Annotated in this window: 93 protein-coding genes and 2 CRISPR repeat arrays (1 of these 95 running past the window's edge); of the genes, 52 read left to right on the forward strand and 41 right to left on the reverse strand. The window is 69.3% G+C overall.

Annotation, left to right across the window (positions count from 1 at the left end; genetic code table 11):
- From ACFYTQ_RS22300 to ACFYTQ_RS22350, 11 genes are all read left to right on the forward strand, one after another.
- Positions 1 to 1,113: the 3' portion of an ATP-binding protein gene (locus ACFYTQ_RS22300; protein WP_387364277.1), read on the forward strand. It extends 435 nt beyond the left edge of the window; 1,113 of the gene's 1,548 nt are visible here — the last part of the coding sequence; the start codon falls outside the window, past its left edge; the stop codon is at positions 1,111 to 1,113.
- A complete protein-coding gene (locus tag ACFYTQ_RS22305) occupies positions 1,110 to 1,787 on the forward strand; it encodes a response regulator (RefSeq protein WP_387363970.1) in 678 nt (225 codons plus the stop codon). Before ACFYTQ_RS22300 ends, ACFYTQ_RS22305 begins: the two co-directional genes overlap by 4 nt.
- Before the next feature lie 336 nt (positions 1,788 to 2,123).
- Positions 2,124 to 3,290 carry an alkane 1-monooxygenase gene (locus ACFYTQ_RS22310; RefSeq protein ID WP_387363973.1) on the forward strand — a complete coding sequence of 389 codons (1,167 nt, stop codon included), beginning with the start codon at positions 2,124 to 2,126 and terminating at the stop codon, positions 3,288 to 3,290.
- A 92-nt stretch (positions 3,291 to 3,382) separates the two neighbouring features.
- Positions 3,383 to 4,858 carry an adenosylhomocysteinase gene (ahcY, locus tag ACFYTQ_RS22315; RefSeq protein WP_387363976.1) on the forward strand — a complete coding sequence of 492 codons (1,476 nt, stop codon included), beginning with the start codon at positions 3,383 to 3,385 and terminating at the stop codon, positions 4,856 to 4,858.
- Between the two features lie 52 nt (positions 4,859 to 4,910).
- A complete protein-coding gene (locus ACFYTQ_RS22320) occupies positions 4,911 to 5,558 on the forward strand; it encodes a dTMP kinase (RefSeq protein WP_387363979.1) in 648 nt (215 codons plus the stop codon).
- Between the two features lie 91 nt (positions 5,559 to 5,649).
- Positions 5,650 to 6,327, forward strand: a complete 678-nt coding sequence (gene mtrA / locus ACFYTQ_RS22325) for an MtrAB system response regulator MtrA (protein WP_387363982.1) — start codon at positions 5,650 to 5,652, stop codon at positions 6,325 to 6,327.
- Positions 6,328 to 6,371: 44 nt separating this feature from the next.
- Positions 6,372 to 8,108 (forward strand): MtrAB system histidine kinase MtrB, encoded by a 1,737-nt coding sequence (gene mtrB, locus ACFYTQ_RS22330; RefSeq protein ID WP_387364280.1) that lies wholly within the window; start codon positions 6,372 to 6,374, stop codon positions 8,106 to 8,108.
- Complete coding sequence (gene lpqB / locus ACFYTQ_RS22335; RefSeq protein WP_387363985.1) at positions 8,105 to 9,925, forward strand: MtrAB system accessory lipoprotein LpqB; 1,821 nt, start codon at positions 8,105 to 8,107, stop codon at positions 9,923 to 9,925. Before mtrB ends, lpqB begins: the two co-directional genes overlap by 4 nt.
- A 64-nt stretch (positions 9,926 to 9,989) precedes the next feature.
- Positions 9,990 to 10,628, forward strand: coding sequence for a ComF family protein (locus tag ACFYTQ_RS22340; RefSeq protein WP_387363988.1), 639 nt, complete (start codon positions 9,990 to 9,992; stop codon positions 10,626 to 10,628).
- 167 nt (positions 10,629 to 10,795) lie between these two features.
- Entirely contained in the window at positions 10,796 to 11,572 is a 777-nt protein-coding gene (hpf, locus tag ACFYTQ_RS22345; RefSeq protein ID WP_387363991.1) for a ribosome hibernation-promoting factor, HPF/YfiA family, read from the forward strand.
- A 133-nt stretch (positions 11,573 to 11,705) separates the two neighbouring features.
- Positions 11,706 to 12,992, forward strand: a complete 1,287-nt coding sequence (locus tag ACFYTQ_RS22350; RefSeq protein WP_387363994.1) for an acetyl-CoA C-acyltransferase — start codon at positions 11,706 to 11,708, stop codon at positions 12,990 to 12,992.
- Between the two features lie 8 nt (positions 12,993 to 13,000).
- On the opposite strand, the gene bluB is transcribed toward ACFYTQ_RS22350, so the two are convergent.
- The 6 genes from bluB to ACFYTQ_RS22380 form a co-directional block, all read right to left on the reverse strand.
- Positions 13,001 to 13,624: a 5,6-dimethylbenzimidazole synthase gene (gene bluB / locus ACFYTQ_RS22355; RefSeq protein WP_387363997.1), complete on the reverse strand. Its 624-nt coding sequence runs from the start codon at positions 13,622 to 13,624 to the stop codon at positions 13,001 to 13,003.
- Between the two features lie 129 nt (positions 13,625 to 13,753).
- Positions 13,754 to 15,001 (reverse strand): fatty acid desaturase family protein, encoded by a 1,248-nt coding sequence (locus ACFYTQ_RS22360; RefSeq protein WP_387364000.1) that lies wholly within the window; start codon positions 14,999 to 15,001, stop codon positions 13,754 to 13,756.
- Positions 15,002 to 15,088: 87 nt separating this feature from the next.
- A complete protein-coding gene (locus ACFYTQ_RS22365) occupies positions 15,089 to 16,396 on the reverse strand; it encodes a fatty acid desaturase family protein (RefSeq protein WP_387364003.1) in 1,308 nt (435 codons plus the stop codon).
- A 229-nt stretch (positions 16,397 to 16,625) separates the two neighbouring features.
- Positions 16,626 to 17,774: a ferredoxin reductase gene (locus ACFYTQ_RS22370; protein WP_387364006.1), complete on the reverse strand. Its 1,149-nt coding sequence runs from the start codon at positions 17,772 to 17,774 to the stop codon at positions 16,626 to 16,628.
- Positions 17,775 to 17,866: 92 nt separating this feature from the next.
- Complete coding sequence (locus ACFYTQ_RS22375; protein ID WP_387364283.1) at positions 17,867 to 18,382, reverse strand: DUF6912 family protein; 516 nt, start codon at positions 18,380 to 18,382, stop codon at positions 17,867 to 17,869.
- A 34-nt stretch (positions 18,383 to 18,416) separates the two neighbouring features.
- Positions 18,417 to 19,814, reverse strand: coding sequence for a wax ester/triacylglycerol synthase family O-acyltransferase (locus ACFYTQ_RS22380; RefSeq protein ID WP_387364009.1), 1,398 nt, complete (start codon positions 19,812 to 19,814; stop codon positions 18,417 to 18,419).
- A gap of 287 nt (positions 19,815 to 20,101) precedes the next feature.
- Between ACFYTQ_RS22380 and ACFYTQ_RS22385 the strand changes: the two genes are divergently transcribed.
- Positions 20,102 to 20,515, forward strand: a complete 414-nt coding sequence (locus ACFYTQ_RS22385) for an Rv3235 family protein (protein WP_387364012.1) — start codon at positions 20,102 to 20,104, stop codon at positions 20,513 to 20,515.
- A gap of 130 nt (positions 20,516 to 20,645) precedes the next feature.
- Positions 20,646 to 23,480 carry a preprotein translocase subunit SecA gene (gene secA / locus ACFYTQ_RS22390; protein ID WP_387364014.1) on the forward strand — a complete coding sequence of 945 codons (2,835 nt, stop codon included), beginning with the start codon at positions 20,646 to 20,648 and terminating at the stop codon, positions 23,478 to 23,480.
- Positions 23,481 to 23,702: 222 nt separating this feature from the next.
- On the opposite strand, the gene rsgA is transcribed toward secA, so the two are convergent.
- The 3 genes from rsgA to ACFYTQ_RS22405 form a co-directional block, all read right to left on the reverse strand.
- On the reverse strand, positions 23,703 to 24,740 hold the full coding sequence (gene rsgA / locus ACFYTQ_RS22395; RefSeq protein ID WP_387364017.1) for a ribosome small subunit-dependent GTPase A: 1,038 nt from the start codon (positions 24,738 to 24,740) through the stop codon (positions 23,703 to 23,705).
- The gene (gene aroA / locus ACFYTQ_RS22400) at positions 24,701 to 25,984 is read right to left on the reverse strand and encodes a 3-phosphoshikimate 1-carboxyvinyltransferase (RefSeq protein WP_387364020.1); all 1,284 of its coding nucleotides are present in this window, start codon (positions 25,982 to 25,984) and stop codon (positions 24,701 to 24,703) included. The genes rsgA and aroA overlap by 40 nt, the downstream gene beginning before the upstream one ends.
- Positions 25,985 to 26,128: 144 nt before the next feature.
- The gene (locus tag ACFYTQ_RS22405; RefSeq protein ID WP_387364023.1) at positions 26,129 to 27,637 is read right to left on the reverse strand and encodes an aldehyde dehydrogenase family protein; all 1,509 of its coding nucleotides are present in this window, start codon (positions 27,635 to 27,637) and stop codon (positions 26,129 to 26,131) included.
- Between the two features lie 133 nt (positions 27,638 to 27,770).
- Between ACFYTQ_RS22405 and ACFYTQ_RS22410 the strand changes: the two genes are divergently transcribed.
- Entirely contained in the window at positions 27,771 to 28,553 is a 783-nt protein-coding gene (locus ACFYTQ_RS22410) for an SOS response-associated peptidase (RefSeq protein WP_387364026.1), read from the forward strand.
- 16 nt (positions 28,554 to 28,569) lie between these two features.
- Here the strand turns inward: ACFYTQ_RS22410 and ACFYTQ_RS22415 are convergent, their stop codons facing one another.
- The 4 genes from ACFYTQ_RS22415 to ybaK form a co-directional block, all read right to left on the reverse strand.
- On the reverse strand, positions 28,570 to 28,836 hold the full coding sequence (locus tag ACFYTQ_RS22415) for a hypothetical protein (protein WP_387364029.1): 267 nt from the start codon (positions 28,834 to 28,836) through the stop codon (positions 28,570 to 28,572).
- Between the two features lie 195 nt (positions 28,837 to 29,031).
- Positions 29,032 to 30,654 carry an MDR family MFS transporter gene (locus tag ACFYTQ_RS22420; RefSeq protein WP_387364286.1) on the reverse strand — a complete coding sequence of 541 codons (1,623 nt, stop codon included), beginning with the start codon at positions 30,652 to 30,654 and terminating at the stop codon, positions 29,032 to 29,034.
- Between the two features lie 68 nt (positions 30,655 to 30,722).
- On the reverse strand, positions 30,723 to 31,220 hold the full coding sequence (locus ACFYTQ_RS22425; protein WP_387364032.1) for a MarR family winged helix-turn-helix transcriptional regulator: 498 nt from the start codon (positions 31,218 to 31,220) through the stop codon (positions 30,723 to 30,725).
- A gap of 127 nt (positions 31,221 to 31,347) precedes the next feature.
- Positions 31,348 to 31,842 carry a Cys-tRNA(Pro) deacylase gene (gene ybaK, locus ACFYTQ_RS22430; protein ID WP_387364035.1) on the reverse strand — a complete coding sequence of 165 codons (495 nt, stop codon included), beginning with the start codon at positions 31,840 to 31,842 and terminating at the stop codon, positions 31,348 to 31,350.
- A 72-nt stretch (positions 31,843 to 31,914) separates the two neighbouring features.
- Here ybaK and ACFYTQ_RS22435 point away from each other — a divergent pair, with 72 nt between their 5' ends.
- Both ACFYTQ_RS22435 and rsrA read left to right on the forward strand, forming a co-directional pair.
- Positions 31,915 to 32,769: a sigma-70 family RNA polymerase sigma factor gene (locus ACFYTQ_RS22435; protein WP_387364038.1), complete on the forward strand. Its 855-nt coding sequence runs from the start codon at positions 31,915 to 31,917 to the stop codon at positions 32,767 to 32,769.
- Complete coding sequence (gene rsrA / locus ACFYTQ_RS22440) at positions 32,766 to 33,050, forward strand: mycothiol system anti-sigma-R factor (protein WP_387364041.1); 285 nt, start codon at positions 32,766 to 32,768, stop codon at positions 33,048 to 33,050. Before ACFYTQ_RS22435 ends, rsrA begins: the two co-directional genes overlap by 4 nt.
- Before the next feature lie 62 nt (positions 33,051 to 33,112).
- Here rsrA and ACFYTQ_RS22445 read toward each other — a convergent pair whose 3' ends face one another.
- On the reverse strand, positions 33,113 to 33,187 hold the full coding sequence (locus tag ACFYTQ_RS22445; protein ID WP_369801531.1) for a 50S ribosomal protein bL37: 75 nt from the start codon (positions 33,185 to 33,187) through the stop codon (positions 33,113 to 33,115).
- A gap of 98 nt (positions 33,188 to 33,285) precedes the next feature.
- On the opposite strand from ACFYTQ_RS22445, the gene ACFYTQ_RS22450 reads away from it, so the two are divergent.
- Together ACFYTQ_RS22450 and ACFYTQ_RS22455 are read left to right on the forward strand one after the other, a co-directional pair.
- Positions 33,286 to 33,501, forward strand: coding sequence for a biotin/lipoyl-binding carrier protein (locus ACFYTQ_RS22450; RefSeq protein ID WP_387364044.1), 216 nt, complete (start codon positions 33,286 to 33,288; stop codon positions 33,499 to 33,501).
- 81 nt (positions 33,502 to 33,582) lie between these two features.
- Positions 33,583 to 35,097, forward strand: a complete 1,515-nt coding sequence (locus tag ACFYTQ_RS22455) for a sensor histidine kinase (protein ID WP_387364046.1) — start codon at positions 33,583 to 33,585, stop codon at positions 35,095 to 35,097.
- 111 nt (positions 35,098 to 35,208) lie between these two features.
- Here ACFYTQ_RS22455 and ACFYTQ_RS22460 read toward each other — a convergent pair whose 3' ends face one another.
- Together ACFYTQ_RS22460 and ACFYTQ_RS22465 are read right to left on the reverse strand one after the other, a co-directional pair.
- Positions 35,209 to 35,463 (reverse strand): WhiB family transcriptional regulator, encoded by a 255-nt coding sequence (locus tag ACFYTQ_RS22460; RefSeq protein WP_019930908.1) that lies wholly within the window; start codon positions 35,461 to 35,463, stop codon positions 35,209 to 35,211.
- A gap of 234 nt (positions 35,464 to 35,697) precedes the next feature.
- On the reverse strand, positions 35,698 to 36,663 hold the full coding sequence (locus ACFYTQ_RS22465; protein ID WP_387364051.1) for a diacylglycerol/lipid kinase family protein: 966 nt from the start codon (positions 36,661 to 36,663) through the stop codon (positions 35,698 to 35,700).
- Between the two features lie 205 nt (positions 36,664 to 36,868).
- On the opposite strand from ACFYTQ_RS22465, the gene ACFYTQ_RS22470 reads away from it, so the two are divergent.
- Positions 36,869 to 37,282 (forward strand): hypothetical protein, encoded by a 414-nt coding sequence (locus ACFYTQ_RS22470; RefSeq protein ID WP_387364054.1) that lies wholly within the window; start codon positions 36,869 to 36,871, stop codon positions 37,280 to 37,282.
- Here ACFYTQ_RS22470 and ACFYTQ_RS22475 read toward each other — a convergent pair.
- From ACFYTQ_RS22475 to ACFYTQ_RS22490, 4 genes are read right to left on the reverse strand one after another with little or no spacing between them, the layout of a single operon-like run.
- Positions 37,267 to 37,749 (reverse strand): GNAT family N-acetyltransferase, encoded by a 483-nt coding sequence (locus ACFYTQ_RS22475; protein ID WP_387364057.1) that lies wholly within the window; start codon positions 37,747 to 37,749, stop codon positions 37,267 to 37,269. The two genes, ACFYTQ_RS22470 and ACFYTQ_RS22475, sit on opposite strands and share 16 nt — an antisense overlap.
- Entirely contained in the window at positions 37,746 to 38,354 is a 609-nt protein-coding gene (locus ACFYTQ_RS22480; protein WP_387364060.1) for an acid phosphatase, read from the reverse strand. The genes ACFYTQ_RS22475 and ACFYTQ_RS22480 overlap by 4 nt, the downstream gene beginning before the upstream one ends.
- Before the next feature lie 30 nt (positions 38,355 to 38,384).
- Positions 38,385 to 39,605: a PQQ-binding-like beta-propeller repeat protein gene (locus tag ACFYTQ_RS22485; protein ID WP_387364063.1), complete on the reverse strand. Its 1,221-nt coding sequence runs from the start codon at positions 39,603 to 39,605 to the stop codon at positions 38,385 to 38,387.
- A 17-nt stretch (positions 39,606 to 39,622) separates the two neighbouring features.
- Entirely contained in the window at positions 39,623 to 41,365 is a 1,743-nt protein-coding gene (locus ACFYTQ_RS22490) for a DEAD/DEAH box helicase (RefSeq protein WP_387364066.1), read from the reverse strand.
- 329 nt (positions 41,366 to 41,694) lie between these two features.
- On the opposite strand from ACFYTQ_RS22490, the gene ACFYTQ_RS22495 reads away from it, so the two are divergent.
- The 3 genes from ACFYTQ_RS22495 to ACFYTQ_RS22505 all read left to right on the forward strand — a co-directional run bounded on the left by ACFYTQ_RS22495 (position 41,695) and on the right by ACFYTQ_RS22505 (position 43,906).
- Positions 41,695 to 42,753, forward strand: a complete 1,059-nt coding sequence (locus ACFYTQ_RS22495; protein WP_387364069.1) for an alpha/beta hydrolase — start codon at positions 41,695 to 41,697, stop codon at positions 42,751 to 42,753.
- 41 nt (positions 42,754 to 42,794) lie between these two features.
- Positions 42,795 to 43,493, forward strand: a complete 699-nt coding sequence (locus ACFYTQ_RS22500) for a ferritin-like fold-containing protein (RefSeq protein ID WP_387364072.1) — start codon at positions 42,795 to 42,797, stop codon at positions 43,491 to 43,493.
- Positions 43,494 to 43,678: 185 nt separating this feature from the next.
- Positions 43,679 to 43,906, forward strand: coding sequence for a DUF3107 domain-containing protein (locus tag ACFYTQ_RS22505; protein WP_387364075.1), 228 nt, complete (start codon positions 43,679 to 43,681; stop codon positions 43,904 to 43,906).
- 61 nt (positions 43,907 to 43,967) lie between these two features.
- Here the strand turns inward: ACFYTQ_RS22505 and ACFYTQ_RS22510 are convergent, their stop codons facing one another.
- Entirely contained in the window at positions 43,968 to 44,627 is a 660-nt protein-coding gene (locus tag ACFYTQ_RS22510) for a TetR/AcrR family transcriptional regulator (protein WP_387364078.1), read from the reverse strand.
- 268 nt (positions 44,628 to 44,895) lie between these two features.
- Between ACFYTQ_RS22510 and ACFYTQ_RS22515 the strand changes: the two genes are divergently transcribed.
- From ACFYTQ_RS22515 to ACFYTQ_RS22525, 3 genes are all read left to right on the forward strand, one after another.
- Positions 44,896 to 45,948 carry a DUF3152 domain-containing protein gene (locus tag ACFYTQ_RS22515; protein ID WP_387364081.1) on the forward strand — a complete coding sequence of 351 codons (1,053 nt, stop codon included), beginning with the start codon at positions 44,896 to 44,898 and terminating at the stop codon, positions 45,946 to 45,948.
- 50 nt (positions 45,949 to 45,998) lie between these two features.
- Positions 45,999 to 47,222 (forward strand): adenylyltransferase/sulfurtransferase MoeZ, encoded by a 1,224-nt coding sequence (moeZ, locus tag ACFYTQ_RS22520; RefSeq protein WP_387364084.1) that lies wholly within the window; start codon positions 45,999 to 46,001, stop codon positions 47,220 to 47,222.
- A gap of 145 nt (positions 47,223 to 47,367) precedes the next feature.
- Entirely contained in the window at positions 47,368 to 48,219 is an 852-nt protein-coding gene (locus ACFYTQ_RS22525; protein ID WP_387364087.1) for a TIGR02569 family protein, read from the forward strand.
- A gap of 89 nt (positions 48,220 to 48,308) precedes the next feature.
- Here ACFYTQ_RS22525 and ACFYTQ_RS22530 read toward each other — a convergent pair whose 3' ends face one another.
- Together ACFYTQ_RS22530 and ACFYTQ_RS22535 are read right to left on the reverse strand one after the other, a co-directional pair.
- A complete protein-coding gene (locus ACFYTQ_RS22530; RefSeq protein ID WP_387364090.1) occupies positions 48,309 to 49,778 on the reverse strand; it encodes an MFS transporter in 1,470 nt (489 codons plus the stop codon).
- Positions 49,779 to 49,929: 151 nt separating this feature from the next.
- A complete protein-coding gene (locus ACFYTQ_RS22535; RefSeq protein ID WP_387364093.1) occupies positions 49,930 to 50,607 on the reverse strand; it encodes a FadR/GntR family transcriptional regulator in 678 nt (225 codons plus the stop codon).
- A 64-nt stretch (positions 50,608 to 50,671) separates the two neighbouring features.
- Between ACFYTQ_RS22535 and ACFYTQ_RS22540 the strand changes: the two genes are divergently transcribed.
- The 6 genes from ACFYTQ_RS22540 to ACFYTQ_RS22565 all read left to right on the forward strand — a co-directional run bounded on the left by ACFYTQ_RS22540 (position 50,672) and on the right by ACFYTQ_RS22565 (position 58,746).
- Positions 50,672 to 51,913: a CynX/NimT family MFS transporter gene (locus ACFYTQ_RS22540; RefSeq protein ID WP_387364096.1), complete on the forward strand. Its 1,242-nt coding sequence runs from the start codon at positions 50,672 to 50,674 to the stop codon at positions 51,911 to 51,913.
- 205 nt (positions 51,914 to 52,118) lie between these two features.
- Positions 52,119 to 53,588, forward strand: a complete 1,470-nt coding sequence (locus ACFYTQ_RS22545; RefSeq protein ID WP_387364099.1) for a nitrate/nitrite transporter — start codon at positions 52,119 to 52,121, stop codon at positions 53,586 to 53,588.
- Between the two features lie 23 nt (positions 53,589 to 53,611).
- Positions 53,612 to 56,149, forward strand: coding sequence for a nitrite reductase large subunit NirB (nirB, locus tag ACFYTQ_RS22550; RefSeq protein WP_387364102.1), 2,538 nt, complete (start codon positions 53,612 to 53,614; stop codon positions 56,147 to 56,149).
- A 65-nt stretch (positions 56,150 to 56,214) separates the two neighbouring features.
- Entirely contained in the window at positions 56,215 to 56,613 is a 399-nt protein-coding gene (gene nirD / locus ACFYTQ_RS22555) for a nitrite reductase small subunit NirD (RefSeq protein WP_387364104.1), read from the forward strand.
- On the forward strand, positions 56,610 to 57,833 hold the full coding sequence (locus tag ACFYTQ_RS22560) for a uroporphyrinogen-III synthase (RefSeq protein ID WP_387364107.1): 1,224 nt from the start codon (positions 56,610 to 56,612) through the stop codon (positions 57,831 to 57,833). The genes nirD and ACFYTQ_RS22560 overlap by 4 nt, the downstream gene beginning before the upstream one ends.
- Before the next feature lie 43 nt (positions 57,834 to 57,876).
- Positions 57,877 to 58,746, forward strand: coding sequence for a sirohydrochlorin chelatase (locus tag ACFYTQ_RS22565; protein WP_387364110.1), 870 nt, complete (start codon positions 57,877 to 57,879; stop codon positions 58,744 to 58,746).
- Between the two features lie 3 nt (positions 58,747 to 58,749).
- Here ACFYTQ_RS22565 and ACFYTQ_RS22570 read toward each other — a convergent pair whose 3' ends face one another.
- On the reverse strand, positions 58,750 to 59,808 hold the full coding sequence (locus tag ACFYTQ_RS22570) for an aldo/keto reductase (RefSeq protein ID WP_387364113.1): 1,059 nt from the start codon (positions 59,806 to 59,808) through the stop codon (positions 58,750 to 58,752).
- Between the two features lie 113 nt (positions 59,809 to 59,921).
- Between ACFYTQ_RS22570 and ACFYTQ_RS22575 the strand changes: the two genes are divergently transcribed.
- The 3 genes from ACFYTQ_RS22575 to ACFYTQ_RS22585 all read left to right on the forward strand — a co-directional run bounded on the left by ACFYTQ_RS22575 (position 59,922) and on the right by ACFYTQ_RS22585 (position 62,408).
- A complete protein-coding gene (locus tag ACFYTQ_RS22575; protein WP_387364116.1) occupies positions 59,922 to 60,755 on the forward strand; it encodes a helix-turn-helix transcriptional regulator in 834 nt (277 codons plus the stop codon).
- A 98-nt stretch (positions 60,756 to 60,853) separates the two neighbouring features.
- Positions 60,854 to 61,300 (forward strand): VOC family protein, encoded by a 447-nt coding sequence (locus ACFYTQ_RS22580; RefSeq protein ID WP_387364119.1) that lies wholly within the window; start codon positions 60,854 to 60,856, stop codon positions 61,298 to 61,300.
- Between the two features lie 124 nt (positions 61,301 to 61,424).
- Positions 61,425 to 62,408, forward strand: coding sequence for an alpha/beta hydrolase (locus tag ACFYTQ_RS22585; RefSeq protein WP_387364122.1), 984 nt, complete (start codon positions 61,425 to 61,427; stop codon positions 62,406 to 62,408).
- Positions 62,409 to 62,438: 30 nt separating this feature from the next.
- Here the strand turns inward: ACFYTQ_RS22585 and ACFYTQ_RS22590 are convergent, their stop codons facing one another.
- Positions 62,439 to 64,142, reverse strand: a complete 1,704-nt coding sequence (locus tag ACFYTQ_RS22590) for a metallophosphoesterase (RefSeq protein WP_387364125.1) — start codon at positions 64,140 to 64,142, stop codon at positions 62,439 to 62,441.
- Positions 64,143 to 64,226: 84 nt separating this feature from the next.
- Here ACFYTQ_RS22590 and ACFYTQ_RS22595 point away from each other — a divergent pair, with 84 nt between their 5' ends.
- A complete protein-coding gene (locus ACFYTQ_RS22595; protein ID WP_387364128.1) occupies positions 64,227 to 64,562 on the forward strand; it encodes a TfoX/Sxy family protein in 336 nt (111 codons plus the stop codon).
- Here ACFYTQ_RS22595 and ACFYTQ_RS22600 read toward each other — a convergent pair whose 3' ends face one another.
- Positions 64,563 to 65,156, reverse strand: a complete 594-nt coding sequence (locus ACFYTQ_RS22600; protein WP_387364131.1) for a TetR/AcrR family transcriptional regulator — start codon at positions 65,154 to 65,156, stop codon at positions 64,563 to 64,565.
- Positions 65,157 to 65,260: 104 nt separating this feature from the next.
- Here ACFYTQ_RS22600 and ACFYTQ_RS22605 point away from each other — a divergent pair, with 104 nt between their 5' ends.
- Both ACFYTQ_RS22605 and ACFYTQ_RS22610 read left to right on the forward strand, forming a co-directional pair.
- Positions 65,261 to 66,304, forward strand: a complete 1,044-nt coding sequence (locus ACFYTQ_RS22605) for an NAD(P)-dependent alcohol dehydrogenase (RefSeq protein WP_387364289.1) — start codon at positions 65,261 to 65,263, stop codon at positions 66,302 to 66,304.
- A gap of 17 nt (positions 66,305 to 66,321) precedes the next feature.
- Positions 66,322 to 67,950 carry a class I adenylate-forming enzyme family protein gene (locus tag ACFYTQ_RS22610; protein ID WP_387364134.1) on the forward strand — a complete coding sequence of 543 codons (1,629 nt, stop codon included), beginning with the start codon at positions 66,322 to 66,324 and terminating at the stop codon, positions 67,948 to 67,950.
- Here ACFYTQ_RS22610 and ACFYTQ_RS22615 read toward each other — a convergent pair.
- The gene (locus tag ACFYTQ_RS22615; protein WP_387364137.1) at positions 67,931 to 68,512 is read right to left on the reverse strand and encodes a TetR/AcrR family transcriptional regulator; all 582 of its coding nucleotides are present in this window, start codon (positions 68,510 to 68,512) and stop codon (positions 67,931 to 67,933) included. The two genes, ACFYTQ_RS22610 and ACFYTQ_RS22615, sit on opposite strands and share 20 nt — an antisense overlap.
- A 57-nt stretch (positions 68,513 to 68,569) precedes the next feature.
- Here ACFYTQ_RS22615 and ACFYTQ_RS22620 point away from each other — a divergent pair, with 57 nt between their 5' ends.
- Positions 68,570 to 69,271 carry an SDR family oxidoreductase gene (locus ACFYTQ_RS22620; protein ID WP_387364140.1) on the forward strand — a complete coding sequence of 234 codons (702 nt, stop codon included), beginning with the start codon at positions 68,570 to 68,572 and terminating at the stop codon, positions 69,269 to 69,271.
- A gap of 13 nt (positions 69,272 to 69,284) precedes the next feature.
- The gene (locus tag ACFYTQ_RS22625) at positions 69,285 to 69,707 is read left to right on the forward strand and encodes a tautomerase family protein (RefSeq protein ID WP_387364142.1); all 423 of its coding nucleotides are present in this window, start codon (positions 69,285 to 69,287) and stop codon (positions 69,705 to 69,707) included.
- 2 nt (positions 69,708 to 69,709) lie between these two features.
- Here ACFYTQ_RS22625 and ACFYTQ_RS22630 read toward each other — a convergent pair whose 3' ends face one another.
- From ACFYTQ_RS22630 to ACFYTQ_RS22655, 6 genes are all read right to left on the reverse strand, one after another.
- Positions 69,710 to 70,219 (reverse strand): DUF1772 domain-containing protein, encoded by a 510-nt coding sequence (locus tag ACFYTQ_RS22630; protein ID WP_387364145.1) that lies wholly within the window; start codon positions 70,217 to 70,219, stop codon positions 69,710 to 69,712.
- 245 nt (positions 70,220 to 70,464) lie between these two features.
- Positions 70,465 to 72,201, reverse strand: coding sequence for an NTP transferase domain-containing protein (locus ACFYTQ_RS22635; protein WP_387364148.1), 1,737 nt, complete (start codon positions 72,199 to 72,201; stop codon positions 70,465 to 70,467).
- Between the two features lie 48 nt (positions 72,202 to 72,249).
- A complete protein-coding gene (locus tag ACFYTQ_RS22640; RefSeq protein ID WP_387364149.1) occupies positions 72,250 to 72,966 on the reverse strand; it encodes a VOC family protein in 717 nt (238 codons plus the stop codon).
- Between the two features lie 279 nt (positions 72,967 to 73,245).
- Complete coding sequence (locus tag ACFYTQ_RS22645) at positions 73,246 to 73,560, reverse strand: MGMT family protein (protein ID WP_387364152.1); 315 nt, start codon at positions 73,558 to 73,560, stop codon at positions 73,246 to 73,248.
- Positions 73,561 to 74,322, reverse strand: a complete 762-nt coding sequence (locus ACFYTQ_RS22650; RefSeq protein ID WP_387364155.1) for an alpha/beta fold hydrolase — start codon at positions 74,320 to 74,322, stop codon at positions 73,561 to 73,563.
- A 38-nt stretch (positions 74,323 to 74,360) separates the two neighbouring features.
- Positions 74,361 to 75,569 carry a flavin-dependent oxidoreductase gene (locus ACFYTQ_RS22655; RefSeq protein WP_387364158.1) on the reverse strand — a complete coding sequence of 403 codons (1,209 nt, stop codon included), beginning with the start codon at positions 75,567 to 75,569 and terminating at the stop codon, positions 74,361 to 74,363.
- Between the two features lie 586 nt (positions 75,570 to 76,155).
- On the opposite strand from ACFYTQ_RS22655, the gene ACFYTQ_RS22660 reads away from it, so the two are divergent.
- Complete coding sequence (locus ACFYTQ_RS22660; protein WP_387364292.1) at positions 76,156 to 80,073, forward strand: PD-(D/E)XK nuclease family protein; 3,918 nt, start codon at positions 76,156 to 76,158, stop codon at positions 80,071 to 80,073.
- Between the two features lie 7 nt (positions 80,074 to 80,080).
- On the forward strand, positions 80,081 to 83,575 hold the full coding sequence (locus ACFYTQ_RS22665; RefSeq protein ID WP_387364161.1) for an ATP-dependent helicase: 3,495 nt from the start codon (positions 80,081 to 80,083) through the stop codon (positions 83,573 to 83,575).
- A gap of 225 nt (positions 83,576 to 83,800) precedes the next feature.
- Here ACFYTQ_RS22665 and ACFYTQ_RS22670 read toward each other — a convergent pair whose 3' ends face one another.
- Complete coding sequence (locus tag ACFYTQ_RS22670) at positions 83,801 to 84,190, reverse strand: hypothetical protein (RefSeq protein WP_387364164.1); 390 nt, start codon at positions 84,188 to 84,190, stop codon at positions 83,801 to 83,803.
- A gap of 64 nt (positions 84,191 to 84,254) precedes the next feature.
- Here ACFYTQ_RS22670 and ACFYTQ_RS22675 point away from each other — a divergent pair, with 64 nt between their 5' ends.
- Entirely contained in the window at positions 84,255 to 85,313 is a 1,059-nt protein-coding gene (locus ACFYTQ_RS22675; protein WP_387364168.1) for a potassium channel family protein, read from the forward strand.
- A 22-nt stretch (positions 85,314 to 85,335) separates the two neighbouring features.
- Positions 85,336 to 86,247, forward strand: coding sequence for an NAD(+) diphosphatase (gene nudC, locus ACFYTQ_RS22680; protein ID WP_387364171.1), 912 nt, complete (start codon positions 85,336 to 85,338; stop codon positions 86,245 to 86,247).
- Between the two features lie 10 nt (positions 86,248 to 86,257).
- Here the strand turns inward: nudC and ACFYTQ_RS22685 are convergent, their stop codons facing one another.
- On the reverse strand, positions 86,258 to 86,509 hold the full coding sequence (locus ACFYTQ_RS22685) for a mycoredoxin (protein WP_387364174.1): 252 nt from the start codon (positions 86,507 to 86,509) through the stop codon (positions 86,258 to 86,260).
- 75 nt (positions 86,510 to 86,584) lie between these two features.
- On the opposite strand from ACFYTQ_RS22685, the gene ACFYTQ_RS22690 reads away from it, so the two are divergent.
- Together ACFYTQ_RS22690 and ACFYTQ_RS22695 are read left to right on the forward strand one after the other, a co-directional pair.
- Entirely contained in the window at positions 86,585 to 87,007 is a 423-nt protein-coding gene (locus ACFYTQ_RS22690) for an EVE domain-containing protein (RefSeq protein ID WP_387364177.1), read from the forward strand.
- Positions 87,004 to 87,471, forward strand: a complete 468-nt coding sequence (locus ACFYTQ_RS22695) for a MarR family winged helix-turn-helix transcriptional regulator (protein WP_387364180.1) — start codon at positions 87,004 to 87,006, stop codon at positions 87,469 to 87,471. The genes ACFYTQ_RS22690 and ACFYTQ_RS22695 overlap by 4 nt, the downstream gene beginning before the upstream one ends.
- 4 nt (positions 87,472 to 87,475) lie before the next feature.
- Here ACFYTQ_RS22695 and ACFYTQ_RS22700 read toward each other — a convergent pair whose 3' ends face one another.
- Positions 87,476 to 88,663 (reverse strand): low temperature requirement protein A, encoded by a 1,188-nt coding sequence (locus tag ACFYTQ_RS22700; RefSeq protein ID WP_387364183.1) that lies wholly within the window; start codon positions 88,661 to 88,663, stop codon positions 87,476 to 87,478.
- 50 nt (positions 88,664 to 88,713) lie between these two features.
- Between ACFYTQ_RS22700 and ACFYTQ_RS22705 the strand changes: the two genes are divergently transcribed.
- The 3 genes from ACFYTQ_RS22705 (at position 88,714) to ACFYTQ_RS22715 (ending at position 91,735) form a co-directional block, all read left to right on the forward strand.
- Positions 88,714 to 90,888, forward strand: coding sequence for an ATP-dependent DNA helicase UvrD2 (locus tag ACFYTQ_RS22705; RefSeq protein ID WP_387364186.1), 2,175 nt, complete (start codon positions 88,714 to 88,716; stop codon positions 90,886 to 90,888).
- Between the two features lie 103 nt (positions 90,889 to 90,991).
- Positions 90,992 to 91,291, forward strand: coding sequence for a hypothetical protein (locus tag ACFYTQ_RS22710; RefSeq protein ID WP_387364189.1), 300 nt, complete (start codon positions 90,992 to 90,994; stop codon positions 91,289 to 91,291).
- Between the two features lie 135 nt (positions 91,292 to 91,426).
- A complete protein-coding gene (locus tag ACFYTQ_RS22715; RefSeq protein ID WP_387364191.1) occupies positions 91,427 to 91,735 on the forward strand; it encodes a WhiB family transcriptional regulator in 309 nt (102 codons plus the stop codon).
- A 100-nt stretch (positions 91,736 to 91,835) separates the two neighbouring features.
- Here ACFYTQ_RS22715 and ACFYTQ_RS22720 read toward each other — a convergent pair whose 3' ends face one another.
- The 3 genes from ACFYTQ_RS22720 to ACFYTQ_RS22730 form a co-directional block, all read right to left on the reverse strand.
- Entirely contained in the window at positions 91,836 to 93,179 is a 1,344-nt protein-coding gene (locus ACFYTQ_RS22720; protein ID WP_387364194.1) for an ABC1 kinase family protein, read from the reverse strand.
- A gap of 618 nt (positions 93,180 to 93,797) precedes the next feature.
- Positions 93,798 to 94,620: direct repeats of the CRISPR family, unit length 26 nt; unit sequence GGCTCATCCCCGCGCGTGCGGGGAGC.
- Positions 94,621 to 95,058: 438 nt separating this feature from the next.
- Positions 95,059 to 95,436 (reverse strand): DUF397 domain-containing protein, encoded by a 378-nt coding sequence (locus ACFYTQ_RS22725; protein ID WP_387364197.1) that lies wholly within the window; start codon positions 95,434 to 95,436, stop codon positions 95,059 to 95,061.
- Positions 95,437 to 95,438: 2 nt separating this feature from the next.
- Positions 95,439 to 96,365, reverse strand: a complete 927-nt coding sequence (locus ACFYTQ_RS22730; protein ID WP_387364200.1) for a helix-turn-helix transcriptional regulator — start codon at positions 96,363 to 96,365, stop codon at positions 95,439 to 95,441.
- A 236-nt stretch (positions 96,366 to 96,601) separates the two neighbouring features.
- On the opposite strand from ACFYTQ_RS22730, the gene ACFYTQ_RS22735 reads away from it, so the two are divergent.
- The 4 genes from ACFYTQ_RS22735 to ACFYTQ_RS22750 all read left to right on the forward strand — a co-directional run bounded on the left by ACFYTQ_RS22735 (position 96,602) and on the right by ACFYTQ_RS22750 (position 99,618).
- Complete coding sequence (locus ACFYTQ_RS22735) at positions 96,602 to 96,889, forward strand: hypothetical protein (protein WP_387364203.1); 288 nt, start codon at positions 96,602 to 96,604, stop codon at positions 96,887 to 96,889.
- 284 nt (positions 96,890 to 97,173) lie between these two features.
- A complete protein-coding gene (locus tag ACFYTQ_RS22740; protein WP_387364206.1) occupies positions 97,174 to 97,629 on the forward strand; it encodes a DUF4254 domain-containing protein in 456 nt (151 codons plus the stop codon).
- Between the two features lie 601 nt (positions 97,630 to 98,230).
- Entirely contained in the window at positions 98,231 to 98,719 is a 489-nt protein-coding gene (locus ACFYTQ_RS22745; protein ID WP_387364209.1) for a hypothetical protein, read from the forward strand.
- 56 nt (positions 98,720 to 98,775) lie between these two features.
- Positions 98,776 to 99,618: a helix-turn-helix domain-containing protein gene (locus tag ACFYTQ_RS22750; RefSeq protein ID WP_387364212.1), complete on the forward strand. Its 843-nt coding sequence runs from the start codon at positions 98,776 to 98,778 to the stop codon at positions 99,616 to 99,618.
- A 90-nt stretch (positions 99,619 to 99,708) separates the two neighbouring features.
- Positions 99,709 to 100,105: a CRISPR direct-repeat array (repeat unit 28 nt; unit sequence GGCTCATCCCCGCGCGTGCGGGGAGCAC).
- A gap of 420 nt (positions 100,106 to 100,525) precedes the next feature.
- Here the strand turns inward: ACFYTQ_RS22750 and ACFYTQ_RS22755 are convergent.
- Together ACFYTQ_RS22755 and ACFYTQ_RS22760 are read right to left on the reverse strand one after the other, a co-directional pair.
- The gene (locus tag ACFYTQ_RS22755; RefSeq protein ID WP_387364215.1) at positions 100,526 to 101,656 is read right to left on the reverse strand and encodes a hypothetical protein; all 1,131 of its coding nucleotides are present in this window, start codon (positions 101,654 to 101,656) and stop codon (positions 100,526 to 100,528) included.
- Between the two features lie 60 nt (positions 101,657 to 101,716).
- On the reverse strand, positions 101,717 to 102,253 hold the full coding sequence (locus ACFYTQ_RS22760; protein ID WP_387364218.1) for a hypothetical protein: 537 nt from the start codon (positions 102,251 to 102,253) through the stop codon (positions 101,717 to 101,719).
- Positions 102,254 to 102,691: the final 438 nt, after the last annotated feature.

The following is a 102,691-nucleotide window of genomic DNA, read 5'->3' on the forward strand; positions in this document are numbered from 1 at the left end:
GTCGCCCTGGTCTCGGTGGGCGTGACCCGGGCGGCCATCGGCGATCAGGTGTTCGCGCAGCTGCCGCTGATCCTGAGCGCCGCGGGCGGCGGTCTGCTGTTGGCGACGGGGAGTTCACTGTTGTTGCGGCGCAGGCTGTTACGGCAGACCCACGGCCTGGGTCCGGCGCAGCTGCGCTCGCTGTACGAACACCACGACGCGGTGCTGCACTCGATCCACGAGGGGCTGGTGGTGTTCGATCAGGGCGCCGAGGAGGCGGCGGTGGTCAACGACGAGGCGCGGCGGCTGCTCGAACTGCCCGACGGACCCGTGCGCCGCACCGATCTGCCGGTCTCGCTGCGCCGCCTCGAACGGGCCGTGGTGCGCGACGAGATGCACGTGACCGCCGAACGTGTGCTGGTCGTCAATCAGGACGTGGTCACCTGGTCGGGCCGTCCGCTCGGGACCGTGCTCACCGTCCGCGACCACACCGAATTGCGCGATGTGATGGGCGAATTGGATTCGGTGCGCGGGCTGGCCGAATCGCTGCGCGCCCAGGCGCACGAGGCGGCCAATCGGCTGCACACCGTGGTCACGCTGGTGGAACTGGGCCGCGCGGGGGAGGCCGTGGAATTCGCCACCGACGAACTGCGGCTGTCCCAGGCGCTCATCGATCGGCTCACCGGTGCGGTGCACGAACCGGCGCTCGCCGCGCTGCTGCTGGGCAAGGTGGATCAGGCCCTCGAACGCGGCGTGGAACTGACCGTGGCCGAGGACACCGCGCTCGACTCCGCCGCCCCGCTCAGTCCGCACGAAATCGTCACGCTGGTGGGCAATCTCGTCGACAACGCGCTGGACGCGGTCGCCCAGACCCCCGACGCCTGGGTGGAGGTGACCGTGCGCCACGACGACGGGCGGCTCCTCGTCCGGGTCGCCGACAGCGGTCCCGGGATGTCGCAGGAGGCGTTCGCCCGCGCGATGGAACGCGGCTATTCGACCAAGACCGATCACCAGGGTCTGGGGCTGGCCCTGGTCCGCCGCCTGGTCGCCCGCTACGGCGGGACCCTGCTTGCCGAGCGCTCCCCGGAATCGGCTGTGCTGGTCCGGATTCCGGTCGCCGGGGAGGCGCGATGATCCGGGTGCTGATCGTCGAGGACGAACCGCGGATCGCGGCGGCGCACCGCTCGTACGTGGATCGGGTGCCGGGTTTCACCGCGGTCGCCGTCGCGCACACCGGACGCGAGGCGCTGCGCGCGGCGGGCCGGGCCCCGATCGATCTGGTGCTCATGGACATCGGGCTGCCCGATATGAGCGGACTCGAGGTGACCGCGGCGCTGGCCCGGTCGCGGCCCCGGCCAGACGTCATCGCCATCACCTCCGCGCGCGACCTCGACATGGTCCGGGCCGCGGTCGCGCACGGGGTCGCGCTGTATCTGCTGAAACCGTTCACCTTCGCGGCCTTTCGCGACAAACTCGAGCGCTATCGCGAATTCCGCACCACGCTGGACGCGGGCGCGAGCGCGGTCACCCAGCACGACATCGACCGGGCGTTCGGCGCGCTGCGCGCCACCGATCCGAAGGGCACCGCGCCCAAGGGCATCGCGCCGCACACCCTCGCGGAGGTCTCGCGCGCGCTGCGCGCCGCCGACGGCGGGCTCTCGGCCACCGAAACCGGTCGCGCCGTGGGGGTTTCGCGGGTGACCGCGTGGCGCTATCTGGAACGGCTGGCCGAGGACGGGGTGGTCGACCGGCACACCGACTACGGCGGCACGGGGCGGCCGCGGGTGCGGTACGTCTGGCGCAGGTGAACCCGGCTAGGGGTATGCGGATCGGGTAAAGATCGCGTCGGTGGCGTAACGATCGTCACGTCCGGAACGATTCGCGCGCGGATGCTGCGCGGCAACTGGTTGGCGTACCCGCCGGAGCGAAAGCCCCTTGTTCCAGGGGGGCTGGGTCCGATCCGGGGTCGATCCGAGTTTGCCTGCCGGATGCGGGCTTTTCGGATGCGTGTGCAACACCTCAGAAAAGGACTTCCAGGTCTGTAATCGGCCCCAGGTTTGACTCCGCGAAACCGATGTAACACGCGTAAAGTCTCGGCAGATTTAACAGCAGTAGGTCGAGAGTTATTTCTAAGCGGGGCTAACGTGCAATCGGTCGGCAAACGCTCGGGTTCGCCTGACCCCAAGCGGCATCTCTGGGTCCTGGGGTTGATCGCCCCCGGCGCCGCGCTGCTGCCATCGCAGTTGGTGCTGCACACCGGCAACCCGGTGTTCTGGTGGATCGGTCCGATCATCGTGCTGGTGGTGATCCCGGTGCTGGACTGGGTGGTCGGCGAGGACGGGACCAACCCCCGCGACGAGGACTACGAGCTGCTGTCCCGGGACCGGTACTACCGTTGGTGCACATACCTTTTCCTGCCCATCCAGTTGATCGGATTGGTGATCGCCGCCTACATGTGGGCCGGGCACGACCTCGCGATCGTCGACAAACTCGGGCTGGCGGTCACCCTCGGCTTCGTCAGCGGGATCGGCATCAACGCCGCGCACGAACTGGGTCACCGGGTCGAGCACATGGAACGCTGGCTGGCGAAAGTCGCGCTCGCCCAATCCGGTTACGGCCACTTCTACGTCGAGCACAACAAGGGCCATCACGCGCGGGTCGCCACCCCGGAGGATCCGGCGAGCGCCCGGCTGGGCGAGTCGCTGTGGGAGTTCCTGCCGCGCAGCGTGCTCGGCGGCTTCCGCTCCGCGATCGCCATCGAGCGGGATCGCCTGCACCGCAAGGGTTTACGGTGGTGGAGTCGGCACAACAACATCCTCCAGGCGTGGTCGATGACCGTGGTGCTGTACGGCGTGCTGATCGCGGTGTTCGGGCCGCGGATCGTGCCGTACCTGTTGTTGCAGGCCGTGATCGGCGCGAGCATGCTCGAGACGGTCAACTACGTCGAGCACTACGGGCTGCTGCGCCGCAAGCGCCCCAACGGTTCCTGGGACCGCTGTTCGCCCGCCGACAGCTGGAACAGCGACCGGCTGGTCACCAACATCTTCCTGTTCCATCTGCAACGGCACAGCGATCATCACGCCAATCCTGGCCGCCGCTACCAGACGCTGCGCTCCTCACAGGAGGCGCCGCAGCTCCCCGCCGGATACGCCACGATGATCCTGCTGGCCGCGGTGCCGCCGCTGTGGCGGCATGTGATGGATCCGAAGGTGTTGGCGCACTACGGCGGTGACCTCTCCCGCGCCAATATCGCTCCGCGCAAGCGCAAGCGGATCCTCGCGATCCACGGCGGCGAGGCGCCGGCCACCTGACAGGGGTTCGAACCTCGCGAATCGACCTGTGCGTACCGTGTACGCACGAAAGGTATTAGTCTCTCCTCGTACACGCCGACCAGGAGAGGCTGATGACGACCGCAGTGAGCAGCAAGACGACTGCCGACCACCGCAACGGGATCGATTTCAAGGTGGCGGACCTGTCACTGGCCGAGTTCGGCCGCAAGGAGATTCGGCTCGCCGAGCACGAGATGCCCGGTCTGATGGCCCTGCGCCGCGAGTACGCGGAGGTGCAGCCGCTGAAGGGCGCGCGCATCTCCGGTTCGCTGCACATGACCGTGCAGACCGCGGTGCTGATCGAGACGCTGGTCGACCTGGGCGCACAGGTCCGCTGGGCCTCCTGCAACATCTTCTCCACCCAGGACCACGCGGCCGCGGCCGTCGTGGTCGGCCCGCACGGCACCGTCGACGAGCCCAAGGGCGTGTCGGTGTTCGCGTGGAAGGGCGAGACGCTCGAGGAGTACTGGTGGGCGGCCGAGCAGATGCTCACCTGGCCCGGCGAACCCGCCAACATGATCCTCGACGACGGCGGCGACGCCACCATGCTGGTGCTGCGCGGCGCGCAGTTCGAGAAGGCCGGGGTGGTGCCGCCGGAGGACGAGGACCACTCCGCCGAATTCAAGGTGTTCCTGAACCTGCTGCGGCAGAGCCTCGAGGCAGACAAGGGCAAGTGGACCCGCATCGCGGAGTCCGTGCGCGGCGTCACCGAGGAGACCACCACCGGCGTGCTGCGGCTGTACCAGTTCGCGGCCGCGGGTGAGCTGGCGTTCCCGGCGATCAACGTCAACGACTCGGTCACCAAGAGCAAGTTCGACAACAAGTACGGCACCCGGCACTCGCTCATCGACGGCATCAACCGCGGCACCGACGTGCTGATCGGCGGCAAGAAGGTGCTGATCTGCGGCTACGGCGACGTGGGCAAGGGCTGCGCGGAGTCGCTGGCCGGGCAGGGCGCGCGCGTGCAGGTCACCGAGATCGATCCGATCAACGCGTTGCAGGCGCTGATGGACGGCTTCGACGTGGTCACCGTCGAACAGGCCATCGGCGAGGCCGACATCGTCGTCACCGCCACCGGCAACAAGGACATCATCACCCTCGACCACATGAAGGCGATGAAGGACCAGGCCATCCTGGGCAATATCGGCCACTTCGACAACGAGATCGATATGGCCGCGCTGGAGCGCTCGGGGGCCACCCGCCTGAACATCAAGCCGCAGGTCGACCTGTGGACGTTCAAGGAGTCGGGCCGCTCGATCCTGGTGCTGTCCGAGGGCCGCCTGCTGAACCTGGGCAACGCCACCGGCCACCCCTCCTTCGTCATGTCCAACTCCTTCTCCAACCAGGTCATCGCCCAGATCGAGCTGTGGACCAAGCCGGAGGAGTACGACAACGAGGTCTACCGCCTGCCGAAGGTGCTCGACGAGAAGGTCGCCCGCATCCACGTCGAGGCGCTCGGCGGCACCCTGACCAAGCTCAGCAAGGATCAGGCGGAGTACATCGGGGTGGACGTGGAGGGGCCGTTCAAGCCGGAGCATTACCGGTACTGAGGGAAGTGGGGGGACGGGTCGTCCTGGGGGTGACCCGTCTACCCTGTTGCGCATGGGCGCGTTGGTGGCTGTCGAAGGGCTGGACGGCGCGGGAAAGCGGACGTTGATCGACGCCGTGGGCGTGGGTCTGGTCGAGCGCGGGCTGCGCGTGGCGGTGTTCGCGTTTCCCCGGTACGGGCAGTCGGTGCACGCGGATCTGGCGGCCGAGGCGTTGCGCGGGCGGCACGGGGATCTGGCCGGGTCGGTGAACGCGATGGGTCTGCTGTTCGCGCTCGATCGAGCGGGGGCGCGCGACGAATTGCGGAAAGCGTTGGCGGACAACGACATCGTGCTGCTCGATCGCTACGTCGCCTCGAATGTGGCCTACAACGCGGCGCGCACGGATCAGCCCGTGGACGGGGAAATCGCTTCGTGGGTCGCGGAATTGGAATTCGGCCGCTTCCAGCTGCCGGTCCCCGACCTCCAGGTGCTGCTCGACGTGCCCCTCGAACTCGCGGCCGAACGCGCCCGGCGGCGAGGCGAACTCGACGACGCGCGGGCGCTGGACGCCTACGAACGCGACAAAGGGCTGCAGGAACGCACCGCCGCGATCTATCGTGTGTTGGCCGAAACGCATTGGCACGGATCGTGGTGGATCCATCGGCCGCACGACGATCCCGCGACGCTTGTCGCGCGACTCGCGGAAAGGGTTGCCCGATAGGGTCGGATGCGTCGGTAATGTACCAGTGTTGGCCCCCGAATGTTGACCACAGTTGCCCGTTCCGAGCCGGAGAGATGACACCATAGTAGTTATGAAGCCGAAGATTCTGGTCGTCGACGACGATACGGCGCTCGCGGAGATGCTCACGATCGTCTTGCGCGGCGAGGGTTTCGAGCCCCACGTGGTCGGCGACGGCACGCAGGCGCTCAGCGCGGTCCGGGAGATCCGGCCGGATCTGGTGTTGCTGGATCTCATGCTGCCGGGCATGAACGGCATCGACGTGTGCCGCGTGCTGCGCTCGGACTCCGGCGTGCCGATCGTGATGCTGACGGCGAAGACCGACACCGTGGACGTCGTGCTGGGCCTGGAGTCCGGCGCCGACGACTACATCGTCAAGCCGTTCAAGCCGAAGGAACTCGTCGCTCGCGTGCGCGCCCGATTGCGCCGCACCGAGGAGGAACCGGCCGAACTGCTGTCGATCGCCGACATCGTCATCGACGTGCCCGCGCACAAGGTCACCCGCGCGGGCCAGCAGATCTCGCTGACCCCGCTCGAATTCGACCTGCTGGTGGCGCTCGCGCGCAAACCGCGTCAGGTGTTCACCCGCGAGGTGCTGCTGGAACAGGTCTGGGGCTACCGGCACGCGGCCGACACCCGCCTGGTCAACGTGCACGTGCAGCGGTTGCGTGCCAAGGTCGAGAAGGATCCGGAGAATCCCGAGATCGTGCTGACGGTCCGCGGCGTGGGCTACAAGGCCGGACCGCCGTGATCGCTGGCTCCAGAAGCCGCTTCGCGCGGTTGCTGGCGGCAGTGGTGGCCTGGTTCCGATCCGTCGGGGAATCGCTGGGCCACGTCTGGCGGCGCTCGCTGCAATTGCGGGTCGTCGTCTCGACGCTCACCCTCTCGCTGATCGTCATCACCATTCTCGGCGTCGTGCTGACCAGTCAGATCACCGATCGACTGCTCGACGCCAAGATCAACGCGGCCGTGGAGGAGATGGGCCGGGCACGCAACTCGGTGGAGAGTCAGCTCACCGGCGTGCAGGATTCGAACACCCAGCAGCGCGTGCGGCTCGAGGACGCGCTGCGCTCGCTGTCGTCGGGCAGTTCCGAATCCGGCGGCGCGGCGGGCACCTACTTCGCGGCGCTGTCGATGATCGGCGAGGGTCAGCAGGAGATTCCGGCCGGGCCGATTCAGGACGTGCCCGCCGAACTGCGCCGGTTCGTGCAGCAGAACCAGCTCAGCTACCAGTTCGTCACGATCTCCGACGCCGACTTCTATCACGGTCCGGCGCTGATCATCGGCAGTCCCAGCGCCGAGGTGCCGACCCTCGAGATCTATCTGATCTTCCCGCTGACCAACGAGCAGCGCAGCCTCGATCTGATGCACGGCACCATGTTGATCGGCGGCATCGTGCTGCTGGTCCTGCTCGCCGCCATCACCGCCCTGGTCACCAGGCAGGTGGTGCTGCCGATCCGGTCGGCCGCGCGCATCGCGCAGCGCTTCGCCGACGGGCGGCTCAAGGAGCGCATGCTGGTGCGCGGCGAGGACGATATGGCGCGGCTGGCCATGTCGTTCAACGAGATGGCCGAGAGCCTGTCGAATCAGATCACCCAGCTGGAGGAGTTCGGTAACCTACAGCGCCGCTTCACCTCCGACGTGAGCCACGAACTGCGCACCCCGTTGACGACCGTGCGCATGGCCGCTGATCTCATCCACGGTTCCAGCGACGAACTCGATCCGGCGCTGGCGCGCAGCGCGGAACTGCTTGTGACGGAACTGGATCGGTTCGAGAGCCTGCTCAACGATCTGCTCGAGATCAGCCGCCACGACGCGGGTGTGGCCGAACTCCAGGTGGAATCGCTCGACGTGCGCATGTGCGCGCGGGCCGCGCTGTCGACCGTGCGGCATCTGGCCAAGGACACCGGCGTCGAGGTCGTGGTGGACCTGCCCGAGGAACCGCTCGTGGCCGAGGTCGATCCGCGCCGCGTGGAACGGGTGCTGCGCAATCTGCTCGCCAACGCCATCGATCACAGCGAGGGCAAACCCGTGCTGTTGCGGATGCGCGGTGACGTCGACGCGAATTCGGTCGGCATCGTGGTCCGCGATCAGGGTGTGGGCCTGCGGCCCGGCGAGGAGAAGTTGGTGTTCAACCGGTTCTGGCGGTCGGATCCCTCGCGGATGCGGCGTTCCGGCGGAACGGGTCTGGGCCTGTCGATCAGCGTGGAGGACGCCAATCTGCACGAGGGCAAACTCGAGGCGTGGGGCGAACCCGGTGTGGGCGCGAGCTTCCGGCTCACCCTGCCGCTGACCCGCGGCCGCAAGATGGGCGCCAGCCCGCTGTCGCTGGAACCGCCGCGCCGCCGCATCCAGGTGGTCGACGCCGCGCCGCACGACGACGCCGAAACCGATTCGGAGAGCGGCGAATTCGAGCCGCCGGACGGGCCGGAGGCGACGGAACCGCCGGACGCCCCGGCCGAGCATTCCGTCGGAAACGGCGCCACCGCCGCGCATTCCGTACCCACCGACACCGAGGACGCGAAGTCATGAGCGTGGTCCCGAGGCCGCGCCTGCGCGTCGTGGCCTGTCTGCTGGCCGGGCTGCTGGCCCTGAGCGGCTGTGCCAGCCTGCCCGATTCCTCGGCTCCCCAGGCGCTGGGCACCATCGACCGCGAGCCCACGTCCTCGGCTCCGCCGCAACCCCTTCCGGGCCGCGACCCCGATCTGCTGCTGCGCGATTTCCTCCAGGCGTCGGCGGATCCGGCCAACGGACACGCCGCCGCCCGGCAGTACCTGTCCCCGGCCGCGGCGGCGAACTGGAACGATTCGGCGAGTACGACGATTCTGGAATCCGCCGACACGCTTCGGGAGTCGCGTTCGGGGGATACCGCGACCTATCAGATGCGCGGGCGCAAACTCGGGGAACTCGAGCCGGACGGCTCGTTCCGGGTGACCGACGGATCCTCCGCGCAGGTCGAGAAGCGGATCGAGATGGTCCGCGTCGACGGCGAGTGGCGCATCGACGACCTGCAGCCCGGCGTGCTGGTGCTGAGCACCGCCTTCGAGAAGACCTACCGGCGTTACGTGCTGCACTTCCCGAATGCCGTTGGTACGACCATGGTTCCGGAGATCCGCTGGATCGCCGAGCGCAAGGATCAACTCGCCGCGCGGCTGTTGACCATGCTCGCCGCCGGACCGCGACCCGAACTCGCGCCCGCGGTCCGCAATGTGCTGTCGGGTCCGGTGAGCGTGCACGGCAACATCACCAAACCCAACGGGCAGACCGACGGCGTCGGCACCGGGCCGGGCGGGGTGCAGATCGACTTCGCGGGCGCGTCCACCCTGGATCCGCACAGCCGGGAACTGCTGGCGGCGCAGGTGATTCTGACGCTGTCCGGGGCCGACATCCTGGGGCCGTACTTCCTGCTCGCCGACGGCAAACCGCTCGACGACCGGTACCCCGCCGGGTGGTCGGTGAGCGACGTCAACGGGATGAACCCGATGGCCAACGCCCAGAATCGGGTCGGGCTGCACGCGGTGCGGGACGGGTCGCTGGTCAAGGTGGACGTCGGACGCAACGAAATCGTCCCCGCGCCAGGCTATTTCGGCAACGCGCGCAATCTGCAATCGGTCGGGCTGTCCTCGGACGGTCAATTGGTGGCCGCCGTCGTCGACAGCGGCCAGCCCGGTCCCGCGCCGCCCCGCACGCTGGTGGTCGGCAACTACGACGGCAACGCCTTCCCGGTTCGTCAGGGCACCACCTTCACCCGGCCCTCGTGGACGCTCGACGGCAGCGCGGCCTGGACGGTCGTGGACGGCGATCAGGTGATCCGCGCCGTGCACGACCGCAGTACGGGAACGGTGTCGGTGCAGGACGTGGACGCCTCCGGGCTGTTCGCCCAGCCGCCGAATCCCGCCGACAACCCGCTGCGGGGGCCGATCACCGATCTGCGCATCGACCGCACCGGCGCGCGCGCGGTGCTGATCGCCGCCGGGAAGGTCTACTCGGCGGTGGTGGTGCCGAACGCGGACGGCCGATTCGCGCTGACCTCGCCGCAGCCGGTCGCGTTGACCCTGAGCACCACCGTGGTCTCGATCGACTGGGTCAGCACCGACACGATCATCCTGGCGCGCGAGGGCAATGTGCAACCGGTGGAGATGGTTCGGCTCGACGGCTTCGGTCCGACACCGCTGACCCTGCAGAACCTCACCCCGCCGGTGCGGGTGGTCAGCTCCTCCTCCGACACCCAGTACGTCGCCGACGCGCGCGCGGTCATGCAGTTGCAGTCCGCCGAACCGAGCAGCGAGCGCTTCTGGCGCGAGGTGTACAACCTGGGCACGAACGCGATTCCGGTGCTCCCGGGCTAGAACCCGTTCCAGCGCAACGGGATTCGGGCCGAACCTGTCGGTGCCCGCGGGCATACTGCCGCACATGCTGCTGGAGCTGATGCTGCCGCAAACCTGCGGCGGCTGTGGTCGCCTCGGTCCGGGGTGGTGTCGCCGGTGCGCCGAAAGCCTTGCCGGACCGCCGGTTCGGGCTCGGCCGCGAGCGGATCCCGGGGTGCCGTGCTGGGCGCTGGGCCGGTACCGCGGGCCGGTGCGGCGGGCGGTGGTTGCCGCGAAGGAGCAGGGGCGGCGAGATCTGGCCGTTCCGCTGGGGCGGGCGCTGGCGCGGGGGTTGACCGGCCTGCGCGCCGCGGAGCGGACGTTGGTGCTGGTCCCCGCGCCTACCCGCCGGGCCGCGGCGCGTCGGCGCGGCGGGGATCCGGTGGCGCGCGTGGTGCGGGTCGCCGGAAGTCTGCTGCCGGATTGCCGGGTCGCTCCGATCCTGCGGATGCGGCGCGGCGTGCGCGACTCGGTGGGGTTGGGGGCCGACGACCGCGCGCGCAACCTGCGCGGGCGTGTCGCGGTCGCGCGGCGTCGCCTGCCCGACGTCCTGTTCGACCCGAATGCCGAGGTAGTGCTGGTCGATGACGTCCTGACCACGGGAACGACGGCGTGCGAGTCGGTGCGCGCGCTGGCATTCGCCGGAATCGCCGTGCGTGCCGTGTTGGTGACTTCAGTCGTCTGATCGGGGGAAATTTGCGTGAACACTGGCGGACTGATCGCTGGCGTAATAGCGTGGCCACTAGAGCGATCTGACACCCGAACACAGAGTTTGGAGGTGGCGCTTCGGACGACTTCGTGCCGGGTTTCGCGGCCATGTCCCCAGCTCGGCGCGGTTGATTCCCGCCGCACATGTATCGGTTGTGTGGCCAGATCCGGGAGGTACGCGTGACGACTTCACGACCTTCAGTGAAAGAAGCAGACACTTCGGCCGACTACGGCGCCGCATTCGACATACCCGAGCGGAACGGAGCCGACCAGCCTGCTGCGGACCGGCCCAGGACGCCTCGGGCGGACGTCGTGGTGAAGGGCCGCAACGTCGAGGTTCCCGATCATTTCCGCATCCACGTCGCGGAGAAACTCTCCCGACTCGAACGTTTCGACCCCTCGATCTACCTGTTCGACGTGGAGCTGTTCCACGAACGAAATCGCCGCCAGCGCAAGAGTTGTCAGCGCGTGGAGATCACCGTGCGGGGCAAGGGTCCCGTCGCACGCTCCGAGGCCTGCGCCGACAGCTTCTACGGTGCGCTGGAACTGGCCGTCGATCGGCTGGAGAGCCGCCTGCGCCGGACCAAGGACCGGCGGCGCGTGCACTACGGGGAGAAGACCCCCCTCTCGGTGGCCGAGGCGACCGCCGATCTCGTCGATCACGCACTGCTGCGGGACGATTCGGACCGATCCCGCGAATCCGATGCCGAAGAGGTCATCGAGCCCAGCGACTACGCGGGCCCCGGTCACATCGTGCGCACCAAGGTGCACCCCGCCACGCCGATGACCGTCGACGATGCTCTCTACCAGATGGAGCTGGTCGGGCACGACTTCTTCCTCTTCCAGGACAAGGAGACCGACCGACCGTCGGTCGTCTACCGTCGCCACGCCTTCGACTACGGCCTCATCCGGCTGGCGTAGGGCGTTTTCCCGTATGTCATTGTCGCCGTTGCGGTTTCGGCCGCAACGGCATTACATGTGACAGGCTGTATCGCCTTTTTTCCTACTTCGCGGTAGGTTGGTGGCCCCAGGTGCTGTGCGAGAGGACTTTGCCGTGGCTGCCAAACGTCGTGCTGTGATCGTGTCGGGTGCGCGGACGCCGTTCGTCCGGGCGTTCACCGACTACACGCGGATGGATTCGATCGACCTGGCCGACGCGGCCGTGGCCGGACTGCTGGAACGCACCGGCCTGCCCAAGGATCAGGTGCAGGCGATCGTGTGGGGCGGGGTGATCCTGCCCAGCGCGGCGCCCAACATCGCGCGCGAGATCGCGCTGGACCTGAAGCTCGATCCCGGGTGCGAGGGCCATACGGTCACCCGCGCGTGCGCGTCCGGCCTCCAGGCGGTGACGACCGCGGCCGCGGCCATCGAGCGCGGCGAATACGACGTGATGATCGCGGGCGGCAGCGATTCCACCAGCAACGCCGAGGTGAAGCTGCCGCAGAAGGTCGTGCACGCCGCCGCGCCGCTCGCGCTGGGCAAGCCGAAGGCCAAGGACTATCTGTCGGCGGTGGCGCAACTGGCCCCGTTCACCGATCTCGTGCCGCGCCGCCCCAAGATCGCCGAGCGCACCACCGGCGAGGTGATGGGGGAGTCGGCGGAGAAGATGGCCCGCATCCACGGGGTGACGCGCGCGGCGCAGGACGAGTTCGCGGCGCGGTCGCATCAGCGGGCCGCGGCGGCCGCCGAATCCGGGCGGTTCGACCGCGAGGTGTTGGAAGTCGTTACGCCCGAGGGCAAGTCGGTACGCCGGGACGGGCTGGTGCGGGCGAATACGAGCGTCGAGAAACTGGCCAAGCTGGCCCCGGTGTTCGCGAAGGACGGGACGGTGACCGCGGGCAATGCCAGTCCGCTCACCGACGGCGCGGCCGCGGTGCTGCTGATGAGCGAGGAGCGGGCGCGGGCGCTGGGGCTGGAGCCGCTGGCGGCGTTCCGGTCGTGGAGCTATGTCAGCGTGGATCCGACCGATCAGGTGCTCATCGGTCCGGCGATCTCCATGCCGCGCGCGCTGGACAAGGCCGGATTGTCGCTGGGCGACGTGGATCTGGTTGATATCCACGAGGCGTTCGCGGCCCAGACGCTGTCGGTGCTCGCGGCGCTGGGCAGCGACGAGTGGGCGAAGACGCGGCTGGACCGGGACACCGCGGTCGGGGAGATCGATCCGGCGATCCTCAATGTGCACGGTGGTTCGGTCTCGCTCGGGCATCCGTTCGGGGCGACCGGGGCGCGCATGGTGACGACCATGGCCAACGAATTGGCGTTGTCGGGCAAGAGCACCGCGCTGCTGGGCATCTGCGCGGCCGGGGGCATCGGCGCGTCGGCGGTGCTGGAACGGGTCTGAATCTTGTTCTAGCCGAAGCGTTCCCAGTGCACGGCGTCGGTGAGCGGCCGCCGGGAACGCCAGCCGAAGCGCTCCAGATCCGGGGTGTCCTGGAAGGTGTGGACCGGTCCGACGCACAGCCAGGCGACGGGCCGGATCCCCGGCGGCAGGCCGACGAGTTCGGTGAGGTACCCGGCGTCGTAGAAGCTCACCCAGCCGACCCCGATATGCTCGGCGGTGGCGGCCAGCCAGAGGTTCTGGATGGCGAGAATCGTTGAGTACAAACCGGTTTCGGGCACCGTGGCGCGTCCCAGCACCTGCGGCCCGCCGCGGCCGTCGTCATGGGTGACGACGATCCCGGTCCCGCTCTCCACGATCCCCTCGATCTTGATCGGCTCGAAGGTCCGAGCCCGCTCCGGCGGCAGCGCGTCCCGGAACTCGATCCGCTTCTCGGCCACATGCGCCGCGAACCGCTCGAGCGTGGCCCGCTCCCGAACGACCACGAAATCCCACGGCTGCGAATTCCCCACACTCGGCGCCCGATGCGCCGCATCCAAAATCCGCCACAGCGCAGCGTCCTCCACCACCTCCCCCGTGAACTCCGCCCGCACATCCCGCCGCCGCCGAATAACCTCATAAACCTCGGAACCCACACCCCCACCTAACCAACCCCCACCCCCACGAACACAGCCGCACCCCTTATCCGGATCCGCACCCCTTCCAGGGCCCTACAACGTGTGCGGATTCGAATAAAGGGTGCGGCTGGGTTGCCGTACCTGGGGTCAGGCGACGGGGGAGGGGGTGCGGGTGAGGCGGCGGCGGCCTTCGGTGAGGGCGGTGCGGAGGCCGCGGCGGCGGCCGGTGGTGGGGTCGGTGACGGGGGTGCCGCCGTAGGCGCGCTCGGAGCGGGTTTCGGGGGCGTCGTCGGGGGTGCGGCGGAGGTACTTGTTGGGGAGGGAGAGTTTGATGATGGTGCGCCAGGACTTGGCGTACTGGACCGGGAGGGAGCCGGTGGTGTAGGGGAGGTCGTACTTGTCGCAGAGTTCGCGGACGCGGACGGCGATGGCGGCGAGGCGGTTGCTCGGCAGATCGGGGAACAGGTGGTGCTCGATCTGGTGGGAGAGGTTGCCGGTCATGAAGTGCATGAGTGGGCCGCCGCTGATGTTGGCGCTGCCGAGCATCTGCCGCAGGTACCACTCGCCCTGGGTCTCGTTCTCGACGTCGCCGCGGGTGAACTTCTCGGCGCCGTCGGGGAAGTGACCGCAGAAGATGACCGCGTTGGTCCACACATTGCGAATCACGTTGGCGGCCAGGTTCGCCGTGAGCGTGGACAGGAACGCCGGGCCGGTGAGCAGCGGGAAGAACAGATAGTCCTTGGCGACCTGCTTGCCGACCTTCTTCAGCACCGTGCGGCGGTCCTGCTCGAACTGCTTGCGCTCGGGGCTGTCGGGCGCCCACTTCTTCTTGGCGACCTTGCCCAGCTCCAGATGCTGGATGGCCACGCCGTACTCGAAGAACATCTGCAACAGCAGGTTGTACACCGGCTGCCCGAGGTAGAACGGCGACCACCGCTGATCGCGGGTGACGCGCAGCAGGCCGTAGCCGATGTCGTCGTCCATGCCCAGCACATTGGTGTACTTGTGGTGCAGGTAGTTGTGGGTGATCTTCCAGTGCTCGGCCGGACCCACGTTGTCCCATTCCCACGACGAGGAGTGGATCTCCGGATCGTTCATCCAGTCCCACTGGCCGTGCATGACGTTGTGGCCGATCTCCATGTTCTCGATGATCTTGGCCGTGGACAGCAGGGCCACTCCGGCGAACCAGGCGGGCGGGAAGAGACTGGCGAACAGCACCGCGCGGCCACCGATCTCGAGGCCGCGCTGCAACCGGATCACATTGCGGATGTAGCGCGCGTCGCGCTCGCCCCGGGACACCTCGATCTCGCGCCGGATGGAATCCAGCTCGGCGCCGATCGCTTCCACGTCCTCGGGAGTGAGGTGGGCGTACTCCTTGACATCCGATATCGCCATACTCCCTACACTACCGTAAGTTACGGCTCCGTAGGTTGGCTCCGGATCGATTCACAACTGTGACGTACACCGCATTGTGCGGGTGACCTACGCCTGCCTGGGCTTGCGCGCCTTGTCGCGCAGCGCCCGCTTGGCCTCGCGCAGCGCCTCCTTCTCCTGACGCGCCTTCTCCTTCAGCGTCGCCCGCGCCTCGGCCATCGCCGAACGCAGGCCGCGTCGGCGACCGGTCTCGGGATCGATTCCGGGCCAATGGTTTTCGGCCCAGTGATCGAACATCCGCTCCGAGGAGGTCTCGGGAGCGTCGTGCGCGGTGCGCCGCAGGAACCGATCCGGCAACGCCAGCTTGTGAATCGTACGGAACGCCAGCAGATATTGCTTGCCGAGCGAACCGGTCGTATACGGCAGATCGTATTTGTCGCACAGCTGGCGCACCTGCTCGGCGACCTCCGGGTACCGATTGCTCGGAATGTCCGGGAACAGATGATGTTCGATCTGATAGCAGAGATTGCCGCTCATGAACGCCATGACCGGACCCGCCTCGAAATTGGCGCTGCCCAGCATCTGCCGCAGATACCACTCGGCCCGCGTCTCGTCGGTGAAATGCTCCTCGGTGAACTTTTCCGCCCCGTCGGGGAAGTGCCCGCAGAAGATCACCGCGTAGGCCCACAGATTGCGGATGAGATTCGCGGTCGCGTTGGCCTTCAGCGTCTGCTTCCACGCCGGACCGGTGAGCAGCGGGTAGATGACGAAGTCCTTAACGACCTGTCGACCGGCCTTGCGCGCGAACGCCTTGTTCGGCTCCGACGCCACCTGCCACGGGTTCACCCCGAGCTGCTGCTTCTCCGCCGACAGATCGTGCAGCGCGATACCCCACTCGAACGTCGCCGCGAGGATCAGATTGGCCACCGGCTGCACCAGATGCAGCGGCTTCCACTTCTCGTCGCGGGTCATGCGCAGGATGCCGAAACCCAGATCCTCGTCCTTGCCGAGGATGTTGGTGTAGGTGTGGTGCGAGTAGTTGTGCGCCCGCTTCCACTGCCCGGACGTGCCGGTCATATCCCACTCCCAGGTGGTGGAGTGGATCTCGGGATCGTTCATCCAATCCCATTGCCCGTGGCTGATGTTGTGCCCGAGCTCCATGTTCTCGATGATCTTCGCGACGGACAGCAGGGCCGTGCCCAGCACCCACGCCGAACGCTTCCGGCTCGCGAACAGGGTGGCGCGCCCGGCCGTCTCGAGCATGCGCTGGGCGCGAATCGTCCGACGAATGTACTTCGAATCCCGTTCGCCGAGGGACTGTTCCACGTTCCGGCGAATGGTGTCGAGCTCCGCCCCCAGGGTCTCGATATCGGCGGCCGTCAGGTGAGCGTATGCATTGATGTCGGTGATTGCCACTGTGTTGGATTGCCTCGCTTCGCTCGGCGGGGTTTGCGGCCCTGAGTCTCGTCGTTCCGCGGTCGAGACTCGCGCTGCGCGCATGCGCTTCGACCGCGGAACGACGAGACGGCCGCAAACCGGCGCTCGTAAGACTCGCGCCCTACGGGGTTCCGTTCGGCGCGAAGGTTCTGTTCTGAGGGTAGCGGGTGAAGCTGAGAGAAGCTTGTTGTCAGCGTGTCGTGGCTGGTCAGATGTCCAGGGTGCAGTCGCCGGCGGCGGCGGAGATGCAGGTCTGGATCTTCTCTCCGGCCTGGTGTTCCATGCCGTTGCGCAGATCCCTGGCGTGGCCGTCGGTGAGGGTGAGTACACAGGTCTGGCAGATGCCCATGCGGCAGCCGAACGGCATCTGCACGCCCGCGCCCTCGCCGGCCTGCAACAGGCTCGTGGCGCCGTCGACGGCGACGCTGCGGCCGGTGCGGGCGAAGGTGACCGTGCCGCCCTGGCCGACCGCCGAGCGCTCCACCTCGAACCGCTCGACGTGCAGATGGTCGCTGAGATCGGCCGCGGCCCAATGCTTTTCGATGTCGTCCAGCATGGCCAGCGGGCCGCAGGCCCAGGTCTGGCGCTCGCGCCAATCCGGATACAGCTCGTCCAGCGCGGACAGCTCGAATTTGCCCTGCTCACCGGTCAATTGCAGATGCGAGGTGAAACTCGGGTGCTTGTCGTGCAATTCGCGCAGTTCCGCGGCGAACATGACGTCCTCGGCCGACCGCGCCGAATGGATGTGCACCACATCCGGCACGGTGTCGCGGCGATCGAGTGTGCGCAGCATCGCCATGACGGGCGTGATGCCGCTGCCCGCGGTGAGGAACAGGATCTTGCCCGGCGGCGGCTCGGGCAGCACGAAACCGCCCTGGGGCGCGGCCAATCGGACGATCGTGCCCTCGGGGACGCCGTTGACCAGGTGGCTGGACAGGAATCCCTCGGGCATCGCCTTGACCGCGATGGAGATCAGGCGCTTGGCCCGGCTCTCCGGATCGGTCCAGTCCGGGGGACAGGTCAGCGAGTACGACCGCCAGTGCCAGCGGCCGTCGACCAGCACGCCGATCCCGATGTACTGCCCGGGGGTGAACTTGAAATCGAACCCCCAGCCGGGCTTGATCACCAGCGTGACCGAATCGGCGGTCTCCTCGCGCACGTCCACGATGCGGCCGCGCAGCTCGCGGGCCGACCACAGCGGATTGACCAGGTGCAGGTAATCGTCCGGCAGCAGGGGGGTGGTGATGCGTGCCGCCGCCCCGCGCAGCGCGTCCAGCCGGGTGCGCCCGGCCGTCTTCGCCTCGGCGACCGGAGCCTCCAGCCATGCCCGAATACTCTGTACCGATTTCGAGACCATTCGCCCATTTCCTGTGATCACGCGCCCGTCGGCGCCTTACGCCAGCAAGGTTACGGCATCGTAGGTTGCGTGGGGGCGGGAGCGGTAGAGGGTCACAGCAGATCGAGCAGGAAGGGCAGTTCCTGGGTGGCGTACCAGGCCAGCTGGTGATCCTCGGCGTCGCCGAGCACGAATTCGGCGTCGGTGTCGCCGAGGTCGGCGGCGTCGATCACGTCCACGGCCTTGGCCACCGCGGGTTCGGCCTCGGCGAGGTCGACGTGCACCGAGGCGATCCGGTCGTAGGGGATCGCGGCCGACAGGCGGACCACGGCGTCGTCGAGGTCGGGGCGCAGCGTGGCGCCGGTGACGTCGGCGGCGATCACCGCGCGGCGGTAGACCGGGCTGTGGTAGCCGGATTCGTCGTCGGCGCTGTCGTCGTCGGCGCGGGTGGCCGTCTCGCGCTCGTCGGCGAGCAGGCGCAGCGACGCGCGCGCGGCCTCGCCCATCGCGACCTCGGCCAGTTCCTCGTCGTCGCCCGCGGCGTACGCCTCGCGCAGCGCGGGGGTGACCGCGAAGGCGGTGTCGTTGATCGCGCGAATCTCGCGATCGGACACCAGGTTCCGCAGCATGGCGATCGTCGCCGGGACGTAGACCCGCAGCTTGTCATTGGACGCAGGCACCGAGCATCTCCTCCATGGACTCGCGCACCGCCGCGGACAGCACCCCGATATCGGCCATCGCGTCGCGATCGGCATTGAGACCGTAGAACACCCGTCCGTCGTAGGACGTGATTCCGATACTCGACGCCTGATTGCGCAGCAGGGGCGACACCGGATACATCTCCAGTATCCGCGCGCCGCCGATGTACATCGGCCGTTGCGGACCCGGCGCGTTGGTGATCACCAGATTGAACGTGTGTTCTGCGAACGTACTCGCCGACCGCACGCTCATCGCGTGCAGGCTCGCCGGAGCGAATCCGGCCATGTGCACCAGCGTGCGGGCCCGTACGGCGTGCCGGTGCCGGGTGTGCGCCTCGGTGGCGTGGCCGATGTGCGACAGCCGCATGGCCGGATTGGGCTCGCCCACCGGCAGATCCATCAGGAACGACGACACCTCGCTGTCGCAGCCGCGCGCGCCCGCCGTGTACACCGACATCGGCACGATCGCGCGCAGCACCGCCGATTCGGCGAGCATGTCCCCGCGCGATTGCAGGAAGATGCGCAGCGCGCCCGTCACCACGGCCAGGATCGCGTCGTTGGTCGAGCAGCCGAACCGCTCGCGGATGCGGCGGTAGTCGTCGAGGTCGGTGCGCACCACGTCGAAGCGGCGATTGCGCGAGGTCGGGGCGTTGAACGGGCTGGCGGGCACACCGGTGGCCGCGCTGCGCACCCGGGAGAGCGCCCGCTCCACGGCCCGGCCGGTCGCCCCGGCCACCGACCTCGCGCCCGCCTGCCGCAGCGCCCCGAGCGCCTCGCGCGGCTGGCCCGCCAACTCGGCCACGGCCATGGCCAACAGCTGCGCCTCGCTCGGTTCGCGGTGCGCGGTCCAGGGATCCGGGGCGAGTTCGCGTGGCGCCGGGCCGGTGTCGAGGATCACGTGCCCGATCTCGAGCGCGCCGCCGCCGTCCACGAGCGCGCTGTGGGTCTTGGTGAAGATCGCGGAGCGGCCCTCGGCCAAACCCTCGATCAGGTACATCTCCCACAACGGCCGGGTCTGGTCGAGCGGGCGGGAGGACAGCCGGGCGACCAGGTCGTGCAGCTGCTCGGCGGATCCGGGCGCGGGCAGCGCCGAGCGGCGCACGTGATAGCCGATATCGAAGTGAGCGTCGTCCACCCACACCGGGCGGCCCAGCGCGAACGGGACCTCGCGGACCTTGTGCCGATAGCGCGGGACCAGCGGCAATCGGTTCTCGACCAGTTCGACCAGCCGCTCGTAGGTCGCCCGTCCCGGCTCGGGCGGATCGGTGTCCGCCACGATGGCGAGCGAGCCGATGTGCATCGGATTGCTGCTCGATTCGAGCCGGTAGAAGGACGCGTCCTGCGGCGACAGTCTGGTGATCACGCTTTCCGGTGCTCCTTCCGATACCCGCTCCATTGTGAGGTCACACAAACCGGTCGGCGGTAGGCGAGTCCCCCTTTTCGCGATACGGGTTGCGAAATCTTCCGGCCCGAGCGGCCTCCGTGCGATGCTGGGACGTTCGTGTCCAGGGGAGCCGACAACGAGGGGGAATCGGGATGTTATCGCCCGCGCCGAATGCCGAACCGCCACTGGGCGATGCCGACCGGTCGGGGAATCGGAGCCGCGCGAGCGGTCCGGCGGGCCGAGCGCCGCTGCCCTGCCGTCGTCGCGTGCCCGCGCGCACCGGCGCGTATCGCCTGCGCGGAACGCATCGCAGGTCGCCGCACGACGGGCGTTCCCCATCCTACGCCAGGTTCGACGAAAACGGTTCGGCGGCAACACGATTCGCCGAGCGGTCGCTGCGGATGGTGCTCGAGGTGCTGGACGGCCGGCGGTCGGCGACCCAGCTGACCCGGCTGACCGATCCGGCGGTGGCGGCGATGCTCGCGACCGCCGCACGCACCGCGGTCGCGGATCGGCGGCTCGGCGCGGCGGTGCTGGTCGCGGTGCGCGCCGAACCCGTCGCGCCGGGCGTGGCCGAGGTGGTGGCCGGATACGAGCGCGGGGCGCGCCGCTTCGCCGTGGCGGGCCGGGTGACCTGCCGCCGGGGCGAATGGCGGCTGGTGGCGCTGCGGCTGCGATGACGCCGCGCCCGCCGCCTAGGATGGATCCCGCATTACCATGGGCGATGCTGCCACAGCCAGCCCCCGCGTGGGCCCAGCCCGGCGTGGGGTGCCGAGACGAACAACACCGACCAGAGGACTGACGAGACCCGTGCCTGCGCTGACACTGACGAGGTTGCTACGTTTTGGTGAGGGCCGCGTCGTGAAGCGGCTCGCGCGGCTCGCCGACGAGGTCATCGAGCTCGAGCCGGACTACGCCGAACTCACCGATGCCGAACTGCGCGGTAAGACCGACGAATTCAAGCAACGCTACGCCGACGGCGAATCCGTGGACGAACTGCTGCTCGAGGCGTTCGCGGTCGCGCGCGAGGCGTCCTGGCGGGTCCTCGGTCAGAAGCACTACAAGGTGCAGATCATGGGCGGCGCGGCGCTGCACATCGGCAATGTGGCCGAGATGAAGACCGGTGAGGGCAAGACCCTCACCTGTGTGCTCCCGGCCTACCTCAACGCGCTGTCCGGCGACGGCGTGCACGTCGTCACCGTCAACGACTATCTGGCCAAGCGCGACGCGGAGTGGATGGGCCGCGTGCACCGCTTCCTCGGCCTCGAGGTCGGGGTGATCCTCGGCGGCATGAGCCCGGCCGAGCGGCGCGCCGCCTACGGCGCCGACATCACCTACGGCACCAACAACGAGTTCGGCTTCGACTACCTGCGCGACAACATGACCCACTCGCTGGACGATCTGGTCCAGCGCGGGCACAACTTCGCCGTGGTCGACGAGGTCGACTCGATCCTCATCGACGAGGCCCGCACCCCGCTGATCATCTCCGGCCCGGCCGACGCGTCCTCGAAGTGGTATGCCGAATTCGCCCGTATCGCACCGCTTCTCAAGAAGGACGTGCACTACGAGGTCGACATCAAGAAGCGCACCATCGGCGTGCACGAGGCGGGCGTGGAGTTCGTCGAGGACCAGCTGGGCATCGACAACCTCTACGAGGCCGCGAACTCGCCGCTGGTCAGCTATCTGAACAACGCCATCAAGGCCAAGGAACTCTACGTCCGCGACAAGGACTACATCGTCCGCAACGGCGAGGTCATCATCGTCGACGAGTTCACCGGCCGAATCCTGGTGGGCCGCCGCTACAACGAGGGCATGCACCAGGCCATCGAGGCCAAGGAGGGCGTGGAGATCCAGCCCGAGAACCAGACGCTGGCCACCATCACGCTGCAGAACTACTTCCGCCTCTACGACAAGCTCTCCGGCATGACCGGCACCGCCGAGACCGAGGCCGCCGAGCTGCACTCGATCTACGGCCTGGGCGTGGTGCCGATCCCGACCAACAAGCCGATGATCCGCAAGGATCAGGCGGACCTGATCTACAAGACCGAAGAGGCCAAGTTCGAGGCGGTCGCCGACGACATCACCGAGCGGCACGAGAACGGCCAGCCGGTGCTGGTCGGCACGACCTCGGTCGAGCGGTCGGAGTACCTGTCGAAACTGCTGACCAAGCGCGGCATTCCGCACAACGTGCTCAACGCCAAGTACCACGAGCAGGAGGCGCAGATCATCGCCGAGGCCGGTCGGCCCGGCGCGGTCACCGTCGCCACCAATATGGCCGGTCGCGGTACCGATATCGTGCTCGGCGGCAATCCCGACATCATCGCCGACCTGTTGCTGCGGCAGCAGGGCCTGGATCCGGTGGAGACCCCCGACGACTACCAGGCGCACTGGCTGCCGACGTTGGAGCGGGTCAAGCAGCAGGTCGAGGAGGACGGCGAGCGGGTCCGCGAGGTCGGCGGCCTGTACGTGCTGGGCACCGAGCGGCACGAGTCGCGCCGCATCGACAACCAGCTGCGCGGCCGGTCCGGCCGTCAGGGCGATCCGGGTGAGTCGCGGTTCTACCTGTCGCTGGGCGACGAGCTCATGCGCCGGTTCAACGGCGCGGCGCTGGAGTCGATCATGACCCGGCTGAATCTGCCCGACGACGTGCCGATCGAGGCCAAGATGGTCTCGCGGGCCATCAAGAGCGCGCAGACCCAGGTCGAACAGCAGAACTTCGAGATCCGCAAGAACGTTCTGAAGTACGACGAGGTGATGAACCAGCAGCGCACCGTGATCTACGCCGAGCGCCAGCGCATCCTGGCCGGTGAGGACATGGAGGGCCAGGTCCAGAACATGATCACCGACGTGATCACCGCCTACGTCGAGGGCGCGACCGCCGAGGGTTACGTCGAGGACTGGGATCTGGCAAAGCTGTGGACCGCGCTGAAGACGCTGTACCCGGTCGGCATCGATTACAAGGACCTGACCGGCGAGAACGACTCCGGTGAGATCGGCGAGCTGACCCGCGAGGAGCTGCTCGACGCGGTCCTCGACGACGCGCACCAGGCGTACGCGCGCCGCGAGAAGGAGATCGACGACCTGGCCGGTCCGGGCAGTATGCGCAATCTGGAACGCCAGGTGCTGCTGTCGGTGCTGGACCGCAAGTGGCGCGAGCACCTCTACGAGATGGACTACCTCAAGGAGGGCATCGGCCTGCGGGCCATGGCCCAGCGCGATCCGCTGGTGGAGTACCAGCGCGAGGGCTTCGACATGTTCGCCGCGATGCTCGAGGGGCTCAAGGAGGAGTCGGTCGGCTTCCTGTTCAACCTCCAGGTCGAGGTGCAACAGCCGCAGCCGCAAGGGGTTTCGGTGGATCCGGGCCTGCGCTCGCCGGTCGGCGCGCTGGCGGGCGCACCCGCCGCCCCGGTCGAGGGCTCCTCCGCGGCCCCGGCGGCCTTGCGCGCCAAGGGGATCGGCGACCGCTCCAACACGGGCGGCCTGACCTATTCGGGTCCCGACGAGGGCGGTCACGTCGCCCGCCACAGCGACGCCGAGGAGTACGGCGACAACGGCCACGACGGCACCACTCGCCGCGAGCGCCGCGAGGCCGCCCGCGCCGAGGGACGGCATCCGAAGCCCCCGAAGTCCAAGCGCCGCCGCTGATCTCGCCGACGATGCCCTCCCGCCGATCCGGCGGGAGGGCATCGGTCTGTTCGGGGGAGGGACGGGATTGGAGTGCACCCGCCACCGGAGAGTCGATGAGGGGCAAGGACATCGGATCCGGCGGCGGGGCCATCGATAGTTTGCTGGAGGGGCGCTGCGCGGGGGAAGCGTTGCGGTGTTGCCGCCTGTTGCCGGTCGTGGCAATACCGGGCGGACTTCTCGTCAACCGCCGCCCATTGCCCATGGATCGTTGGCATTGAGCGCGACCAGCAGGCGGCGGATGGCGGCCACGCGACGTTCCTTGCCGGGCAGGCGGTCCAGGGCGCATTCGGGGTCGGCGGGCGGGCCGAGATGGGTGCAGCCGCGCGGGCAGTCCTCGATGGCGTCGGCGAGATCGGCGAACGCCTGGATGACGTCGTCGGGGGTGATGTGCGCCAGGCCGAACGAGCGGATGCCGGGGGTGTCGATGACCCAGCCGCCGCCGGGCAGCGGCAGCGCGATCGACTGGGTGGAGGTGTGCCGGCCCTTGCCGACGCCCGACACCTCACCGACGGCCCGATCCGCCTCGGGCACAAGGCGATTCACCAGGGTCGACTTTCCGACGCCGGAGTGGCCGAGCAGGCAGGTGAGCCGTTCGCGGAGCAGCTCGAGGATCGGTTCGAGGGGGTCGTCGCGGCCGCCGGGCACGATGGTGAGGTCGAGATCGCGGAATTCCGTGGCGAATTCGGAGTTCGGGTCGAGATCGTGTTTGGTCAGGCACAACACCGGTTCCAGGCCACCGGCGTAGGCGGCGGCCATGGCGCGTTCGACGAAGCCGGTGCGCGGCGGCGGATCGGCCAGCGCGACGACGATGAACAGGCGTTCGGCGTTGGCGACCACGACGCGTTCGAAGGGATCGGTGTCATCGGCGGTGCGCCGCAACACCGTTCGCCGCTCGGCGACCCGCACGATCCGGGCGAGGGTGTCGGGGGCGCCGGACAGATCGCCCACCACGCCCACCTCGTCGCCCACCACGATCGGGGTGCGGCCCAGTTCGCGCGCCCGCATGGCCACGATGGGCCGCTCCGGATCCCCCTCGAGCACACAGCTCCAGCGGCCCCGGTCGACCGCGGTGACCATGGCGGTGACCGCGTCCCGATGTTCGGGCCGGGTCTTGGTGCGCGGCCGCGAGCCCTTGCCCGGGCGCACCCGGACATCGGACTCGTCGTAGTCGCGGCGTCTCAGTGCGCCGCTCCCGTGCCGGAAAGCATTGTCTCCCACAGGGATACGAAGTCGGGCAGGGTCTTGGCGGTGGTGCCGATGTCCTCGATCCGCACGCCAGGGACGCGCAGGCCGAGGATCGCGCCCGCGGTGGCCATGCGGTGGTCGGCGTAGGAGTGCCAGTCGCCGCCGTGCAGCGGGGCCGGGACGATGTCGAGGCCGTCGTCGGTTTCGGTGACCTTGCCGCCGAGCCGGTTGATCTCGGTGGCCAGCGCGGCCAGCCGGTCGGTCTCGTGGCCGCGCAGATGCGCGATGCCGCGCAGCCGCGACGGGGAGTCGGCCAGCGCCGCCAGCGCGGCGACCGTGGGGGTCAGCTCGCCGACGTCGTGCAGGTCGATGTCGATGCCCGCCAGGCGTTCCGGGCCGCGCACGGTGAGTTTGCCGTCGAAGCGGCGGGCCTCGGCGCCCATGCGCACCAGGATCTCGCGGATGACGTCGCCGGGCTGATTGGTCAGCTGCGGCCAGTGCGGGATGATCACCTCGCCGCCGGTGACCGCCGCCGCGGCCAGGAACGGGGTGGCGTTGGACAGATCCGGCTCGACCTCCCAGTCGACCGCGTGGATCGGGCCGGGCTCGACCGTCCAGACCTGTTCGGCGCGTGGATCGTTCGGGGCCTGCACCCGCACGCCCGCCTGCTCGAGCATCTGCACGGTCATCTCGATGTGCGGCATGGACGGCAGCGGCGCGCCGTCGTGCCGGACGGTCACCCCCTCGTCGAAGCGCGCGGCCGACAGCAGCAGTCCCGAGACGAACTGCGAGGAGCCGGAGGCGTCGATCGTCACCGCCCCGCCGCGCAGCTTGCCCATGCCGTGCACGACGAACGGCAGCGAATCGCCGTCGATGTCCACGCCGAGTTCGCGCAGCGCGTCCAGCACGGTCCGCAGCGGCCGCAGCCGGGCCTGTTCGTCGCCGAAGAACGCGACGTCGCCGTGGGCCAGCGCCGCGACCGAGGGCAGGAACCGCATCACGGTCCCCGCCAGCCCGCAGTCGACGGTCGCGCTGCCCAGCGCCCCGGCCGGGGTGATCGCGAGAGTGTCGGCGTCCCCGTCGATCTCGGTGCCCAGCGACCGCAGCGCCCCGATCATCAGATCGGTGTCGCGGCTGCGCAGCGCCCCGGTGATGGTCGAGGGCCGATCCGCGAGCGCCGCCAGGATCAAAGCCCGATTCGTGATCGACTTCGACCCCGGCAACGCCACGGTGGCGTGCACGGGCTGATCGGTATGGGGCGCTGGCCAGAAACTCACCCCCCCATCTTCGCCTATACCTCCGAAACCCACCCACTTCCCCCCGCCCCCGAAACCCAGCCGCACCCCTTGTTCGGATCCGCACCCATTCCAGGGCACTGGAGAGGGTGCGTTTGCGAACAAGGGGTGCGGCTGGGGTTGCGGTTACTTGTGGCGGCCGTGCAGGAGGGGGACGACGCGGCGGAGGAGTTTCATGGTGCGTTCGGTGCGGGTGTAGCTCATCAGGGCCATGCCCGGAATCGCGAAGCGCTGCACCGCGATCGAGTGGGGTTCGGTGAACTCGAGCAGGCCGGGGGCGCCGTGGATGCGGCCGATGCCGGAGTCGCGATGGCCGCCGAAGGGCAGCGCCGAGATGGCGGCGAAGCCGAGCACCGAGTTGACCGAGGTCGCCCCCGCCTTCAGGCGGCGCGCGATCTCGAGGCCCTGCTTGCGGGAGTACACCGAGGAGCCCAGGCCGAAGGTCGAGTCGTTGGCCAGCTCGACGGCCTCGTCCACGCCGCTGACGGTGCGGATGGTGACGGTCGGGCCGAAGGTCTCCTCGCGCACGGCGGCCGAGTTCTCGTCGACGTCGACCAGCACGACCGGCTCGATGTAGGGGCCCTTGATCGACTCCGGGCCGCCGAGCACGGCCTTGCCGCCGTTCTTCAGCGCGTCCTCGATGTGGCGGCGCACGACGTCGATCTGACTCGGCATGGTCATCGGGCCGTAGCTGGCCTTGTCGTCGGAGCCGGGGTGGATGTCGGTCAGGATGCGCTTGACCTCGGCGACGAACTCGTCGCTGATGGACCGGTCGACGTAGACGCGCTCGACGCCCGCGCAGGTCTGGCCGCTGTTCATGGTGGCGCCGTAGGCGACCGCGTCGGCGGCGGCCTTGATATCGGCGTCGGCGGCCACGATGACCGCGTCCTTACCGCCGCACTCCAGCAGCACCGGCGTGAGCCGCTCGGCCGCGGCGGCCATGATCTTCTTGCCCGTGGCGGCCGAACCGGTGAACGCGATCTTATCGATATCCGCGCGCACCAGGGCCGCGCCGGTCTCGCCGTAACCGTTGATCGTGACGAAAACCCCGTCGGGCAGTTCGGGATTGGCCTCGGCGAACAGCTGGGCCAGGAAATTACCGATGCCCGTGGAGTATTCGCTCGGCTTGAACACCACGGTATTGCCCGCGGCCAGCGCGTAACCGATGGAACCGTTGGGGGTGTAGACGGGATAGTTCCACGGCCCGATCACCCCGACCACACCCAGCGGGCGCTGCTCGATGTAGGCGGCGAAGTTCGACATCAGCGCGCCGGGGGAGACCTTCTTGGTCTTCAGCACCTTCTCGGCGTTGCTCGCGGCCCACTTGATGTGCTCGAGCGCCAGCATCAACTCGAGGAAGGCGTCGTCGCGCGGCTTGCCGTTCTCGGTGTGGATGAGGTCGCAGAATTCGTCGGCGCGGGCGACGATCCGGCTGCTCCAGCGCAACAGGTGGCGCTTGCGGTCAGCGAAGCTCAGGCTCCCCCAGGTCGCGGCCGCGCGGCGAGCCTCGGCCACGGCGGCGTGCACGGCCGCCTCGTCGGCGATCGGGTGGGTGGCGATGACCTCGCCCGTGGCCGGATCGACCGATGTGAGCGTGGTCTCGCGGGTGACGGCGGTGGACTCGGTGGTGGACATATTTCGGCGACCCCTAATGAGAGAGTTGTGGCTCGAAGTTCTCACACCATAGATGTGAAGTCAACCGCCTTCAGTTGCATTTTCGGCCATTCTTCCGCCCTGGCTGTCGGTACCCGATGGCAGCATGGGAACCATGTGCGGCAGATATGCGACAACGGCGAACCCGGCCCGGCTCGTCGCCGAACTCGACGCCCTCGACGAGACCGACGACCGCCCCGATTCCGGCCCGAACTACAACGTGGCGCCCACCAATCAGGTGCTCACGGTCGTCCGGCGGCACGATCACGACCACCCCGACGACGAGCCCCGGCTGCGGGTGCGGCGGATGCGCTGGGGGCTGATCCCGGTGTGGACCAAGGCCGCCGAACCGCGCGTGCCCGCCAAGGGCAAACCGCTGTTCAACGCGCGCGCCGACAAGGCCGCCACCACCGCCTCGTTCCGCGACGCGGTGAAGAAGCGCCGCTGCCTGGTTCCGATGGACGGCTGGTACGAGTGGCTGGTCGAGGGCCAGACCGACAAGGGCAAGGCGATCAAGCAGCCCTATTTCATGGCGCACGCCGACGGTTCCCGGCTGTACATGGCCGGGCTCTGGTCGACCTGGCGCGATCCGGACCATCGCGATATGGACCCCCTCCTGTCGTGCACGATCCTCACCACCGACGCGGTCGGCGATCTGACCCGCATCCACGACCGGATGCCGCTGCCGATGCCGCGCGAGCACTGGGACGCCTGGCTCGACCCGGACCACCCCGCGCCGCACGAACTACTGGAAACGCCTTCGCCGCAATGGGTTTCGGATATCGTCGCGCGCCCGGTCTCGCCGCTGGTGAACAGCGTGCGCAACAACGGCCCCGAACTGCTGGCCGATCCGGCGGCCGGAAGCGACGAGCGGACCGGTCAGACCAGCCTGATCTGACCGGCCCGGCCGCTCGTCACAGGTCGCAGCGCACCGACGGGACCGCGACATTGAGCCCGCACCGCACGATGCTCGCGCCGAGGTCGACCAGTTTGGAGGTCGCCCCGCCGCCGTACTTCTCGGCCTTCTCCGCCTGCTTGTTCGGTCCGTCCTGGGCGGCCCGCCCCGGCCCGGAGCCGAGGGGGTAGTTGGAATCCGCGGTGGCCGTCGCGCAGCCCAGCAGGAGGATCACCCCGCCCGACACGGCGACGATCATGGTGCGCACCCGGTGCCTGTCCGACATTTCGCATCACATCCTCGGGGTCGAACGAATCTGACCCGATCAGTAACGCACACCGAATGATCCCATTCGGGAGATTTGCGGCTTTCGTGCCGTACGCGGGCGTGTTGCCCACGAACGACCGGGCGGCCCCGGCACGAGGTGCGGGGCCGTCCGGAAACTGTCGCGGGGCCTAGACGGGCTGGGCCGTGGCGGGGCCTAGACGGGCTGGGCCGTGGCGACCTTGCGTTCGTTGGCCTCGGCTCCGGCCTGGATGCCGCCCGCGGTGCGCAGCGGCACCTCCTTCCAGAACGCCACCAGCACGAGCGCCAGCGCCGCGATCCCGGTGACCGACAGGAACACCGTCGACATCGAATCCGCGAAGCCCACCTTGAACGGCCGGGCCAGCGTCGGATTCAGCTGCTGGATCACCGAACTGTCGTTGAGCACCCCGCTCGCGGCCGAGACATCGTGCGCCGCAAGGCCCTTCGACAGCGCCGCGTCCGCGGGATTCGAGCTGTGCAGGCCCTCGGCGACCGCCTGCTGGAACGCGGGCTGGGTCGAGGCGGACCGCAACTCGTCCCCGATGCTCGGGCTCAGCTGGGCGAACAGGATGGACAGGAACACCGCCACGCCCAGCGTGCCGCCGATCTGCCGGAAGAACGTCGCGGCCGCGGTGGACACGCCCATGTCCTTGGGCGGCAACGCGTTCTGCAACGCCAGCGTCAGCGGCTGCATCAGATTGCCCAGGCCCAGGCCGGTGATCCCCATGAAGATCATCACCAGCCACAGGCGGCTGTCGGCGTCGACGAAGTGCAACAGGAACAGTCCCAGCGTGAGCAGCGCCGCGCCGATCAGCGGGAAGGCCCGGTAACGGCCGGTGCGCGAGATCGTCTGACCCGCCACGATCGAGCCGACCATCATGCCCAGCACCATCGGCAGCATCTGCAACCCGGCCACGGTCGGGCTGGAGCCGCGCACGACCTGCAGGTACTGCGGGATCAGGCTGATGCCGCCGAACATGCCCGCGCCGACCACGAACGAGATGACCACGCCGAGCGCGAAGGTCGAGTTCTTGAACATCCGCAGCGGGATGAGCGCCGCGTCCCCGAGCCGGGCCTCCACCGCGACGAAGCCGAGCACGCCCAGCACGCCGACGACGTAGCACAGCACCGAAGACGTACTGCCCCAACCCCATTCGCGGCCCTGCTCGGCCACCACCAGCAGCGGCACGATGCCCACGGCCAGCATGAGCACGCCCCACCAGTCGATCCGCACGCCCGGCCGCGGGGTGCGCGGCAGGTGCAGCACGCGGGTCACCACGGCGAGGGCGACGACGCCGATCGGCACGTTCACCAGGAACACCCAGCGCCAGCCGGTGACGCCGAAGATGTCGGCCTGACCGGCGAACAGGCCGCCCAGCACCGGGCCGACCACGCTCGAGGTGCCGAACACGGCCAGGAAGTAGCCCTGGTAGCGGGCGCGTTCGCGCGGGCCGACGATATCGCCCATGATGGTCAGCGCCAGCGACATCAGCCCGCCCGCGCCCAGGCCCTGCAACGCGCGGAAGGCGGCCAGTTCGTACATCGACTGCGCGAACGAACAGGCCAGCGAGCCGACCACGAAGATCGTGATGGCCGCGAGATAGAACGGCTTGCGCCCGTACATGTCCGACAACTTGCCGTACAGCGGGGTGGCCAGGGTCGCGGTGATCAGGTAGGCGGTGGTCACCCACGCCTGTAGGGAGTAGCCCTGCAGATCGTCGGCGATGGTCCGGATGGACGTGGACACGATGGTCTGGTCCAGCGCGGCCAGCAGCATGCCGAGGATGAGCCCGCTCATGATGACCAGGATCTGGCGGTGGGTGAAACCCGCCTCCGATCTCGGTTCGGCGGGTGCGGTTGCGGTTGTCACGAGTCTTTCTCCGTCGCTGAGTTCTGGGAGGTCGGGGGAGTGAGGATGGCCGGGCGCGCGGCGTCGTAGTCGTCGACGAAGCGCCGCAGCATGGTGCCGAACAGCTCGCGTTCGTCGTCGGTCCAGTCGGCCAGGACCCGTTCGAAGGTCTCGTTGCGGCGCTTGCGCATCTGCGCGGCCACCTCGCGGCCCGCGTCGGTGACGACCAGGACGCTGGCCCGGCCGTCGGCGGGATCGGCCCGGCGTTCGATCAGGCCGCGTTTGACGAGGGTCTGCACCTGCCGGCTGATCGTCGAGGCGTCGGAGTACAGCGCCTCCGCCAGCGCTCCGGACCGCATGGGCCCGTCGCAGAGCAGGCGGAAGATGATGCCGAACGCGGCGATCTCGATCTCGCCGCCGGAGTGGGCGGCGATGTGGGCCTGGGTGCGTTCGCGGATCCGGGCCAGGCGGACCAGCTGCTGAGCGATCCGATCGACCGCCGAGTCGCCGTCCATGTGCTGTCGTCTCCTTGCATCTGTCAACTGCTTGTGCGAAGCAATTGCTTGTACCTGCCAACTAGTTGTACTAGGCAAGTATGCGGCCGCGAGCGACCGCGGGCAAGGAGTTTTTCTGTGATCCGGATCAGCCCTGCGTGACCGGGGCGGTCACCGCGGCGGTGAGGCGGACGAGATCGGCGGGGGCCAGCTCGATCTCGAGCCCGCGGCGGCCCGCGCTGCACAGGACGCGGTCCCAGGTCAGCGCGGATTCGTCGATGACGGTCGGCAGCGCGCGCTTCTGGCCCAGCGGGGAGATGCCGCCCAGCACGTAGCCGGTGGTCCGCTCGGCGCGGACCTTGTCGGCCATCGCGGCCTTGGGCGCGCCGAGCGCGGCCGCGGCGGCCTTGAGCGACAAGGTGTTCGGCACCGGCAGCACGGCGACCGCGAGGCCGCCGGTGGACAACTCCACGACCAGGGTCTTGAAGATCTGCGCGGCGCGCACACCCAGCTGTTCGGCGAGCGCGGCCACGGCCTCCGCGCCGAACGAGTCCGCGCGCGGATCGTTCGGATAGGAGTGCACGCGGTGAGCCACCTTCGCCTGGGTGAGCACCCGGACCGCCGGGGTCGACGCACCTGCCATGCGGGCCAGATTAGGCGCCGCGGCGGCCGGGGCGCGAACGCGCGGGAACACACCGCGCGCACGCCATGTTGCATGCGATACGAAATCCATCCACCCCCCAGCGACCTTCGAAGGAGTTTGCCGGTGACCGTTCTGGTCGATGAACGCCCGGTGCGCGTCGTCACCGGATTCCTGCTGCCCAGTCCCGTCGCGGTAGATTCGGAAACTACGGCGATCGAAGGGATGGGCGTGACGAGCGACGACGAAGTGACGGCCGGCATCGGAGAGCCCGATGATCCCGCCGACGACGAGTTCGCGGACGACGGATCCGGGGCCCGCAGCGATTCGAGCGAAGCCGAACTGGCCCAGCGGTTCGAGCGCGACGCGCTGCCGTTGCTGGATCAGCTCTACGGGGCGGCCCTGCGCATGACCCGCAACCCGGCCGACGCCGAGGATCTGGTCCAGGAGACGTTCGCCAAGGCGTTCCAGGGTTTCCGGTCCTTCCGCGAGGGCACCAATCTGCGGGCCTGGCTGTACCGGATCCTGACCAACACCTACATCAACTCCTACCGCAAGAAGCAGCGGCAACCGGCGCAGTACCCGACCGACGAGATCACCGACTGGCAGCTGGCCTCCACGGCCGAGCACACCTCCACGGGCCTGCGCTCGGCGGAGATGGAGGCGCTCGAGGCGCTGCCCGACGACGACATCAAGGCCGCGCTGCAATCGCTTCCGGAGGAGTTCCGGATGGCGGTGTACTACGCCGATGTCGAGGGCTTCCCCTACAAGGAGATCGCCGACATCATGGGGACTCCGATCGGTACGGTCATGTCCCGCCTGCACCGCGGCCGCAAGCAGCTCAAGGGTCTGCTCGCCGACGTGGCGCACGAACGGGGGTTCGATCGCAACCGCACGGGTGAGGGCACGCGTCAGGAGGTAACCCAGTGAGCACCGGCGACGACGAGACGGAACTGGACTGCACGGCGGTTCTCGCCGACGTCTGGCTGATCCTCGACGGCGAATGTGACGAGGCGACCCGGGAACGGCTGCGCCACCACATGGACCACTGTTCGCCGTGCATCGAGGCCTACGGCCTGGAGGAGAAGCTGAAGCGGCTGCTGCACACCAAGTGCGGCGGCGACCGCGCCCCCGAGGCGCTGCGCGAGCGGCTCACCCTCGAGATCCGCAGATCGGTGACGATCACCGAGACGAGCGTCGAACAGCCCTGACGCGACAGAGCGGCACGCCATCGAAATGGCGTGCCGCTCAGTGCTTTCCGGGGCGCCCGTCGTCAGCTGTTGGGGCGCTTGCCGTGGTTGGCCGCGTTCTTGCGACGGCTGCGCTTCTTGCGTCCACGCTTTCCCATGGTTTCCTCCTTCTGATCGACGCCATTGTTCCATGTGTGGTTGGCTGTACCGTCAGCGGCCGCTGGCCGGAACGCGTCGGTTCGAACGAGAGGGTGGCATGGCCGAGGAAGTGCACGCCGAGATGGTGTCGACCGTCTTCCAGATCGTCGCCGAGGAGGGCGCGCCGATCGCCGAGGGCGACACGCTGGTGCTGCTGGAGTCGATGAAGATGGAGATTCCGGTCCTCGCCGAGGTCAGCGGCACGGTCGCCTCGATCAACGTCAAGCCCGGCGACGTGCTGCAGAAGGGCGACCTGATCGCCGTCATCGCGTGAACCCGGGCGGGATCACGCGGAACGACACCCTTCACCTGGTGTAAGGGGAGGATGTTCACATCGGGTGAAGGAGCGTGGGTGATGTCGACACTGAGCGATCTGCTGGCCGAGCACACGGATCTGCCGGGCGCGGCCGTGGATCATCTGCAGCGGATGGTCGGCGACTGGCAGCTGTTGTCGGATCTGTCGTTCGCGGATCTGCTGCTGTGGGTGGGCGCGGGCCCGGTCGCCGAGGGCGCCGACGTCGTCTGCGTCGCGCAGAGCCGCCCGACCACCGCCGCGACCGTGCACCCGAAGGATCTGGTCGGCTCGCTGGCCTCGCGCGACGACCAGTCCCAGATCTTCGAGGCGCTGCTGACCGGTGAGATCGTGCGGCTGGACTCGGACGTGGAGACCAGCGGCGTCTATCACCCCACCCCCGTGCATGCCATCCGCGAGGCGATCCCGGTGCGGGTCGGCGACGACGTGATCGCGGTGCTCGGGCGCGACACCGACGTGCGGCGCACGAAGGTGCGCGGCAGCCTGGAACAGGCCTATATGGCCTGCGCGGACGATCTGTGCCGGATGATCGCCGACGGCACCTTCCCCACCCTCGAGGACCGCACGGGTTCGCATTCCAGCCCGCGCGCGGGCGACGGCTTCATCCGCCTCGACACCCAGGGCCAGGTCGTCTACGCCAGCCCGAACGCGCTGTCGGCCTATCACCGCATGGGCTTGCAGAGCGATCTGGCCGGACAGGATCTCGCGCAGACCACGCGCTCGCTGATCACCGATCCGTTCGACGCCCAGGAGGTGGTCAGCGACATCCAGGCCGCGCTCGCGGGCAAGTCCGGGCGGCGGATGGAGGTCGAGGCGCGCGGGGCGACCGTGCTGCTGCGGACCATCGTGCTGCGCCCGAACGGCGAATTGGTCGGGGCCGCGGTGCTCGTCCGCGATGTCACCGAGGTCAAGCGCCGCGACCGCGCGCTGCTGTCCAAGGACGCGACCATCCGCGAGATCCATCACCGGGTGAAGAACAACCTCCAGACCGTCGCGGCCCTGCTGCGCCTCCAGGCCCGCCGCACCGAGAACGAGGAGGCCCGTCTGGCGCTGACCGAATCGGTCCGCCGGGTCACCTCGATCGCCTCGGTGCACGAGATGCTGTCGATGTCGGTGGACGAGGAGGTCGATCTCGACGAGGTCGTCGACCGGCTGCTGCCGATCATGGCCGACGTGGCCACCGTGCACACCGCCCGCATCAAGGTGCGGCGCGCGGGTTCGCTCGGCGTGTTCTCCGCCGAGCGGGCCACCCCGCTGGTGATGGTGCTCACCGAATTGGTGCAGAACGCCATCGAGCACGCCTTCGACGCGGGCGAAAACGGCACGGTCACAATTCGTTCCGAGCGGTCGGCCCGCTGGCTCGACGTCATCATCAGCGACGACGGCCGCGGTTTGCCCGACGGTTTCAGTTTGGAGGGTTCCGACCGGCTCGGGCTCCAGATCGTGCGCACTCTCGTCACGGCCGAATTGGGCGGTTCGATCGGTTTGCATCCGGGCGCGGATGTCGGAACCGACGCGGTGTTGCGGGTTCCATTGGGCCGCCGGGCTTCTCGCTGACCGATTTTCCTGCCCGGAAACAATGAAGCCCGGCACCGCGTGGGTGCCGGGCCGGAAATGCGTTGCGGCCGGGCCGAGCGCTATCGCGTGGCCGTAACGCGCGGTGCCGTACTAGACGGCACTGCGAGTGCGGGTGCGCGCGTTGCGACGCTTCAGCGCCCGACGCTCGTCTTCGCTCATACCACCCCAAACGCCGGCGTCCTGGCCTGACTTCAGGGCCCAGGACAGGCACTCGGCGGTTACGGGGCAGCGGGCGCAGACCAGCTTGGCATCGGCAATCTGCGCGAGCGCGGGACCGCTGTTACCCACCGGGAAGAACAGCTCGGGGTCCTCGTCGCGACAGATGGCCTTGTGGCGCCAGTCCATTTCCTCTGCTCCTTTGCTGGGCGCGCTCGGGCGCCTCTGGTTTGTGGTCCGTTCACTTGTGCGACTCGAATGTTTCCGCACGGTTGCTTGTGAATGCTTTCACGAACACCGTAGATGTCAATAGCTTTGTGGTGCACCGTGGGGAAGCTCACGCTGTAAGACCCCTACCTGGGGGGCCTGCGGAGTCCTTTGTACTCGCTCGCGCCGGTTTTCGCAGCACAACTGCGATGTTTCTCAGTTGTGTCGGCCCGAATCAGGTCGCGGGGCGACCACCTCGAGCACCTCCGGCACGGCCGTGAATTCCACCACGGTACGTCGGCCGATGAAGTCGCCGTCAATTTGCAGCCCGATCGGCTCGGCGGCGGTGATCCGTACCGACGGAACGTCATCGGTGCGAAACAAATTGCGCGCCTTGGGATTTCCCTCCGCGGACAGCAGTTGACGGGCGACCCACAGTGTTGGCAGTACCCCCATGGTCCGCATGGCAAACACCCCGAGACCGGTCTCGAATCGGGTGCCCGGATTGGTGCGAACGGGACGAGAGTCCAGAAACGTCCACGGACTGGTATTCGTCACGAACGCGTAGTGCACGCCCGCGACCGGTTCGTGTCCGGGGACCTCGACGGTGAGCGCGGGCTCGCGGCGGCGGGCCCGGAAGAACTGCCGCACGGTGGTCCGCAGATAGCGGGCCGGGGTGGCCGGATGTCCGTTCGCGCGGCTGTGGTCGATGGCCTCGCACACGTCGGCGTCGAGCCCGACCCCGGCGCTGAAGGTGAACCAGCGATCGTCGGCGATGGCCAGCCCGATGCGCCGATCCCCGCCCGATCCCGGCGACAGCTGATGGATCAGCTGATTGGTGGCCGCCACCGGATCGGGCTCGAGCCCGAGCGAGCGGGCGAACACATTGGCCGAACCGCCCGGAATCACGCCCAGCCGCGGAATCCACGCCTGCCCGTCGTCGACCTGCGGCAGCGGCAGGAACCCGTTGATCGTCTCGTTGACCGTCCCGTCCCCCCCGTGCACGACGATCAGATCCATCTCGTTGGTAGCGGCCCACTGCGCCAACTCGGCCGCATGCCCCCGATGCTGCGTATGCGCGACGATCAACTGCGTGCGGCTCTCCAACGCGTGAGCGAGCAGATCGCGGGTGGCCGGCGTCGTCGAAGTGGCATTGGGATTCACGATCAGCAGCGTCCGCACCCGAAGCAGCGTACTGTGCCCGATCCCAACCCCCACCCACCCGCGAGCCCCGCCTCTCCCCGGCCCGTGCCGTCCCGCTGACGCGCGGGCTCCGGCCCCTGCTGTGCGTTGACGCGTGGGCTCTGGCTCTCCCCGGCCCGTGCTATGGACCTCGGCTCTCCCCGGCCCCTGCCGTCCGCTGACGGGCGGGCCTTAGGCTGGGCGGGTGGCGAAGCAGGAGAACGGGGTCGGGCGGGTGGGGACGCCCGGGACGGTGCGGGGGGCCGGGGCGCTGGCCGCGGTCGAGGGGCTGGTGGGGGTGATCATCGCGGTCGTGCTGGTGGTGCAGGGCGCGCGGGGGAGTGGGAACCCGAAATCGGCGTACGGGACCGCGGCCTACTTCGCGATTCTGGCGGGGGCGGTGCTCGCGGCGGGGCTGGCGCTGTACTTCGGGCGGCGGTGGGGGCGGGCCATCGTGGTGCTCGCCCAGATCCTGTTGCTGCCGGTGGCCTGGTACATGTTCAGCTCGCATCGGCCCGAGCTGGCCGTGCCGGTGGGACTCGCCGCCCTGGTGACCCTCGGGTTGATCTTCGCCCCGCCCTCGACCCGCTGGATGGCCGAGCTCTACGACTCGGAGTGACCGCCCGCGAGGCGGTGCAACGCCTCCCCGGAGAGCCGGTAGCCGATCCACTCGCTCTGCGGTTCGGCGCCGAGGGACTTGTAGAAGTCGATCGAGGGCGTGTTCCAGTCCAGCACCGACCACGCCACCCGGTGGTACCCGTTGGCCACGGCCTCGCGCGCGAGTTCGACGAGCAGCCGCTTGCCCAGCCCGAGCCCGCGCGCCCGCGGCCGGACGTAGAGGTCCTCCAGGTAGATGCCGTGGGTGCCGGTCCAGGTGGAGAAGTTCAGGAACCAGATCGCGCACCCGACGATCTCCGAATCCCGTTGCGCCACATGGGCGTACAACGCGGGCGCGGGCCCGAACAGCGCGCCGTGCAACTGCTCGACGGTGAGGTGGCACTGCTCGCTCGCCCGCTCGTACTCGGCGAGTTCGTGCACGAGCGCCACCATGGCGGGCACGTCGGCGGGCGTGGCGCGGCGGATCATCGGGCGCCCCCGTCCAGATCGGGAACCAGGTTGTGCGCGAGCACGGTGTGCGCGCCGTGGTCGTGGCCGAGCACGCTGAGCGCGCCGGTCGACAGGTAGAACCGGCGACCCTCGCGCACGTCGAACTCGGCCCAGCGCGCGATCAGCACCCGCGAGAAATGCCCGTGCCCGACCAGGACCACATCGCGTTCGCGCAGCGCGGGCGCGACCGCCGCGAGCACCCGATCGGCGCGCGCGCCCACCGCCTCGGCGGTCTCACCGCCCGGCGTGGGATGGGTGAACACCGTCCAGCCCGGCACGCGCTCGCGAATCTGCGGGGTGGTCAGGCCCTCGTAGTCGCCGTAATCCCATTCGACCAGATCGTCGTCGATCCGAGGATCGGGCAGACCCGCCAGTTCGGCGGTGCGCCGCGCGCGCTGCCGGGGACTGGTGAGCACGAGGGGATCGGTGAGCTTCAGCCGGGCGAGCACGCCCGCCGCCGCCCGCGCCTGCTCCTCGCCGAGCGGGGTCAGCGGGACGTCCGTGCGCCCGGTGTGCCTGCGTCCCCTGGACCACTCGGTCTCACCGTGCCGGAGCACCACCAGCCGGAATTCCGTTTCGCCCATCCCTCGATCATGCCCGACGCGGGCGCGCGCTCACCGGCCGAGCCCGTGCAGCCGCCCGCCGCGCGACTCCAGCACGATCGATCCGGCGAGAGTCAGCGAACTGGGTTCGCGGTGATAATCCTTGCGCTCCACCGGAATTCGGGACAGCTGCGCGCCGGTGCCCGGATCCAGCACCGCCAGCCCCTCGGCGATCGGCGCGAGCAGCTGCCCGGCCAGCATGACCGGGGTGCCGAGCACATCGGGCGCGGTCCACACCGGATCCAGCGTGGTCGCGTTCAGGGCGATGAGACTCGTGCCGGTGGTGACGAAGAAGGTCGCGCCGAGCCGGACCGTCGCGGTGGTGTCGGCGATCGGACCCGAAAGCCGGTGTGCCCCGACGAAATTCGCGGCCTGATCGTAGACGGCCAATTCCGGTGCGGCGGTGGATGTTCCGGGCAGGTAGAGCGCGATCCTGTTGTCGGTCACCGCGATCACGCGCACCCCGTCGGAGACCGCGCCCGGCTCGGTCAGCACGTGCGAGCCGTACTCCTCGGGCACGGTGTTGTCCTTGGGGGCCGGATTGAGCACGGTCAGCCGGACGGCGGCGTCGTCGGGGCAGCGCTCGACCACCGCCACCCGCGAGGTGTTGGAGCTCGCCGAGAACAGCGCGCAGTCGTGCCGCGGTTGGGTGCGCACGTTCATCGGCGCGTCCACGTACCCGTACTCGAGCGTGCGGACCAGGTCCGGCCGCCAGAGCTCCATCCGGTCGCGGCCCAGCGCGACCACATAGGTGCCGTCGCTGGACAGCCGCACCGCGTCGTCCATATAGCTGCTGCGGGCCGCGCGGCGGGCGCCGGTGTCGGCGGTCAGCAGGGTGGTCTGACTGCACCCGCGCCGATCGCGGTAGGTCGCCACGACCGTGCCCTGCTGCACCTCGAGGCCGCACAAAGGCATGTCCCGCTGGTACTTCCAGACCTGCGCGCCGGTCGCCGGATCGCGTCCGGTGACGGTGCCGCCGTCGCCGGTGATCGCCACCCCGCCGCCGAACAGCGCGCGCCCCGCCGCGCCGTCGGGCGCGTCCCACAGCTCGCGCAGGGCGGTGGGCGGGCTGTCGGCGGGAGTGACCGGGCCGAGCGGATGCGCGGCGGGTTGCGAGACGGTCCCGCGCGCGTCGCTGATCGCCCAGACCGCGACGAGCACGATCACCACCACGACGGCGATCGCGGCCGCGGCGTACAGGTCGGCGCGCGTTCGCCGTTCGGGTGCGAGCACGTCAGCGAGACTAATGCTTAGGCGGAGGCGGCGGCCACCTGCGTGTCGGCATCGTCGTTCGTGTCGGACCCGTTCGACCGGCGGCGGCGACGGCGACGGCGGGCCGGTTTGTCGGCGTGCGCGTCGTCGTTGTCGGCGTCGGACTCTGCGGCCGCGTCGTCTTCGCTTGCGGCGCCGGGGTTCTCGGCGGCGGCGTCCGAACCGGCACCGCCGCGGAGGCGACGGCGGCGGCGCGCGGGCCGCTCGGCGGTCGAATCACCCTCGGGCGCAGTGCCTTCGGCGGTCGCGTCGGTGGAATCCGATGCGTCCGAATCGGTTTCGGCTCCGTCCGCGCGGTCCGCCACGACCTGCCCGCGCACGGTGCGGCGGCGGTTGCGCTTGCGCGGGGTGCGCTTCTCGCGCTCCACCACGACCGCGTCCTCGTCCCGTTCCGGCGCGCGGCGCAGCGTGCCGGTGACGTTCTCGGGGATGCCGAGATCCGAATACAGATGCGGCGAGCGCGAATACGTCTCCACCGGCTCCGGGATGCCCAGGCTCAGCGCGGCGTCGATGGCCTGCCAGCGGTTGATCTCGTCCCAGTCGACCAGGGTGACGGCGACGCCGGTGCGCCCGGCGCGGCCGGTGCGGCCGATGCGGTGGACGTAGGTCTTCTCGTCCTCGGGGCACTGGTAGTTCACGACGTGGGTGACATCGTCGATATCGATGCCGCGCGCGGCGACGTCGGTGGCCACCAGCACGTCGATCTTGCCCTTGCGGAACTTCTCCAGCGCCTTCTCGCGGGCGATCTGGCCCAGGTCGCCGTGCACGGCCCCGACCGCGAAACCGCGCTCGGCCAGCTCGTCGGCGACCTTCTGCGCGGTGCGCTTGGTGCGCGTGAAAACCATGGTGGCGCCGCGGCTCTCGGCCTGCAGGACGCGCGCGATCAGCTCGCTCTTGTCCAGCGCGTGCGCGCGGTAGACGAACTGCGCGGTGCGGTCGTGCACGGCAGAGTCGTGCGGTTCCTCCGCGCGAATGTGGGTCGGCTTGTGCAGGAACGTGCGGGCCAGGGTGATGATCGGGCCGGGCATGGTGGCCGAGAACAGCATGGTCTGACGCTGATCGGGGACCATGGTCAGGATCCGCTCGATATCGGGCAGGAAGCCCAGATCGAGCATCTCGTCGGCCTCGTCCAGCACCAGCACGCCGACCTTGCCGAGGATCAGATGCTGCTGCTCGGCCAGATCGAGCAGGCGGCCGGGCGTGCCGACGACCACGTCGACCCCGGAGCGCAGCGCGGCGATCTGGGCCTCGTAGGGACGGCCGCCGTAGATCGAGGCCACGCGCAGCTTGCCCTGGTGGTTGGTCAGGTGCTTGCCGATGTTCTCCAGGTCCTGGGTGACCTGCACGCACAGCTCGCGGGTCGGCACGATGACCAGCGCCCGCGGCGTGCCGTCCAGGGCCGTGGTGCCGGATTCGGCGGTGACGATGCGGTGCAGCAGCGGGACGCCGAATCCGAAGGTCTTGCCCATCCCCGTGCGGGCCTGACCGATGAGGTCCTCACCGGCCAGTGCCAGCGGGAGCGTCAGTTCCTGGATGGCGAAAGTGCGTTCGATTCCGATCTCACCCAGCGCGCGCACGATATCCGGGTGCACACCCAATTCCGCGAAAGTCGGGGCGGTGTGGTCGGAGTCGAGTTCGGCGGTCAGCAGGGTGTCGGTGAGCCCTGGTTCCTGTTCGACGGTGATCTTGCTCAGGTTCGTACCTTTCCTCGTGGATCGCATCTCGCGCGCACGAGGTGTGGAACTCCCCACACAGCTCCGGCGGTCTTTCCACCGCGGCCGCCGCGGGATGCCGGTCGGCATCAACCAGGCGCGGCGCGGTGTCGCGGACGGTGCGCGCACATTATCGGTGGGCTCGAAAAATCTCGTTGCCCACCGCGATTGTAGCGTGATAGCTTCTTCTGCCCGATTTGCGCCACCCGATTTTCCGATTCCGCTCCGGCCCGGTTGTCGTTCGGCAAGGGCCGCAGGGCAATTCACCGGCGGCCCCGGCGCGACGGTGGCCCAGCCCACATGTGTGAGACGTGGTGTCACGGGATAAATTCGTAAGCGTGACTTTGGCAGACACGGTGAGCCTCGCCGCGCGCAACGCCTGGGCCCTGACCTTCGGTGACGGCATCGAACCTCCGACCCGCACGCCCTCGACCGTGCTGTGCGACGAACCGCACCGCGAGCTGCGGCGCTTCGAACGCGCCGACGGTTCGGCCGGGGGCCCCGACGAGGCCGCGGTGCTGCTGGTGCCGCCGCTGGCCGCGCCGGCGAGCTGCTTCGATCTGCGGCCCGGCCAGAGCCTGGCGAGTTTCCTGCTCGACTGCGGCCGCCACCCGTACGTGCTCGACTACGGCGAGATCACCTTCGCCGATCGCCGCATGGGCTTCGAGGACTGGATCGACGACATCCTGCCCACCGCGATCGGGCGGGTGTCCACCGATCGCGGCGGCGCGCCGGTCGATCTGGTCGGCTGGTCGCTGGGCGGGGTGCTGGCGTTGCTGACCGCGGCCGCCGACCCCGCGCTGCCGATCCGGTCCATCACCGCGGTCGGCTCGCCGCTGGACTACGACAGGATCACCGGCGTGCCGCAGCTGCGCGCGGTCGCCCGGTTCACCCGCGGCCTGGCCACCTCGACCCTGGTCCGGGCGGCCGGGGGCGTGCCCGCGCGGCTGACCCGGCTGGGCTATCGCGCGACGTCCTGGGAGCGCGAGCTGCGGCGCCCGATGTTCATCGCCGCCAATCTGACCGATACCGCGGCCCTGGCCCGGATGGAGACCGTCGACCGCTTCCAGGCCCAGCTGCCCGGCTACCCCGGCCGGTTGTACAACCAGCTGTGGAGCCGGTTCATGCTGGCCAACGACATCGCCAAGGGTGTGGTCCGGCTGGGTCGGCGGGAGATCGCGCTGGCGGAGGTGACCGCGCCCGTGCTGCTGGTCGGCGGTCCCGACGACGTGATCACGCCCGCGCCCGCGGTCGAGCACGGCCGCACGACGCTGGTCAACGCGCACGAGGTGCGGTACGAGACCGCGCCCGGCAGCCACCTCGGCATCCTCACCGGGCCGACCGCCAGGGAAACGACGTGGACCTATCTGGAGAAGTTTCTCGGGGATCGGTCGTGACCGCGCGCGGGAGCGTCCGGACCCCGGTTAGGGTGGACGCCATGGGAGTTGACCCGTCTGCCGCACTGGGTGTTTCGACCGAACCCGACCCCCGCATCCCCGCCGACCATCCCGGCGTCACCGATCTGTTCGCGGTGCTCGCCTACGGCGAGATCTCGGCGTTCTATCGCCTGGCCGAGGAGGCCAAGCTCTCGCCGTCGCTGCGCGGCAAGGTGGCCGTGGCCGAGATGGCCGCCGCGGAGATGGCGCATTTCCAGACGCTCGAGCGGGCGCTGTCCGGCCGCGGTGTCGACGCCTTCGACGCGATGGCCCCCTTCGTGCGGGCCCTGGACGACTATCACGACTCCACCGACCCCTCGACCTGGCTCGAGTCGATGGTCAAGTTCTACGTCGGCGACGGCATCGCGGCGGACTTCTACACCGTCCTCGCCGACGCGCTCGCCCCCGAGGTCAGCACGGTCGTCCACGACGTGCTCGCCGAGACCAGCCACTCCGAGTTCGTCATCGAGGAGGTCCGCCGCGCGGTCGCCGAGAACCGCTCCGAACGCGACCGCCTCATGCTCTGGGGCCGCCGCCTCCTCGGCGAGGCCATCACCCAGGCCCAATACGTCATGGCCCAACGCGACGAACTCACCGAGCTGGTCCTCATCGCCACCGGCGACCTCTCCGGCATCGCCGCCCTCTTCGACCGCATGCAAACCAGCCACGCCCAACGCATGGCCGTCCTCGGCCTGGCCTGACCACCCCCGGTACGGCAGCACAGCCGCACCACTTATTCGGATCCGCACCCGTTTCATGGCCCTGCAAGGGGTGCGTATCCAAACAAAGGGTGCGGCTGGGGAGGGTGTTCACTTGCCGCGTAACCGTGGGGGAGCGGTCTGGACTAGCCTGAGCAGGACATCATTTGGACTCGAGGAGGATGGCCGTGGAGGTCAAGATCGGTATTTCGGACAGCCCGCGTGAGCTCGTGATCACCAGCTCGCAGACCCCGGAAGAGGTCCAGGCGCTGGTGTCCGGGGCGCTGGAGGGCAAGGGCGGCGTGCTCGCGCTGACCGACGAGAAGGGGCGCAAATACCTGATCCAGGCCGCGAAGGTCGCCTACGTGGAGATCGGCACCTCGACCAGCGGCCGCGTCGGCTTCGCCGCCGTCTAGTCCGGCACACGAAAAACGCGGCGGGGCAACAGCTCCGCCGCGTTTCGCGTTCTCGACCGGCTCAGCCCTGCGGATGCAGCGGCACCCGGGACAGCCCGCCCCAGCACAACTGGACCGTCGTGTCGACGGCCTCCTCCTTATCGATCGGCCGATCGGCCTCGAGCCAGTACCGCGCGGTGATCTGGCTGGCGCCCACCAGCCCCACGGCCAGGATGCGGGCCCGGTACGGGTCCAGTCCGGAATCGTGCGCGACCAGATCGAAGACCGCGTCCACACACGCCTCGGTGGCCTGCTCGACCCGGCGCTGCACCTGCGGCTCGCTGGTCAGGTCGGACTCGAAGACCAGGCGGAAGCCCTGGGTCTCGTGGTCGACGAAGTCGAAGTACGCCTGCACCGCCGCCCGCACGCGCTGGCGGTTGTCGGTGGTGGAGCGCAGCGCCTGGCGCACGCTCGACACCAAGGCGTCGATGTAGTTCTGCAATACCGCCAGGTACAACTCGAGTTTGCTCGAAAAGTGCTGGTAGAGCACGGGTTTGGAGACGCCCGCACACTGCGAGATCTCGTCCATCCCGGCCGCGTGGTATCCGCGTAGCACGAAGACCTCGCTCGCCGCGGCGAGCAATTGCGCGCGGCGTGCGTCACGGGGCAGGCGCGTACCGCGCTTGCTCGGCATGGCCTCGGAGGACGTGCGGGACGTCATCCGGTCCACGAGGTCTGTCATTTCGGCTCTCCCAATCGAATCCCGGCTGGAAATGGGTGTGCACGGGTATCTCTCGAACGATACTCGCATGCGGGCCAACGCGCTGATCCCGGTTCGCACACAATTCACAATTGCCCGCGAGGCGGACATAACCTTTCACACTATTGGCAACCTGTCAGTAACCGGCCGCCGTGAGAAATCTCGCACAGTCACGTTTATCCTCGCAACCCCCCTGGTGACGGTGCGACTCCTGCGATGCGGCCGCACGGGTTGTGAGAGTCTGAAGGGTGTGACCGACCAACGGGGCAGTTCGACCGGCGGGCGCGATTCGACCCAACCCGTGGACACCGACGCGCCGCAGCCGCCGGAAATCTACGATCCGCTGGGCCTGTACGCCGCCGATCCGGAGCGCTCCCGGCAACCCCTGCGGGCCCTGTGGGATCCGACCGCCGAGCCCGAGGCCGCGCCGAGCGCACCCCGCAAGCGCGGCGTGCTGCGCCGCTTCGTCACCACCTACGGCTGGCGCGCCTACGCGCTGCCCGTGCTCGTGGTGCTCACCGTGCTGGTCGGGGTCGACGCCGTCAAGGGGGGCGGCAATGCCGAGGGCGGCGCGCCGGGCCTGGGCCGGTTGAGTCAGCGCAGCGCCAACGCGGGCATCATCGGCGCGCCGCCGAAGGGCGATGTGAAGTTCTCCGGCGACCTGCCCAGCGGCATCCTGCCCGACGGCGGCCCGTTCGCCGAAACCGGAACGGGCGCTTGGCATCTCGTGCCGGGCACCGGCGCGCAGGTGGGTGCGGGCCAGGCGCACGTGTTCACCTACACCGTCGAGGTCGAGGACGGCGTCGACACCACCGCCCTCGGCGGCGACGCCGCGGTCGCCAAGATGGTCGAGGCCACCCTCGCCAATCCCAAGAGCTGGACCCATGATCCGCGCTTCGGCTTCCGTCGCGTCGACTCCGGCAAGCCCGATTTCCGGGTCTCGCTCACCTCGCGCCAAACCACCAAGAGCGCCTGCGGTTTCGAGATCCCCATCGACTCCTCCTGCTACAACTCCGATCTCGATCGGGTGGTGCTGTCGGAGGTGCGCTGGGTGCGCGGCGCGGTGGCGTTCGAGGGCGATATCGGCTCCTACCGCCAGTACCAGATCAACCACGAGGTCGGCCACGCCATCGGCTACCACGAACATCAGCCGTGCGAGACCGACGGCGGCCTCGCGCCGGTGATGATGCAGCAGACCTTCGGCACCCGCAACAACGACATCGCCGCGCTCGATCCGCAGGGCGTGGTCCCCTCCGACGGCAAGAAGTGCCGCTTCAACCCCTGGCCGTATCCCACCGGATAGCACTTGGCACGATGGTGGGGAAGAACCGCTCGACGCGCCGTGTTGCATGAATGAGCGTGATCGGCGAACTATTCGAGGAGTCTGAGGACGTGTCATCCCTGAAGTCCCTGCCACCACTGGTCGAACCGGCCGCGGAGCTGACCAGGGACGAGGTCGCTCGCTACAGCCGCCATCTGATCATCCCCGACCTCGGGGTGGACGGTCAGAAGCGGCTCAAGAACGCCAAGGTGCTCGTGATCGGAGCGGGCGGGCTCGGTTCCCCCGCGCTGCTGTATCTGGCCGCGGCCGGCGTCGGCACCCTCGGCATCGTGGAGTTCGACGAGGTCGATGCCTCGAATCTGCAACGCCAGATCATCCACGGCGAATCCGATATCGGGCGTCCCAAGGCCGACAGCGCGCGCGACTCCATCCTGGAGATCAACTCCGGAATCGATGTGCGGCTGCACAAGTTCCGCCTCGACAACGACAACGCGGTGGAGCTGTTCTCCCAGTACGACCTGATCGTCGACGGCACCGACAACTTCGCCACCCGCTACCTGGTCAACGACGCCGCGGTGCTCGCCGGTAAGCCCTACGTGTGGGGTTCGATCTACCGGTTCGAGGGTCAGGTGTCGGTGTTCTGGGAGGACGCCCCCGACGGCCGCGGCATCAACTACCGCGACCTCTACCCCGAGGCCCCGCCGCCGGGCATGGTCCCCTCCTGCGCCGAGGGCGGCGTGCTGGGCGTGCTGTGCGCGTCCATCGGTTCGATCATGGTCACCGAGGCGATCAAGCTGCTCACCGGCATCGGCGAACCGCTGCTCGGCCGCCTGATGGTCTACGACGCGCTGGACATGACCTACCGGACCATCAAGTTGCGCCGCGACCCGCAGCGCCAGCCCATCACCGAACTCATCGACTACGACGCGTTCTGCGGCGTGGTCTCCGAGGAGGGCCAGGCCGCCGCCGCGGGCTCGACCGTCACCGCTCGCGAGCTCAAGGAGATGCTCGACGCGGGTAAGGACGTCGCCATCGTCGACGTGCGCGAGCCGGTCGAATGGGACATCGTCCGCATCGACGGCGCGACCCTGATCCCCAAGGACCGCATCCTCTCCGGCGAGGCCCTCTCCGAACTCCCGCAGAACCGCCCGATCGTCCTGCACTGCAAGACCGGCATCCGGTCCGCCGAGGCCCTCGCCGCCCTCAAGCGCGCGGGCTTCTCCGACGCCACCCACCTCCAGGGCGGAATCATCGCCTGGGCCAAGCAGATCGACCCCTCCCTGCCGGTGTACTGATCCCTCCCGGCGTCCCGGCGTCTCCCACCGGGACACCGGGGCGGTCTACCTTTCGCTCGCGGGTCGGAGACACCCTCGTGTCCCGGTGTGGTGACGACCGGCGCGGCGGCGGGACTGGACAAAGACCCGGGAGTACGGTACCGCCGTGACTTCTGTGGAACCGCCCGAGCATGTGCGCGCCACGTTCGGGCTTCGCGAAGAAACCCCGGTCGCCCTTGGTGATTGGGACGGCGGCTGGCGCTGCGGCGACGTGGTGCTGAGCCCGGTGGCCGATCACGCGCGCGCCGCGTGGTCGGCCAAGGTGCGCGAGACGATGAAGGTGGACGGCCTGCGGCTCGCGCGCCCGGTGCGCGCCACCGACGGGCGGTACGTGGTCTCGGGCTGGCGGGCCGACACCTACGTCGAGGGCACCCCCGAACCGCGCCACGACGAGGTGGTCTCGGTCTCGCTGCGCCTGCACAAGACGACCGCGGCCCTGGACCGCCCGCGTTTTCTGGCCCAGCAGCCGATCGCCCCCTGGGTCGACGTGGACGTCTTCGTCGCCGCGGATCGCGCGGCGTGGGAGCCGGTTCCGTTGCGCAGCTTGAAGATCGGCGGCATGCTCCCGGTCACCTCGCCCGACGGACAACGCAGCCTGGAGATGCTCGCCCAGCTCGCCACCCTGCGCAGACCGGTGCAGACCCCGCCGCAGCTGGTGCACGGCGACCTGTTCGGCACGGTGCTGTTCGCCGGGGCGCAGACGCCGGGCCTGACCGACATCACCCCCTACTGGCGGCCCGCGCCCTGGGCCGCCGGGGTCATCGTGGTCGACGCCCTGTCCTGGGGCGGCGCCGACGACGGCCTGCTGCAACGCTGGAGCGAACTGCCCGAATGGCCTCAGATGGTGTTGCGCGCGGTCATGTTCCGCCTCGCGGTCCACGCCCTGCACCCGCGCTCCACCCCCGAGGCGTTCCCGGGCCTGGCCCGCACGGCCGATATGATCCGCTTCCTGCTCTGAGTCGTTCCGAAAGCGTTGTCCCGCAACGGGAGTCGCACCGCGCCGCGCCGGGCCCCCCGAAGCGGTTGCCCGGCACGGCCTTCCACGCCCTACACGTTCGCGTACGCCAGCGACGGCGCCCGGTTCACCGCGAACGAGGACCGCAGGTAGAACCACCAGGTCACGCTCGCCATCACCAGGAACGCCACCGCGTACGCCCAGAACGCCGGATTCATCGACCCGAAGTGGTTGTTGGACAACCGAAGCGCCTGCTGCAACACCCAGCCGCCCGCGGCCCCGACCGCGCCCACCACGCCGATCGCCGCCCCGGCCTGCCGCTTGGCCGTCACCAGCGCCGCGGCCGCGTCCTGCCCGCTCTCGGCGGCCCGGCGCTTGACCGCCGCCGCGAAGATCGACGGGATCATCCGGTAGGTCGACCCGTTGCCGATGCCGGTCAGCACGAACAACAGCAGGAACGAGATCAGGTACAGCGGGAAGTTGTCCGCCGCCAGCGACGCCATGATCAGCGCGGTCGCCACCGCCATGCCCACGAACACGTACAGCGTGATCCGCGCCCCGGTGAACCGGTCGGAGATCCACCCGCCGAACGGACGGCTCAGCGATCCCACGAACGCCCCCAGGAACGCGAGATTGCCGATCGTGCTCATCCATCCGATCTTCGCCAACTCCGGGAAATTGGCCTTGAGCAGCGTCGGGAACGCGAAGGAGAACCCGATGAACGAGCCGAACGTGCCGATGTAGAGCAGCGCCATCACCCACGTATGCGGATTGGTCAGCGCCAGTTTGTAGGACGACCCGTCGGCCTTGGCGTGCCGGATCGAGTCCATGTACCGCAACGCCCCGAACATGGCGATCAGGATGAACGGAATCCACATCAGCGTCGCCAGCGTGATGCCGAAGCGGTACCCGCCCGGATCCTTGGCCATGATGTGCGTGCCGAGCGTGATGATCAACGGTACGAACAACTGCGTCTGCGCCACACCGAGATTGCCGCCCGCCGCGTTGATCCCCAGCGCCGCGCCCTTCTTCCCCTCCGGATAGAAGAAGTTGATATTGGCCATCGAGGACGAGAAGTTGCCGCCGCCCACACCGGCCAGCGCGGCCAGGATCATGAACACCCAGAACGGGGTGTCAGGCTTGTTGACGAAATACGCCAGCCCCAGCGTCGGGATGAGCAGCATGCCCGCGCTGAACACGGTGAACGCCCGCCCGCCGAACTTCGGGATGGCGAAGGTGTAGGGCACCCGCAACGCCGCGCCCACCAGCGTGGGCGTGGAGGTCAGCAGCAGCGAATTGCCCACGGCCACAGCGTTTCCCTTGCCGAGGCCGTCGAGGAAGTGGAAGCCCGCGGGGCCCATGGCGGTCACGACGCTGGCCCACAGCACCCAGATGCTGAAGCCCAGGTTCTCGGCGAACACCGAGAACATCAGATTCTTGCGGGCGGTGCGCTTTCCGCCACTCTCCCAGAAGGTTTCGTCGTCCGGTTCCCAGCGGTCGAGCCAGCGGCCGCGGGCTCGATGGGTGAAGGTGTCGGTACGGTCTACGGCGTCGGTGGACATCGGCGCTTCCTCTCGAGCGGGAATACGACCGCCCTCATCGTGGTCCGGCGATCGGCATTACCGTACGAACGGGCCGTTACACCGATTTCACCCGCGATGACGATCGGGCCAATTCTGGCTCACAGTTCCACGCGACGCGCTGTGAAGTCGTTCAGCGGTCCGGATATTCGGCCATCAGCGTGCCGAAGAAGCAGTTCGCCACCCGCGCGGCCCGTTCCGGATCGCCCTCGACGACCGCGGTCACCAGCTCCTCGTGCTCGGCGTGATAGTCCTCGTCCGACCGCGCCGAACTCGACCGGATCGCCTCGGCGATCACCGGCAGCAGCGAATCGTAGAACTCCAGATACACCGCGTTGTGGCTGGCGACCACGATCGCCCGATGCAGTTGCACGTCGGTGTCGATGGATTCCTGTGACTGCGGGCCGTGCTCGGCCCAGGTGCGCATGCGCGCCTCCAGCAGCCGGGTCAGATTCGCGATGTCGTTCTCGTCGCGGCGCTCGGCGGCCAGGCGCGCGGCGGTGGTGTCGAGGGCCTGGCGCAGTTCGAGGATGTCGCGGGTGACGGCGTCGGCGAAGTACTTGGTGAGCGTGTTGCCCAGATCCGAGGTCGCGATCACGTAGGTGCCCGAGCCCTGGCGGCGTTCGAGCATGCCCGCGTGCACGAGCGCCTGCACGGCCTCGCGGACGGTGTTGCGCCCGGTGCCGGTCAATTCGGTGAGTTCCGGCTCGGTCGGGATCCGGGTGCCCACCGGCCAACGGCCGGAACGGATTTCGGCACGCAGCTGCTCGGTCACCTGAGCGATGAGGCTGGTGCGGCGCACGGGTTGCACGTGTGAAGGGTACCCCGCATCACATTTCTTGCCGCATTACATCCAATCATCCTATGATTTTTCGGTGACCGTAACCGCCGAGCAGACCCTCGAACGCCCACCGCTACGTCGCCGTTCCCTCGTCGAGGGGCGGCTGCTCGTCCTCGCGGCGATCGTCGTCTCGGCGGCCACCCTGCGCATCGCGGTCACCGCGTTCAGCCCGCTGGCCGAGCGGATCGGCCAGGACATCGGCTATTCGACCGCGGTGGTCGGCGTGTTCGGCATGATCCCCACCGCCATGTTCGCCTTCGCGGGCATCCTCACCCCGATCCTCGAACGCCGCTTCGGCCTCGAACGCACCGCCCTGATCGCCATGCTGGCCGTCGGCGCGGGTCAGGCCGTGCGCGCGATCGTGCCCGACACCTGGGAGCTGCTGGCGTTCTCCGCGTTCGCGCTGGCCGGGATGGGCGTCGGCAATGTGGTGATCCCGCCGCTGGTCAAGCGGTACTTCGCCGATCGGGTCGGGGTGCTCAGCTCGCTCTACATCGTGATGGTCCAGCTGGGCACGGTCGTGCCCGCCCTGATCACCGTGCCGGTCGCCGACGCCTACGGCTGGCGGCTGTCGCTGGGCATGTGGGCGGTGCTCGGCTTCGTCGCGGTGCTGCCGTGGCTGGGCGTGCTGCGCGCGCGGCGCGGCCGGGACGGCGAGGACATCAGCGCGGTGCCGCAGCCGGGCGAGGCCGCGGGCCGGGTCTGGCGGTCCCCGCTGGCGTGGGGGATGGCGGGCATGTTCGGCATGACCTCGCTGACCACCTACGCCGTATTCGCCTGGCTGCCCAAGATTTTCGCGGAGGCCGGGGCCAGCGAGGCGTTCGGCGGCACCATGGTCGGCATCTTCGCGCTCATCGGCCTGGTCGCGGCGCTGAGCGCGCCCGCGGTCACCGCGCGGGTGCGCAATCCGTTCCCGATCGTGGTGGCGTGCGCGCTGCTGTTCTTCGTGTCCTTCGCGGGGCTGCTGTTCGCGCCGATGAGCGCGCCGCTGCTGTGGGTGATCCTGCTGGGCCTGGGCCCGAGCACCTTCCCGATGGCGTTGACGCTGATCAATCTGCGCACCCGCACCCAGGCCGGGTCGGCGGCGCTGTCCGGCTTCACCCAGGGCGTCGGTTACGCGGTCGCGTGCGTGGGCCCGCTGATGTTCGGTCTGCTGCACGATGTGAGCCACGGGTGGGCCGCGCCGTTCGCGCTGCTGTGTGTCGCGGTGGTCGTGTTGTTGGTCGGCGCGTGGCAGGCGTGCAAACCCTGTGTGCTCGAGGATACTTGGAACTGACCGGTCTCACACGGCCGCACCGCCCGTGACGGGCGGTTGGTCATGCGCGGAAACCGTTGTGTCACATGGCTGAAACATAATCCGCTTCTCACGGGCCCGGCCGCGCGGTCGTGAGCAACCGTTGACTCGACGGTCATTTCGCGCAGCATCGGCGCAATACCGGTTTCCTACCTTGGGGTCTCGACGACAAGTTGGGAGGCCGGTTTTGAGCACGCTGACGCGTAACCGCGACATCGAGCACTGGGACGCCGAGGACGTCGCCGCCTGGGAGGCGGGCGGCAAGAACATCGCGCGCCGGAATCTGATCTGGTCGGTGTTCGCCGAGCACGTCGGATTCTCGGTGTGGTCGATCTGGTCGGTGATGGTGCTGTTCATGCCGACCGACGTGTTCCACATCGACGCGGCGGGCAAATTCTTCCTGGGCGCGGTCCCGACCCTGGTCGGCGGCGTGCTGCGGATCCCCTACACCGTGGCCACGGCCAAGTTCGGCGGGCGCAACTGGACGATCTTCAGCGCGCTGGCGCTGCTGGTGCCGACCGCGCTGACGCTGTACTTCATCAACCAGCCGGGCACCTCGTTCACGACGTTCCTGATCGTGGGCGCGTTCGCGGGCCTCGGCGGCGGCAACTTCGCCTCCTCGATGGCCAATATCAACGTCTTCTACCCGCAGCGGCTCAAGGGCTGGGCGCTGGGCCTGAACGCGGGCGGCGGCAACATTGGCGTGCCGGTGATCCAGCTGATCGGACTGGCCGTCATCGCCGCGCTGGGCAACGCCTACGGCAACGCCTCGGTGGTGTGCCTGGTGTACCTGGTGTTCATCGTGATCGCCGCGACCGGCGCCGCGCTGTTCATGGACAACGTGCGCAACCAGAAGGCCGATTACTCCTACATGTGGACCGCGCTGAAGGTTCCGCAGTCGTGGGCCATCGCCTTCCTCTACATCGGCACCTTCGGCTCGTTCATCGGCTACGGCTTCGCCTTCGGTCAGGTGTTGCAGGTGAGCTTCCTCGCCGGGGGCGACAAGCCCGCGCAGGCCGCGCTGCACGCCGCGCAGATCGCGTTCATCGGACCGCTGCTCGGTTCGCTGGCCCGCCCCTACGGCGGCAAATGGGCCGACCGCTTCGGCGGCGCGCGGGTGACCCTGGCCGGTTTCTCGGTCATGATGGTCGCGGCCATCGTGGTCGCCGGGGCGAGCACGGCCGCCGACCGCAACGGCCACGTGCCCACCGGGGCGGTGATGACCGCGCTGGTCGCCGGATTCATCGCGCTGTTCGTGGTCTCGGGCATCGGCAACGGCGCCGTCACCAAGATCATCCCGTCCGTCTTCGCCGCGAAAGCCCAAGGGCTGGAACTGAATTCGGCCGAGAAGGCGGCGTGGTCGCAGAACACCTCGGGCGCGCTGATCGGATTCGTCGGCGCGATCGGCGCCCTGGGGGGCGTCGCGATCAACCTGGTGCTGCGCTCGTCCTACGCCTCCACCAAATCCGCCACCACCGCGTTCTGGGTGTTCACCGCCTTCTATGTGCTGTGCGCGGCGGTCTGCTGGGCGGTGTTCCTGCGCCGCCCGCGCGGCGAATCGAGCGTGGTCACCGAGGCCGAGGAGCTGGTGATCGCCGCCGAGAGCGGAAAGCCCGTGTCGCACACCGATTCCGCCGACGCCCCCGTCCGGGCCTGACCGAGATCCCCAGGGAGGACGCAATGAAGGACACCCAGCGCAAGACCGTGGTGGTCGTCGGTCACGGCATGGTCGGCCACCGCTTCGTCGAGGCCCTGCGCTCGCGCGACACCGAGGGGCAGTGGCAGGTGGTCGTGCTGAGCGAGGAGCCGCGCGCGGCGTACGACCGGGTCGGCCTGTCGTCGTACGTCGGCGCGTGGGACGCGACCGCGCTCGCGCTGCCCGGCAACGAGTACGCCGGTGACGACCTGGTGGAACTGCGCCTGGGCGAGCGGGCCGAGAACATCGACCGCGACGGCCGCAAGATCACCACCTCCGGCGGCGACGTGATCGGTTACGACGCAGTGGTTCTGGCGACCGGCTCGTACGCCTTCGTGCCGCCGGTGCCCGGCCACGACCGCCCGGAATGCTTCGTCTACCGCACCATCGAGGATCTCGACGGCATCCGCGCCGCGGCCCAGGCCGCCGGACCGGGCGCGGTCGGCGTGGTCGTCGGCGGCGGCCTGCTCGGCCTGGAGGCCGCGAACGCGTTGCGGCTCATGGGCATGACCCCGCACGTCGTCGAGTTCGCGCCGCGGCTGATGCCCGCGCAGGTCGACGAGGGCGGCGGCGCGATCCTCGAACGCCTGGTCTCCGATCTGGGCCTGCACGTGCACACCGGCGTCGGCACCGCCGCGATCGAACCCGCTGAAGACGGTGCGGGCCTGCGGGTCTCGCTGTCCGACGAATCGGTCATCGACGCCTCGCTGGTGGTCTTCTCCGCCGGTATCCGCCCGCGCGACGAGATCGCCCGCACCGCGGGCCTCGAGGTCGGCGCGCGCGGCGGCGTGGTGACGGATCTGGGCCTGCGGACCTCGGATCCGAACATCTACGCGGTCGGCGAGGTCGCCGCCGTCGAGGGCGTCTGCTACGGCCTGGTCGCCCCCGGCTACACCACCGCCGAGATCGTGGCGGACCGATTGCTCGGCGGCACCGGCGAATTCCCGGGCGCGGACCTGTCGACCAAACTGAAGCTGCTCGGCGTGGACGTGGCCTCGTTCGGCGACGCGCACGCGACCACCGAGGGCGCGCTGTCGGTCGTGCTGCACGACGCGGCCAAGGGCACCTACGCCAAACTCGTGGTCTCCGACGACGCCAAGACGCTGCTGGGCGGCATCCTGGTCGGCGACGCCTCGGCCTACGCGGCGCTGCGCCCGCTGGTCGGCAGCGAACTGCCCGCCGAACCGGCCGCGCTGATCTCGCCCGCCGGGGCCGAACTCGGCGCTGACGCGCTGCCCGACGACGCGCAGATCTGCTCCTGCAACAACGTCTCCAAGGGCGCGATCTGCGGGGCCATCGCCGAGGGCGCCTGCGATATCGCGGGCATCAAGAGCTGTACGTCGGCGGGGACGTCCTGCGGCGGCTGCGTGCCGATGCTGAAGAAGCTGCTCGAGCAGTCCGGCGTCGAGATGTCGAGCGCGCTGTGCGAGCACTTCAGCCAGTCGCGTCAGGAGCTGTTCCACATCGTGGCCAGCACCGGCATCCGCAAGTTCTCCGAACTGATCGCCCGCTACGGCACCGGAATGGGTTGCGACATCTGCAAACCCGCGGTCGCGTCGATCCTGGCCTCCACCTCGAACGAGCACATCCTCGACGGCGAGCAGGCCGCCCTGCAGGACACCAACGACCACTTCCTGGCCAACCTCCAGAAGAACGGCACCTACTCGGTCGTGCCGCGGATGCCCGGCGGCGAGGTCACCGCCGACCAGCTGATCACGATCGGTCAGATCGCCAAGGACTTCGGCCTGTATCTGAAGGTCACCGGCGGGCAGCGCATCGACCTGTTCGGGGCGCGCGTGGAGCAGCTGCCGGTGATCTGGCAGCGGCTGGTCGACGCGGGCATGGAATCCGGTCACGCGTATGGCAAGTCGCTGCGCACGGTCAAGAGCTGCGTGGGTTCGACCTGGTGCCGGTACGGTCAGCAGGATTCGGTCGGCATGGCCGTGCTGCTGGAGAAGCGCTACCGCGGCCTGCGCTCGCCGCACAAGCTGAAGCTGGGCGTGTCCGGATGCGCCCGCGAATGCGCCGAGGCGCGCGGCAAGGACGTCGGCGTCATCGCCACCGAGAACGGCTGGAACCTCTACGTCGGCGGTAACGGCGGCCTCACACCCAGGCACGCGGTGCTGCTCGCCGGTGACCTCGACGACGAGACGCTGATCCGCTACATCGACCGGTACCTGATGTTCTACATCCGCACCGCCGACCGGTTGCAGCGCACCGCCGCGTGGCAGGAGTCGCTCGACGGCGGCATCGACTACGTGCGGCAGGTGGTGTGCGAGGACTCCCTGGGCATCGCCACCGAACTCGAGGAGACCATGGCCCGCCACGTCGCCGGCTACCGCGACGAGTGGGCCGCGGTGCTCGACGATCCCGCCAAGCTCGCGCGGTTCGTATCCTTCGTCAACGCCCCCGAGCAGGCCGATCCCACGATCGCCTTCGACGACAGCGGTGAACGCAAGGTCCCCGTGCTGCTGGGCATGCCCGAGATCCCCGTCACAGCCGCCGCCACGGATGGGAAATAGGCGCGTAATCGCGTGGAAACAGGCCGCCGGTACCAATGGTTAAGGCGTTCGGAGGAGAATTACCGATGACCGTGCTCGACACACCAGGCATCGCCCAGGTCACCAGCACCGACTGGACCGCGGCGTGCCGCCTCGACTTCCTGATCCCCGGCCGCGGCGTCGCGGTGTTGCTGAAAGGTGGCCGGCAGGCCGCCCTGTTCCTGCTGCCCGACGGAACCCTCTCGGCCGTCGGCAATATCGACCCGTTCGGGCGCGCGGCGGTCATGTCGCGCGGCATCGTGGGCGATCGCGGCGGGGTGCCGATCGTGGCCTCGCCGCTGCTCAAGCAGGCGTTCTCGCTGCTCGACGGGCGGTGCCTGGACGATCCGGGGACGGCGCTACCGGTCTACGCGGTCCGGGTCGAGGACGGTCTGGTCCTGATCTCGGACGAACCCGTGGACTGTTACGGCGGTGACACCGCATGACCGCCACTCCCGCCGCGCCCGGCTGTCTCGAGGGCTTCACCATCGGCGTGACCGCCGCGCGCCGCGCCGAGGAGCTGGCCACGCTGCTGACCCGGCGCGGCGCGACGGTCGTGTCCGCCCCGGCGATCCGCATCATCCCGCTGGCCGACGACACCGAATTGGAGCGCGTCACAAGGGAATTGGTGGCCGACCCGCCCAAGATCACGGTCGCCACCACCGGTATCGGCTTCCGCGGCTGGATGGAGGCGGCCGAGGGCTGGGGTCTGGCCGAGGACCTGCGCGCCACGCTCGGCTCGACCCGGATGCTGGCCCGCGGCCCGAAGGCCAAGGGCGCCATCCGCGCCGCCGAACTGCGCGAGGAGTGGTCGCCCGCCTCGGAGTCCTCCGCCGAGGTGCTCGACCATCTGCTCGCCGAGGGCATCGAGGGCACCCGGATCGCGGTGCAGCTGCACGGCGCGACCACCGAGTGGGAGCCGGTTCCGGACTTCTGCGAGGTATTGCGTTGCGCCGGAGCCGATGTGGTGCCGGTGCCGGTGTATCGCTGGACCCCGCCGGAGGATCTGGTCCCGATGGACCGGATGATCGAATCGATCGTCACCTGCGCGCTGGACTGCGTCACCTTCACCAGCGCCCCGGCCGTGGCCTCGATCCTCATGCGCGCCAAGGGCACCGGGCTGCTCGACGCGGTGCTGCACGCGTTCCGCACCCGGGTGCTGCCCGCCTGCGTCGGCTCGATCACCGCCGCCCCGCTGGAACAGCTCGGCGTCACCACCTCCCAGCCCGGCCGCGCCCGCCTCGGCGCGCTGGCCCGGCACGTCGCCGAGGAACTTCCCCGGCGCGCCAACCGGATTCACGCCGCCGGGCATGTGCTGAGCGTGCGCGGCGGCTGCGTCGTCGTCGACGGCGAGGTGCGTCAGCTCGCCCCCGCCCCCATGGCCCTCATGCGCGCCCTGGCCCGTCAGCCCGGCCGCGTGGTGTCCCGGGAGGATCTGCTCGCCGCCCTGCCCGGCGGCGGCGACGACACACACGCCGTCGAAACCGGAATCGCCCGTCTCCGAGCGGGTCTCGGCACCCCCAAGGCCGTCCAGACCGTCGTCAAACGTGGCTACCGCCTGGCCCTGGACCCGGCCGAATGCGTCGACAACAACCCCCGCCCCCCGGTCAGCGGCTACAACCCGTCGCTCCGCCCGCCCCGCCCGGCCCCCCTCGCGGGCGTCTGACCCGGGCCCCCTCGGCCCCCACCGAAACCCGCAGGAGATCGCCATGACCGACCCGGCCCTCGTCCTGGTCGCCCACGGCACCAGAAGCACCCGCGGCGTCGAAATGGTCGCCGAACTCGCCGCCGCCGTCGCCCGCGAACTCACCACCCCCGTCCGCACCGCCTTCGTCGACGTCCTCGGGCCGTCTCCGGCCGAGGTACTGCGGGATCTGGCCGTCCACCCCGTGTGCCCCGCCACAGCCCCAACCTACGGCCCGGGCACGTCCCAACCCTTTGGCCCGGGCGCGGCCGAAACCTTTGGCCCGGGCGCGGCCCAAATCTTCGGCCGCGGCGCGGGCGAAACCTGTGGCCCCGGCACGGCCGAAACCTGTGGCCCCGGCACGCTTTTCGCCGGGGCAATCGTGGTCCCGGCCTTCCTGGCCTCGGGCTATCACGTCTATCAGGACGTACCCCGCGAGGTGGCGGAGAGTGGGCATCCGGCCGTCGCCGTCACTCCGGCGCTGGGACCGGATCCGGCCCTGGCGCGGATCATGCGGATTCGATTGCTGGCGGCGGGCTGGCGGCCGGGGGACGCGGTGGTGTTCGCGGCCGCCGGATCCTCCGATCCGCGGGCGCGGGCGGATGTGCGGCGGGCGGCCGATCTGCTGGCGGATCGGCTGGACACCCCGGTGCATCGGGCCTATATCGCCACCGGCGCTCCGCGTGTGGCGGATGTGGTTGCGCGGCTGCGGGATTCGGGGGAGCGGCGGGTGTTCATCGCGTCGTATCTGCTGGCGCACGGGCTGTTCCAGCAGCGGCTGCACGAGGCGGGCGCGGACGGGGTGGCCGAACCGATCGGGGTCCATCCCGCCGTGGTCCGGCTGCTCGCCGCCCGCTATCACACCGCCGCCCGGGAACTCGCCCCCGTGCGCTGACCCTCAGCGGGCCTCGACCGTCAGATCGCCGAAGGTGACGCTGCGGGTCATCGCGCGGTTCAGGAACTCGTGCGGGAAGCCGAGCTCCACCGCGCTGGCCCGTTCCAGCCGATCCACCTGCGCCGCATCGAATTCCACCTCGAGCGCGCCGAGATTGTCCTCCAGCTGCGCCGGGGTGCGCGCGCCGACGATGGGCGCGGTGACGGCCGGATTGCGCAGCGTCCAGGCCAGCGCCACCTGCGAGGGCGTCCGATTCAGTTCGGCGGCAACCTCTTTCACCACCTCCGCGATGTCCAGCCCGCGCTCGGTGAGCGACCCGTTGGCCAGCGCCACATTCTTGCGCGTGCCCTCCGGCGAGCCCACGGCCTCGCCGAGGTCGGCGCGGGTGTACTTTCCCGACAGCACCCCGCTGGCCAGCGGCGACCACGGCACCACGCCGAGCCCCATCTCCCGGGCCATCGGGATCAGATCGCGTTCCACGGTCCGCTCGATGAGGCTGTACTCGATCTGCAACGCCACCAGCGGCGACCAGCCGCGCAGATCCGCGATGGCCTGCATCCGCGAGACCTGCCAGGCGGGGGCGTCGGAGATCCCGACGTAGAGCACCTTGCCCTGGCGCACCAGATCGTCGAGCCCGCGCAGGATCTCCTCCACCGGGGTCCGGAAGTCCCAGGCGTGCAGGTAGAGAAGATCGATGTAATCCGTATTCAGTTGGCGCAGACTGTTTTCCACCGAGGCGAACATGCTCTTTCGGTGATTGCCGCCGGAGTTGGGATCGCCCGGCCGCCGCAGCATCGTGTATTTCGTTGCCAGCACCAGGCTTTCGCGATTGTCGCGGGTGAACTCGCCGAGCAGGCGCTCCGAGCTGCCCGCGGTGTACATGTTGGCGGTGTCGATGAAGTTCCCGCCCCGGTCGACGTAGAGGTCGAACAGTTTGCGGGCCTCGTCGGTGTCCGCGCCCCAGCCCCAGTCCGCGCCGAAGGTCATCGCGCCGAGCGCGAGCGGGGAGACCCGCAGTCCGGAACGTCCCAGCAGCCGGTAGGTGTCGAGGGTGAGCGACATCAGGTCCTCCTGTGTGGTTCTCGCTGTCGAATTCGAGTGTCGGACCGCGTCGCTCGCGGGGTAAGGGAGGATCTTTCCTGGGAGTGCCGGTCCCACCCTCGTAGGATCGGAGAATGACCAGTGGCACCGTGGACGCGACCCAGGAATTGGCCGCCTTCCTGCGCACCCGGCGCGAACGGCTGGACCCCCGCGACTTCGGCCTGCCGCAGCGCCGCCAGTCCCGCCGCACGCCCGGCCTGCGCCGCGAGGAGGTCGCCGAATTGGCCGGGGTGAGTACCGATTACATCGTCCGGCTCGAACAGGGCCGCGGGCTGCGCCCCTCCCCGGAGGTGCTCGAGGCGCTGGCGCGGGCGCTGCGGCTGGCCCCCGACGAACGCGCCTACCTGTTCGACCTCGCCCAGCAGCGCCCGCCCCAGATCGACAAGGCGGCCACCACCGCCGACCCGGCGCTGGCCCAGTTGGTGCTGGATCTGTCCCCGCGCCCGGCCATGCTGGTCAACCACCGCTACGACATCCTGGCCTGGAATCCGGAGATCTCGGCGCTGCTGCTCGACCTCGACACGCTGCCCCCGGCGCAGCGCAACACCATGTGGCTGTGCCTGATGCATCCGCGGATGCGCGGCTTCTACCTCCACCGCGACCAGATCGTGCGCGAGGGCATCGCGGACCTGCGCGCCGCCTGGGCCGCCCACCCCGAGGATCAGGCGCTCGCCGACCTGATCACCCAATTCCGCGGCGAGGACGCCGAATTCGCGCGCATGTGGGCCATGCGCGACGTCCGTGTCAACGGCCGCGGCGTGAAGGTCATGTGCCACCCCGAGGTCGGCCGGGTCGCGGTCCGCTTCGAGGTCCTGATGCCGATCCAGGATCCCGACCAACGCCTGGTCATCTACCGCGCCGCCGACGCCGACAGCCAGGCCGCCCTGGACCGCCTGACCGCGCGCTGAAAAATCTTGCGAAATTTCTTCGCGAGATACGTCGAAGACCTGTCGACGGCTTCGACCAAGGGGTGCAAGCACATCGACTCGACCCCGAGGAGCACGTCATGACCACCGTCACCACCTTCGTCTGGTTCGACCACGAGGCCGAGCAGGCCGCCGAGTTCTACGTCGGCCTCCTGCCCGGCTCCCGCGTCACCGGCATCACCCGCACCCCCGACGGCGCCCCCTTCGTCATCTCCACCGAACTGGCGGGCCACCCGGTCACCCTGATGAACGGCGGCCCCGGCCATCCCTTCACCGACGCCATCTCCCTCCAGGTCACCGTCGAAGGCCAAGCCGAGGTCGACCGCCTCTGGTCCGCCCTCACCGCCGAGGGCACGCCCGGCCCCTGCGGCTGGCTCACCGACCGCTACGGCCTCTCCTGGCAGATCGTCCCGACCGAACTCCCCACCCTCCTCACCGGCCCCCAGGCCCCCGCCGTCTCCGCCGCCCTCCGCACCATGACCAAGATCGACCTCGAGACCCTGCGCGCCGCCCGTACGCCCGGCTGAGGCCGGACGCGGCGCGACGACGCGCGGGCGGTCGAGATCGCCGCGCCGCGTATGCATTCCGACGGGGAACACGCCCGCTGGAATAGCCGCCCGCCGCGTGGCGCGGGGTGCGATACTCGCGGCTATGCACCGGCTGCCGCGTTGTCTGGTCGTTCTGCTCGCCGTCGTCGCCGCGTTCGCCGGAGTCCCGTCCATGGCCGCCGCGGATCCCGGGCCGAGCCCCGGGATTCTCGACGTGCGGCCGCTGGGTGGTCGGCAGTACTCGGTGGTGGTCTACTCCGCCGCCATGAACAAGCCCGTCACCGTGTGGATCTCGCATCCGGACCACCCCGCGCCGGCGCTGTATCTGCTCAACGCCGTCGACGGCGGCGAGGACGGCGGTCCGTGGACCACCCGCACCGACGCGGCGCAGTTCTTCGCGGACAAGCCGGTCAATGTGATCGTCCCGATGGGCGGCCGGGCGAGCTACTACACCGACTGGGTCAACGACGATCCGGTGCTGGGCCGCAACAAGTGGTCCACGTTCCTGACTCGCGAACTGCCCGAGCTGCTGCGGGACCGCTTCGAGCTGACCGGGCGCAACGCGGTCGCGGGCACCTCGATGTCGGCGACCTCGGCGCTGGATCTGGCCATCGACGCGCCGGGCCTGTACCAGGCCGTCGGCTCCTACAGCGGCTGCCCGCGTATCAGCGATCCGGCCGGGCGCGCCTACGTCGCCTCGCAGCTCGGCCTGTTCGGCGCGAACGCCGCCAATATGTGGGGCGCCCCCGACGACCCCGCCTGGTCCGCCCACGACCCGATCCTCAACGCCGATCGCCTCCGCGGCACCGCGCTCTACCTGTCCGCGGGCAACGGCGCCCCCGGCCCCCACGAGGCCCTGACCGACCCCAGCATCGCCGGCAACCCGGCCGCCCTCGCCGACCGCATGGCGGTCGGCGGCGTCATGGAGTCCGTCGTCGACTCCTGCACACGCGCCCTCACCGATCGCCTTGCGGCCCTGGGCATCCCGGCCACCGTCGCACTGCACCCGGGCACCCACGCCTGGCCCTACTGGCAGGACGACCTGCACGCCTCCTGGCCCGTGTTCGCCGCCGCACTCGGCGTGTGACCGAGGCGCGAGAATCCTTGGGCGGCAAGCCTATTGCCGCACCTGGCGGCGGTAGGTGACCTTGTCGAACTCGCGCCCGTACTCGTCCACCGCGACCACGTCCATCTCACTGGCGAAGTAGCCCGGCCGCACGTCCACGCGGATGAACGAGTAGTTGCGGAAGCGGACGCGGGACCAAGGGGCGGCTTCGTCCTGTTTGTGGCCGTCGGGGGACCAGACGTAGCTGTTGGGGACGGACGGGTCGGCGACCTCGTGGCCGCGGTAGGTCTCGTCCGAGCCGGGCTGGAAGCCGTAGCGGGGGCGACCGCCGCCGCCGACGGTGTAGTAGACCGTGCCGTCGGTCTCGGGGTAGACGATCGCGTTGTCGCCCGCCGGTTTGGTGGGGTGGCCCGCGCGGATGGGGTCGGTGCGCTCGAAGACGTGGTTGTGCCCCTGCAACACCAGATCGACCTGATAGCGGTCGAACAGCTCGCACCACGCGTCGCGCACGCCGCCGTCGCTGGCGTGCGAATCGGTGGTCGAGTAGGCGCAGTGATGGAAGAAGCAGACGATGAAATCGATGTTCGGATTCGCCCGGTAGGCCGCGAGAGTCGCACCGACCCAACCGGTTTGGGCCCCGCCGGAGTATCCGGTGTTCGCCTTGATCTCGTAGGACACGTCGTTGGCGTCCAGCGACAGCACCGCGACATTGCCGTAGCTGAACGCGTACGCCGACGGGCACCCCGCCGGACCGTTGCCCGGCAGATCCAGCCGCGCGAGATGCCCGCCGTACCCGTGCTCGCCGTAGGCGGCCTCCATATCGTGGTTGCCGGTCGCGAACATCCACGGCGTCACCGACGCGCTGACCTCGATGTTCCCCAGATACACGTCCCACACGTACGGGTTGAACTTGTCGAACCCGTCCGCGAGCTTCCCGCCCGACGGCACGAACTCCGGCGTCTTCCCGGCCCCCGACGGATCGGCGTAGGCGATGTCCCCGGCCAGCACGTGGAAGTCCGGCCGGGCGGCGGCGATCTGGTTCAGCACGTTCGCCGCGTGCGCGACGGTCGGCTCGTTGTCGGGCTTGTAGTAGTTGTCGTCGTAGTCACCGGCCGCCAAACCCGTTGGCAGCCGCGGCGTGTCGTCGGTGCCCTGATCGCCCATCATAGTGAACCGGAACGGCAGCACCGCACTGCGCGCCGACGGCATGGCCGGGGCCGCGCTGCGCACATCGCTCACGAACCCGTCGGAGGTCCGCCACCGGTAGAAGTGCGGCACCCGCCCGGCGAGCCCGTCGACCGGCGCGTGCGCGTAGAACTGCTCGGCCGCGAGCACCCCGCCGTCGCTGTCCGGGATCTGGGTGACCAGGTTGCGCACCTCGGCCTCGATCGACGCGCCCAGCGCCGGAGTCGGCCCGTGCTCCAGAAACACCTTGACGCCGTTGGGGTTTCGCGACAACTGCGCCCCGAACCGCAACTGACTCGCCGCGTCGGCCCCGTACCCCACATGCCGTCCGCCGACCGCCAACTGCGCGTCCTCGGCGTACGCCCGCCCCGCGAACGGCGAGACCCCGACCGCCGCGACGGCCGCGGCCGCGGCGGAACCGCGCAGGAAGTTGCGGCGCGACACCGCCCGCCGCCGCAGAAACGAGCGATGCCACTCGTACTGCTCGGCCATGGTCATGGTGGCGGCGAGCCGTTCGGGAATCCCGGTATCCGGAACATCACCGACAGGGTTCAAGCGAGGCGACGGCATGAGACGGATGTTCGTCCGCGCCCCACCGCGCGGCAACTCGAAACCGCCGCACCCGTCGGGAAATCTTGGTGAACAATTCGAACCATGGCCTACGACGAACACCTCGCCGACCGGATCCGCGACCTGCTGGGCCCCGCCCTGCCCGAGGTGGTGGAGAAGAAGATGTTCGGCGGCCTGGCCTTCCTGATCGGCGGCAATATGGCCGTCGCCGCCAGCGGAAAGGGCGGTCTCATGGTCCGTGTCGACCCCGCCGACGCCGATCGGCTCGTCGACGGCGACACGGTCACCCCGATGATCATGGGCGGGCGCGAGATGCGGAACTGGTTGCGTATCAGTACCGAAGCCGTAGCCGACGACGACGCCCTGAGCGCGTGGATCGAGCGCGGCATCGCCTACGCCCGCGGCCTGCCGCCGAAGTAGTCAGGGCGCGCGCAGCGCCGGGAACCAGATATCGGTCAGCACCTCCGCTGCCCGCTCGGCGGACACGTCGATCGTCCCCTGCATGGCCCACCGCGTGAAGAACCGTTCCAGCTGCGCCACCAGCAGTTCGATCCGCAACCGCGCCTCGTCGCGCCGATCCGCGGGCCAGCGCGACAGATACGACGTCATCCGGTCCGACAGCGCCGAGATGCCCGCCCGCGCCGCCGCCCGGAACTCCGGTTCCACAGCGGTCGCCTCGTCCCAGGCGGGCAGCAGCTCCTTGTGCTCGAAGAACCACCCGATCGCCCGGGTCATCCACGCCGCGAACTCCGCGCGAGATCCGTTGTCCAGCACCCGATCCAGATCGTCGTAGAACCGCATGACGCTGGGCAGCGTGCTCTGTTCGGCGATCGCCCGCAGCACCTCGGTCTTACCGGTGAAGTGGAGATAGAACGTGGCCCGGCTACAGCCGACTGCCGCGGCGATGTCGTCGACCCGCACCCCGGAATAGCCCTGGGCCGCGAACAATTGGCGCGCCGCGTCGATGATCCGCGCCCGGGTCAGCCGCTTCTGTTCGTCGCGCAGCGAGGGCATGGCGTCGATAGTAGACGAGCCGTCATTCACTGGACGCACTGTCAAGCGAAGTGTTAGCGTGTGGGCCACCTCACATACGGGAGACGATCGTGGCCACACAGGTGATGCGCGCGTTGCAGTTGACCGCGCCGGGCGTGCTCGAGATGCGCGAGGTCCCCGTGCCCGAGATCGGTCCGGACGACCTGCTGATCCGCGTCGGCGCGGCCGGGCTGTGCCATTCCGATTCGTTCGTGGTCGGCCTGCCGTTCCCGCTGCGCGAGGATCCGATGACCCTCGGCCACGAGATCGCCGGAACCGTCGAGGCCGTCGGCGGCGAGGTCACCGGCCGCGCGGTCGGCGAGCGCGGCATCGTCTACCTGTGCTGGTCCTGCGGTACGTGCCGAGAATGCCGGAGCGGCAACGAGAATGTGTGCCTGGCCGCCGGTCGCACCGCGATGCCGCCGTGTCCCGGGCTGGGCCCCGACGGCGGTATGGCCGACTACGTCCGCGTCCCGGCGAATTCCTTCGTCCCGGTCGGCGACCTCGACTTCGAGCAGGCCGCGCCGCTGGCCGACGCCGCGCTCACCTCCTATCACGCCATTCGCGGCGCCCGCGAGCAGTTGCGTCCGGGCGCGACCGCGGTCGCCATCGGCATCGGCGGACTCGGGCATGTCGCGGTGCAGATCCTGAAGGCGGTGGCCGAGGACGTGCGGGTGGTCGCCGTCGACGTCACCCCCGACAAGCTCGACCTGGCCGCCGAGTGCGGCGCGGATCTCGGCCTGCTCGCCGACGGTGAGACCGCCGCCCGCATCCTGGAACTCACCGACGGCCGGGGCGCCGAGGCGGTCTTCGATTTCGTCGGCACCGATCCGACCGCCCGCCTCGCGGTCGAATCGGTCGCGCCCAACGGCGCGTACCGCATGGTGGGCCTGGGCGGCGGCAATCCGGGCATCGACGCTGGCCCCGCCGGCGGTCCGGGCCTGCCGTGGGGTGCGACGGTGCGAAAGTCCTACGGCGGCACCAAGAGTGACCTGCTCGCCTCGGTCGAACTGGCCCGCCAGGGCAGGTTGCGCATGGCCGTGGAACGCTTCGACCTCGCCGACGGCCCCACCGCCCTGGACCGCCTCGACCACGGCCGCATCCGCGGTCGCGCCGTCCTGATCCCCTGAGCCCCACCGAGGACGAGATGACCGACGCCGTCGCCGCCCTGACCGCCCCCGGCGGACCCTTCGAGATGACCGTGGAAACCGTTCTGGGAGCGCCGATTCCGGTGCTGCGCCAGCGCCGCCGGTCGCTGCTGGAACTGCTCGACGCCGCCCGCGCCTGGGGCGATCGGGACTTCCTGGTGACCGCGGACCGGCGGCTGTCGTTCGCCGCGCACCACGCCGCCGTCGAGGCGCTCGCGCACGCCCTCGCCGAGCGGTTCGGCGTCGAAAAGGGCGACCGGGTGGGCATTTTCGCCGCCAACACCCCCGAATGGGTGGTCACGTTCTGGGCGGCGGTGCGGCTGGGAGCCATCCCGGTCGGCTACAACGCGTGGTGGGCGGCGCCCGAGATCGCCCACGGCCTGGGCCACACCACCCCGAAGGTGGTGGTCGCCGACGCGAAACGCGCTGCGCTGCTTCCGGATTCGGTGCCGACGCTCACCATGGAACGCGATCTGCCCGACCTGATCGCCGCGTACTCCGCCCGCGCCGACCTCGCCCGCCCGTCCCTCGCGGAGGACGATCCCGCCGTCATCCTCTATACGAGCGGCACGTCCGGCCGCCCCAAGGGTGTGGTGCACTCGCATCGAAATTTGGTGGCCATCAGCGACTATCACCGTTACACCGATGCCGTGGTCGCCGCCCTGCGCGGGCAGCCCGCCCCGGGCGGGCCGAGCCCGAAACGCTTCCTGCTGACCTCGCCGCTGTTCCACATCGCGAGCCTGCACAATCTGGTGATCCCGCGCCTGGCCACGGGCGCGACGGTGGTGATCCATCAGGGATCGTTCGACCCCGACCGCGTGCTGGAGCTGATCGAGCGGGAACGGGTCACCAATTGGGGCGCGGTGCCGACCATGGTCGCGCGGCTGCTCGACCGCGACCTCTCCGGGTACGACCTGTCGGCGCTGACCGCCCTGTCGCTCAATGCCGCCCCGTCCTCGCCCGCGTTCCATCAGCGCATGCGGGAGCGGCTGCCGGTGGCCCGGACCGCGCTGGCCACCAGCTACGGACTCACCGAAAGCGGTACGGCCGCAACGGTCGCCGCGCCCGCGGAACTGGTCGAGCATCCGGAGACGGTGGGGCGCCCGATCATCGGCGTCGCCGTCGAGATCCGCGACGCGGACGGCGCACCCGTGCCGGACGGCGTCGACGGGGAGATCTGCGTGCGCAGTCCCTACGTCATGCTCGGCTACTGGAACGACGAGGCCGCCACGGCCGCCGCCATCGATGCCGAAAGATGGTTGCGCACCGGCGATTTCGGCATGCTCGCGGAAGGGCGGCTGTATCTGTCCGGTCGCCGCACCGATCTCATCCTGCGCGGCGGCGAGAACGTCTACCCCGTCGAGATCGAGAATGTGCTCGACGAACATCCGGCCGTGCTCGAGGCCGCGGTTCTCGGTGTGCCGCACGAGGATCTGGGGCAGGAGGTCGCCGCGGTGGTGGTCGTCGCGGACCCCGACGCGGTGCGCGCGGACGACCTGCGCGAGTTCACCGCGGCCCGGCTCGCCTACTTCAAGGTGCCGACGCGCTGGCTGATCACCTCGAATCCGTTGCCGCGCAACGCGACCGGCAAGGTGGTGCGGCGCGAGATCACCTTCGATCGGTCGTGAGGAATTCCCGGGCGGCGGCGAGTATGCGTTCGGACAGCTCGTCCCCGGTGCTCGCCCGCGCCAGCATGAGCGCCCCCGCGAGCACCGCGACCTCCACCAGCGCCGCCGAATCCGCCTCCGACCGCTCCCCGAGCCGGTCCAGATTCGCGATCATCTCCCGCAGCCCGTCGAGATAGGAGGCGCGCAAAGGGCTTTCGGCGTCGGCGCGGGCCACATCCCCGGCGAGCGCGGCGATCCCGCACCCCTGCCCGGGATGTTCGCGATGCGCCTCGGACAGATAGCGCTCTATGAAGGTCCGGCGCGCGGTCGAGGCGTCGGGACTCGTCGCGAGCGCGCGGTCGATCTCCCGCGCCTTCTCCGCGCACGCGGCCGCGCACGCCTGCGCGACCAGATCCTCCTTGGACCGGAAGTGGCGATAGAAGCCGCCGTGGGTCAGGCCCGCCGCGGCCATCAGCCCCGGAACGCTCATCCCGTGCGCGCCCCGTACCCGCACCTGCGCGGCGGCCGCGGCCAGCACCTCCCGGCGGTGCGACTCGGCCTCGGCCTTGGTGGTCCGCGGCATGTGAACTCCTCTCGACCGGTCTTGCGCTCTCGCTTAGATGATGATCATAATCTAAAAATGACAGAAATCGAAGGGGCCGTCGCCCTGGTGACCGGTGGGCAGCGCGGCCTGGGCCGCTCGTTCGTCGAGGAACTGCTGCGCCGCGGCGCGCGCAAGGTCTACGCCACCGCCCGCAAGCCGGTGGCGAGCGCGGATCCACGGGTGGAACCGCTCGAACTCGAGGTGACCGATCCGGATTCCATTGCGGCCGTGGCGGATCGGGCGGGCGAGGTGAGCATCGTCGTCAACAATGCCGGTGTGCTGTATCCGGCCCCGTTGTTGCAGACCGAGATGGCGCATGTGGTGGCGACCTTCGAGACGAACGTCTTCGGGCCGTTGCGGATCGCCCGCGCGTTCGCGCCGATCCTGGCGGCCAATGGCGGTGGCGCGCTCGTCGACATCCACTCGGTGCTGTCGTGGAGCGCGGGCGTCGGCTCCTACGGGGCGTCCAAGGCGGCACTCTGGTCGATCACGAATTCGCTGCGTATCGAGTTGGCGCCGCAGGGCACGCAGGTCGTCGGGGTGCATCTCGGATTCGCCGACACCGATATGGTGCGCGCATTCCCGGGGGAGAAGCTCGACCCCGCCGACGTCGCCCGCGCGGTCTTCGACGCCGTGGCCGCCGGGGAGAGCGAGGTCCTGGTGGACGAGTTCAGTCGCCGCGTCAAGGCCGCGCTGTCCGGTCCGGTCGAGGGCCTGTCCATTCGCACCGCAAACTGAACGAGGAAACGTCATGCCGCTCTGGCAGATTCACCATCCCGTCGGCGCCTACTCCGAACAGGACAAGCGCGCCTTCGCCACCGACATCACCGCGATCTACACCGCGGTGGGCCTGCCCGCCTTCTACGTCGTGGTCCTGTTCCACGAGGTGCCCGCCGCCGACTACTACGTGGGCGGCGAGCCCTCCGACGCCACGGTCCGCATCGTCGTCAAGCATCTGGCGCGCCACCTCGACGATCCGGACCGCCGCCGCGTGATGACCGAACGCCTCGACGCCACGCTGCACCCCTACACCCGGGATCGCAAGCTGCACTGGGAGTTTCACGTCGAGGAGTCCCCCCGCGACCTGTGGATGATCGCGGGCCTGTGGCCGCCCGACCCCGGCACCGACGCCGAACGCGCCTGGGCCGAGGCCAACCGCCCCCTCCCGTACTGACCTCACCGCGCCGCCCGCAGCGCCATCGCCAACACCCCGATCGCCCCCGTATTGGCCAGCGCCCGAGCGATATTCAGCCCCACCCACGGCATCTCGAACCCCTGCCGCAACGCCGCGAAATCCCCACCGCTCACATCCGCCAGCTGATTGTTGAGCGGAATGTTCCCCCCGATGGAGATGAACAGGCTGACCACATTGAGCGCCAGCGCGACCAGCACCCACCACAACACCTGCCGCTGATCCCCCCGCAGGTGCAGCGCCGCCGCGACCCCCGTGAGCACCACCGACCCCAGAAAACTGAACATGAACAGCGGATTCACGATCACCACATTGATCCGATTCATCACCTCCACGAACGTCCGATCATCCACCTGCCGCAGCGCCAACATCACCGAGGTCCCGTACGCGTAGTACACCCCCGCCAACAACCCGGTCGAAATCGTCGCCAGCACAAGCGAAGTGGTGCCGAGCGCGGAGGAGGTGGACGCGGTGACAGTCGTTGTATTCGTCATGCTTCGAGTACACCGGCTGGGCCTCGTTCCCGACATCGCCCCGACGCTCAGCCACATGCGTCAGCGTCTCGCCTTCGCCTTTTCCATAGGGCCTCCCGGCCGCTCCCGGCCAAGCCGCCTCTCCGGGTCTAGGTTCTCGGCCCAGCCTCGGAGTCTCTTCCTTGGTTTCGGTACTCGGCCCCAAACTGGGTCCTTGTTCCTCGGCATTCGGCCCCCAGGCCGAATGCCGAGGACCGCCCGCACGCTCAGCTGGGCAGCGGGAGGAATTCCACCAGCGCCCCATCCTCGGCATCCGGCGGAACCACGACGAGCCCGTCCCGATCGATCAACCCGGCCAAATGAGCCGTGCGAACGCTCGGATCGCCGATCCACCCGCCTCCGGGCTGGGCTCGGGCGGGAACGATGCGGGCGACGGGCCCGCTGATCTCCGAGGCATTGACGAGCGGCCCGACCACCGGCCGGGCGGGGGAGCGGTCCGTGCGGCCCTCGATAATGGCCGGAGTGAGGGCCAGCAGGGTGGCTATCGCGGCGAAGGGGTTGCCGGGAAGGCCGAGAATGGTTGTGGCGGCGGTGGTTTCGGCGACCACGGTCGAGCCGCCCGGACGGAGGCGCAGGCGGGGGACGAGGGTCCGGGCGGTGGTCCGATCGAGAGCATCGCGGAGCTGGTCGGCCGCCCCGCCCCCGGTGGCGCCCACGATGACGAGGAGATCGCAATCGGCGGCAACGGCGAGGACCTCATCGAAGCCGGTGGCGGTGTCGCGCAGGTGAACTCGATCGAGAACTTGAATACCCCACCGCGCCAACAGATCCGGCAATACCGGCCCGATCGAGTCCCGCGTCTGCCCGGTACGCAGCGGTCCCTCGCTGCGAATCTCGTCCCCCGTCATAACGATTCGCGCCTTGATAGGCCCCCGCACCTCGAGCGACGACACCTCGGCCGCGACGGCCGTCGAGACCAGAGCCGTCGTCACCGGAGTCCCGGTCTCGGCAATGAGATCGCCCGGCTCCCAATCCTCCCCGCGCCCGCGCACGTCGTCCCGCACCGGCGTATCCGGCAGCCGAGTCAACACTCCCGACTCGTCGATCCGCGAGAACTCGTCGCGCACAACGCTTGTCGTCCCCTCCGGCACATGCGCCCCGGTGGCGATCCGCACCGCCTCCCCGTCCGCCAGCCCGACCGGCCGCTGCCCACCCGCGAACCCGATGTCGTGCCGCAGCCGCCACGGCCCCGCGCCCGCCACGGCGTACCCGTCCATCGCCGACACATCGAATCGCGGCAACGCCTCGGCGGCGAGCAGCGGCGCGGCCAGGGTCGCGCCCCGTGCTGTCCTGACGGCCGATGTGTGGATCGGCAGACGAGAGAGATTGCGCCGCAGACTGTTTCGCGCCTCCTCGAGCGACAGTGGCGCGACCCGGGCGCGCGCCTTACGCACATCGTCGGCGGTATCGCAGTCCGCGACCCCCGGCAGCGTCACCATGATCGTGTCCACCGGCACCAGCGCCTTCATCGGCTGATTCACCACCGAATCCAGTCCGGCGAGACCGTCCAGCAGCGCCGCCCGCCGCCACACCCCGACCAGATACTGCGGCCGCCCGGACTCGTCGGCCGCGAACACCGCCGCCGCCCCGGACTCCTCCGCGCCGCGCACCAACTCGTCGACGGCCTCGGCGCTCAGGAACGGCATATCCGCCGCGAGCACCACGACCAGTTCCGTAGGAAAGTCGCACTCCTCCAGTACCCCGAGCCCCGCCGCGATCGCCGCCACCGGTCCCGCCCCGGCGGGCACCTCCTGCACCTGCCGGATCGCCGGGGGCAATTCGGGTCGCTGCGGACCGACCACCACCGTGCGCGCCGCTCCCGCCACCGCGTCGAGCGCCGCCTCGAGCATCGACCGCCCGCCGACCACGATCGCGGGTTTGTCGACCCCGCCCATCCGGGTCGCCCGCCCGCCCGCGAGCACGATCGCGTCGACGGTGCTCACGAGCCGTCACCCCGCAGGTTGATCATGGCCCGATCGTAGGCGATGCGGTCAGTCCGATCGCGCACGCAACAGCCCGAATTCGTAGGCGTCCGGATCGGCCAGCGCCATGGCGGCATCGCCGAAAGCGCTGTGCCCCAACGGTTTCGCGCCCGCCGCGCACAGCCGATCCACATCCTCCGCCCCCGAGCACAGCACATCCAGCCGCACCCGTCCCCGCTCCCCACCCGCCGACCGCAGGAATTCCACCCACGGCCCCTGCCCGGTCGCCGACCGAATCCCGCTGAACTCCCCCGAATCGTGCATCACCGGCCACCCCGACACCGCCGACCAGAACCGCGCCGACCGCCCCGGATCCCGCGCATCGACCACGATCGCCGCCACCGCCCCCGTATCGACATACTGCTCCCGCGGCTCCAGCACACAGAACTCGTTCCCCTCCGGATCCGCCATCACCTCCCACGGCACCTCCCCCTGCCCGATATCGACCCGCCGCGCCCCCAACCCCAACGCCCGATCCACCAGCCCCCGTTGATGTTCCACCGACCGACTGGCCAAATCCAAATGAATCCGATTCTTCCCCACCTTCACCCCCACCCCCTCCCCGAACCACAACCCCACCTCGAACCCCTCCGCATCCGGCGCCACCACCTCCACCACCCCACCCCGCTCCACCACAACCACCCACCCCAACAACTCCGCCCAAAACCCCGCCACCCCCCGAGCCCACCCCACCTCGAACCCCACCCGCCCCAACCGAGTGCCCATACCCCACCGTAACCCCCCCACCCACCCCGACATACGCCAACCAACCCAAGGCACGCCACCCCAGCCGCACCCCTTATTCGAATCCGCACCCTCTCCAGGGCTCTACAACGGGTGCGGCTCCCAACAAAGGGTGCGGCGAGAGCTGCCCCACCCCGGAGAGGTACGGCAACCCGAGTCGCACCCTTTATTTGGATCCGCACCCTTTTCAGCGCTCTACAACGGGTGCGGATTTGAATAAGGGGTGCGGATTGGGTTGCCGTACGGGAGGAATCGGGCGGGTCAGACGGAGGGACCGGAGATCGGGAAGTGGTGGCGGGCGAGGGTGAGGTCTACTCGGTCGCCGCGGAGGGGGCAGCCTTCCTCGGCCAGGCGTTGGAGTTGGCGCGTGTGGAGATGCCGGGCGGGGGTGCCGTCGGCACGGAGGACGCGGTGCCAGGGGAGGTCGGCGGAGTCGGTGCGCATGATCCAGCCGACGGTGCGGGGGGTGGAGAGGCCCGCGGCGGCGGCGATGTCGCCATAGGTGGCGACGCGGCCGGGTGGGATGGCGGCGACCAGTTCGCGGACGCGTTCGATCTCGGCGTCGGTGGTCGCCATTCAGAGCACCGAGCGGATGACGGCCGCGGTCTCGGCGGGACGGGCCTGGGCCACCATGTGATCGCAGTCGAATTCGTGCACGACGAGGTGGTCGCCGAGATGCTCGGTGAGGGTGGCGCGCAGCCGCGGGGTGACGATGGTCGACTTCAGCGCGTGCACCAGAACGGTCGGCAGATCCTTGGGCGGCAACACGATCTCGCGCCCGAGCTGACCCCAATACGCGACGATGGCGGGCAGGCTCATCCGCCACGCCACCCGGCCCTCGCTCGTGGCCACCAGATGCTCGGCGAGTTCCGCGTCCAACAGCCTGGGTTCCACATCCGCCCAAGCGCTTTCGAGTTTGTCGAGCCGGGCGGTCTCGACATCGGGATAGTCCGGCCGCGCGAGGGTGCTCTCCGCGACCTCGAGCAGGAAGTCCCGATCCAACCCGACCGCCGGATCGAGCAGCACCAGCGCCTTCACCAATTCGGGATGACGCCGCGCGAGATGGATCCCGGCCGCCCCGCCGAACGAATGTCCGACCACCACCGCCGGTTCCTCGTCGAGCAATGCGGCCGCATCGTCGGCGACGGCCTCGAGCGTCCACGGCGGCACGGCCGTCGAACCGCCGTGCCCGCGCAGATCGGGAGCGAGAACCCGCACGTCGGGCAGATGCTCGGTGGCCAGCGACGCCCAGCGCCGACCGTGTCCGGTCAGGCCGTGCAGGGCGAGGACGAGCGGCCCGTCGGCCGGGCCGAAGCGGTGGACGGTGAGGTCGGTCATGCGCCCATTGTGCCCAGGTCGCGGCCCGCCGCGCACGGTCAGCGGATGCTGGTGCGGCGATACCCGTCGGTGATGGCGCGCAACTCGTCCCGGCCCAGGACGTCCTCGATCCGCCGGAACCCCGTCGGCGCGCGCTCGGCCACCAGGCGCAGCACATGATCCATGGGCATGTCGCGATTCGCCAGCACCAGCGTGTTCACCAACCCCCGGCGCAGCGCGTCGTAGGCCGCCGCGCCGCGCTCGGGGTCGCGGGCCAGCTCGCGCGCGAGGACCCGCGAATCGATGACGGCCTGCGAACCGCCGTTCGACCCGATCGGATACATCGGATGAGCCGCGTCCCCGACCAGGGTGATCCGCCCGAAGGTCCAGCGCGGCAACGGATCCCGATCGACCATCGGATACTCGAGGATCCGCTCGCTGCCCGCCATCAACTCCTCGACATCGAACCCGGCCACCCGCCACCCGCGATAGTGCGGCGCCACATCCGCGAGGCACCCGACCCGATTCCAATCGGCCGCACTGCGTCCCGGATCGTCGGTCCGCACCTCGGCCACCCAGTTGACCAGCGACCGCCCGATCCGCCGCGCCGCCGCCGAAATCGGATAGAGCACGAGCTTCGCGGCGTGATTACTGCCCGCGATAACCATGGATTCGCCAGCCAGTAGGGGGCGAGTGAGCGTCGTCCCTCGCCACATGCGTATTCCGTTCCACAGCGGCGCTCCCTCGTCGGGATACAGTCCCGCCCGCACCGCCGAGTGCAGACCGTCCGCGCCGACCACCAGATCCGCGCGTAAGTCGGTCTCCGCGTCGGCTTCTCGATCGCGCAGCCGCACCCGCACCCCGGTGCCGTCGGATTCCGCCGCGACGAACCGCAGCCCGGTCCGCACGGCACCCGAGCCCAGGCGGGAACGCACCGCGCCGAGCAGGATCGCCTGCAACTCACCACGGTGGATCGAGTACTGCGGGCACCGGTGCCCGGCGCGCAAACCCCTTGGCTCCCGCCAGATCTCGTTTCCGAATCGGTCGAGGTGGATGACCTCGGCGGTGGCGATACCGCTCTCGGCGAGCCGGTCGCCGAGCCCGAGATCGGACAGCGCGGCGGTCGCGTGCGGCAGCAGATTGATGCCGACGCCGAGCGGCCGCAGCGCGGTGACGCCGTCGACCACGGTCGCCTCGATCCCGACGGCGTGCAGGCTCAGAGCCGTTGTGAGACCGGCGATTCCCGCGCCGACGATCAGCACCCGCATCGGTTCTCCCCCCTCTGCACGTCGGAGCGGTCGCGGCGCTCGAGCGGACGGACGGCCGTGGCGGTGCCGTCGAGGAGCGCGCTCTCCCGGTACGCACACATCGTCTCGCCTCGTCGCCGCGCGGTCGAGCCCGTGGTGATCGCGCGTCGACGCACGAGCCGTTCGGCAACCGCCGGGCGATGCTCGATCGCTGGCCGCCGCGTGGTCGACAGCGCCGTCAGCTTCGAGTCAGCAACGACCGCAACGTGATTCGCGCGGGTCGTGCGGCCGTCGGCTCGCGACCGCATTCGGATCGTGGGACGCGTCGATTCCCTTGGGGTCGCCTGTATCACGCGCAGAGCTTACGAAGCGGCGTGTCGCCCTCACTCCGCGCGTCGTCGGTCGGCGTGTCGGGAGCGGAGAGAGCCCGACGAGCCACACCTCCCCCCGTATATCGAAAGTATGTTCGAATTCGGGAATAGCTTTCCGGCGCCATTCGCTCGATGTGGGCTCCCTATCACAGAACGGCCACTTTCGAGGGGAGCGACACGCGGGGAGGGGTCGGTATACATTTTTGTCGGGGGTGTCTGTTGAAATAGCCGCCGTGATGCGATCGGATAGCGCGGTGCGACTGGTGCGCCGCGGTGAGACGGGGCCCCGCCTGCGGGAGTGGGGCGCCGATGTCCGGACGCTGTTCGCCTGCGGGGGGCCCGATCCCGGGTGGCGGCCGTGGCAGGTGCTGGGCGGGCCGGGTACGGGAAAGACCGCACTGTTGACCGATGTCGCGGCCGATCGGATCGCCGAGGGCGCCGACCCGGAATCGGTGCTGGTCCTGACCCATTCGAAGGGTGCGGCGCTGCGGGTGCGCAATGCCGTGGGTCGTCAGCTCGGTGGCGTGCCGGGCGCGACCCGGGAACCGTTGGTGCGCACCGTGCACTCCTACGCCTTCGCGATCCTGCGCGCGCACGCCGCCGCGCACGGCAACCCGCCGCCCCGGTTGTTGACCGGCGCGGAACAGGATGTGGTGCTGCGCGAGATGCTGCGCGGCGAGCTGATCGATATCGCCGCCGGAGCGGATGATTTGTGGCCGCAGCGGTTACAGCCCGCGTTGGGCACACTCGGATTCGCCGAGCAATTGCGCGATCTCATGCTGCGCGCCACCGAACGCGGCCTGGGCCCGGAGGATCTGGTCGAATGGGGCCGCCTGCACGAACGCCCGGAATGGGAGGCGGCCGGGCGTTTCCTGGAGCGGTACGAGCAGGCCATGCTGTTGCGCTGGTCGGTGGGGATCGAGGCGCCCGAGGCGACCGCGCCCGCCTTGGACGCGGCGGAGTTGGTCGGCGCGGCCCTCGACGCGCTGGCGCTGGATCCGGATCTGCTCGACGGGGAGCGCGCCCGGATCCGCTATCTGCTCGTCGACGACGCCCAGCATCTGGATCCGCTTGCGGCGCAACTGATTCGGGCCGTGGGCGCGGGCGGGGCCGTGACCGTGGTGGCGGGCGATCCGGACCAGGCGGTGTTCACCTTCCGCGGCGCGGAGCCGCGCTTCCTCGCCGACCTCGACGCGCCCGCCGATCGCCGCATCGTCCTGCGCGACAACCGCCGTTCCGCCGTCGCGGTCCACGACGCTGTCGCCCGCATCGCCGCCCGCATGCCCGGCAGCGCCCCGCACCGCTTCGATCCGCGCGACCCCGCGACCACGACCGATCTCCCCGGCGATGTTCGCGTCCGCGTCCTCACCACCCCCGCCAAGGAGGCGGCCCTCATCGCCGACCACCTCCGCCGCGCGCACCTCTCCGACGGCACCCCCTGGTCCCGCATGGCCGTCATCGTCCGCTCGGTCCCCCTCTCCCTGGCCCCCCTCCGCCGCGCCCTCCTCGCCGCCGGAGTCCCCGTCCTGCAACCGAAACCCGATGTCCCCCTGGCCCGCCGCCGCGGCGCCACCTGGCTCCTCCTCTCCCTCCGCGCCCTCCTCGCCGCCGACCGCACCCCCACCCTCTTCACCCCCGACGACGCCCTCGACCTCCTCACCGGCCCCCTCGGCGGCGCCGACCAGATCACCCTCCGCCGCCTCCGCCGCGGCATCCGCCGCACCCTCCTCACGCGTGCGAGGTACGGGACGGACCCTCGCGCCTTCGGCGGCGAGGGACAGGGGGAGGTGTCGTCCGAGGGGCAGGGTGAGACGCCGTCCGAGGGTGAGGGGACGCCGTCCGAGGGTGAGGGGACGCTATCCGAGGGTGAGGTGGAGACGCCGTCCAAGGGGCAGGGGGAGATGTCGCCCGAAGGGCAGGGGACGATGCCGCCCGAAGGACGTGGGCAGAGGCCGCCCGAGGGCACTGCGGAGCTGCCGCCCGTGGGTACCGCGATGACGCATGACGACTACGGGCAGGTGTCGCCCGTGGGCCGAGGCGAGATGTTGTTGGAGGGGCCGGGGGAGTCGGCCGGGGGGCAAGGCGGGAGTTCGTCTGGGGGCCAAGGGGAGACCGCGGTCGAAGGACACGAGGGGACGGCAGCGCGAGGGGGCGCAACGGCCGAGGCGCGGGGGGAAATCGCGGCCGAGGTTGGAAGGGCGTCGGACGAGGGGCGCGGGGAATTCGAGGGCGGGGGGGCGGAGCCGCTGGGGCTGGAGGATGGTGGGCCGGTTGGTGAAGGGGATGAGCTGCCGTACCGGGGTCAGGACGCGGGCGGTGACGGGCGGCGGCGGAGTGTGGTGGATGAGGAGTTGGGGTGGGATGTGGGGGATGTGGATCGGTCTTCGGCGGAGGTTTTGCGGGATTTGATTGTGGGGGTGGGGGATTCGACGGTGTTGGAGGGGTTGAGTGAGGTGGAGGGGGCGCCGTTGCGGCGGGTGTTGAAGGCCGTGGGGCGGGGGCGGCGGGCGATGCGGCGGGGGGCGGGGGTGGAGGATGTGTTGTGGGCGGTGTGGACGGGGTCGAATCTCGAGAAGCGGTGGGTGGGGCAGTCCGAGCGCGGGGGAGCGGTGGGGATGCAGGCGGATCGGGATCTGGACGCGGCGGTGGGATTGTTCGACGCGGCGGCGGCGTATGTGGATCGGCTGCCGGGCGCGACCATCGAGAGCTTCGTGGAATATCTGGAACAGCAAGAGATTCCGCAGGATTCGGCGCCGCTGACCGATCCGGGGGAGGCGGTCGCGATCGTGAGCGCGCACGCGGCCGCCGGACGGGAATGGGACGTCGTCGCGGTAGCCGGTGTGCAAGAGGGCATCTGGCCCAACCTGCGCCCGCGCGGCACCCTGCTCGGCGTCGAGGATCTGGTGGATCTCGTTGCGGGCGTGTCGGATTCGGGCGAGCGGGTCAGCCGCGCGGCCCCGATCCTCGCCGAGGAACGCCGCCTGCTGCTGTTGGCCTGCGGCCGCGCCCGGAACTCGCTGCTGGTGACCGCCGTCGAATCCGTCAGCGGCGACCGGGATCTCGTCCCCTCCCGCTTCCTCGCCGAACTCGATCCCGAGGCCACCCCGGGTGAGGCGGGACGCATCCCGGCGCCGGTCGACCCGGGCCGGGCGCTGGTGTTGCAGGCCCTCATCGCCGAATTGCGCGGCGTGGTCTGCGATCCCGAGGATTCCCCCGAACGCCGCGAACGCGCCGCCCGCCAACTCGCCCGCCTGGCCGACGCCGGTGTCCGCGGCGCCCACCCCGACGACTGGTACGGCACCGCCGACCTCAGCTCCCAACTGCCCCTGTGGGGCGACGACCAGGGCCCGATCGCCCTGTCCCCCTCCACCGTCGAACTGCTCAGCACCTGCCCCCTGCGCTGGGCCCTCGAACGTCACGGCGGCGACAATGGCGACAACCCGCACGCCGTCAAGGGCAATCTCGTGCACACCCTGGTCCAGGCGCTCGCCGGTCAGGTGACCGAGGCCCAGGTGAAGGCCGCCCTGGTCCGCGCGTGGAAGGCCATCGACCCCACCGCCACCGACGAGGGCCCGCGCAGCTGGCACTCCCGTCAGGACCTGCGCCGTACCGAAACCATGCTCGACACGTTCCTGGCCTGGCTGCGCAACACCCGCGCCGAACTCACCCAGCTGGGCGTGGAGGTCCCGGTCGACTGCCTGCTGCCCGGCCGCGGCCCCGGCGAACCCCCGGTGCGCATCCGCGGCCGCGTCGACCGGGTGGAGCGAGACGCGTTCGGCCGCTTCGTGATCGTCGACGTGAAGACCGCCAAGACCCCCATCTCCAAACAGGCCGCCCAGGACCACGCCCAGCTCGCCACCTACCAGGTCGCCGCCGCCGCGGGCGCCCTGGACGACGGCTCGGCCGACGCCGAACCCGGCGGCGCCCGGCTGGTCTACGTCGCCAAACCCAATGCCAAGGAGGGCGCCACCCAGCGCGTGCAGTCGGCCCTCGACGACGAGGGAATCGAACAGTGGCGCAACACGATTCACGACGCGGCCGCCGCGACCCGCGGCCCGAGCTATCTGGCCATGCGCAACGACGGCTGCCGGCACTGTGCCGTATCCGGTAGTTGTCCCGTACAGGATTCGGGCCGCCAGGTGACCGACACGTGAGTGCGGCATGAGGGTCACCCCGTGGCAGCTGGCGGAGGCGTTGGGCCTACCGCCGCCGACCGACGAGCAGGCGGCCGTCATCGCGGCCCCGCCCGGACCGACGCTGGTGGTCGCGGGCGCGGGCGCGGGCAAGACCGAGACCATGGCCGCGCGCGTGGTCTGGATGGTCGCCAACGGCCTGGTCACCCCCGATCAGGTGCTCGGCCTGACCTTCACGCGAAAAGCCGCGCAGCAGTTGACGACTCGCATCCGCACCCGCCTCGCGCGGCTGGCGGGCGCGCCGCTGGTCCGCGAACTCGATCCGAGCGGGCGGCTGCGCGGCCTGCTCGCCGGGTCCGAACCGGAGATCGGCACCTACCACTCCTACGCCGGTCGCCTGCTGTCCGAACACGGCCTGCTGCTGCCGGTGGAGCCGAACGCGACGCTGCTCACCGAGACCCAGCTGTGGCAGCTGGCCCATCGCGTGGTCACCGGCTGGGACGGCGACCTCGACACCGACCGCGGCCCGGTCTCGGTCACCGAGGCCGTCCTGGCGTTGTCCGGCCAGCTCGCCGAACATCTGGTGGAACCCGAACAACTCGCCGAGGCCCACATCGAACTGGAGAAACTGGTCTTCACCCTGCCCGCGGGCCCCCGCCAACGCGGCGGCCCCAACCAGGACCTCCAGAACATCGTCAACGCCCAACGCGAACGCGTCGCCCTGCTCCCCCTGGTCCGCCGCCTCGCCGAGGAACTGCGCCGCCGCGGCGCCCTCGACTTCGGCTCCCAGATGTCGCTCGCCGCCCGCCTCGCCGCCGAACACCCCGAGGTCGGCCGCGCCGAACGCCTCCGCTTCCGCCTGGTCCTACTCGACGAATACCAGGACACCGGCCACGCCCAACGCATCCTGCTCGCCGCGTTGTTCGGCGATCTCGATGGGGCGCAACAAGACCCGAGCTCGCAGGATGCCGAGCCCGTCGATGGCGGCCAGGGGGCCGAATCATCGGAGCGGCAGGGGTTTTCGGACGACGAGGTCACATCGTCGCAACGTCTGGCCGTCACCGCCGTCGGTGACCCCATGCAGTCCATCTACGGCTGGCGTGGCGCCTCGGCGGCCAATCTGCCCCGCTTCGCCACCGACTTCCCCAGTGCCCCAGGGGTTCCCGCGCCCATTCTTCCGCTGCTGACCAGTTGGCGGAATCCGCCCGAGGCGCTGGATCTGGCGAATCTGGTGGCCGAACCCCTGCGGGACACCGGGGTGAGCGTCGATCCGTTGCGGCCGCGCCCGGACGCCGGGGCCGGAACGGTCGCGCTGGCGTTGGCCGAAGATGTTGCGCGCGAACGAGTTTGGGTCGCCGAGCGGATCGCGGCCGAGTGGGAGGCGCACGCGGACGCGGGGCTGCCGCCGCCGACCTCCGCGGTTCTGGTGCGGCGCAACGCCGATGCCGCGCCGCTGGCGGAGGCGCTGCGCGAACGCGGGCTGCCGGTGGAGATCGTCGGCCTGGGCGGGTTGCTGGCCACGCCCGAGGTGGCCGATGTGGTGGCGACGCTGCGGTTGATCGCCGATCCGTCGGCGGGCAGCGCGGCGATCCGCGTCCTCACCGGCGCCCGCTGGCGCATCGGCGTCGCCGATCTCGCCGCGCTGTCCCGCCGCGCCCGCGAACTGTCGATCGTGCGGCCACCCGACCGCACGGACGCCATCACCGACGGCGCGGCCCTCACCGAGGCGCTGCGCGCGGTCGCCCCCGAACCGGCCGAGCAGGCGGGCCTGGTCGACGCGATCGCCGATCCCGGTGCGCCGGACGGCTATTCGCACGTCGGCTATCAGCGGATCGTCGAACTGGGCCGCGAGCTGACCGCCCTGCGTGAACGCAGCGGCCAATCGCTGCCCGAACTCGTCGCCGACGTCGAACGCACGCTCGGTGTCGGCGTGGAGACGCAGACCCGGCGCGCCGCGGCGGGCGGCGGCGCGGGACGCGAACATCTGGACGCCTTCGCCGAGGTCGTCGCCGGATACGCGGCCGACCACCGGGCCGACCTGCCCGGCCTGCTGGCCTTCCTCGCGGCCGCCGAGGAGGTCGAGAACGGCCTCGAACCCGGCGAGGTCGAGGTGGCGCGCGACCGCGTGCAGATCCTGACCGTGCACGCCGCCAAGGGCCTGGAGTGGGAGGTCGTCGCCGTGCCGCACGTCGTGCGCGGCGTCTTCCCGTCCGGCACCGCCGCGGGCACCTGGCTCGGCGCGCTCGCCGAACTGCCCACGAGCCTGCGCGGCGACCGGCAGCGCGAGGACGCCGCCGAGGGCGTGCCCGTTCTGGATCTGACCGAACTCTACGACCGCACCGACCTCGAACAGGCCATCAAACAGCACAAGGACGCGCTCGCCCGTCGCCGCGTCGACGAGGAACGCCGCCTGTTCTACGTCGCCCTCACCCGCACCGAACGCGCCCTGTTCGTCTCCGGCCACCACTGGGCCGAGACCGGCTCCACCCCCAAGGGTCCGTCCGACTTCCTCCTCGAACTGAAACGCGCGGTGGCGGAATCGAATTCGACCACCGGGGTCCGCGTCGACCACTGGGCCGACCCGCCCGCCGCCGACGCGGTCAACCCCTTCACCGACAACCCCGCCTCCGCCGAGTGGCCCCGCGACCCGCTGGGCAAACGCCGCCCGGCGGTGGAGCAGGGCGCGAACCTGGTCCGCGAAGCCCTGGCCGAACAGCGCGAAAAACCGGACGCCGCAACGGAATCCGCGACCCAGCTCGCCTTGTTCGACGACCCGGAGTCCGAACCCGACGACGACGATCCCGAGGGCTGGGCCACCGACGTCGACGCCCTGCTCGCCGAGCACTTCGCCGCGACCGACACCGTGCGCGAAGTTCAACTCCCCGAACAACTTCCGGCCACCGCCCTGGTCGACCTGCGCGCCGATCCGGCGAAGCTCGCGGCCCGCCTGCGCCGCCCGCTGCCGTTCCCGCCGAGCCCGTTCACCCGCCGCGGCACCGCGTTCCACGCCTGGCTGCAACGCTGGTTCGGCGCGACCCGGCTCCTGGACTTCGACGAACTCCCCGGCGCGGGCGACACCACCGGCGCCGACGCCGAACTGGTCCGGCTCCAGGAGGCGTTCCTGTCCTCCCCATGGGCCAACCGCAACCCGATCGAGGTCGAGGTCGCCTTCGAAACGACGTTGGCGGGCATCCTGATTCGCGGCCGCATGGACGCCGTCTTCCCCGAACCCAACGGCCGCTGGATCGTGGTCGACTGGAAGACCGGCGCGGAACCCACCCGCGCCGAGGAGAACGCGGTAGCCATGCAGCTGGCCGTCTACCGCCTGGCCTGGGCCCGCCTCGTCGCCGCCCGCACCGGCGAGCCCGAGTCCGACGCCCTCTCCCGAACCGCCGCCGCCTTCCACTACGTCCGCACCGGCCGCACCATCGCCCCACCCAACCTCCCCGGCCCCGACGAATTGGCCGACCTCATAGACACTTCCGCCCCCGGCTGGCAACCGCCGGAGGAGGAGTCGGCGTGACCTCCCCACCCGGGTGGCAGCCTTCGCCTGAAGAGGAGTCGGCGTCACCCCGGGCCGGGGTTGGCCTTCGCTGGAGGAGGGGTCACGTCTCCTTCGGGCCGGGTTGACCTCCGTCGGAAGGGGAATCGGCGTAACCCCTTGCGCTGGTTGGCAGCCCGGCTGGAGGAGGAGTCGGCGTAACGCTCTGCGCCCGACTGGCAGCCCCTGGGGGAGGAGTCGGCGTAGTTATCGGGCCCGCGCGAGCCGCAGCGCCTGCACGATCAGCGGGATCTGCAACGGCAGCCGCAGTACCGTGCCGATCTTCAGTGGCAGGGGCTTTTTCGGATCGTTCACCCAGTCCGCGGCCATCTGTACGTTCGCCGGGAACACCGCGATGAACAGCAGTGCCGCCAGCCAGCCGCCGAGGCGACGGGTGCGCGGCAGGGCGATGGCCGTGCCCACTCCGAGTTCGGCCACGCCCGAGGCGTAGGTGTAGGTGCGCGGGCGGCCCGGCAGCCCGCGCGGGATCACCGAATCGAAGGGCGCGGGAATCACGAAGTGCAGCACGCCCATTCCCAGCAGCAGGGCGGCCAGCGGCCGGGCGCGGCCGGGGCGGCGTTCGGTGACGGCGGTCATGCCCCCACCCTGTCATTCGCGCGCCGCCGCGTCGAGTCCGGGCTCGACCGGTACGCTGCGGGACGTGTTCGATGATCGGCTCCACGGGCTGCGGCGGTTGACCGATCGCCCCGACTACGCCCTCGTCGGAATTCTGCGCATTCCGGAAATCCAGACCAGCCCGTGGGTTTCGCTGACGCGCCGCGTCGCCTTCGCGCTCGCGCTGCTGGTCGCCGCCACCGCGGTGGTGTATCTGGGTCGCGACGGCTACCACGACAATCGCGGCACCGAACTCACGCTGCTCGACGCCGCGTACTACTCGACGGTGTCGCTGTCGACCACCGGCTACGGCGACATCACCCCGGTCACCGAGCAGGCTCGGCTGATCAACACGATCGTCATCACGCCGCTGCGCGTTCTCTTCCTGATCGTCCTGGTCGGCACCACCCTGCAGGTGCTCACCGAACGCTCGCGGCAGGCATTCAAGATTCAGCGATGGAGGCACAGGGTGCGCAATCACACCGTGGTCGTCGGCTACGGCACCAAGGGCCGCACCGCCATTGACGCGATGCTCGGCGACGGCGTGCAGGCCGGTGACATCGTCGTGGTCGACACCGATCCGGTCGTGCTCGAGACGGCCGCCAACGCGGGCCTGGTCACCGTGCACGGCTCGGCCACCCAGTCCGATGTGCTGCGGCTGGCCGGGGTCCAGCACGCGGCGTCGGTGGTCATCGCCGCCAACCGCGACGACACCGCCGTGCTGGTGACGCTCACCGCGCGCGAGATCAACCCCAAGGCCAAGATCGTCGCCTCGATCCGCGAGGCGGAGAACATCCACCTGCTGCGGCAGTCCGGCGCCGATTCGGTGGTCGTGTCCTCGGAGACCGCGGGCCGCCTGCTCGGCATCGCGACCACCACCCCCAGCGTGGTCGACATGATCGAGGATCTGCTCACGCCCGAGGCCGGATTCGCGATCGCCGAACGCGAGGTCGAGTCCGACGAGGTGGGCGGCTCACCGCGGCATCTGCGCGACATCGTCTTGGGCGTGGTGCGATCCGGCACGCTGATCCGCGTGGACGAACCCGAGGTGGACGCCTTGGAAAACGGAGACAAACTGCTCTACGTCCGCCGCGTGCACAAGTGAGACCGCCCGATACGCTCGACGGGTGCCCGGATTCCAGCTGAAGAACATTCCCCTGCTCTCCCGTTCCGCCTTCGATCGCGCCGAGGAGTTGCGCAAGGACGAGCGGGCGTTGAAGGACGGATGGCCCGAGGCCAAGGTGCTGCGGATGAATCGGCGCGGCCAGGTGCGCACCGAGGGCGGGGCCATCGTGTTCGAACCTGCCCTCGAACTGGCCCCCGAACCCGATCCGGCGGCCGTGTTCCTCGGCGTGGACGCGGGCGTGCACCTGTGGGCGGTGCGCGACAACACCATCGAGGGCACCCTGCTGGATCTGCGCGCGGTCGGCACCGCGCTGGATCTCGACGATGTGGCGCTGGGTGTCCTCACCACCGCGCTGGCCCTGCTGAACTGGCACGACAAGGCCAACTTCAGCGCCACCGACGGCACCCCGACACACCCCGCCAGCGCGGGATGGACCCGGGTGTCCGAAGCCGGGCACGAGGAGTTCCCGCGCATCGATCCGGCGGTGATCTGCCTGATCCACGACGGCGGCGATCGGGTGCTGCTGGCCCGGCAGCAGGCGTGGCCGTCCGGAATGTTCTCGCTGCTGGCCGGATTCGTCGAGGCGGGCGAATCCCTCGAGCGCTGCGTCGAACGTGAGATCCGCGAGGAGGTCGGCGTCGACGTGCGCGATATCACCTACCTCGGCAGCCAGCCCTGGCCGTTGCCGCGCTCGCTCATGCTCGGCTTCGCCGCGGTCGCCGATCCGGCGCAACCGCTCACGTTCACCGACGGCGAGATCGCCGAGGGTGACTGGTTCACCCGCGACGAGGTGCGCGCGGCCCTGGCCCTGGGCGGATGGGGAAGCGCGGGCGCGGAGGGGGCGCGGCTGATGCTGCCCGGTTCCATCTCCATCGCCCGCACCATCATCGAATCCTGGGCGGATCCGGACTGATTCGCGCCGATCAGGCGATCGCGGCGAGGGCCTGCTTCACCTGGACCAGGCTCGGATTGGTGGCCGTCGACCCGTCGCGATACTTCACGGTGGGCACCACGTGGTTGCCGCCGTTCACGCTGCCGACGAATTCGGCCGCGGCGGGGTCCTGCTCGATGTCGACCTCGTCGTAGCTGATCCCGGCCTCGTCGAGCTGCTTCTTCAGGCGTCGGCAGTAGCCGCACCAGGTGGTGGAGTACATGGTCAGGTCGGTAGCTGTCACGGTCTGTGAAACAGCGTCGCGTCGAGTTCTGTTCCGGGCCTTGCGCTGGATTTAGTAAGCGCGCATACTAAATCCATGACCAAGTACTGGCTCGCGGTGGTATCGCGAGAACACGTCCAACGCGGTGTCGAACTCGGCATCGCCCAGGCCAACCACGGCAAGCGCACCGCCGTCGAGCGGATGCGCCCCGGCGACGGGCTGGTGTACTACTCGCCGCGCACCGGCATGCGCGCGGGCGCGCCGGTCAAATCGTTCACCGCGATCGGCACGATCGACGACGTGCCCGTCTGGCAGGCCGAGGACCAGGGCGGTTGCTTCCGGCCGTGGCGGCGATCGGTGTCGTATCGGGCTGGGGCGCAAGAGGTTCCGATCGACGCGCTGCGCGCCGACCTCGACCTGACCAGCGTGCCGAACTGGGGGATCGTGTTGCGGCGCGGCGTGGTCGAACTGAGCGAGCACGACTACGGGATGATCTCCCGCGCTATGGTCGGCGTGTGATCCCGGACCGAAAGGCCGGGCTGCGTACGGGATTCGCCCATCCGGACCACAGCCCCGGCCTGCTGCTGTGGCAGGTGACCCATCGGTGGCAGGCCGCCCAGCGCGCGGCCCTGGCCCCGTTCGACCTCACGCACGTGCAGTTCGTCCTGCTGGCCGCGCTGACCTGGCTCGCCGAACACTCCGGCGGCGAGCCCGTCACGCAACGGGAGTTGGCCGCCCAGGCCGCGACCGATCCGATGATGACCTCCCAGGTGCTGCGCGCCCTGGAACAGAAGGACCTGGTCGAACGCCGCGAGCACCCGCACGATCGCCGCGCCCGCGCGCTGGCGCCCACGAAAGCCGGTGTGGCCCTGGCCAATCGCGCCATTGTCGCGGTGGAGACCTGCGATCGCGAATTCTTCGCCCCGCTCGGCGGAAACACCGGCGAATTCGCCACCGCGCTGCGCCGCCTACGCGATCGATGACGGGTCAGCTCCGGGTCCGCCGATACTCCCACCCCAGCGCCCACCCGATCGTCAGCACGATCCCGTAGACCAGCCACAGCGGATCCAGACGCGGACCGAACGCGCCGAGCACGACGGCCACCAGCGCGCCCGGCAGCGGCCAGGTCAGCGTCCACCGCCACCCGTCCCGGCTGCGTGCCCCGCCGAGGGCGGTCAACAGGAAGTAGGCCGCCGCCCCGCCGCACAACGCCCACCCCACGCCCGCCCCGAGATGACCGTCCGGATGGGACAGCACCAGGCTCAGCCCGGCCGCGATGGTGGCGATGGCTCCGGTGAGCAGGCAGTGCGCGGCGAGCAGATGCTGCCGGGGCACCGCGTCGGGAGCGGTGTCCCCGCTCATCAGCCGGGGGATGAAACCGTAGGTCAGCGTGAGCGCCCACAGTCCGGTCAGGATCACGAACGCCCCGAAACCCAGACTCAGCACGCGCGCGTTCCAGGCCACCCCGCCGATCGCGGCGATGATTCCGATGACCCCCTCGCCCAGCACGATGATCACGTACAGCCCGAGCCGCTCGCCCAGATGCTCCGGATCCACGTGCAGCGCTTGCAGTTTCGGGATCTCGACGCCCTCGAAGCGGTGCGAGCGGCGCAACCGGCGGTCGAACGCCTCCTGCGCCCCGGCCATCATGCGCTCGCCGGACACCGCGAACATGCCCCACAGATCGATGGCCAGGCCCAGCGCCCACAGCCAGAACTTCCAGGGCTCGGGCACCCACAGCGACACGATCCAGGGCAACACGCCACCGGTCAGCTGCGCGTTCGGCCAGTCGACCACGATCCGCCCGCGGCCCCACACCTGCGACAACCCGATGCGCACGACGACGTACACCGCGGCGAAGGCGGTCGCGTGCCGATCCGGCATCCCCGGCACGGCGGCGGCCATCACGCCCAGCCCGAGCATGGCCGCCAACATGAGCGGCAGGCGGATGTGGTCGTAGGCGATGTCGCCGTAGAGCGTCACGCTCGCCCAGCCGATCCAGAACGCGAGGTAGAGCAGGGCGTACAGGGCGAATTCGCCGATCGTCGGACCGTGGTGCAGCACATGGGTGAGCTGCCCGATGCCCGCGACCGCCACCAGATCGAAGAACAACTCCATCCAGGTCGCGCGCCGCTCGTGCCGCAGGGTGTCGTTGTCCGGCGTGTCGGAGGCCATGCGCGCACAGTAACGGGCGCGGCCGCGAGTTGTCGGACCCCGCTGTCATTATGGAGCACGTGCCCGCCCCGACCTCCTCCCCCCAGGTCCGGCTCGATGGACTCGATCCCGAGCAGGCCGCCGCCGTGCGGGCGCCGCGCGGGCCGGTCTGCGTGCTGGCGGGCGCGGGAACGGGCAAGACCCGCACCATCACCCACCGCATCGCGCATCTGGTCACCACCGGGCACGTCCGCGCCGACCAGGTGCTGGCCGTCACCTTCACCGCCCGCGCGGCGGGGGAGTTGCGCACCCGGCTGCGCGCGCTGGGCCTGGGCGGCGAGGCAAATACCGTGCAGGCCCGCACCTTTCACGCGGCCGCGCTGCGCCAGCTGCGCTACTTCTGGCCGCAGGTCGTCGGGGACGTGCCGTGGCGGCTGGTCGACAGCAAGTTCCCCATCGTCGCGCAGGCGGCCAACCGGACGGGCCTGTCCACCGCCACCGAGAGCGTGCGCGACCTGGCCAGCGAGATCGAATGGGCCAAGGCGTCGCTGGTGGCCCCGGAGGACTACGCCGCCGCCGTGGCCCGGCTGCGCCGCGAAACCCCTTACGACGCAACCAAAGTCGCCGACGTCTACGCCGGATACGAGGAGCTCAAGACCTCCGCCGACGGCCTGCTGCTGGATTTCGACGATCTGCTGCTGCACACCGCCGCCGCGCTCGAGGACTATCCGGCCGTCGCCGAGGAGTTCCGCGGCCGCTACCGCTGTTTCGTGGTCGACGAGTACCAGGACGTCACCCCGTTGCAGCAGCGGGTGCTCGACGCCTGGCTCGGCGGCCGCGACGATCTGACCGTCGTCGGCGACGCGAATCAGACCATCTACTCCTTCACCGGCGCGAGTCCCGGCTTCCTGCTGGACTTCTCGCGGCGCTTCCCGGACGCGGTGGTGGTCCGCCTCGAACGCGACTATCGCTCGACGCCGCAGGTGGTCTCGCTGGCCAACCGGGTGATCGGGGCCGCGCGCGGCCGTATCGCGGGCACCCGGTTGCAGCTGATCGGGCAGCGCCCCGACGGACCCGAACCGTCGTTCGCCGAATACGACGACGAGCCCGCCGAGGCGGCGGCCGTGGCCAAGGCCGTCGCCCGGCTGATCCGCAAGGGTGTGCCCGCGGCGGAGATCGCGGTGCTCTATCGCATCAACGCCCAGTCCGAGGCGTACGAGCAGGCGCTCACCGAGGCCGAGATCCCGTACCAGGTGCGCGGCGGCGAGGGCTTCTTCCAGCGCGCCGAGGTCCGCCAGGCCGTGCAGGCGTTGCGCCAGACCGCCTCCCGCGAGGATCTGCCCGACGCCCGCGGCCCCGAACTGGTCACCCTCGTGCGCGCCGCGCTGGCCCGCCTCGGCCTCACCGCCACCGAACCCAGCGGCGTCCAGGCCCGCGAGCGCTGGGCCTCGCTGGTGGCGTTGGTCCAGCTCACCGAGGAATTGACCACGCACGACGGCGAACTCGACCTGTCCGGCCTGCTGCGCGAACTCGCGGGCCGCGCCGAATCCCGGCATCCGCCGACCGTGCAGGGCGTCACGCTGGCCTCGCTGCACGCGGCCAAGGGCCTGGAATGGGACGCGGTGTTCCTGGTCGGGCTGGCCGACGGCACGCTGCCGATCGCGCACGTCCTCGGCGACAACGGCACGGTGAGCAACGAGGCCGCGCTGGAGGAGGAGCGGCGGTTGCTCTACGTCGGCGTGACCCGCGCGCGCGAGCATCTGCATCTGTCGTGGGCCCTCTCGCGGGCCGCGGGCGGCCGAAAGTCGCGGCGGCGCAGTCGTTTTCTGAACGGGCTCATTCCGGAGGACTCCCCGGCCTCGCGGATCGCGCACGCCGCCGGCGATCGGCGCGGGCCCGCGCGCGCCCATCCGACGTGCCGGATCTGCGGCCGGCCGCTGCTCGGCACCAAGTCGACCATGCTGGGCCGCTGCTCGCGCTGCCCGGCCGACCTCGACCCGGTCCTGCTCGACGCGCTGCGCGAATGGCGGCGGGAGAAGGCAGACGAGTTGTCGGTGCCGCATTTCGTCGTGTTCAGCGACACCACGCTCACCGCCATCGCCGAACAACTGCCCGCCGACGACCGCGCCCTGGTCGCCATTCCCGGCATCGGCGCCAAGAAGCTCGGGCAGTTCGGTGCCGACGTGCTGGCGATAGTGCGGTCGCACAGCAGCGCGCAAGACCACAAAACCCCTGGTGAAAAATAGGTTGTGCGGTTGTGATCGCCCCCCGTAGGGTGGGGTTCACGCACCGGGTCACTCCGGCGCGCACACCGAGAAAACGGATACGAGTAAGGAGGGAGGCAGACCGATGAACGGGATCATCAATATCGCGTCGTTCGGCGTTGCGGCGTCGGCGAATTCGTGTGTGCCTGCCTCCCGGGGGGTCCTCGCTATGCAGGGGACCGGTCTGTCCGCCGTACGCATCTTCGGAACCGAACAGCACGGGCCGAAGTATGTCGTCATGACGGACAAGCCCATGCGGAGCTGGCACCCGATCCATGCCGACGCATTCATCGGCGCCGATGAGGCGGTCGTCCACCCGACGGCAGCCCGCTTCCGCAACGCACGCCCAGCGACCGTGATCAGGAGTCGTCACCGACTCAGGTAGGGGATAACCTCCCCCAGCCTCCTGGCCACGGATCGCAAGAAGCGAAACCGTGGCCAGAGATTCAAGGCACTTCAGCCACCGGCACCGGTTTCGTGGACCAACCAACGACCGCTGCACGAGCTGAAGGAGCAAGACGTGTCGACCGCGACCATCTCTCGCGTGACATGCCGTCCGACCGTGGCCTCGACCCCCCGCACCCGTGGAGTCGCGCTCACCCTGCCCTGCCGAGTCGGCGACCCCGACCTCTGGTTCGCCGAAAGCCCCGCCCAGCTGGAGGAGGCGAAGGCGCTCTGCGCCAGCTGCCCGATCCGCAAGGGCTGTCTCGCCGCCGCGCTGGATCGCGGTGAGCCCTGGGGCGTCTGGGGTGGGGAGATCTTCGACCAGGGTGTCGTCATCGCCCGCAAGCGGCCCCGCGGCCGCCCGCGCAAGGTGGCCGTGGCGTAATGGTCACCCCGCACGCACGCGAACACGACCGAGCCCCGCATCTTTGTACAGATGCGGGGCTCGGCCTTTTTGCTGATTCGGCTCCTGGATGGGCGAAAACTCAACTGGCGCTGCGGTATTCCGCATAGCCCGGCACCCAGTCCTGCATCAGGCGCATGAAGGGAACCTCGGCGTCGAGTTGGGCGCAGATGCCGATCGACCCCATCAGGACGCGGAAGACCATGGCGTGTTCGGGCGGGAGTTGCAGCGACCAGGACGTCTTCATCTCCGGGCTGCCGATGTCGGTGGCCTTGCCCGCGACGCGCTGCATCCAGCGGCGGGTGAAGTGGAAGGTCTCGGTGCGGATCGGGTCGGCGAACGGGCGCAGGAAGTCGGCGATCTCCTGGTGGCTGACCGTCTTGCCGGGCAGGACGAAGCCGTTCTCGTACATGAGGGTGGTCAGTTCCTCGTAGCGGTCCTCGACCGCGAGGGCGACCATCCGGCCCAGGATCGGCGGGAAACCGTCGGGCAGCGGGGCGCAGGAACCGTAGTCGATGACGGCGAGGCGCTTGTCCGGGAGCAGCATGAAGTTGCCCGGATGCGGATCACCGTGCAGCAGGCCGACCTTCGAGGGGGAGGAGAAGTGGAATTCGGCCATCCGCAGCGCGACATGGTTACGCAGGTCGCGGGTGCCCTCGGGGTCGGCGTTGCCGCGCGCGATGATCGCCGAGACCGGGGTGGCGTCGAGCCATTCGGTCACGATCACCTTCGGCGCGCTGGCCACCACCTTCGGGACCACGAAACGAGGATCGCCGTCGTAGCCCTTGGCGAAGGCGCGCTGATTGCTCGCCTCGATGCGGTAGTCGAGCTCCTCCTCCATGCGCTCGGTGAGCTCGGCGAGGACCGGCTTGACGTCCCCGGTCTGCAAAATAGAGGCCAGCATCCCGGACACCCGGTTCAACGTCTTCAGATCGGCCCGCAGCGCGTCGTCCGCGCCCGGATACTGCACCTTCACCGCGACCTCGCGCCCATCCGACCACACCGCCTTGTGCACCTGCCCGATACTGGCCGAGGCGGCCGGTGTGTCGTCGAACTCCCGGAACCGCTGCCGCCACCCCGTACCCAACTGCTGATCGAGCACCCGATGCACGGTCGCACTCGGCATCGGCGGCGCGGCGGCCTGCAACTTGGTCAGCGCCTCCCGGTAGTGCTCCCCGAACTGCTCGGGCACCGCCGCCTCCATCACCGACAACGCCTGCCCGAATTTCATTGCCCCACCCTTGAGTTCACCCAACACGGTGAACAACTGCTCAGCCGCCTTCTGATTCAGCTGCGCATTGATCTCCCGCTTGTCCCCTCCCGCAAGCCTCCGCCCGAACCCCACAGCAGCCCGCCCAGCGATACCCAGCGGAATCTTGGCCAGCTTGGCATTACGAGACGAACTACGGCGCACGATGTCGGACACAGTCCCATGATGGCGGACGTAGCAGGCGGTGTGCCATGAGAATAGGGTGAACGGGCCGGTCTGGGGGGTACGTGTTGTCTGTCACACCATGTTTTCCACGCCCGCCCCACCCGGCAGCCCGGCCGCGTGCGCGCTTGCTGATTCTCTTCTCCTCCTGCCCGTTCCGTACCGTCCGCCGCGATACTCGTCGCCTCCTGCCCGAAGCATCGGAAGGCCCCATACGTAGCCACCGCTGCTACCCCAGGGCCCCTGGCTCCCTCTTTGCTCATCCCGGTCCCGGCTGAGGCCCTCGCTTCGCTGCCCGCCGATACGCCCCTGTAAAGCTTCGCTGAGGTGCCACCCTCGAGAACGCCTCGGCTTGTCCAGACCTCCATGGCCGAACGGACTCCCCCCTGTCGCGCCGGTCTTCCGGGCACAACCGTAAGCAAGACGGACCCGCGTCGTCGGGGGCGTCTGCCGTCGAACCGCCAGTCGTGAATGAGTCTGCGGCAGAGGCACACTGACCGTGACCAGGGCTGAGGACACGAATCCACGGGTACGAGGCGACGCTGTGATGGTTACGTATCCCCGCGTGTGCGGGGAGCACTCGGAACTCGCTGCGCACCTGGAGGATTCGCTGGGCTGATACCCGCGCGGGCGGAGAGCGCCACGGCCACTCGTCCCCGGCCCGCTCCGCCCACGGCTCATCCCCGCGCGTGCGGGGAGCATTCGACCGCGATGACGCGCGCTTCGAGGCAGATCGGCTCATCCCCGCGCGTGCGGGGAGCACAGGGAACGCCACTGCTCCACACCCGCGGACGGGGGCTCATCCCCTCGCGTGCGGGGAGCTCCCGGAGATGGACGCCAGAAGCGAGACCTGCACGGGCTCATCCCCGCGCGTGCGGGGAGCGCCTGCTCCGCACCCTCACCGACCCCGCCGGACCGGGCTCATCCCCGCGCGTGCGGGGAGCGCGACCTCGAGGCCCGTGGCGAGAGGGATTTGCGGGGCTCATCCCCGCGCGTGCGGGGAGCGCGTAGCGCCACAGCTTCGTGGTGATGCTGCGGAGGGCTCATCCCCGCGCGTGCGGGGAGCGCCGCTGCGACTCGACGCTCGTGCCGATCCACACGGGCTCATCCCCGCGCGTGCGGGGAGCGCTTCCTTGAGAAGTCGATCGATACGTTCGGCAAGGGCTCATCCCCGCGCGTGCGGGGAGCGCCGGTGCGAGGCGGGAGCGAGGGCGCGGTCGATGGGCTCATCCTCGCGCGTGCGGGGAGCGCTCATCGGGTTTCCTTCAGGTCGGTCTCGGTCAGGGCTCATCCCCGCGCGTGCGGGGAGCGCGCCGACCACCAGGGCGGCGGCTTCGGCGAATTTGGGCTCATCCCCGCGCGTGCGGGGAGCGCTACATGACCGACCCGGCCGCCAACAGCGAGGAGGGCTCATCCCCGCGCGTGCGGGGAGCGCACTTGATGACCTGTAGTGATGCAGCGCCATCAGAAGAATCTCATTCACTTTCGTTCGAGCGGCCGGATAATCGGTGTGTCGAGAACCTCGGCGTGTCGAGACGCGACCCTACGTCGAATGTCCGACAGAAATTCGCTGTCTCCACAAGTGCGGTGATCGAGCCCGGGGTCAACTGGGTATCGGGATCGGCGACCAAGTCCTCGGGGCTCTGTAGGTGGCCAGAACCAGGCCAACAGTCTTCTCATCCGCGCTGAGCATGACGGCGAACCGATCACCGCTCCGCACCGCATCTGCCGACATGGTGAATCCCGCGAGCCCGAAAGATCTTGCGCGCCTTGCCTAATCTGAACATCTGGCCCGTAGGTGACAAACGCATCCGTTCGGGCGTTGTGCGCGGCCGGGCGGCGTTTCTGGACAACGGAGTCGCCGCCGGGACAGCTATACCGTCAGGAGGTCGAACTCCCCGGCGCGAACTCCTTCGATGAACGCCGTCCATTCATCCGGCGTGAAGACCAGCTCGACGGATGCGTCGTCGTTTGTGACAGAGACATGGCCATCCGCATGGCGCACGATACGAGGCAAGCCGGTCGCATCGCTCTCCGACGTCGGATTCATGGAGTGCGTGCAGAAGCTCGGCCAGAGGGTGGCGGACATCGAGAGCACCGGCTGGGTAGCGGGATCGTTGGCCGAGTCCCGCAGGTACTTGCTGTCTCGTACAAGGACCTGGTTGCCGACGAAGTTGACCTCGACGCACGAGGCACCACCGTTGTTGCTGAAGGTGCTCTTCCGCCAGCCTCGGCGGATGTCGGTGCTCATTGCTACTCCATGTCCTTGTACTGCGAGATGCGGCGCTCGATCGCTGCGGTCGTATCCTCGACCGAGCTCGCCTTCTGGCGGATCTGCTCGGCGGCAAGCGAGTACAAGTCTACTTGCGGGCGATCCTGGAGATACAGCGCGCCCGTGTGGTACTCGACGTACGCGATCCCTCGCGCCTCCGCGAAATCGAGGACGATGAACGAGCCCGGCAGACCGTCGTGCACCGCGACTCGGGTGGGCATGACCTGCAACTCGACGTTGTCCCTCTCCATCAGCCTGAGGACGTGTTCGAGCTGCTCACGCATAACCCGAGGACCTCCGACCGGCCTATCGAGGGCCGCCTCCTCGACGACCGCGCTGAGCTGTAGCGGATTGTCGGTTTCGGCAACCCGCTGACGGGCCATCCGCGCCCGAACCGACTGCGCCAGGTCCATTTTCGGGATGTGCAGGCTGTCACCGAGGAGCGCGGTCGCGTAGTCCGCCGTCTGCACTTGACCCGGCAATACCTTGTCCGCGTACTCGAACTGCCTCGACGCCAAGCCCTCCAACCCGACGAACGTCTTGAACCAGTCCGGCAGAACCTCACCGAACGGTGCCCACCAGGTACCGTGGTCGGCTCGTCCTGCCAGCGTGACGGTCCGCTCGACGTCCTCGACCTTGACCCCATAGAAGCGGAGCAGCGCTGCGACCTCGTCGGGAGCCTGCTGCGTCTTGCCGCTCTCCATGTAACTCAGCTTCGCTGGCGTGCAACCGATGTGCCTGGCCGCGTCGGCCTGCTTGATATGCGCCTGTTCGCGAGCCGCCCGCAGATCGTGGCCGACGAGGAAGCGCAGCGCCGAGGGATCGGAACGATCGTCGCGCACTGGTTCCCCTCCCTCGCTGTCAGCCTCCTGCGGACAAACTACCTCATCAAAATCAGCAGTATTCATGACATCATCCTTCGCGTTACACTTAAATGTAAGCATCACAACAAGCATAGGCGCTCCCTCCGGGGACACCGAGCACAGACGCAGGGGTGGCTATGACACGGCTCGTTCTCGACTCCTCGCCGATACCGCACAAGCAGGCGGCAGGCCAGACCAGGCGAGCGGCGACGCGGCGATCGCCAGCGGCACGACGGGGGCGGAAGAACATGCCCAAACCCCACGGCATTACGTCTCCGCTGGTGAGCGGGAGGACCGGGCAGCTGGCCCGCAGCGTCGGTCAGGGTAGATGGGTGGTGAGCTTCCTCCCCGGTCGCACATTGTCGCGGGAGCAAGCCCAGGCCGCGCTGCGGGTCGCGGACGAACTGGACACGTTTCGCCGGGACGCGGCGGCGCTGGGGCTGACCGTGCTCGAGCTGGTCGGGCTGGCCACCATGGGCAACTCGGCGGCCCGCTTGTGGTCACTCGGTGAAAACGGCCTGCCCGCAGCCGATTCGGGACAGACCGCCGTACGGCGGGAGGTGCGGTGATGGTCGTGACCTACCCGCACCCGATAGCGGACTGGGTCTTCGTGGTCTCCACGACCCGGGGCCGGGCGTTCGCCCGGAGCGCGCTGGATGCGCTCGCGGCGCGCGGAGTGCGTGTACTCGATGCCGGACAGCGGATCTGGTTGCCGGTGAGCGATCACGCGACCGGCTGGCTGTGGGCGTCACCACCGACCAAGGGCATGTCGCCGCCCTCGCGCTCCGCTGTGCTCGCACTCGTCCGTGAGCAACTCCGTCCACTCCCCGCTCGATGCGAGAGCAGGTGAACCATGAACTTCATCCCGTACGATTCGCGGCCGCACGTGCTGCCCTCCGCGGAGGAGCTGTGTACGGCGATCCGCGGGCACCACATCGGTAGGCATCCGGTCCTCGAACTCGCTGCCGACTTCGGCACCCTGTACCAGACGATGCCGACGTGTGAGACCCAGTGTTGTTGTCCCCGAGTAGAATTGGTTCTCGCTGTCGATACGTGGGCGGCCGACCACCTGCCGGTGCCGCGCGGCGGCGCGCGGATGCATACCGAATCCCTCGGCGCGGTGATCGACCGCCTGGCCCGATTGCAGGTCCACGCCTACCACCTTTTGATGACGGCGGACCTCTCCCAGGACCCGCAGGTGCACGCGGCCTGGTATCGGCTGGCGGAACTGGTCGATGGCTACACCGATCTCACCACTGAACTCACCCGCCGATCATTGCGACTACCCGCGCTCGGGGACGGCGGCTGAGGGCGAACACGAGCCCGCGAACAGGGGCAATCTGTGGCACCTGCCAGGTCGCGTGATTTTCGGATATCGCGGCGCTGTTTTTGTGCCGCAACGGCTTCGGTTGCCGCTGTCCGGCCCAGCGGCACCTCCGATGAACGAACCACGGTTGGCCGAAGGTGTTGTAGCAATGCCTGGTTCGGATCATGACCGCGATCTGTATGTACGCGATGCGGGTGTCCACAGTCTTCGCCTACGAGCCGTTGAGTGGATGCAGTCGCTTGCTCTGTCCTGGTGACACCCCCAGGGATCTGAACAAGGCTCCAGGTCGCGAGCCCCGGAGCGCCAGCATGATTGGGGTTCGCTGCGATAGGCGGCACCTCAAAGTCGTTCGGGCCGAAAGCATTTCGCGACCAATGTGGACGGCGCGCCCAAACCCTACCGAGAGGAGGTGAACATCCATGCGCGGACCCGACGACGACACCGAGGAGCAGTAACCCAGCGTGCCCTTCCGGAGGGGATAAGGGCGCGTAAGGAATTCGGCACCGGTGGTGCTCGCGCTAGCCCCTTCACGCTGCACGGGGCGTCCGCGCGAACGCCACCGTACCACCGGGAGAACTACACCATGACCTTGTGTCACATCATTGCCGACGCCTGCGAGCACGCCGCCCGGTATCGGCGCGAGCACGGCTTCGACGCCCGCGTCGACGCCCACAACCTGATCACAACCCCCGCGGGCCGAGTGGACGCGATCCAGATGTCGGAACACCTCGCCGAACAGGTCCATGTTGAACTCATCCGACGGCAGCTCAACACGCCCGAGATTCGCAACATCCACACCGGCGCAGTGACTTTCGTGACCGCTCCGGCGGTCGTGGGTGATGTGCGGTCGGTCGCGATCCTCGACGCGCACCCCCGCGTCTCCGCGATCCGCACGGTGCCCGGAGCGCCCATCGCGCTGCCGGGCCCAGCCGATGACGCCCACATCTGGCAGACAGAACCGACCGCCGCCGAACGGTTGAGCTTCGACGCTCTGCTCTGCCTCACCGTGACCACGGGCATCCGCCTCGGAACCCGACCACGAGCCGGTTCCACCGGCACCCGATACCGGTGAATCCGACACCGCTTTCTGACTGAGCCAACCACCCTGCAACGATCCAAGGAGACGAAATGCCTGCTGAAGGTTCGACATTCGCGCGACGCGCCCTCGGCCAGAAACTGCGCGCCTTGCGGGACCGAGCAGACGTGAGCCAGGCAGCCGCGGCCCGCGTCCTCGGGATCTCCCCCCAAACGATGGGCCGACTGGAGGAAGGGTTGTCCGTCCGCTCGGCGAGCGACCTCTACATGAACACCCTGTGCAACCTCTACCGTGTGTCCGACGAGGAGCGTCGCCTGATCCTGGCCTTGGCCTGCGAAACACGCCGCACCGCCGAGCGGGGCGGCGGCTGGTGGCAGCCACTTCTCGATCGGGAAATCCCCGATTTCGATCCCTGCATCGCGCTCGAGGAGCAAGCCGTCCGCTTGGCGGCGTGGGCGGTCATCCGCCTGCCCGTCCTGGTCCGCACTCCCGAATACAGCCGTGCGGTGGCCTGGACCGACGCCCCCAATGCCCCCACCGACCAGATCGAGGAACGCGTCCACCGTGAGCTGAAACGCCAAGTTCGCCTTGATGATCCGGACTTCACCGCCGAGATCCTCGTTTCGGAGGCCGCGCTGCGCGAGGAATGGGGCGGCCCCGCCGTGATGGCCGAACAACTCCACCACCTGACCGAGCTCGATCACCGCCCCAACGTGTCGATCCGGGTCGTCCCCTTCACCACCCGCAATCACGTCGGCGCCCTGCTCGGCTCGTTCTCGTTGCTGGAGTTCCCGATGATGCCGAAATCCCGCATGACCCAACCGCCGATCGTCCACATCGAGGAACACGTCGGAGACCTCTACCTCGAACGGCCCGCCGAGATCGCCCGCTACGAATCCGCCATCCCCGAACTCCGAAACGCGGCATCGACATAACGCCCCGGTCCGCGCGGTGGTGTCAACGACCGCCGCGCGGACCTGCCGACGACCGCCGTGCCGATCCTCGCCTGACCGACCCACAGACTCGGGCTCATCCCCGCGCGCGGGGAGCACATCTCGACGACCACGGGCCGGGTCGGCGCAGCCGGGCTCATCCCCCCGCGCGTGCGGGGAGCACGACGAGTTCCATTCCCCGGATGGATGGAACTGGGGCTCATCCCCGCGCGTGCGGGGAGCACGTTGTTACAGGCGGCGATGCTGGCCACGACCGGGGCTCATCCCCGCGCGTGCGAGGAGCACGACCGGCGGCTGTACCTGTCGCAGTCCTGGCGGGGCTCATCCCCGCGCGTGCGGGGAGCACCTCGTGTCGTTCCAAATGTCGCCACACGCCGGACGGCTCATCCCCGCGCGTGCGGGGAGCACCCGATGATCCTGGCGAACCTGCTGTGCGCGATGGGCTCATCCCCGCGCGTGCGGGGAGCACACTTGCTGACCTGCGGTGTTTCAGCCTTCAGTAGACAATTTTATTCACTTTCAGCCGACGGCCCTCATGCCCGATTGCCAGCGTAGCCACCTGTTCAGCCGGGCGAATCGCGCACAGCACGATCGCGGCCCTACTGTTCGAAGTCGAGCAAGTGATCTTGGGTCATGGCACCCGCAGATTCGACCCCTATCCGATGCAGACAGGGGTTTGCACGAATCGCCGAGAACACGTTGCCTGGACACCCCGCCGAGCATCTCGGCGAGCCGATGCCCGAGACCATCCGACGAGGTCGGACCCACGGCCTGCCCGTCCCCGCTGCAGGTGACCACCAGCCGCAGCTACTCCAGCGCGGCGGCCAAATCTGCAATGCCTCCTCGCCGCCGAGCCGCTGAGGAACCCGCTCCGATAGCCTGACCAGGGTCATCCGGCCTTCTCAATCCCAAGCCCCTGTTGCTTGCGGAGTTCGAGTGCGCGCTCGGCGGCACGCCCGCCTCGTTGAACCTCGGGAACTTCGTCGGGCGCACCGGGGAGTGAGACGCCCGGCGCGGGTCTGCCTTGGTTCATCAGCTCCATGATGGCCTGCAGTTCCGGCGCGTAGCCGCGCTGCCGAGCCAGCTCGCGCTGTCGGCGTTGGAACTCGGCAGCCTGCTGCCGCGCCAGCTGTGCGCGCGCTTCCCGCGCGGCCACCTTCCCGACTGCCTCGATGCCCTGAACGAGCCTTTGACGCTGGTTCTCTCGTCCCTGAGCAAGGATCTCCTCCATCGCCCGCGCATGCTCTCCGGTGACTCCGATCGCGGCGAGCATGTCCTTTGTGTTCGCCTTCTCTGCCGAACGGACTTTGTCCAGTTGCTGGGACGCGGCATGGTGGGCCTGCTGCACATCCGCGGCATCGACGACCAGCGCACTCTTCTGCGCCTGGTCGAGCTGCTGATTCTTCGTCTCGACAGCCTGGGCGAGCGCCTGTTGTGTCCGCGCCTGCTGCTTCGCCACAGCCAGCGATCGCGCGAACGCCAGAGCCTGTTGGACCCCCTTACGCTTCTCGGCGTTCCTCCCGACGTCGCGGGATTGGCGGGCCAGCTCCCCAACTCCAGGCAGTTCGAGCTGCTGCCCCTTCTCCAGAGCTCGTCCGCGGGCCCAGATTTCGCGGGCATCGGCGCGCGAGATCACCTGGTGCGCGAACTGAGTTGGAAAATCTCTGGCCAGGCCATCGATCAGTGTTCGGACCTCCTTCGACACGGCCTCGCCTTCGACGGAGCGAAGCAAATGCGAGTGGCGAGGGTCTTTGGCGAGAATTTCTCTGAGGGCTTTGAGTTGCTTTTCGTCTTTCCTACCCTCGATCCTGCCCGACTTGTCCTCGATGGTGTAGGTTCGCCCTTGTTCGATCTTGATATGGTCGAATCGAATCCGTCCCTCGCTGCTTTCGTATATGCGAGATTGCCGAACGTATCCGTTCTCGCGATCACGAAAGAAGAGAGCTACCCCTAGCTCGAATATTCTGCCACGTATATGCGGCTCGACGCCTTCACGGTCTCTGTCGTAACCATCCGCCATCGCCGGCCCCCCGATGCGAACCCATTGGATCAGAAAGTTTCCAGGTGGCGAGGTCAGGCATCACAAGCCCGCATCGTCGTGCCGTTTTTCCTCGACGTAGCCGACGTACTCGCGGAAGATCGCAGCCGCCCGCGAAAACATTCCGTCGTGATCTTCCCTGTTGTACTCGATTATGCTTCTCACCAGACCGAAGGCAGTTTCCACATCTTCGTCAAATGTGTCGAATTCCAGTGCAGGATTGATCCGTTCGTAGAACGAATTTTCACGCCCAAACCACTCGTAATTGATCCATTTGGCGTGGGCCCAGCGCCCAAAGCATTCACCGATGAAACACACGAACGCGTCAGTGAGATCCGCAGACTCAGGAGCCGTCGCTGTCTCCCAATTCGGAAACAGTTCTTCCGCAACCGGATCGAGTCTCCTCACCTCGACCGAATCCTCCGGCCATGGCTGGGCAGGAATGTCACGCAAACCTACTCGCTCGAGGAACTTCTGCACCTGTGCGGCCTGCCGAGTCGGCTCGACCCAATCGAGCCACGCGCGGCTCGTATCGTCGATCTGTACGTCAAGATCCATCGCCATCTGAGCGTCATCCATGTCTGCTCTCCCCGATCCTCGATGCGGTGCGACTTCTCGATGCCGAACAGTCCAGTATGAGCATCGACACGACAATCCGGTACACAACCGGGAGGCAATCGACTCATCCCCGCGCACGCGGGGAGCGCCTGCAAGGGGTCGAAGACCGCCCCCGGCTGACGGGCTCATCCCCGCGCGTGCGGGGAGCACTTGGGCCGAGGTCCAGGAGAACTTCAACCAGAAGGGCTCATCCCCGCGCGTGCGGGGAGCACGCTTTTCTGACGGGGCTTCTTCCGCGCACGGAGGGCTCATCCCCGCGCGTGCGGGGAGCACACTTCTTGACCTGCAATGTTGTAGCGCTAGATGTTGTGGGTCGTGACGTTGATGACGGTGGGTGGTTGAGAAGAGGGCGGGTCTTCGGCGGCAGGATGTGAAGCGCCAACTCACACATTCGCTCGA

It is taken from the genome of Nocardia sp. NPDC004068 (assembly GCF_042874315.1).
Lineage (GTDB): Bacteria > Actinomycetota > Actinomycetes > Mycobacteriales > Mycobacteriaceae > Nocardia.

Excerpts from the sequence above, each read along its gene's own strand:
- ACFYTQ_RS22305 (WP_387363970.1), top strand. The coding sequence starts at position 1,110 with ATGATCCGGGTGCTGATCGTCGAGGACGAACCGCGGATCGCGGCGGCG.
- ahcY (WP_387363976.1), top strand. The coding sequence starts at position 3,383 with ATGACGACCGCAGTGAGCAGCAAGACGACTGCCGACCACCGCAACGGG.
- ACFYTQ_RS22320 (WP_387363979.1), top strand. The coding sequence starts at position 4,911 with ATGGGCGCGTTGGTGGCTGTCGAAGGGCTGGACGGCGCGGGAAAGCGG.
- mtrA (WP_387363982.1), top strand. The coding sequence starts at position 5,650 with ATGAAGCCGAAGATTCTGGTCGTCGACGACGATACGGCGCTCGCGGAG.
- lpqB (WP_387363985.1), top strand. The coding sequence starts at position 8,105 with ATGAGCGTGGTCCCGAGGCCGCGCCTGCGCGTCGTGGCCTGTCTGCTG.
- ACFYTQ_RS22340 (WP_387363988.1), top strand. The coding sequence starts at position 9,990 with ATGCTGCTGGAGCTGATGCTGCCGCAAACCTGCGGCGGCTGTGGTCGC.
- hpf (WP_387363991.1), top strand. The coding sequence starts at position 10,796 with ATGTATCGGTTGTGTGGCCAGATCCGGGAGGTACGCGTGACGACTTCA.
- ACFYTQ_RS22360 (WP_387364000.1), bottom strand. The coding sequence starts at position 15,001 with ATGGCGATATCGGATGTCAAGGAGTACGCCCACCTCACTCCCGAGGAC.
- ACFYTQ_RS22370 (WP_387364006.1), bottom strand. The coding sequence starts at position 17,774 with ATGGTCTCGAAATCGGTACAGAGTATTCGGGCATGGCTGGAGGCTCCG.
- ACFYTQ_RS22375 (WP_387364283.1), bottom strand. The coding sequence starts at position 18,382 with ATGCTGCGGAACCTGGTGTCCGATCGCGAGATTCGCGCGATCAACGAC.
- ACFYTQ_RS22405 (WP_387364023.1), bottom strand. The coding sequence starts at position 27,637 with ATGTCCACCACCGAGTCCACCGCCGTCACCCGCGAGACCACGCTCACA.
- ACFYTQ_RS22410 (WP_387364026.1), top strand. The coding sequence starts at position 27,771 with ATGTGCGGCAGATATGCGACAACGGCGAACCCGGCCCGGCTCGTCGCC.
- ACFYTQ_RS22415 (WP_387364029.1), bottom strand. The coding sequence starts at position 28,836 with ATGTCGGACAGGCACCGGGTGCGCACCATGATCGTCGCCGTGTCGGGC.
- ACFYTQ_RS22420 (WP_387364286.1), bottom strand. The coding sequence starts at position 30,654 with ATGAGCGGGCTCATCCTCGGCATGCTGCTGGCCGCGCTGGACCAGACC.
- ACFYTQ_RS22425 (WP_387364032.1), bottom strand. The coding sequence starts at position 31,220 with ATGGACGGCGACTCGGCGGTCGATCGGATCGCTCAGCAGCTGGTCCGC.
- ybaK (WP_387364035.1), bottom strand. The coding sequence starts at position 31,842 with ATGGCAGGTGCGTCGACCCCGGCGGTCCGGGTGCTCACCCAGGCGAAG.
- ACFYTQ_RS22435 (WP_387364038.1), top strand. The coding sequence starts at position 31,915 with ATGCGATACGAAATCCATCCACCCCCCAGCGACCTTCGAAGGAGTTTG.
- ACFYTQ_RS22450 (WP_387364044.1), top strand. The coding sequence starts at position 33,286 with ATGGCCGAGGAAGTGCACGCCGAGATGGTGTCGACCGTCTTCCAGATC.
- ACFYTQ_RS22455 (WP_387364046.1), top strand. The coding sequence starts at position 33,583 with ATGTCGACACTGAGCGATCTGCTGGCCGAGCACACGGATCTGCCGGGC.
- ACFYTQ_RS22460 (WP_019930908.1), bottom strand. The coding sequence starts at position 35,463 with ATGGACTGGCGCCACAAGGCCATCTGTCGCGACGAGGACCCCGAGCTG.
- ACFYTQ_RS22475 (WP_387364057.1), bottom strand. The coding sequence starts at position 37,749 with ATGATCCGCCGCGCCACGCCCGCCGACGTGCCCGCCATGGTGGCGCTC.
- ACFYTQ_RS22480 (WP_387364060.1), bottom strand. The coding sequence starts at position 38,354 with ATGGGCGAAACGGAATTCCGGCTGGTGGTGCTCCGGCACGGTGAGACC.
- ACFYTQ_RS22490 (WP_387364066.1), bottom strand. The coding sequence starts at position 41,365 with ATGCGATCCACGAGGAAAGGTACGAACCTGAGCAAGATCACCGTCGAA.
- ACFYTQ_RS22500 (WP_387364072.1), top strand. The coding sequence starts at position 42,795 with ATGGGAGTTGACCCGTCTGCCGCACTGGGTGTTTCGACCGAACCCGAC.
- ACFYTQ_RS22510 (WP_387364078.1), bottom strand. The coding sequence starts at position 44,627 with ATGACAGACCTCGTGGACCGGATGACGTCCCGCACGTCCTCCGAGGCC.
- moeZ (WP_387364084.1), top strand. The coding sequence starts at position 45,999 with ATGAGCGTGATCGGCGAACTATTCGAGGAGTCTGAGGACGTGTCATCC.
- ACFYTQ_RS22530 (WP_387364090.1), bottom strand. The coding sequence starts at position 49,778 with ATGTCCACCGACGCCGTAGACCGTACCGACACCTTCACCCATCGAGCC.
- nirB (WP_387364102.1), top strand. The coding sequence starts at position 53,612 with ATGAAGGACACCCAGCGCAAGACCGTGGTGGTCGTCGGTCACGGCATG.
- nirD (WP_387364104.1), top strand. The coding sequence starts at position 56,215 with ATGACCGTGCTCGACACACCAGGCATCGCCCAGGTCACCAGCACCGAC.
- ACFYTQ_RS22560 (WP_387364107.1), top strand. The coding sequence starts at position 56,610 with ATGACCGCCACTCCCGCCGCGCCCGGCTGTCTCGAGGGCTTCACCATC.
- ACFYTQ_RS22565 (WP_387364110.1), top strand. The coding sequence starts at position 57,877 with ATGACCGACCCGGCCCTCGTCCTGGTCGCCCACGGCACCAGAAGCACC.
- ACFYTQ_RS22570 (WP_387364113.1), bottom strand. The coding sequence starts at position 59,808 with ATGTCGCTCACCCTCGACACCTACCGGCTGCTGGGACGTTCCGGACTG.
- ACFYTQ_RS22575 (WP_387364116.1), top strand. The coding sequence starts at position 59,922 with ATGACCAGTGGCACCGTGGACGCGACCCAGGAATTGGCCGCCTTCCTG.
- ACFYTQ_RS22580 (WP_387364119.1), top strand. The coding sequence starts at position 60,854 with ATGACCACCGTCACCACCTTCGTCTGGTTCGACCACGAGGCCGAGCAG.
- ACFYTQ_RS22585 (WP_387364122.1), top strand. The coding sequence starts at position 61,425 with ATGCACCGGCTGCCGCGTTGTCTGGTCGTTCTGCTCGCCGTCGTCGCC.
- ACFYTQ_RS22590 (WP_387364125.1), bottom strand. The coding sequence starts at position 64,142 with ATGCCGTCGCCTCGCTTGAACCCTGTCGGTGATGTTCCGGATACCGGG.
- ACFYTQ_RS22595 (WP_387364128.1), top strand. The coding sequence starts at position 64,227 with ATGGCCTACGACGAACACCTCGCCGACCGGATCCGCGACCTGCTGGGC.
- ACFYTQ_RS22600 (WP_387364131.1), bottom strand. The coding sequence starts at position 65,156 with ATGCCCTCGCTGCGCGACGAACAGAAGCGGCTGACCCGGGCGCGGATC.
- ACFYTQ_RS22605 (WP_387364289.1), top strand. The coding sequence starts at position 65,261 with ATGCGCGCGTTGCAGTTGACCGCGCCGGGCGTGCTCGAGATGCGCGAG.
- ACFYTQ_RS22610 (WP_387364134.1), top strand. The coding sequence starts at position 66,322 with ATGACCGACGCCGTCGCCGCCCTGACCGCCCCCGGCGGACCCTTCGAG.
- ACFYTQ_RS22615 (WP_387364137.1), bottom strand. The coding sequence starts at position 68,512 with ATGCCGCGGACCACCAAGGCCGAGGCCGAGTCGCACCGCCGGGAGGTG.
- ACFYTQ_RS22620 (WP_387364140.1), top strand. The coding sequence starts at position 68,570 with ATGACAGAAATCGAAGGGGCCGTCGCCCTGGTGACCGGTGGGCAGCGC.
- ACFYTQ_RS22625 (WP_387364142.1), top strand. The coding sequence starts at position 69,285 with ATGCCGCTCTGGCAGATTCACCATCCCGTCGGCGCCTACTCCGAACAG.
- ACFYTQ_RS22630 (WP_387364145.1), bottom strand. The coding sequence starts at position 70,219 with ATGACGAATACAACGACTGTCACCGCGTCCACCTCCTCCGCGCTCGGC.
- ACFYTQ_RS22640 (WP_387364149.1), bottom strand. The coding sequence starts at position 72,966 with ATGGGCACTCGGTTGGGGCGGGTGGGGTTCGAGGTGGGGTGGGCTCGG.
- ACFYTQ_RS22645 (WP_387364152.1), bottom strand. The coding sequence starts at position 73,560 with ATGGCGACCACCGACGCCGAGATCGAACGCGTCCGCGAACTGGTCGCC.
- ACFYTQ_RS22650 (WP_387364155.1), bottom strand. The coding sequence starts at position 74,322 with ATGACCGACCTCACCGTCCACCGCTTCGGCCCGGCCGACGGGCCGCTC.
- ACFYTQ_RS22655 (WP_387364158.1), bottom strand. The coding sequence starts at position 75,569 with ATGCGGGTGCTGATCGTCGGCGCGGGAATCGCCGGTCTCACAACGGCT.
- ACFYTQ_RS22660 (WP_387364292.1), top strand. The coding sequence starts at position 76,156 with ATGCGATCGGATAGCGCGGTGCGACTGGTGCGCCGCGGTGAGACGGGG.
- ACFYTQ_RS22665 (WP_387364161.1), top strand. The coding sequence starts at position 80,081 with ATGAGGGTCACCCCGTGGCAGCTGGCGGAGGCGTTGGGCCTACCGCCG.
- ACFYTQ_RS22670 (WP_387364164.1), bottom strand. The coding sequence starts at position 84,190 with ATGACCGCCGTCACCGAACGCCGCCCCGGCCGCGCCCGGCCGCTGGCC.
- ACFYTQ_RS22690 (WP_387364177.1), top strand. The coding sequence starts at position 86,585 with ATGACCAAGTACTGGCTCGCGGTGGTATCGCGAGAACACGTCCAACGC.
- ACFYTQ_RS22700 (WP_387364183.1), bottom strand. The coding sequence starts at position 88,663 with ATGGCCTCCGACACGCCGGACAACGACACCCTGCGGCACGAGCGGCGC.
- ACFYTQ_RS22705 (WP_387364186.1), top strand. The coding sequence starts at position 88,714 with ATGGAGCACGTGCCCGCCCCGACCTCCTCCCCCCAGGTCCGGCTCGAT.
- ACFYTQ_RS22710 (WP_387364189.1), top strand. The coding sequence starts at position 90,992 with ATGAACGGGATCATCAATATCGCGTCGTTCGGCGTTGCGGCGTCGGCG.
- ACFYTQ_RS22725 (WP_387364197.1), bottom strand. The coding sequence starts at position 95,436 with ATGAGCACCGACATCCGCCGAGGCTGGCGGAAGAGCACCTTCAGCAAC.
- ACFYTQ_RS22730 (WP_387364200.1), bottom strand. The coding sequence starts at position 96,365 with ATGAATACTGCTGATTTTGATGAGGTAGTTTGTCCGCAGGAGGCTGAC.
- ACFYTQ_RS22740 (WP_387364206.1), top strand. The coding sequence starts at position 97,174 with ATGAACTTCATCCCGTACGATTCGCGGCCGCACGTGCTGCCCTCCGCG.
- ACFYTQ_RS22745 (WP_387364209.1), top strand. The coding sequence starts at position 98,231 with ATGACCTTGTGTCACATCATTGCCGACGCCTGCGAGCACGCCGCCCGG.
- ACFYTQ_RS22750 (WP_387364212.1), top strand. The coding sequence starts at position 98,776 with ATGCCTGCTGAAGGTTCGACATTCGCGCGACGCGCCCTCGGCCAGAAA.
- ACFYTQ_RS22755 (WP_387364215.1), bottom strand. The coding sequence starts at position 101,656 with ATGGCGGATGGTTACGACAGAGACCGTGAAGGCGTCGAGCCGCATATA.
- ACFYTQ_RS22760 (WP_387364218.1), bottom strand. The coding sequence starts at position 102,253 with ATGGATGACGCTCAGATGGCGATGGATCTTGACGTACAGATCGACGAT.